Origin of the sequence: Streptomyces sp. NPDC003077, assembly GCF_040611095.1 — a bacterium.
In the GTDB taxonomy this organism is placed as follows: Bacteria; Actinomycetota; Actinomycetes; order Streptomycetales; family Streptomycetaceae; genus Streptomyces.
This window is the reverse complement of the sequence record NZ_JBEXNM010000035.1, coordinates 1-86,721: the sequence shown is the minus strand read 5'-3', so window position 1 is coordinate 86,721 and position 86,721 is coordinate 1. Positions and strand designations below refer to the sequence as shown.

The window sequence follows — 86,721 nt, the reverse complement described above, 5'->3', positions numbered from 1 at the left end:
CATAGGTTTGCAGGGTGGTCTGCATGCTCGCCGGCGGGTTGTCGCCCCAGAGTTCGCGCCGCACCTGCTCGACCCCGGGACCCGACAGGTGGGGAGCCGGGCCCCGGGGCCTGCGCGCACTCAGCTTCCAGGCACTCGGCTTCCGGCCGAGCGGCTGATCGTCGCGAGGTGCCGGGCGATCCCGTCGGCCCAGGCGCCGATCTCGTCCCAGTCCCGGTGGTCCCCGTACCGGCCGCCCATCGCCCGGAAGACCACATGCCCCACCAGCCCGGTGTGTTCGCGCTCGAACGCCCCGGCGAACAGATGGTGATCCACGGGGTGCAGGGCCGCGCACAGGCTCCGCACCGGCTCGGGGTCCGGGGCGCGCCGTTCCACCCAGCCGCCCAGGACGCGGGCGAGCCCGACGCTGAACAACCACAGGGGCCGCCCGGCGAGTTCACCGCGGTACCGGCGCAGGAACGCGTCAGCCTCCGGCATCCACCGGCCGTTGTGGACGGCGCTGCCCAGCACGAACGCGTCGTGGTCGGGGGCCGGCCCGCCCGCCCCGGGGACCGCCAGCGGGACCACCTCCGCCTCGTGGCCGTCCTTGCCCAGCGTGGCCGCGACGTGCTCGGCGACGCCCCGCGTGGAACCGTGTTCGCCGGTGTATCCGACGAGTACGCGCATGGTCCCTCCCAGTGTCTTGTGCCGACGGTCGTATGCCCTGCCTCTTGACCCCGCCCCTACCTGCACCCCCAACGCTCAGCAGATGCGCGGAAGTTGCTCCCCCACGGGCACGTCCACGACCCGGTGCGAGCCGATCCGGGTGCGCAGCACCACCCGCCGGGGGTGCTCCGCGACGACATCACCGATGCGCACCGCCTCCGCGCCCTCGGGAACGGAGCGCAGCGCGGCGAGCGCCTCGTCCGCGTGCCGCTCCGGTACGTACGCGACCAGGCAGCCTTCGTTGGCGACGTGCAAGGGGTCCAGCCCGAGCAGGTCGCAGACGGCGGCGACCGGTTCGGGGACGGGCAGGACGCTCTCCTCGATCTCCGCGCCGGTGCCGGAGGCCTCGGCGATCTCGTTGAGGGTGGCGGCGAGCCCGCCCCGGGTGGGGTCCCGCAGCGTGTGGACGGCCTCCCCGAGGGGCGCCAGGGCGCGGACGAGCCGGTGCAGGGGGCGGGAGTCGGAGGTCAGGTCGGTCTCGAAGCCGAGCCCTTCGCGGGTGCTCAGCACGGCGGCGCCGTGCCGGCCGAGGGCGCCGGACAGGAGGATCGCGTCCCCCGGGCGGGCGCGCGCCGCCGAGGGGCACAGGCCCGGGAGGCGGCGGCCGACGCCGGTGGTGGTGACGAACAGCCGGTCGGCGGCGCCCCGCCCGACGACCTTGGTGTCCCCGGTGATCACCGCCGCCCCGGCCCCGGCCGCCGCCTTGCCCAGCGACTCGACGACGGCCCGCAGCTCCGCCAGCGGCAGCCCCTCCTCCACGATCAGGGCGACCGCCAGCGCGAGCGGCTCGGCGCCGCGCATGGCGAGGTCGTTGACGGTGCCGTGGACGGCGAGCGAGCCGATGTCGCCGCCGGGGAAGAACAGCGGGCTCACCACGAAGCCGTCGGTGCTCAGGACCAGTTCCGGGGCGGTGGGCAGCAGCGCCGCGTCCTCCAGCGGGCCCGGCGGCACCGCGGCGGCGGGCAGGACGAGGGAGGCCAGCAGTTCCGCGGTGAGCCGCCCGCCCGCTCCGTGGCCGAGCAGTACGCGTTCGTCCTCGTGGTGCGGCAGGGGGCAGTCAGGCGTCATGGCGCGCTCCCGAGGAAGAGACGGGCGGGGAAGCGGACGAGGAGGCGGACGGGGAAGCGGACGGACCGGCGGCGGGCGCGGCGACGCGTCCGGCCGCGTGGTAGGCCGCGCAGGTCCCCTCCGCCGACACCATCGGGGCGCCCAGCGGAGTGCGCGGGGTGCAGCGGGTGCCGTAGGCGGTGCAGTCGGTGGGTTCGCGGGCGCCGGTGAGGATGGCGCCGGCGATGCACTCGGGGTGTTCGGCCGGCCGCAGCCCGGTCACGTCGAACCGGCGCTCGGCGTCGTAGGCGGCGTACGCGTCGGCGAGCCGGAGCCCGCTGACCGGCAGCGGGCCGATGCCGCGCCAGGTGCGGTCGGTGACCTGGAAGACCTGGCGGACGACGCGCTGGGCGTGCGTGTTGCCGGTGCGCCGCACGGCGCGGGCGTACTGGTTCTCCACCTCCGCACGCCCCTCTTCGAGCTGCGTGACGGCCATGAGGACGCCCTCCAGCAGGTCCAGCGGCTCGAAACCGGTGACGACCACGGGTACGTGGTGGCGGGCGGCGATCGGCTCGTACTGCGTCCAGCCCATCACCGCGCACACGTGCCCGGCCGCGAGGAATGCCTGCACCTCGCAGGCCGGGTCCTCAAGCAGCGCCGTCATCGCGGGCGGCACCAGGACGTGGCTGACCAGCACGGAGAAGTTGCGCAGCCCCAGCCGGCCGGCGTGCAGGACGGCCATCGCGTTGGCGGGCGCGGTGGTCTCGAAGCCGACGGCCAGGAAGACGACCTGCCGGCCGGGCTCGGCGGCGGCGGTGCGCACCGCCTCCATGGGCGAGTAGACGACGCGCACGTCCGCCCCGCGCGCCCGTAAGGAGAGGAGGTCGGTGTGCGAGCCGGGGACGCGCAGCATGTCGCCGAAGCTGGTGAACGTCACCTCGGGCCGGGCCGCGATGGCCATCGCCCGGTCCAGGGTCTCCAGCGGCGTCACGCACACCGGGCAGCCGGGGCCGTGGATCATGCGGATGCCGGCGGGAAGCACCTCGTCGATGCCCTGCCGGACGAGGGTGTGGGTCTGCCCTCCGCACACCTCCATGATCCGCCACGGGCGGGTGGCGACCCGGCGCAGCTCGTCCAGCAGCGTGCGCGCCAGCGCCGGGTCTCGGTACTCGTCCAGGTACCGCATCACGTCTGCGGTGCGTCCGGCGGCGTCTCCCAGCGCACGTCCACCACGCCCTCCACCGCGCGGACCAGACGGGCCGCGACCGGGATCAGCGAACCGTCGCGGACCTTCCCGGTGAGCGTGACCACGCCCTCGTCCACGGCGACGGCGACGTCCTGTCCGGGGAACAGCCGGTCCACCACCTCGCCGTGGACCTCGGCGGCCAGTTCCTCCTCGGACCGCAGGAAGACCTTCAGCAGGTCGCTGCGGCTGACCACCCCTTGCAGCAGCCCCTCCGCGTCGACCACCGGCAGCCGCTTGACGTGGCGGACGGCCATGATGCGGGCGGCCTGCGCCAAGGCCGCGTCCGCGTGCACGCACACAGCCGGGGACGACATCAGCTCCCCCGCGGTCAGCGCGCCGGCCTTCGCCAGGTCGGCCAGCCGCTGCCGCTGCTCGCCCCTGGACGGGTCGCTGTCCCGGAACTCCTCCTTGTGCAGCAGGTCGGCCTCGGAGACCACGCCCACCACCCGGCCCTCGCCCTCCAGCACGGGCAGCGCGCTGACCTTCCACTGCTCCATCGTCTGGACGATCTCCTTGAACGGCGCGTCGCGGCCGACGGCCACGACGGTGTGCGTCATCACGTCACTGACGGTGTGCGGGCCGCGTGCGCCCGGTTGTGCTGCGCTCATGATCGTGTCCCTTCACAAACGGTCGACGGTCAGGTCCAGGAAGTGGGCCGAGCAGGAGATGCACGGGTCGTGGTTGCGGATGCCGCGTTCGCACAGCGCGGTCAGCTCCGCGTCCGTCACCCGCGCGGCGCGGTCGTCGAGCCGGGCCTGCACCAGGCGCCGCAGGTCCTCCTCGATGGCGCCCTGGTTCTGGGCGGTGGGCGGGACGAGTACGGCGTCACTCACCGTGCCGTCGGCGGCCAGGTGGTAGCGGTGGTAGAGCAGTCCGCGCGGCGCCTCGGTCGCGCCGTGGCCGGTGCCGGGGCGCGCGGGCACCTCCATGTACGGGCGGGGCGGCGGTTCGTAGGCGTCGATGATGCGCAGGGCCTCGTCGATCGCGTACAGGGCTTCGACGGCGCGCACCACGACGCTGCGGAACGGGTTGCGGCACACCGCGCCGTCCACCGGATCGCCCAGCCCCGCCTCGCGGGCCGCCTGCCGCGCCACCGGGGTGAGCCACCGGCCGCCGATGGCGTAGCGGGCGAGCGCGCCGGTGAGGTACCGCTGCCCGCCGAGCGTGGCCTGCAGGGCGGTGGAGTACGGCACCTGGTGCTCGGTGACCTCGTGGAGGAAGGTGTGCACCGGGAACTGCCGCAGCGGCAGCGGGTCGGAGCAGTCGGCGGGCCGCCCGTGGGAGTGCGGCGCGGCCATGACGGTGGGCGTGCCGGCGTCGATGGCGTACCGGCCCGGTTCGGCCAGGGCGAGCAGCGCGTGGTCCAGCCCGGCGTCCGGGAAGTCGAAGCCGGCGACCCACCGCACGGTCTCCCAGGCGTCGTCGCGCGCCCGGCGCAGCCGCTCGGCGAGCGGCGCCAGCTCTTTCGCCGTCGGCACGCGGTGGAATCCGCCGAGCCGTACATTGACCGGGTGGATGGCGCGCCCGCCGAGGAGTTCGAGGATCGCGTTGCCGGCCTGCTTGATCCGCAGTCCCCGCTCGACGTCCGCGCGGTGGGTGCGGGCCAGTTCCACGGCGCCGTCCGCGCCCAGGAAGTCCGGGGCGTGCAGCAGGTGGATGTGCAGGATCTGGCTCTCGATCCACTCACCGCAGTACAGCAGCCGCCGCAGCGCCGCCAGTTGCCCGCCGACCGTGACCCCGCACGCGTCCTCGATCGCCCGGCAGGCGCTCATCTGGTAAGCGACCGGGCAGATCCCGCACACCCGGGCGGTGATGTCGGGCGGCTCGGTGTAGGCCCGGCCGCGCAGGAACGCCTCGAAGAACCGCGGCGGCTCGTAGATGCGCAGCTCGGTGCCGGTGACGATGCCCTCGTGGACGGTCAGGTGGAGCGCGCCCTCGCCCTCCACCCGGGAGAGCGCCCCCACGTGCAGCACGCGCGAACCCCGGTGCGTCATGACGGCGCCCCCTCCACCTCGGCGAACGCGGCGGCGTTGTAGGTGCGCAGCGCGCGCCGCACGTCGTCCTCGCTCATACCGTCCCGGCGCAGAACGGGGATCAGCGCGGGCAGGTTGACCGTCCCGGCCGGGCCGAAGCACCCGTAGCAGCCGCGCCCGTACGCCGGGCAGATCGCCCCGCACCCGGCGTGCGTGACCGGCCCCAGGCAGGGCGTGCCGTGCGCCACCGTGACGCACACCGTGCCGCGCCGCTTGCAGGCGAAGCACACGCTGTGGTCCGGCACGTCCGGCTTGCGGCCCGCCAGGAACGCGGTGATCACTTCCAGGAGCTGCCCGCGGTCGATGGGGCAGCCGCGCAGCTCGAAGTCGACGGGAACGTGCGCGGACACGGGTGTGGAGGTGGCGAGCGTGGCGACGTACTCGGGGCGGGCGTAGACGGTGGCCCGGAACTCCGCCACGTCCGCGAAGTTCCGCAGCGCCTGGATGCCGCCCGCCGTCGCGCACGCCCCGATGGTCACCAGGTGCCGGGAGGCGGCCCGGATCTCCCTGATCCGCCGGGCGTCGTCCGGCGTGGTGACGGATCCCTCGACGAGCGCGAGGTCGTAGGGGCCGGGGCGGACCGCGCCGGACGCCTCCAGGAAGTGCGCGATCTCCACCCGCCCGGCCAGGGCGAGCAGTTCGTCCTCGCAGTCGAGCAGGGTGAGCTGGCAGCCGTCGCAGGAGGCCAGTTTGAAGACGGCGAGGGTGGGTGGCCGGGTGGCCGAAGCATCCTCCGTACGAGCGCGCGTCCCGCGACCCGTCCGCACGTCCATCTCACAGCTCCTTCACCGTCAGCGGGGGCGCGGCCCGGTCCCAGCCGGTCACCGGCCCGTCCCGGCACAGCAGCAGCGGGCCGAGCTGGCAGTGACCGCAGTGGCCGGTGGCGCAGCGCATGTTGCGCTCCAGCGAGACCCGCACACGGTCCGGTGGAACGCCGGCCGCCAGCAGGTCGCGGGCGGTGGCGTGGATCATCGGCTCGGGCCCGCAGACGAAGGCGGTGGTGCGGCCGGGCGCCCAGGTGACGCGCCCCAGCAGGCGGGTGACGACGCCGACGTGCCCGGCCCAGCCGGGCGCCGCCCGGTCCACGGTGACGGCCACCTCGGCGGCACGGGACCACTGCCGGACCTCCGGCCCGTACAGCAGGTCGTCCGGCGTTCGCGCGCCGATCACCACCCGCAGCCCGGCGTAGCGGTCCGGCCGGGCCAGCACGTGCAGGATCAGCGGTCGCAGCGGGGCCAGTCCGATGCCGCCCGCCACCACCAGGACCTCCCGGCCGTGCGCCGCCTCCGGCTCCCAGCCGGTGCCGAACGGCCCCCGGGCGCCGAGCACGTCACCGGGCCGCAACCCGTACAGCGCACCGGAGACCGCGCCCACGGCCCGGATCGTGTGGGTGAGCCCGCCGTCCGCGCCGATCCCGGCGACGGAGACCGGAATGTCCCCCACCCCGAACGCGTACAGCATCGCGAACTGCCCCGGACGGAAGACCGGCAGACGCCGGGCGACCGGGTGGATCTCCAACGTCGCGGTGTCCGCCGTCTCCTGATGGCGCCGGACGACCCGGTAGGGCACCGGCACCGCGGGCACGACGGCGGCCGGCCGCGCGGCCGTCCCCGCGACCGGGGCCGCGGTCATCGCGGCAGCCCGCTGCCGTACGGCCCGTACAGGTCCAGCAACCGCGTGCGGGCGCACTCCAGCCGGTGCCCGATCACCTCGGCCACCGCCAGGGTGACGGCGTACCCGAACGCCGGGTCCTCCTGGCACAGCCGCCGCACGGCCTCGGCGTCGAACTCCCAGGCCCGCACCGGGCTCGTCGCCTCCGCGCCCATGTGCCAGGCGCGCGGCGGGAACATCCACGACCAGCCCACCAGGTCCTCCGGCCCCAGCGTCTCGATCACCGCGGCGCGGCGACCGGGCACGTGCAGGTCCAGAGCGACGCTGCCGGTACGGACGATCCAGAACCGGTCCGCCGCCCGGCGTTCCTCGAACAGCCGGTCACCGGCCTCGAACCGCACCTCGCGGGCGAGTCCCATCAGCCGGTCGTAGGCGCCGGAGCTCAGCACGCCCAACCGCCCGCCGAGAGTCCTCAGCCCCGTCCTCTCTTTCACGGGATCATCTCCTCACCGTTGTGTGAGCCACCCTCCGCGCCCTCGTCGGGCCGCGTCTGCGCGTCCAAGGCCGCCGCCTCCTCGGTGATGTCGATGCCGACCGGGCACCACACGACGCACCGCCCGCATCCCACACACCCCGACTCCCCGAACTGGTCGTGCCAGGTGCCGAGCTTGTGCGTGAGCCACTGCCGGTACCGGCTGCGCGCGCTCGCCCGCACCGGTCCGCCGTGCAGATGGCTGAAGTCCAGGTCGAAGCACGAGTCCCAGCGCTGCCACCGTTCGGCGTGGTCCCCTGTCAGATCGGTGACCTCTTCCGTGGTCGTACAGAAGCAGGTCGGGCAGACCATCGTGCAGTTTCCGCAGGTCAGACAGCGCGCGGCGACATCGTTCCAACGGTCGGCGTCCAGTGAGCGGGCCATCAGGTCCCGCAGGTCCACCTCCGGCATCGCCCGGCCCATCCGCCGCGCCGCGCCGGCGACCCCCTCGCGCGCGGCGTCCCGGGTCCCCGGATCGGCGGGCCGCACCGGCAGCCGGGCCAGCACCCGTGCGCCCGCAGCGCTGCCCGCCCGCACGAGGAAGCGGTGCCCCCGCTCATCCAGCACCTCGGTCAGGGCGAGGTCGTAACCCGCGTCCTTGACGCCGGGGCCGGTGCCCATCGACACACAGAAGCAGGTGGCACCCGGCTCCGTGCACTCCACCGCCACGACGAACGTCCCCTCCCGGCGGCGCCGGTAGGCCGTGGCGCCGTGCGGGCCGCCGCCCAGCACCCGGTCCTGCACCGCGATGGCCCGCAGGTCACACGGCCGCACCCCCAGGAACGCGTACGACGGCGGCTCGGCCCGCTCCTCCTCGAACCGCAGCGCGCCCTCGCCGTCCCGCCGCACCGTCCACAGGCGCTCGCGCTGCGGATGCAGGTACGCCTTCCACGACTGCGGCCCCGCGCTGTGCGCGAACACCATCGCGTCCGCCCGCCGCACCAGCCGATACCGCCCGGCCGCCAACTCCACGCCCCACCCGTGCGGCAACTCGTCCGCCGACCCGACCTCGCCGAGCACGATCGCACCGTCCCGAACGGTCGGCCCGATCACGGTACGGCCGTCGGCCACCAACGCGCCGACCAGGGCGGTGAGCCCTTCGGAGGCGGACATCACCACATCGGACTCGGCCGGGCCGGGCGGCACAGGGTCCGCCGGGCTCGCCGGGTCCGCCGGGTCCGCCCCGGGGGGCATCCGCCCGTCCGGCACCGTCCCACCGGTCCTCGCGCCGCCTGTCACCGCGGCCTTCGCGTCCTTCGCGCCGTGGGACATGACCGCCTCCCCGGAGACGTTGACCGGTGCCCGTACCGCCATCGTCCGCCACCCGTCCCCCCAACGGAGGGGGCCGAAGGACCCTGGCGCGCGACGGCCGGCCCCGTCAGGTCCGGCCCCTGGGCGCGAGACCGGCCGGAGAGCGAGGCGCACGGAACGGCCGCGCGGACGGTTTGCCGTCGTGGCAATCCGCCCAGGGTCGGCCGCACGGACCGCTTTCTCTCACCGCGCGTCGAGACCGGGACCCACAGGAGGCAAGCACTCGAACCAGACCACCTTGCCCGTGTTCACCCGCGTCGCCCCCCACCTCCACGCGAGGCGATTGACGAGGTAGAGGCCGCGTCCTCCCTCGTCGGAGGGCCGCGCCTGCCGCAGCCGGGGAAGCTGCGGAACGTCGTCGCCGACTTCGCACCGCAGCACATCCGTCCGCAACAACCGCAGCGTGATCGGCCGCTCGGCATACCGGACGGCGTTCGTGACGACCTCGCTGACGAGCAGTTCGAGCTGATCGGTGAGGTCCTCCAGGCCCCAGCGGGCCAGCGCACGGCGGGCCAGCCGCCGGGCCTGACCGGCCGCCTGAGCGCCGGGGTCGAGGCACCAGTACGCGACATCGCTCGACGTGATGCCGTCGAACCGGGCGGCCAGCAGCGCGATGTCGTCCTCGTGGTCTCCGGTGCCGAGCACGTCCAGCACGTCGTCGCACAGCGGCTCCAGCGGCGGGGGATTCCCACCGGCCTCCCGCGCCGTCCGGGTCAGCCGCTCGCGGAGCTGCTCGATGCCGGTCCACACGTCCCGCACGCGGGACTCCACCAGGCCGTCCGTGTAGAGCACGAGCGTGGCGCCCGCGGGCGCGTCCAGTTCGACGGCCTCGAAGTCCACGCCGCCCACGCCGATCGGCGCGCCCGGCGGCACCCGCAGCACCTCCGCGCGCCCGCCGCGGTGCAGCATCACCGGCGGCGGATGCCCGGCGTTGGCGACGACGATGCGGTGCGCGACCGGGTCGTAGACCGCGTACAGGCACGTCGCGATCCGGTCCGCACCCAGCCGCTGAGCCTGCAAGTCCAGCTGGTGCAGCACCTCCTGCGGCGGCAGGTCCAGCCCCGCGAGCATCTGAGCCGTGGTGCGCAACTGCCCCATGATGGCGGCGGACGTCATGAAATGACCCATGACGTCCCCGACGACCAGCGCGACCCGGCTGCCGGGCAGCGGGACCGCGTCGTACCAGTCACCCCCCATCCGGGCCCTGTCCGTGGCCGGCAGGTAGCGGCTGGCCAGCCGCACCCCGGCAGGCTGCGGCAGGGAAGCGGGCAGCATCGTGCGCTGGAGCGCGTCGGCGATGACTCCCTCGCGGCCGTAGAGCACCGCTTTGTCGACGCCCAGCGCGGTGTGCGTGGCCAGCTGCGCCGCCACCAGCAGGTCGTCCACGGCGAAGGCGGGCCGAATCCGGGAACGCAGGAAAGCCACGACGCCGAGCACCTGGTGGCGACCACGCAAGGGGGCCAGGATCACCCGGTGGCCGCCGGGCATGGGGATGTCGGGCCCCAGCAGTTCACACAGCGCCGCCTCCACCGCGGGCGCCTGATTCAGAAGCGGGCATCCTCCGCGCAGCACCTTGGCCAGCGGCCCGACCCGGCGTACTTCCACCAGCGGGGTCGACGCGTGCCCAAGCTCGGGAAAGAGGACCGCACCGGTTGGTCGGCCGCCGGGCTTCTCCGCGTCGACGCCTTCGGTGCGCCACAGCCGCAAGCGGACCGGCCCCCTGGGCCGTTCGTCACCGGCCGGCAACGGGTGCCGCAGGTAGACGAGGATCGCGTCGGCGAACGTGGGAACGGTGGCCCGGCACAGGCCGAGCACGATCTCGTCCAGGTCGACGCCGCGGGCGATCCGACGGGTGGCCGCGCCGATGTACCGCGTGCGCTGGGCATCGGCCACGTCGGCGAGGCGCGCGGGGACACCAGCACCGCTGTGACCTGCGGACGAGGGGTTGTTCCCGGTTGTTCCCGACAATCCCGGCACTTCCTCGGGGAGCCCTCCGGGCGCTGTGGCCACGACCTGCCCAGGTACCACGGCCGGTCCATGGCGCGGGCCGGAATCCACGGGACGCCAGCCGACTTCCTCCGCAGCCGCCTGGACGGCCTCGTGCTCGCGGTTCAGGACGGACCGCACCTCGTCCAGGGTGCGGTCCACGTCGTCCAAGGTCGCGTCCTCGGTGGTTTCGGTCGTCTGCCGCACTTGCGGCAAGTCCGCCGCACGACTGGTCAGCGGCTGGGGCTGATCCCCCGGGGCCTCGGTCCTCAGCCGGGCGATTTCGGCCTCCAGCGCCTGGATGCGGCGGGCCGCGTGATCGGCCACCTGCTGTGCCGTGCCCCGGTCCCGTTCGGCGCGGGCCAGTTCGCGACGCAGCTCCTGCTCCTGCGCCACGGCGCGCCGCAGCCGCTGATCGACGGCCGCCGCCTGGGCCGGGGCCAGCGCCGGGGACTCCCGCAGGGCATCCACCTGCCGCTGCAACGAGGCCACTTGCGCCTCGGCCTGCCCCAGCATGGCGAAGACCAGGGTGGCCGCCTGCAGCGCCTGCAGCCGGCCGTGCTCGCTGGCCTGCAACGCCTGCCGCAGGCGGTCGATCTCCTGGTAGGCGGCGATGGTCTGTTCCTTGGCCCGCAGCAGTTCGCGGGCCGCGCTCGGCAGCGCGTCGGCGGTCCCGGACGGTGCCGTGCGCGCGACCTGCCACACACCACGCACCGGTGCCAGTCGCTCCCGCGCCTGGAGCGCCGACTCGTGCGGAAAGCACACGTCGGCGACCGCCTCGACCAGCTCCCAGGCCAGCGCCTCGCCGCTGAGCTGGTCCCGCAACTTGCGGAGGGTCGGCACGGCGCCGTCGCGGAAGTGCTCCGCGGTCAGCCGCCGGTGCAGTTCGGCGACGGTCACCAACGACTCGTCGAGCCATGACCGCACCACCTCCACCACATGGTTGATCTCCGCACAGCCGCCCCGTGCCGGAGACCACGGCCGCCCGGCCCGCTTCGCACCCATGTCCCCCACCGTTTTCCCGAACAACCCCGCATTGTCGCCCGGACAACATCCAACCGCTTGGTGCACCGGAGTTTCCGTTGGATCGTCGAATACGCCGCACGCTGCCGGTACGTACGACTTGTCACACGATTCGAAGGAGCGCCCGCATGCCCGCCGATCCAGGGCCTCAGTACTCGCACGCCCCCTCCCCCTTTGTCCGCGCCGCGCGCTGGATCGCGGCGGTTTCCGGCCTGCTCACTTCCGCAGCCCTGCTCCTGCTGGTTCTGACCGGCCATCTCGTCGCGGTCGCGCCCGTCGCCCTGTTCGGGGCGGCCCTCACCGGCGGCACGGCCGTCACCGTCACCGTCCACCTCCGCGCCTGACGGGCCGGGCGGGCGCCCGCCCGGCACCACGTCACCGCAGATCAGAGTGCGGACAACGGGTTGCCTGTCGGCGAAAGTGGTGGATCAATGTCCGGGATGGTCCCCCGGATGCGACCCACTGCTGTTGAGACGAGAGAGACGGACGCGCGCCGCCGGGCTCGCCACTCCACGGTCCGGGCCCATCGCGACCGACCGGCCATAGAGGAGACACCGACGCATGAAGACGCCGCCGACGCCACCTGTTAGGAACGAGACCGACGGGTCGCCCGTCCGGATCGGCGCTCTCGTTCCGCTGACGCGGCCCGGCTGGGCCGAGGCGGGCCGGCACCTGCTCGCCGGTCTCGAACTGGCCGTTCGCGACGTCAATGACACCGGCGGGATCGGCGGCAGGCCGCTTGAACTGCTGGCCCGCGACACCGCGGCCGACCCGGACAGGGCCGCGGCGGCCGTGGACGAACTGGCCCGCCTGGGCGTGGCGGCCCTGGCCGGGGAGTACCACAGCGTCGTCGCCCGTGCCGCCGCCGCCCGGGCCGACGCCCTCGGCCTGCCGTTCCTGTGCTCGTCAGCGGTGCTCGACGCGCTCACCGAACAGCCGACGGAGTGGGTCGCGCGCCTGGCCCCGGCGCAGTCGCACGGCTGGCGGATCTACGCGGACTTCCTGCTCGGCGCGGGCCACCGCCGCATCGCCGTGGCCACCCAGCCGAGTGCCTACTGGGCGGCAGGCACCCGCATCCTGCGGGACCGCCTCGCCCCGCACGGCGGCTCCATCATCGAACTCGACATGCGCGCGCTCACCCCCACGGCCGTGTGCGACGAACTCGCCGGCAGCGGCGCGACGGCCCTCCTCCTTCTGGTCGGCCACCCGGAGCCGGCGGTGCCGCTCGTCAAGGCGGTCCGCCGCGACCGGCGCCTCGCCGAGCTCGTGGTCGGGGCTCCGGCCGGGCAACCGGAGTTCGCCGAATGGGCGTCGTCGCTGGGCGAGGACGGCGCGGCGATCCCGTTCTTGCGCTATCTGCCCGAGCGCCTCACCCCACTCGGCGCACGAGTCGGGACGGCCCTCCGCGAGCGGCTGACCGAAGCGCCCTCCTTCGTGGCCTTCGAGGGCTACGACACGGTCACCGTCCTCGCCGACGTGCTGCGTGCGCAGGGCGTGGACCGGGCCCGGATCGCCGAATCCTGGTCGCGTGTCGCGGTCGAAGGCACCCGTGGGGAAATCCGGTTCTCCCGCGCGCCGGGCATCAACGTGTGGCAATGGGTGTGGGCGCCCGTCCAGGTCGTTGATCGGGACCCGGCGGAAGGTGATCGCTTCCGGGTGCTTCACGTCGGCTGAGTACGCGGACGAAGGCGTCGTCGCCTGACGCGCTCGCCCCCGTCCCGCGCCTGGGTAGGACCCGGCCGACTTCTCACACGGTGACCGTTCGGCTGCGGCGGGCGCGGCCTGTCGCCGGGAGCAGCGAGCCGGGTAGTCGTGGCGCGGCGTCAGATGGTCATCGACTCCTGGAGCCAGCGGCTGATCCGGTACGGCAGCCACCAGGCGAGCGGACCGACGTCGAGGACGAGTTGCTCGCCGCGGAAGTCGTCCAGGACGGCGGCGGGCACGGAGTCCGCCGGTGCCCCGTACGCCAGGCGTTCGATGGTGTGCTCGTAGTGTGGTTCGTCGGCCGTGAAGCGGCGCAGCTCCCCCCAGCGGCGGTCCCGGATCTGGACGAAGCCGGGACCCTTGCGCCACAGGCACTTGCACAGGTAGTGGCCCCGCCGCCAGGTGTGCAGGGCCTCGTCCGAGCCGGCCGGGCCCTCGATCCGCCGGGGTGGCTGGAGGTGGGTGAGGGTCTGCCAGACGTCGGCCGCCGCCGGGTCGAGGCGCAGGTCCCACTCGACGAGGACGGCACGCGCGGTCAGGTCCCGCACCAGGCTCAGCGCGGCCACCGCCTCGGCGGCCCGCGCGGGGTGCGCGGCGTCCGCGAGGTCGATGGTCCGGGGCAGCCGGACGCGCCGGGCGCCGAGCTGCCAGAGCCGTTCGCTCTCGTCCTCCAGCGGGCCGGGCAGGGCGAGTTCGCCCAGGAACATGCCGGGCAGCTCGCAGGCGGCGGGGTCGTAGTCGCGCCAGGCGAGGACGGGGGCCAGAGCCACGGCAGTGGACGAGCCCAGAACGGCCGACGGGCCCGGCGTGGCGGAAGGGCCCGGCGCGGCGGACGAGCCCGAAGCGCCGGGCGAGACCGAGGTGCCGGACGGGTTCGGGACTGTGCCCGAAGCGGTGCTCATGGGGCGTACTCCTCCTCAGGGCGCGGTCACGCGTGGACGGGCTCGGTGGGGGCGGGCTCGGCAGGCGCAGGCTCGGCGTGGACGGGCTCGGCAGGCGCGTGCCCGGCCGGGATGGGCTCGGCAGGAGCGGCCTCCGCCGCGTACCGGTGGCGCATGAAGTCCAGCCGCAGCAGGTCCTCGTTGACGGCGGCCGGGGCGATGTGGACGTAGCTCCCGCCGTCGGTGAAGACGAGTCCGAGGGCGGTCCAGGAGTCGAGGAGCCGTTGCGTGCCGGCCTCGTCGGGGGCGGCGCCGGGCGTCTTGGTTGTGGCCTTGCGTGTGAGGGCGGAGACGGTGTGCGGCTGGTCGAGGAGGCGGAAGACGGCCAGTTCGAAGGGGTCGGTGAGTTGCCTCGTCCGCCAGTCGAAGGCGCGGCGCCGGGAGACGAGGACGATCCGGTCGCCGAGGTCGGTGTGGGTGAGCCGGGCGTCGGCGTGATGTTTCTTCCAGGCGGCCAGGGCGTCGTTCAGGGCGGTGACGGTCTGCTCGCCGATGCCCCGTGCCGGTGCCTCGAAGACGTACGCGAGGTCGTACAGCTCCTCTTCCGGCAGGTCGTAGGTGAAGCGGTAGTGCTCCTCGGGCCGCAGTCCGGTGAAGCCGAGTTCGGGGCGTTCGAAGTAGGGGCTGAAGCGTTCGATGGCAATCCGGGCGGAGAGGTCGACCGGCGGGTCGAGGTGTTCCAGGGCCGGTATCTGGGCGATCACCGGTTCGTAGTCCCGTTCGGTCTCGCCGGGGAAGCCGTGGAGGTAGTTCCAGGCGACGGACAGGCCGGTCTCCGCTCCGTCGCGGAGCATCCGGACGTTCTGGCAGCCGCTGACGCCCTTGTCCATCAGGTCCAGGACCCGGTGGTTGAGCGATTCGATGCCGGGCTGGACGTAGATCATTCCGGCTTCGGCGAGGGTGCGGAGCTGGGGGCGGCGCATGTTGGCCTTGATCTCGATGTGCAGCCGCAGGTCGTACTCACTGTCGATGATCCGGGGCAGGACGGTCGTCAGATAGCCCATGTCGAGGATGTTGTCGACGACGTACATGTCCAGGACCCGGTGGCGGCGGGCCAGTTCGACGATCTCGTTGTAGAAGGTGTCCGGGCTTTTCGAGCGGAACTCCATGAACGAGCCGTTGAGCCCGCAGAAGGTGCAGTGGTGCTTCTCGCCCCACCAGCAGCCGCGGGCGCCCTCGACGACGAGCTTGGGCTCGACCCAGTTGCGGGCGACGGAGGCGGCCAGGCGCTCGAAGTAGCCGCTGTAGTCGGGCGGCAGGATCGCGGCGGGCGGCAGCGGGCGGGTGGCCATGGGGTTGGCGACGCTCTCCCCGTCGGAGCCTCGGTGGCACAGGCCGGGCACCTCGGCCAGGTCGGAGCCCTCGGTGAGCGCGGTGAGGAGCTGGGGGAAGGCCGCCTCGCCCTCCCCTCGTACGACGTGGTCGACGAAGGGAAAGTTGCGGTGCACGGCGGCGCCCTGGGCCCCGTCGCAGTTGGCTCCGCCCATGACGGTGACGAGGTGCGGGGCGAGCTGCTTGACCCGGCGGGCGGCGGCGAGCGCGGCGGTGTTCTGCTGGAAGGTGGAGGTGAACCCGACGACGTCGGGCGCGGACGCGACGATCCGCCGCGCGATCTCGTCGACGTACTCCGGGACCACCCGGTGCAGCGCCCGCGTCATGGCCATGCGTGACTTCTTGAGCTTGCCGCGCATCACCGCGGTGAACTCCTCCTCGCGCCAGTGCGGATCGTCGTAGAGGGCGGAGGAGAACACCCAGTCGCCGCAGCCCATGAAGTAGGACGACAGGGCGTAGTACTCGTAGTCGTCGCCGGTGAACTCGGTGCGCGCGGTGATCCAGTCGGTGAATTCGAGGTTGGCGTGCAGGACTTCGGCCGTGGCGCCGGGCACGCGTTCGTCCACGCTCCGTTTGAGGATTCCCAGCGCGAGGGACGGGAGGTCGATGGGCGACCAGGGCATGTTGACCAGCAGGACACGCATGTCGGCTCCTCGGGGATGGGGACCGGCCGGCCCGGTGGCGCACCACCGGGCCGGCCGGCGGTGATCAGTCCTCGTCCGTGTCCTCGGCGTTGCGGAACGGGACGGTGACGGTGATGCCGACGCTCGGCTTGCGATTCTCCTCGTCACCCGCGAGCGGGTCGTTGTGAATGACGTCCTTCTGCATGTGACCTTCTCCTCTCCATGTGCTCGGTGGTGCGGTGCTCCCCGCTCCGGGCGGGGCGGGGCGTCTGGGGGCGGCGGGCCGGGCCGCGCAGTTCCCGGTCGAGGAAGACCACGGCCCGGCGCAGCACGGTGACGTGGTCGCCGCCGTCGTAGCCGTCGTGGCCGGAGTCCAGCCACAGCGACTCGTGCCGCACTCCGGCGGCGCGCAGCGCGGCGAGGTAATCGCGGACCTGACCCGGAGGGCACTTGGCGTCGTGGGTGGCGGCGGCCACCAGCAGCGGGGCGCGGACGGCGGCGGCGTAGTGAATCGGGGAGCTGCGCGCGTACCGCTCGGGGACCTCGTCGGGCGTGCCGCCGAACAGCCGCTCGTCCAGGGCGCGCAGCGCGGGGGTGGTGGTGCGGTGGGCGGCCACGCAGTCGGCGACCGGCTTGACCGCGACCCCCGCCTGCCACAGGCCGGGGCGGGTGCCGAGGGCGAGCAGGGTGAGGTAGCCGCCCCAGGAGGTGCCCCACAGCCCCACGGCGTCCGCGCGGATCAGCCCGCGGGCGACGAGGTCGGCCCGGACGGACGCCAGGTCCTCGACCTGGGTGAGGCCCACACCCCGGCCGAAGGCACGCCGCCAGCGCGGGCCGTATCCGGTGGAGCCGCGGTAGTTGACGCGGACGACGGCGAAGCCGGAGGCGACGAGGGAGTGGACGACGCCGTCGTAGGCGTCGCGGTCGTGGTCGGCGGGACCACCGTGTACCAGGAACACGGCCGGGGCCGGGGCGCGCGGTGCGTGGGGCGGGCCTTCGGGAAGCGCGTCACCCGGTGCGTCGAGCAGTGCGTCGGGGAGCGCGTCGCGTGGTGCGTCGGGGAGGCTGAGCAGGGTGTGGACGGGGCCGTCGGGGCCGGGTGTCCATATGTCCCGGTGGGTGCCCGGGATCCGGTCGGCGACGGTGGGCAGGACGGGCAGCGGGGTGCCGTGGGTGGAACGCAGCCGGGGCGGGTGGCCTGTCGCCGTCCAGAGGTAGTGGAGGTCGCCTCCGGGCCGGGTGGCGGCGTCCAGGAGGGTGCCCGGTGGGGTGGGGACGGGGATGAGAGTGCGCGCGGTGAGGTCGGCGCGGTGCAGGGTGGAGCGGCCGTGGCGGTCCTGGCGGACGAGGACGGAGCGGCCGTCCGCGTCCCAGCGGGCGGTGATCTCGGTGTCGAAGGCGCACCAGTCGTGGGAGGTCAGGCCGGTGGTGGGGCGCCAGGTCGCCAGGAGGTAGTGGTCGTCGCGTTCGCGGACGAGGAGGAGTTCCGGGCCGTCGGCGGGGTGGGGCTTGGTGGGGTGGGCCTCGGTGGGGCGAACCTCGGCGGGGCGGACATCGGCGGGGCGGGCCTCGGTGGGGTGGGCCTCGGTCGCGTGGGCCTCGGTGAGGCGGACCTCGGTCGGGCGTCCGTCCGTCGCGTCTCCGGTGGGGGCGAAGCCCAGGGACCACAGTCGGCCGGTGTCGCCGCCGGGGAGCACGGCTCGTACGGCGCCCTCGTCGGTGAGGACGGTGACGGCGCCGGGGACGGCGAGGGCGAGCAGTCGGCCGCCGGGCGTGATGCCGGTGAGCGTGGCGTGGCCGTCGATGCGGGCCACCGTGCGGGCCGCGCCGCCGCGCGGGCCCACGTGGACGGTGGTGGCGCGGCCGTCCCCGAGGGCGACGGCGACGGTGGCGCGGTCGCTCACCGCGAGGCCCCGGGGGAAACCGGGCGGGACGTTCGTCAGTCCGGGCCGGTCGGGGCCACCGGTGAAGGGCTGGAACCGCCAGTGCCCCGACCCGTTCTCGTCCTCGTCGAACCACCAGACGTACGCGTCCTGGTCGATCGCGCCGTGCAGCGTGCCCCGGGGGCGCCGGGTGACCTGACGGGCGCGGCGGGTGGTGGCGTCCCAGGTGAACACCTCGCACCGGCCCTCGGCGTCGGCGGTGAAGACCGTCTTCGCCGGATCGGCGGCACACACCTCCGGCAGGGCGGCCCGGTACACCTGGTAGCCGCCGGTCATGCCGTTGCCCCCGCCGTCAGGGCGCCGCGCACCGGGCGGCGGGAGGTGTGGAGCGCGAGGACGGTCAGCGCCGCGCCGCAGGCGAGCGCGGGCGCGGCGGTGGAGACCCGGTCGGCGAGGGCGCCGGCGAGGACGGGGGCCAGGGCGGCGGCCCCCGTGACCGCGGTGGCCAGGACCGCGCCGGTACGGGCCTGCAGCGCGGGGGCGGTGGCCTGGAGGGCCCGGGCCTGGAGCACCACGGAGGCGAGCGGCATCAGCAGGCACACCAGGCTGAACAGCAGCCCGTACGCCCACGCCCCCGTGGCGGTGGCGAGCGCGGCGGCGAGCGGGACGAGCAGCCAGGTCACACCGGTCACGACGCGGGAGGCGCCGAATCGCCTCGTCACCCGCGGCGCGGCGAGCGCCCCCGCCAGCCCCGCGGCGCCCGAGGCGGCTAGCACCACACCGAGCACGGCGCCGCCATGGCCGCCGCGCTGGAGGGTGAAGACGGCCCCGTAGTAGAGCGCCACCACGACGACGTTGACGGTGGCGCTCCACACCAGGACCAGACGCAGCAGCGGCGAGGAACGCACCAGCCGCAACCCGGCCGCGCCCTCCCGCCACAGCCCCTCGCCGCGCTCCCGGGGCGCCGTCGCGGTGAGGTCGGCGCGCATGGCCCGTACGCACAGCGCGGTGACGACGTAGGAGAGCGCGTCGGCGAGGAACGGCAGCACCCGCGCGACCTGGTAGAGCAGGCCGCCGAGGGCCGGGCCGACGATCAGCGCGCCCTGGTCGGCGGCGGTGAGCCGGGCGATCGCCCGGGGCTGCTCGGGGCCCGGGCAGACCAGCGCGATCGTCCCGCGCGCCGCCGCCTCGAAGCAGGCGGTCGCGAACCGCTCGGCCAGGACGGCGGCGAGGATCAGCCCCAGAGGGGGCCTGCCGGTGGCCAGGGCGAGGGTCACGCCGCCCATGGCGAGCGCGGAGACGGCCGCGGACCAGAGCATCACGCGCTTGCGCGCACCCCGGTCGGCGGGAACGGCGACGAGTGGGCCGAGGACGAGGCCGAGGGCGGTGGAGACACCGGCGATCAGGCCGACGACCTGCGGCGAGTGGCCCAGCCCGAGGAGAAGCAGCGGAAGCACGGCGCCCGAGGCCTGGCTGCCGACCCCGTCGGCGGCGTTGGCCCACCACAGGAGCCGGAAGTCACGTGATGCCGCCCGGTGGTGGGACGGTCGTGCGGTTGACACTGGCCGTTCCACAGAGCACCTCACCAATGTGGCGAAAACGTGCGCGAAGTGTGGCGGAAACGAAACGATCGGGATCGTATTCCGGCGTGAACAAGCGCCACAAGGGTCTGCCACGGGTGGCCGGATCCGTGCGGTGAAGTGGCAGGAGAGGCCCGGGTGGCCATCCGGGCAAACAGGAGAAGGTCATTCCGTCGAGAAAAAGGGGGTATTCCGTCAAGGAGGAGGGGAATGGTCCCTTTTTCGTGGTGGTGCGTGTGGCAGCATCTGCACGCCAGTCAGGCAACCGGACGAAAAGATGCCGGTGAGAAAAGTGTGACGCCGGTGGTATGTCGCGCACCGGCGCGGGGCGCTTTCGGCCGAGAACGTTCGCCGCGGTGACCGGGCGTCGCCGGTGGGTTGTGTGGAGGGCGGCGGGTGACGGGCGGGGACGGTGGGGGCCTGGACCGGTGGGGGCCCGAGTTTCCGGTGGTCGAGCCGTTCGCCGTGGGCGAGCTTTTCGCCGCGGCTGCACTTTTCGCCGCGGTCGAACCATTCGGTGTTGTCAAACCTTTATTCAGCGGTCGAAACACTCGCCGCGATCCGACTGACCGCTGTGGTTCGACCGACTACCACTGTCGTTCCACCGACCACTGTGGACGGGCTGTTCGCCGACGCCGGTGGGCAGCGGCCCGTGGCCGGTCACCGGGGCGACGGCGGGCCGCGAGTGGGCCCACCCCGCAGGGCAGCAGGCAGCTCACGCAAGCCACCCGGCCCTACGCCGTCCCAGGGAACGCTACGGATGGCCGACCCGGCCGCCGCTCTGCCCGCGTACCTGGAGCCCGGCGAGCAGGTCCTGCGTCGCAGCCGCCACCGCGTCCACGGCCTGCTCGAACACCTCCCGGTTGTGCGCGGCCGGCGCGCGGAACCCGGAAATCTTGCGGACGTACTGGAGAGCCGCCGCCCGGATGTCGTCCTCGGTCACCTCGGGGGTGGCCGGCGGTCGGAGAGTCTTGATGCTGCGGCACATACGTCCAGTGTGCATGGCGGGCTCGGGGCGCGAGCGCGCAGCCGGACGGACGACCGGTGGTCAGGCGGCCGGACGGAGGACCGACGGCAGATGGCCGGGGACGGGCCGAGGACCGACGGCAGATGGCCGGGGACGGACGACCGGAAACAAGCCGTCCGGAAACAGGCCGCCCGGATACCCGGTCACCCCGCCACCCGGTCCCTTTGGTGGAATGGCCCGATGGATGATCTTCACCGCCAAGAGCACCAGGGCCACCGCCCGCCGACGAATCTCAGCGCCGCCGTCCGGCAACGTCTGGCCACCGAGCGGAACGTCTGGCTGTGCACATTGCGGCCGGACGGCTCCCCGCACGTCACACCCGTCTGGTTCGTCTTCGTACGCGGCACCTGGTGGATCGGCACGGACGGCGGATCCGTGAAGGCCCGCAACGTCGGGAACGACCCGCGGGTCTCGCTGGCCCTGGAAGGGGGCGAGGCCCCGGTCGTGGCCGAGGGACGCGCCCGGGTGTGGCACGCGCCCACGGATGACGGAGCCTCGTCCTCGTCCGCCTCCGCCTCCAACTCCAGGACGGGCGCCGGCACCGGCACCGGCACCGACTCCCGGCGCCCCTTCCCGTCCGACGTGGTGGCCGCCTTCATGGCGAAGTACGACTGGGACGTGCGGGTTCCGCTCCGGCCGGCGTCGGGGCGGGTGCTCTTCGAGGTCCCGGTCGACCGGTGGCTGCTGGCCGGCACGGCCCAGTAAGGAGCGCGGAGGCACTCCTCATACCGGCGGGCACGGCACAGAAGGAGCGCGGACGCATTCCCGCGAGGTTGCCCGCTCCCCCGCCACCTCCGCTCACGCCCCCGCGAGGCTGCCCACGCCCCCGCCGGCTCCGCTCACGACCCGGCAGGCGAGTCCACGAGCGCGGCGAGTTCGCCCAGGAGCCGGGCCGCCGGCGCCGGGTCGACCAGCCACTTCAGGTGGCTGCTCGCAAGAGTACGGACGTCGTACGGGTTGTCCGGCGTCAACGCGTTGCCCTCACGGATCAGCCGGTCCTGAAGGGCCAGGGGCATGCTCGCGTCGTCGGCCAGGCGGACGTAGGTCTTCGGGACGCGGCCCCAGGTCGCGGCCTGCGCCCGGTCGGCGGACGTGCCGGCGTCCAGGTTTTCGTCGGGCTGGAAGGTGTTGAGGAAGGTCAGGAACTCCTCGTCGGTGCCGTCGGCGAGGAAGGCCGCCTTGAGCGCCGCGAGGACGTCCGGGTTCGCGGTGCGGAAGTTGGTGCGGAGCAGTCCGAGTTCGGCCGGGTCCCCGGCCACTGCCTGAGCGAACGCGGCGGCGTCGACCGTGGCCATCTCCGGCTCGGCGTAGTAGTCGTTGACGTCGAGATCGACCGGGCACCAGGACGCGACGTAGACGATGCGGTCGATCAGGTCCGGCCGCGCGTTGGCCGCGGCGGTGGCCGTGGCGCCGCCGCGACTGTGCGAGACGAGGATCACGGGGCCGTTCCGCTTGGCCCGTTCCAGGACGCCTATCAGGTGGGCGGCGTTGTCGGCGAGCGTCACGCCCTTGATGGAGCCGGGCGCGGTGGCGAGCCCTTCGAGGTCCTGCGGCGCTTGATAGGCGCGCGGGTAGGTCGCCCCGAATCCGTGACCGGGCAGGTCGACGGCAACCGAACGGTGCCCGAGGAGGCCGAGTTCGGCCTGAAGGGGTGCGAAGGAGAAGGAGTTCGCGAAAGCTCCGTGGACCAGTACGAACGTCGGTTGCATCTGTCTGCTCACTTTCTGGCCTCCGCGGCGTCGGTGGCGCGCGCGTCACCGGTCCCGGCGCCGCGAATCGTCCCGCGGCCTGCCAAGGAACGAGTCGGCGTCCTACGGCGCGCACCGTCCCCGCCACGGAGATGTCTTCGTGCCCGGCAAGCGCCGGCGGTCAAGCGCGGAGTCCCGATCGAGGGCAGCGTGCGAACAGGTGCCCGGTATCCGGTGGCTCACCTTACTCAGCCCGAGATCATCCGCACTACCCATATACGGGATACGGGCCCTTCCGTTCAGGAGGGCTCAGACGCCGAACGCGGCCGGGTACCGGATGGTGCCGGCGGGGACAGGGCGGCCGGGGTCCAAGGACATGGCCATCATGGCCTCGTCAGGCACCTCGAAGGGCGCCCGGATGCCGAAGCGGGAGGCCGGGGTGAAGCCGAACCGCGGGTAGTAGTCGGCGTGTCCGAGGACGAGGACGAGGTTCTCGTCCCTGGCCCGGGCGGCGTCCAGGGCGGCGCGGATGGCGGCGGAGCCGGCGCCGGTGCGCTGGGCCGAGGGCAGTACCGCGCACGGCGCCAGGGCGAGCGCGGGCTCGTCGTCGACGTGGCAGCGGGTGAGCAGGGCGTACCCGACCGCGGTGCCGTCCGGGGCCGCGCTGACCATGGACAGGCCGTCGATCCACGCTTGGGGGTCGGCGCGCAGGGCGTCGACGATGCGGGCTTCCTCGGCGGTGGGGAAGGCGGCGAGGGTGATGCCGCGGATGGCGGCGATGTCCTCGGGGCATTCGGGGCGGGTGGTCCAGGTGGGCATGCGATTCCGTTCTCAGGGGTGCGAGGGGCGTCCTCGTGGGGGCGGGGGCGGTGAAGCGAGAGGCGTCATCGTGGGGCAGTCGGAGACGGTGAAGCAAGAGGCGTCATCGTGGGGGGGCAGGAAAGCAGTGGGCCTGCGGCGTGCTGGCGTGCTGGCGTGCTGGCGTGCGAAGGCATGTTCGCACGTCTCGCCCCGACCGTGGTCCGTCGGGGAGCCCGGCCGGGACGGTGGAAGAAGGAAAGCGGCGGTAGTCGAAGAGAACGTTTTGCATAAGGAAACCCGATGCGCGGCGGGACGGGAACGGACCGGCGGCATCGGGCGTCTGCGGCTCGGCGGCTCCGGAGGGCGTTCGTGCTCGCCGTCCTCCGAAGCCGCCGAGCCCGTCCCGTCGGGAACGTCACCGAGGGACGGGCTCTACGCGTCGGCGCCGGTCAGGCGCCGGAGCCTGCGGGCGGGTCGATGATCTTCCAGACCTGCGAGAGGGAGGGCGGCGCGTCGTACATGCGGGTCGGCACGATGTACACGTTGTTCAGGGCGGAGTGCCCCAGCAGCCCCAGCGCGTAGTCCTCGTACGCCTTGGAGACGATCGCGTAGCTGTCCTCGTGGCCGGGGAAGTCCAGCACCTTGCGGAACTCCCACTTCTGCCGGATGCCCTTGTCGGGGGTCTCCAGAACGGGGAGGGCCCCGGCCCGGGCGGCCGACGCCGCCAGACACCGGCTGTTCTCGAAGCTCTTGATCAGGTGGGCGCCGTCCCCGACGGGCTCGATGTACCAAAGGTGCCCGAGCTGGCCCTTGTTGGTCAGCAGCGGGTCGAGGTTCCAGGTCTGGATGCCCTGGCCGAGGCCGTCGTGGTAGTTGTCCGTCTCCAGGTACGTGCCGGTGACTTCGTGGATCAGCATGTACGGACCGTTGATCCCTGATGCCGAGAGGTCGGGCATGGCTCTCGCTTTCTTCACTCAGACGGTGGGAAAGACCATGAATGGCGAGGTCGTGCGCGAGCGTTCGACGTTCTCGATGTCTCTGTGCCCGGACCCTAGTGGGGCGGGGCGGCCGAACTGAGGCCCATTTCCGCCAATTCGCCCAGGAACGCGGGGCTGGACGCGTTGGGGCCATGCCCCGCAGTCACGGCCCGAGTGGCGCGTGTTCGGGCTCGTCGTCAGTTCACCAGGGCGCGACGGCGCGCTTCCCGGACGAGGCGATCGGCGGTCTCCTCGGGCGTGAGGGACGCGGTGTCGAACCACCAGCCGACATCACCGAGCTCACGCTTCATGGCGGCGTCGAGGGCTTCGTAACCGTCGAAGTCGAACCGCTCCCGTGGATCACGGAGGGTGTTGCGGTACCGGCACGCCTCGATGCCCGGCGCGAGGACGACGAACAGCACCTGACGCGGCGTCAGGAGCGAAAGGAAGAAGTCCAGCTGCGCGCGATCGGGTACCACCCAGTCGATCACCGGCGTGAAACCGGCGTCGGAGAAGTTGTTCGCCAATGTGCACAGGTTGCGATTGCACAGCCGAACCTGCCGTGCCGCCTCGTCGGCCGGCTCGCCGAGGGCCCCGACGCGACCGCTGACGACCAGCCTGCTGACGAAGTCGCCGTCGAGCCGGGCCGAGCGCGGCAGGCGCTCCGCGACGAGCCGGGTCACCGTCGACTTCCCGGCCCCCGGCATCCCCGTCACGATCAGGCAGTCCGGCGCATCGGCAGCAAGCATGCCGGCAATCGTGCCAACGCGCCTGGTGGGGCGGCAATCGCTTTTCCCAGCGGGTTTGCGAGGGACCGGCAGGGTTTGCGGGGGCCCGGCAGGGTTTCCGACGGCCCGGTTGGGATGTCGGCCGCGCCGCGCCGCTCGCCGCGCGGTTCCGTACACCCCGGCACGGAACCGCGCGGCGATGTCGGCGACGCTCACGCCCTGGCCATCGTCCCGCCGCCGGTCACGCCGGAGCCACGGCCCGCCGCGGCCCGCCGCACCCGGGTGACGGTGAAGGCGAGCGCCACCGTGGCGACCAGGACCAGCAGGACGAGCCCCAGCGCGTACGTCCCGTAGGCGCCGTGGATGGCACCCATGGCCAGCGGCGGGACGAAGCCGCCCAGCCCGCCCGCGGCGCCCACGACGCCGGTGACCGAGCCCACCTTGTTCGCCGGGGCCAGGAGGGCCACCAGTGCGAAGGTGGCGCCGCTTCCGGCGCCGAGGGCGGCGGCCATGGCGAGGAAGGCGATGGTGCCGGCCGGCGCCAGGGGCGGGGTGGTCGCCTGGACGGCCGCGCCCGCGACCACGATCGCCAGCGTGCCCGCCATGACGCGGACCGCGCCGATCCGGTCCGACAGCCAGCCGCCGACCGGGCGCATGGCCACGGCCAAGAGAACGAATCCTGCCATGCGGTTGGCTGCATCGGCCTGCGTCAGCCCGTACCCGGTCTTCAGATAGGTCGGCAGGTAGACGGAGAACGCAACATAACCGCCAAACGCCACGGCATACAGGGCCGACGCCTGCCAGGTGATCGGCAGGCGCGCGGTGTCGGCCAGACGGCGGGCGAGCGATTCGGCAGGAATGGTGCGGCCGGGGGCGTCGCGCAGCAGGAGGGCCGCCAGGACGGCGTAGGCGGCCAGCGCTCCAGCGGTGATCAGGAAGGGGTTGGCCATGCCGTGCGCGTCGACCAGCTTGACCGTGGTGAGCGCGCTGATCGCGGTGCCGCCCATGCCCGCGCCGAAGACACCGATCGCCAGCCCCCGGCGCTCCGGCGGGAACCAGGCACTGACGAACGGCACGCCGACGGCGAACGCGGTGCCGCCGACGCCGAGGAAGAACCCGCCGATCAGAAGGGCGGTCAGGGACGAGTGCCCCGCCAGCCCCAGATACAGGACGGGGACGATGGTGACGGCCGACACCAGCGGGAACATCACCCGGCCGCCGAAGCGGTCGGTCAGCGCCCCCACCGGGATCCGGCCCAGGGAACCGACCACCACCGGCACCGCCACCAGCAGGGACTGTTCGAACGGGCTGAGCGCCAGGCTCTCCTTGAAGCGCGGGCCGAGCGGACTGAGCAGCGCCCACGCCCAGAAGTTGACGGCGAACCCCAAAGTGGCCAGCACCAGCATCAGCAAGGGCCGGCCGGGGGGCGGAGAGGGGACACGGTCCCCGGCTTCTACTGGTGCGTTCCCGGCGGTGTCCTCAAGCGTGCGCATCATGTGCCTCTCGGTCTTTCTCACGGGCCGCGTCGGGGCGACGTGCCGGACGCGCTGTACCCGAACCGCCTACGGCGGTTGCCGCACCCCACCCTTCCGAAGCCCATACCAGGAGGGATGGGGCCTTTCGGTCCTTGGATCCGGCCGACCGACCGCGCCCCTGCGCCGGTCGTCCCGGCCTCGCCTGCCGGTCGTCCCGTCCTCGGCCTTCCGGTCGTCCCCGCCGCACCGCGCCGGTCGTCCCTGTCCCCCGCAACGCCTGAACCAGCAGGGCCGAACCGCCCGCGCCCGGGCCGGAAGAGACCGGACCGGGCGCGGGCGGGGGGGCAGGACGGCGCGGCTGATCACCACACAGTGCCGCGATCAGCGGGTGCGACGGACAGAGCCGGGACACGCACCACGGGTCGGCAGTGCGGGCACGCGCACCGCGGGTCGGCGGAGCAGCCGGAGGGACGAGGACGCGGCAGCCGAATCATCCCCGGCACCAGCTCCGGTACCGGCTCCGACACCGACACCGGCACCAGCTCCGATACCGGCTCCGGCGCCCGGTCAGGCATCGGCGTCGGCCAACCACAGATCCGGCCCGAACACCTCGTACCGGATGTCGCGCGCGGCGACCCCGGCCCGCAGCAACTGCGCCCTGGCGTCCCGCATGAAGGGCAGCGAGCCGCACAGGTACACGCGCGCGTCGGCGGGCAGTTCCAGCCCGTCGAGGTTCATCAGCCCTTCCCGGGCGCCGGGGGCCTGCTCCGCGGACCGCTCGTACCAGAACGTGGCGCGAGCCTGGGGCAGCGCGTCGATCAGCCGCTCGGTGTCCGCCCGGAGCGCGTGGTCGGCGGGTGAGCGGTCGGCGTGCAGGACCGTGACCGGGCGGGTGGACGCGGTGACCGCGAGGTGCTCCAGCATGCCCACCATCGGAGTGCAGCCGATGCCCGCGGAGACGAGCACCAGTGGCGCGTCGGTCTCGTCCAGCACCACGTCGCCGAAGGGGGCCGAGACGGTGAGTTCGTCGCCCGCCCGCAGGGTGCGGTGCAGCAGGTTCGACACCTCGCCGTCGGGCGTGCCGTCGCCGTGGACGCGCTTGACGGTGATCCGGCGGGTCCGGTCGCCGGGGGCCGAGGACAGGCTGTACTGGCGCAGTTGGTGGACTCCGTCGGGCATCTTCACCCGCACGCTGACGTACTGCCCGGCGCGGGCGGGCGGCGCCGGCGCGTCGTCGGCCGGGCGCAGCAGGAACGAGACGGTGTCGGCGGTCTCCTCCCGCCGTTCCACCACGGTCCACTGCCGCCAGGGGTGCCCCGGACGCACCTGCGCCTCCAGGTAGAGGCGGGCTTCCTGGGCGATGAGGGCCCCGGCCATGAGCCAGTACACCTCGTCCCAGGCGGCTGCCACGTCGGGCGTGACCGCCTCGCCGAGCACCTCCGCGATGGCGGCGAACAGGTACTTGTGGACGATCGTGTACTGGTCGTCGGTGACGCCGACGGCCACGTGCTTGTGCGCGATGCGGGAGAGCAGCACGTCCGGGCGGGTGGCGGGATCGGCGAGCAGGGCGCCCGCGAAGGCGGCGATGGACCCAGCCAGGGCGCGGCGTTGAGCGCCGCTGGCCTGGTTGCCGCGGTTGAACATGCCGTCCAGCAGTTCGGGGTGCTCGTCGAACATCGTGGCGTAGAAACGGGTGGTGATCTCGTCGAGGGCTCCGCCGACCGCGGGCAGGGTGGCCCGGATCACCGAGGCCGATTCGGCAGACAGCATGACGCTCCTAAGTACGGGGGACGGGGAAATGGGGGGCGGAACGGGGACGGGGCGGCCTCACCCCGCGGGGACGGCTTCCTCTTCTCGCTCCGTCACGGCTTCACCGGACGGCTCTGGACGCGCCCGGTCGCGACCTCTCGGCGGCGATAGACCAGGTACGGCCGTCGCAGGTATCCGATGGGCGCGCTCCACACGTGGACGAGGCGGGTGAACGGCCAGGCCGCGAAGAGCAGGCAGGCGGTCAGGGCGTGCAACTGGAACAACAGGGGCGCGCCGGCGATGGCCTCGGGCCGCGGTTGCAGGGAGAACAGTCCGCGGAACCAGACGGAGACGGTGGACCGGTAGTCGTAGCCGCCGGCGATGTTGTGGACGACGGTGGCGGCGATGCCGAGCAGGACGGTGGCGGCCAGCAGCGGAAAGAGGAGTTTGTCGCTGTGGCTGGTGGTGGGTCGGATGCGCGGGGCGAGCAGGCGCCGGGCGCTGAGCATGGCCAGTCCCACGACCATCGCGGCCCCGGCAACCGAGCCCAGGGACACCGCCGCCAGGTGGTAGACGTGCTCACTGACGCCGACGGCCCGGGTCCAGGACGCGGGGATCGCCAGGCCCACGACGTGACCGCCGATCACGGCGAAGGCCCCCAGGTGGAACAGCGGTCCGCCCCAGCGCAGCCAGCGGTGTTCCAGCAACTGGCTGGTGCGGCTGGTCCAGCCGAACTGGTCCCGGCGGTAGCGCCAGACGTGCCCGACGGCGAACACGGCCAGGCAGATGTAGGGCACGGCGACCCAGAGCAGCAGGTCGGTTCCGTCTGCAGCGGTGAAGGGACCGGTGGACGGGTTCATCGCGGGCTCTCCGGTTCGTCGGGGGCGGGCGCTGACGGCGAGGGGGTGGACGGCGCGGGCGGCGAAAAGGCGGACGGCGCAGGCGCGGACGCGACGGGCGGCGAAAAGCCGGGCACCGACCGCAAAAGCGTCGGCGGCTCTGCCACCGGCGGCACGAAGGTTCCCGGCGGCACGAAGGTGCCCGGCGGCGAAAAAGCCTCGCCCCCATACGGGTCCAGCCCCACCTCCTCGGAAGGCGGCCCCTCCGCCGCCAGCCGCGTCATCGCCTCCCGCTCGGCCTCGCTCGCGGGCGGCAGCAGCGTCAGGAGCGCCGCCGTCAGGTGGCGGTAGGGAGAGCCCGCCTCCGTCAGGGCGTGGTGGATGAGCTCCAGTCCGCGCCGGTGCCGGCGCAGTGGGGCCTCCCCCTTGCCGGGCCCGGCCAGCGCGGCGAATTCGAGGACGACGGGGAGGTGGTCGGGGAGTTCCCCGATGTCGGCGTGCCAGCCCACGGCCTGGTAGGTGCGGGCGAGGGTGAGCAGGGCCATGCCGCGGCGGCGGGTGTCGCCGTGCAGGTAGTAGGTGAGGTAGAGGCTGCTCCTGCGCCGCAGGTCGAAGACCTCCACGTAGTGGCTTTGCAGGGCGTCGGCCGGTTCGCGGGTGAACCAGTCGGCGAACGCGGCCAGTTCTTCCGCCGCGCTGCCCGGCGGCAGCGCCTCGACGGCCGCGGCGACGGCGGGGCGGGCGCCGGTCAGTTCGTCGTCCGGGTACTGGAACAGCAGGGACAGCAGCCACAGCAGCCGCGTCCGCTCGGCGCGTTCCTCATCGGTGAGGCGGGCAGGCCTTCCGGGGGCGGGCCGTCCGGCGGCGGACCGTCCGGAGACAGGCCGTCCGGGGGCGGACCGTCCGGATGTGGGCCGTCCGGCGGCGGGCCGCAGATGGGTGCGCTGGGGGCTCACGGGGTCGCTCCGGTGGAGTCGTCGGCGGCACCCGCGGTGGCGCGGCGCCGGGTGGGCAGGCCGAGCAGCACCGTGCGGCCCGGTTCGGCCGGGGTGCCGCCACCGGCGGTCCCGACGGGGCAGCGGTCCTCCAGGGCGCCGAGCGCGCTGGCGTCCTCCTTGTGGGCGGCGGGCACCACGTAGCGGTCGGCGTACTTGGCGACGGCCAGCAGCCGGTGCAGGTCCTCGGCTTGGGCGGCGGTGAGCCCAACAGCCCGCAGAGCGGCCTCGTCGGTTTCCTCGCCCAGGAGCCGTCGGCGCATGTGGCTGCGCAGCGCGGTCAGTTTCATCAGCACCCCGGCCACCACGCCGGCGTCCCCGGCGGCGAACAGGTTGGCCAGGTAGTCCAGCGGGATCCGCAGCCGGGTGACGGCGGCGAAGACGTGGTCGGGGTCGTCGGCGTCGCCGCCCGCCGTTCCGACGGCGTCCAGCACGGGCGAGAGCGGCGGCACGTACCAGACCATGGGCAGCGTGCGGTACTCCGGGTGCAGCGGCAGGGCCACCTTGTATTCGCTGATCAGGGCGCGTACGGGAGAGCGGCGGGCGGCGTCGATCCAGTCCTCGGGGACGCCCGAGCGCCGGGCGGCGGCGCGGACTTCGGGGTCGGCGGGGTCGAGGAAGACGTTCCGCTGCGCGTCCAGCAGGTCCTTCTCGTCCGGTACGGCTGCGGCCTCGCCGACGCGGTCGGCGTCGTAGAGGACCACGCCGAGGTAGCGCAGCCGTCCGACGCAGGTCTCGGAGCAGACGGTGGGCTGCCCGGCCTCGATGCGCGGGAAGCAGAAGGTGCACTTCTCGGCCTTGCCGGTGGCGTGGTTGACGTAGACCTTCTTGTACGGGCAGGCGGTGACGCACATCCGCCAGCCCCGGCAGCGGTCCTGGTCCACCAGGACGATGCCGTCCTCGGCGCGCTTGTACATCGCGCCGGAGGGGCAGGCGGAGACGCAGGCGGGGTTGAGGCAGTGCTCGCACAGCCGGGGCAGGTGGAACATGAAGGTCTGCTCGAAGGCGAACTTCACCTTCTCCGCCAGCTCTCCCCCGAGGTTGGGGTCGCCGGCGGCGGTCTCCGCGGCGCCGCCGAGGCCGTCCTCCCAGTTGGCGCCCCAGGTGATCTCGGTGGGCCGTCCGGTGAGGACGGAGCGGGGGCGCGCCACGGGCACGTCCGGACCGGCCGGGGCGCTGGTGAGGTGGTCGTAGTCGAAGGTGACCGGCTCGTAGTAGTCCTCGATGGAGGGCAGGTCGGGGTTGGAGAACAGGGAGGTCAGGCGCCTCAGCCGGCCGCCGGAGCGCAGTACCAGGCGGCCGTGCCGGTCCAGCGTCCAGCCGCCCTTCCACTGGTCCTGGTCCTCGTAGCGGCGGGGGTAGCCGACGCCGGGTTTGGTCTCCACGTTGTTGAACCAGGCGTATTCGACGCCGGTGCGGTTGGTCCAGGTCTGCTTGCAGGTGACGGAGCAGGTGTGACAGCCGATGCACTTGTCGAGGTTCATCACCATCGCCACTTGGGCCATCACCCGGCCGATGGGCGTTGCGCCACGGGGCATGTCAGTACTCCACTTCCTGGCCGCGGCGGCGGATGACGGTGACCTCGTCGCGCTGGTTCCCGGTGGGGCCGTAGTAGTTGAAGGCGTAGGTGAACTGGGCGTAGCCGCCCAGCAGGTGCGTGGGCTTGAGCAGGATCCGGGTCAGGGAGTTGTGGACGCCGCCCCGCCTGCCGCCCACCTCGGCCTTCGGCACGTTCACCGTGCGGTCTTTCGCGTGGTACATGTACACGGTGCCCTCGGGCATCCGGTGGCTGACCACGGCGCGGGCGACGACGACGCCGTTGCGGTTGTAGGCCTCGATCCACTCGTTGTCCTTGACGCCGATCCGCTCGGCGTCGGCGGTGCTCATCCAGATGACCGGGCCGCCCCGGGACAGGGCCAGCATGTAGGCGTTGTCCTGGTAGGCGGAGTGGATGGACCACTTCGAGTGCGGGGTGAGGTAGCGGACCGTCACCTCGGCGCGGCCGTCCTCGCCCAGGTGCTCGTCGCCGTAGTGGCGGACGGTGTGCAGGGGCGGACGGAAGACGGGGAGCTGCTCCCCGAGTTCGGCCATCCAGTCGTGGTCGACGAAGAAGTGCTGGCGGCCGGTGAGGGTGTGCCAGGGCTTGCGGTGCTCGACGTTGATGACGAACGGGGAGTACCGGCGCCCGCCGGTCTCGCTGCCGGACCACTCGTAGGACGTGATCACCGGGCGGGGCTGGACGCGGGTGTCGGCGAAGGTGATCCGCTCGGCCTCGCGCTCGGCGGACAGGTGGGCCAGCTCCGTTCCGGTGCGCCGCTCCAGGGCCTGGAAACCCTCGGTGGCCAGGCGGCCGTTGGTGGTGCCGGACAGGGCGAGGATCGCCTCGCACATGTCGGAGGCCGTGGCCAGCGAGGGCCGCCCGCGCGCCGCGCCGCTCCGCACGGTGCCGTTGGTGTGCCGCAGTTGCTCCAGTTCGCGGTCGGGGTGGACGGTGACGCCCTTGGTGGTGGTGCCGAGCGTGTCGAGCAGGGGGCCGACGGCCCGCATCTTGTCGGCCACGGCCGGGTAGTCGCGCTCGACGGTGACGAGTCTGGGCATGGTGCGGCCGGGGACCGGCGCGCACTCGCCCGCCTTCCAGTCCAGGACGACGCCGCCGGGCTGGGCCAGTTCGTCGGGCGTGTCGTGCTGGAGCGGCACGGCCAGCACGTCGGTCCGGGTGCCGAGGTGGTCGCGGGCGAGTTCGCTGAAGCGGTCGGCGAGGGTCAGGAAGGTGTCGTAGTCGGTCCGGGCCTGCCAGGGCGGCGCGATGGCCGGGGTGAAGGCGTGGACGAAGGGGTGCATGTCCGTGCTGGACAGGTCGTCCTTCTCGTACCAGGTGGCGGCCGGCAGCACCACGTCCGCGAACAGGCCGGTGGAGGTCATGCGGAAGTCCATGGCGACCAGGAGGTCGAGCTTGCCCTCGGGGGCCTCCTCCCGCCAGACGACCTCCTCGGGCCGTCCCTCGGGCGGGGTCTCCTCGCCCCGGACCGCCGCGTCGGCGCCCAGCAGGTGGCGCAGGAAGTACTCGTTGCCCTTGCCGGACGAGCCCAGCAGGTTGGCGCGCCAGACGGTCAGGACGCGGGGGAAGTTGGCCGGGTCGTCGGGGTCCTCGGCCGCGAACCGCAGGTCGCCGGAGGTCAGGCCGTCCACGATGTGCTCGGCGACGTCCCGTCCTCGGGCGGCGGCCTCGTCCGCCAGGTCCAGGGGGTTGCGGTTGAAGCCGGGGTGGCCGGGGGTCCAGCCCATCCGGATCGCCTGGGCCAGGCAGTCGGCGGTGGAGCGGCCCTTGAACCGTCCCTCGCCCAGGGGGGAGGCCAGTTCCTCCGGGCCGATGGCGTCGTAGCGCCACTGGTCGGTGGCGAGGTACCAGAAGGAGGTGCCGGCCATGTGGCGGGTGGGCCGCTGCCAGTCGAACGCGAACGCCAGGTGCTGGAGGCCGGTGACGGGCCGGACCTTCTCCTGCCCGACGTAGTGGGCCCAGCCGCCGCCGTTGACGCCCTGGCAGCCCGTCATGGTGGTGAGGGCCAGGAAGGCCCGGTAGATGGTGTCGGAGTGGAACCAGTGGTTGGTGCCCGCCCCCATGGCGATCATGGAGCGGCCCCGGGTGCGCTCCGCGTTGCGCGCGAACTCCCGGGCGATGCGCGCCGCCTGTGCGGCCGGGACGGAGGTGATCGTCTCCTGCCAGGCGGGCGTGCAGGGCTGGGACGCGTCCTCGTACGATTCCGGCCACGTGCCGGGCAGTCCGGGGCGGCGCACCCCGTACTGGGCCAGCATCAGGTCGAAGACGGTGGTGACCCACCGCCCGCCGACGCGGCGGACCGGGACGCCGCGCACCATGACGGACCCGCCCTCGCCGGCGCCCTCGTCGAAGCGCGGCAGGGAGACGGTGACGGTTTTCTCGGCACCTTCCAGCAGGCTCAACTCGGGCTCGACATCCCCCAGTTCGAGGTTCCACCTGCCCTCGCCCTCCTCGCCCCAGCGGAAGCCGAGGGAGCCGTTGGGGACGACCGGTTCGCCGTCGGCGCGGTTCAGCAGGACGGTCTTGAAGCGGGCGTTCTCACTCGTGTCACCGAGGTCGGCGGCGGTCAGGAAGCGGTCCGGCACCGCGCCGTCGCCCCGCTCGCGCAGGGTGACCAGGAACGGGGCGTCGGTGAACCGGCGCAGGTAGTCCTCGAAGTAGGGCGTCGTGCGGTCCACCAGGAACTCGCGCAGGATGACGTGCCCCATGGCCATGGCCAGCGCGCCGTCCGTGCCGGGGTGCGGGGCCAGCCACTCGTCGGCGTGCTTGACGTTGTCGGCGTAGTCGGGGCTGACGGCGACGACCTTGGTGCCGTTGTAGCGGGTCTCGGTCAGGAAGTGGGCGTCCGGCGTCCGCGTGACGGGGATGTTGGAGCCCCACATGATCAGGTAGCCGGCGTTCCACCAGTCGGCGGCCTCCGGCACGTCCGTCTGGTCGCCGAAGACCTGCGGCGAGGCCACCGGCAGGTCCGCGTACCAGTCGTAGAAGGACAGCAGCGTGCCGCCGATCAGCGACAGGAACCGCGCGCCCGCCGCGAAGGACGCCATCGACATCGCCGGGATCGGCGAGAACCCGGCCACCCGGTCCGGGCCGTAGGTCTTGACGGTGTGCACGTGGGCGGCGGCGACCAGTTCGGCCACCTCGTCCCAGTCGGCGCGCACCAGCCCGCCCTTGCCCCGGGCCTTCTTGTAGGCGCGGGCCTTGGCCGGGTCGCCGGTGATCTCCGCCCACGCCGCTACCGGGTCGCCGAGCCTGCGGCGGGCCTCCCGCCACATCGTCAGCAGCTTCCCCCGCACGTACGGGTAGCGGACCCGGCTGGGCGAGTAGGTGTACCAGGAGAACGACGCGCCGCGCGGGCAGCCGCGGGGCTCGTACTCGGGGCAGTCCGCACCGATCGACGGGTAGTCGGTGGCCTGGTGCTCCCAGGTGATGATGCCGTCCTTGACGTAGACCATCCACGAGCACGAACCGGTGCAGTTGACCCCGTGGGTGGACCGCACGACCTTGTCGTGGGACCACCGGTCGCGGTAGAAGCCCTCCCACCGCTCGTCCCCCGTGCCGAACACCGCCCGTCCGTCCGCCGACACCTCGCGGCGGGTGAGCAGCCGCCTCCCGGGCAGCGGGCGGCCTTCTTCTCCACGGCCGCCCGGGGCGCCCGCGGCTTCGTCTTTCTCCATGGCTGAAAACGTAGGACGCCACGCGGTGCGGCACCCGGGTCCAAGCGTCCCGTGGTGGCCCGCCATCCGGCCCGCGTCCGAGCCACGAGGAGGGACCAACGGGCCTCCGGCCGAGGACCGGCCAGCCCAGGCGCCGCACCCCGCCGCCCCCGCATCCTGTCGGGGAACGAACCGGAGGTATGGCTCTCATGTACGACCACTCCCACCCGGTGGACGGCCTCCCCACCCCGTGCGCGCCACCGTCCCGGCGCCCGGCGGCCGACGGCGCGGTGCCCGCCCGGCACGCTGCCCGCCGCTTCCCCCTGGCGCGGTGAGCGGCAGCCGCCCGGGGCTCCCCCGCACCGCGGTGAGCGGCAGCCGCCCCGTGCGCCGGCAGCACCAGGACGTGACGGCCAAGCCCTTCCTCGTCATCTGGGAGTCCACCCGCGCCTGCCCGCTCGCCTGCCTCCACTGCCGGGCCGTCGCCGTCCCCGACCGCGACCCGCGCGAGCTGGACACCCGGGCCGCGAAGGACCTGATCGACCAGATCGCCGCCTTCGGCCACCCGGCGCCCCTCTTCGTGATCACCGGCGGGGACCCCTTCCAGCGCCCCGACCTGCTGGAACTGATCGCTTACGGCACCCGGACCGGCGTCCGCGTCGCCGTCTCGCCCTCCGGCGCCCCCACCCTGACCGCCGAGAACCTCCGCGCCGTGCACGGGGCGGGCGCCGTCGGGCTCCGCTCCCGCGCCCACGCCGTCACGGGCGACCCGTACGCCGAGGAGCCGTGGTGCGGCTACCGGCCCGGGTCCTTTCCCCATCAGCGGGAGCTGGCGGAGCTGCTGGGGCGGGCGGGGGGCGGGGGCTGAGGTATCGCGGCGGACGAGTTCCCGTTGTCGTGGTCCGGGGCGGGTGGGGCGCGGTGTGGGACCGTCTGCCCCACGCGGTGCGGGCCGGGGGCGGGCGCGACGCGGTGCGGGGCCGGGGCGAACAAACCCGGCACCGCGCCGCCCACCGGCACCGCGCCACCCACCGGACGGAAGGCCGGGCCCGCCGACGTCCGGCCGACCCCGGCATGGGACCATCCGGGCCGGGCGAAGCACCGGCGACGCGACCACCCGGCCCGCCGCCGCGCGCCCCGACGTCCCCGACGCCGTCCCTCCGGCTCTCGCCACCAGGCGACAACCGATCCGATCCCCACCACCAGAGCGACAACCACCCCCACCACCAGAGCAAGAACCACCCCCCACCCCCAGGGCGACAACCACGTCCCAAGGAGCACCAGTGGTCCCACTCCTCCCACCCACCGCACCCGATGCCCACCGCACGAGGAAGGCCACCCGATGAACACCATCGACGGCTGGACCCTCATACGGTTCACGCACATCATCGGCGCGGCTCTCTGGGTCGGCGGGCAACTGGCCCTGTCCCTGGTCGTCCTCCCCCTGGCGCGGCGCGTGCTCGCCGCCGACGCCCGCACCGCCTTCGTCGAGCGCGCCGGCCGCCGTTTCGGGCTGCTCACGGCGGCGGTCTTCCTGCCCCTCCAGCTCGCCACCGGCGTGGGCCTGGCCTGGCACCACGGTGTGACCTGGGCCTCCCTCCTGGAACCCGGCTACGGCCGCACCCTCGCCGTCAAGCTCCTCCTGTTCTGCGCGGTGATGGCCGCAGCCGCGCTGCACGGCGTGGCGCACGCCCGGGGCCGGGCCGTACTCGCCCGCTCCCTCGCGATGGCCTCGCTCGTCGGCTCCCTCGGGGTGGTCCTGCTGGCCTCGGCACTGGGCTGAGGCCGGTACGGTCACCCGCCACCGCGCCTCGGGGGATGCCCCTTCCTCGGCCCTGGTGCTGTCCCCCGTCCGCATCGGGGCCTCACCCCATGGAGCCAAGATCACGATCTTCATAGCGTGGCGGGTATGAGACGCACCGCGGCCCTCGCCGCCCTCACCCTGCCCCTGACCACGGCCGTTCTGGCACCGGGCACGGCAGCCCACGCATCGCCGGCCCCCGCACAGTCGGCCAACGCCTCGGCACCCGCCGCCGACGGCCTGGACCGGTTCCGTCACCAGCGGCTGACGTGGACGGCCTGCGAAGGCCAGGCCCCGGCCCTCAAGAACGCCGAGTGCACGACCGTCAAGGTCCCGCTGGACTACAGCAGGCCCCGGGGCCGCACCCTGGACATCGCCATCTCCCGCATCAAGGCCACCGACCCGGCGAAACGGCGCGGCATCCTCCAGACCAACCCCGGTGGCCCCGGAGGTCGCGGCCTGGGCATGCCCGCCGAACTCCGGGCGGCGATGGCGCCCGAGGTCGCGGCGGCGTACGACATCATCGGCATGGACACCCGCGGCGTCGGCGCGAGCGCCCCGCTGGACTGCGGGCTGACGCGGATGAGCTGGATGCGGTCGGCGGGCTCGGACCGGGCCGGCTTCGACAAGAGCTGGCGGCTGGCGAAGAACGACGCCGACGCCTGCTGGAAGAAGTACCCCGACGTCCTCCCGCACCTGACGACCCGCAACATCGCCCGGGACGTCGACGTGGTGCGCGGCGCGCTCGGAGAGCGGAAGACCTCCTGGTTCGGGCAGTCGTACGGGACCTTCCTGGGCGCCACCTACGCGCAGATGTTCCCCGAGCGCGTCGACCGGCTGGTCCTGGACAGCGCGGTCGACCCCGGCGGGTACGGCATACGCATGCTGCGGGACATGGGCCCGGCCAACGAGCGGGCGCTCGACGACCTCGCCGCCTGGGCCGCCCCGCGCGACCGCGAGTACGGCCTGGGCACCACCCCCGCGGCCGTCCGGGCCACCGTCGAAGGGCTGATCCGCCGCGCGGAGGCCGAGCCGATCCCGATCGCGGGCTTCCGGCTGGACGGCCATCTGCTGCCGCTCGTGCTCTACGCCTTCGGAACGGACGAGGCGGACAACGCGGAGTACGCCCGCGCGCTGCGGCAGCTCCTGGACGCGGCGGACGGCAGGCCGGTGGAGGCGTCGGAGCACCTGCGCGGGCTGCTGACCGTCGTGTTCCGGCCGCAGACCACCGGCGCGGACGCGGACCTGGCCGGCACGCTCGGCATCCTCTGCGGGGACGTCACGATGCCCCGCGACCCGGCCTGGTACCGGAAGGCCATCGAGCGGGCCCGGCCCACCCAGCCGGTCTTCGGCCCGGTGCACAGCGGCCCGGTCCCCTGCGCCTTCTGGAAGGAGAAGCCCCGCGAACCGCTCACGCGGATCTCCAACGCTCTCCCCGCCCTCCAGCTCCAGGCCACCGGCGACACCCGCACCACCTACGAGCAGGGCCTGGGCATGCACCGCGCGCTGCGCGGCTCCCGCCTGGTGACCGTCCCCGTCCGCACCCACGGCGTGTATCTCTCCCCGCACAGCACCTGCGCGAAGCGGGCGGTCGACGCCTACCTCCTGGACGGCACCCTGCCGCGGAAGGACACGGCCTGCCCGCGCTGAGCGGCGCGTCAGATGACCGTCTCGGGGACCGGCTCCGGGCCGTCCGGGTGCCATTCGACGGCGACGATCGTGGCGTCGTCGCGGAGCCGGGACTCCACGTCCCCCAGGATGTTCTTCATCAGCCGGCGCAGCGCCTCGTAGACCGGTTCGCGGGCCGCCGTGGCCCGGAGGATGAAGTCGACGAAGTTGTCGAGGCCGAACTGGTCGCCGTTCCCGGTGCGGGCCTCGACGACGCCGTCCGTGTAGAGCAGGACCCGGTCGCCGGGTTCCAGCTGGCAGCGGTGGACGGTCCGGGGCACCAGCGGATTCGCCGCGCCCAGGCCGAGCGGCAGTTCGGGCTCGCGGTCCAGGGAGCCGTCCAGGAGCCGCTTGCCGCGCAGCAGCAGGGGCGCGGGGTGCCCGCAGTTCACCCAGGAGAGCAGCCCGCCGATGGTGTCGAGGTGGCAGAAGACGGCGGTGCAGAAGCGGCCCGGGAACGTCTCCGCGAGGTGGGTGTCCACCGTGTCGACGAGGTCGGCGAGCCCGTGGCCGGAACGGCGCGCGTTGCGGCAGCCGGCCAGCGCCACCGAGGCGACCAGCCCTGAGGCGAGGTCGTGCCCCATCGCGTCGAGGATGCTCGCGTGCAGGGTTCCCTGGATCATCGAGTGGTCGAAGGCGTCGCCCCCCACGTCGTACGCGGGTTCGAGCACAGCCGTGACGGTGGCGCGGTCGGTGCGCATGCTGCGCGGGGGCAGGAAGGCCCACAGCATCTCCGCCGACAGTTCCATCGGCCGCCGCCGCTGGAGGCTCGTGATGGTGTCGCTGTGCATGTACTTCGACAGCACGATCATGGTGACGAGCGAGGTCATCGAGCGGGCGAAGGCCAGCGCGGGGGCGCTGAGCGCCTCGGTGTGCAGTTCGATGACGCCGATCCGCTCGATGCCGTCGAGCAGCGGCAGCCACAGCACGAGCCCGCCGGTGTCCGCCTCGGCGGTGCGCAGGGAGGTGGTGCGGTAGCAGAGCCCGGCCTGGCTGTTCTCGATCGGACGGGTGATCGCGGCCCCGCCCGCGCCGCGCGGCAGGGAGACCAGTTCGCTCTGCTCCAGGTCGGCCACGTAGATGGTGACGTCCCGGAAGCCGATCTCCGCGGCGAGCCGCTTGACGAGGTCCGGGATGTCGGTCGGTGCGACGTTGTGTGAGTTCTCCAGCAGATCGTGCAGTACGCGGTACCCGGTCGTGGTCATCAGCTCACCCATGCCGCATGCATTACCCCGACCGCGCCCCGGCCCCCGGGCCACGGTCGGATAGCCCTCCGGCAGGTGATCCGCTACGCCGGACGGAGGAACCCCGGCGGCCGGGTGGCGGGCCGCCGGGGTTCCTCCGTCCGGGAGGCGCCCGTTCCCCTCGACGGGTGAGGCGCCCGGTGCCGGGCTCCGGCGCTCAGTCCGCGCCCACCGCCGTCGGGGCGGGCGGCACCCAGCGCTGGTTGCGCGCCTGCTGCGACCGCACCCCATAGTCGGACTTGAGCTCCTCAGGGATGGCGTACTGCATCACCCGGCCGCGGGTGAGCGAGGCGAGCTCGAAGGTGGTCATCAGGTCGCCCGCCTTGTCCAGCGCCCACTCCCCCAGCGGGCTGCTGTCCTCGATGGTCTCCAGCACGCCGAGGATCAGGGGCACGGCCTTGGCCGCCGTGTCCCACGGGCTGCGGGGGATCTGCAGCCAGTCGGCGATGGTGTCGCCCACGAGGAAACGGATCGTGGCGGGCACGATCGGGTCGAAGATCGTGCCGGGGACGACGTCTTCGTACATCCGCACCAGTTGGTTGTTCAGCCGTACGCCCTCCTCCGACGGCCCCAGGTTGCGCAGGAGGTAGAGGTCGGCGTACGCGCGGGCCTCGGTGAGGTTCTTCGGCGCGGCCTCCATGTCGCAGCCCAGGATGCAGCCGACGACGCGCCAGGCGTAGTAGTACGCCTCCGCGCCCTCGTCGCTCATGTGGATGCCGAGGCGGTGCATCGCGTCCAGGACGAGGATCGAGAAGCAGATCTGCCCGCCGATCATGTCCTCCTGGCACAGCGGCGTGCCGTCGCGCTCGACGTCCCAGCGCCCGGACCGGGTCAGGTGGTGGCGCACCGCGGCGTGCAGCAGGCGGACCTTCTGGGCGGCCGGGATGAACTTGCTGCCCTCCTCGAAGGCATTCGTCTGCATCAGGTACGTGACGAACTGGCCGGTGTTCGCCATCCGGCGCGACGGATAGTCCATGGAGTGCGTCGACGCCAGCAGCTTGGACACGCGCGGGATGGCGTACGTGGCCGGCATGGCGGCGAAGGAGAGCCCGGTGTTGATGTGCGCGGCGTTGTCCATGAAGAACAGCCGGGCCCGCTCCATGATGTCCCAGTCCACCCATGCCGGGGGCATTCCGGTGGCTTTCAGGAAGTCCGTCGCCGCCGGGGGCATTCCCTGCGGCAGCGCGTGTCCGGCGGTGGTGAAGAAGCGCATGAGGGTGTTGAAGTCCCTCACCTCTCCGCGTTCGAACATGGTGGCCACGGTCTTGTCGGCGAGCGGGTCGCCTTGGGTGCGCAGTGCGTCGAGTGTCGCTTCGGTGTACCGCGTGGTGGTGGTCTCGTCGGTCACGGGTTCCTCGTCTTTCGTCGCTCTCACAGGGTCCGGTCGGCTGCCGAGGTCGCCAGTGCGCCGAGCGCCGCGCGCGCGTCCGCCGGCAGTGCCACGGAGTCCAGCGCCGCGCGGGCCCGCGCGATCCGCTCCTCGATCATGTCCTCGACGCGCCGGCGCGCGCCGCTGTGCTCCATCAGCTCCCGCACGAGCGCCGCGCCGGACTCGTCCAGGCGCGGCCCGGCCAGGGTCTTCGTCAGCAGCCGCCCGTCCTCCGGGGTGAGGAGGGAGACGGTCAGGGCGAGGAGCGCGGTGGGTTTCCTGTCCCGCAGGTCGTCCAGGTTGGATTTGCCGGTGCGCGCCGGGTCGCCGAAGGTGCCCAGCAGGTCGTCGCGGAGCTGGAAGGCCTCCCCCAGCGGCAGCCCGTAGGCGGTGAAGGCGGCGAGTACGTCGCGGGAGGCGCCGCCGAGCGTGGCGCCCAGGTGCAGGGGCCGCTCCACGGTGTACTTGGCCGTCTTGTACCGGGCGACCTCCAGGGATTCGGCGACACCGGGCACGGCGTTCCCCGTGCGCAGGACTTCCAGGAACTCCCCCGCGATGGTCTCGCGCAGCAGCGCGGACCACAGGGGCACCGTCCGCGCCACATACGCACCGGGCAGGCCGCAGGTGGCGAAGACCTTCCCCGCGTACCCCATCAGCAGATCGCCCAGCATCATGGCGAGCCCGGCGCACCGGTCCTGACGGATCCCGCCGGGCTGCTCGACGGCGGTGCCCCCCATGCGGACACCGCCGTCGGCGAAGGCGACATGGGCGGTCGGCAGGCCGTGCCGCAACCGGCTGTCGTCGATGATGTCGTCGTGCGTGCACGCCGCCGCGTGCACCAGCTCCATGGCCGCCGCGGCCTTGATCACCCCGTCGCAGTCCGGCTGCCCGGAGGCCCGCCAGCCCCAGTACAGGAAGGCGGCGCGCAGCCGCTTCCCGCTCGTCAGCGACCTGCGCAACTGCACGCACAGCGGGACGAGTTCGCCGGACAGGCGCAGCAGCTCGGCTTCCTCCTCGTCGGCCAGCCGGCGCAGGTAGGTGTCGACGCGTTGCTTGAATCCCGTCGCGTCATGCATGGGCCGGCCCGGAGTCGTCGGCCGGCCCGGCCCGCTTCACCGCGCGGCGGGCCATCACCTCCAGGTAGTTCTCGGTGCTCGGCGTGACGCGCCGGGAGGCGAGCTCCCCTCGGGCGCGCAGCTCGCTCATGCCGTCCGCGAGCAGGTCACGCAGGTCGGAACGGCGCAGCAGCAGCTGGCCCCGGTCCGCGGCGTGACGCAGTCGTTCGAATACGAGATCGGCGATCCCCACGGCGAGGAGGGCGGCGTCCTCCCATCCGACCGTATGGCGCTGACCGGGCGGTCCGGTGACGGTGGGGTCGAATCCTTCGTCCTGCGCAGGCATGTTCACTACTCCCATGCTCCCGTGCCGATACGTACGATCGTCTGATCGTTCGGGAGCAACCAGTGAATCGATCCGCGCGGGCGAGGACTCCTGTTCCGTCGACCCATCCCTCGCCAGTGGCCCGTATTTCATACGAAGGAGTGATGATGCCCGCTGATCCACAGACAGCGACGACCTGATGCACTATGAGGGCAGCCCAGTTGGGTCGGCCGGGACATCAACTCGTCGCTTGCGATGGCATGTTGGCGCGGGCATGGACGGGGCAGTGCTTCATCGGGCGGGGCGCCGGAGGCGATGCGGGGCGCCAATCCCCCGGCGCCCCGCATCGAAAGAACGGCCCCCCGCCGCCCGGCGTCAGAGCACGCGGCGCAGCCAGCCGTGCCGGTCCTCCGTGCGGCCGTACTGGATGTCCAGTACGTGGTCGCGCAGGGCCAGGGTGTGCTTGCCGGGTGCGCCGCCCGCGATGGTGAAGGCGTAGCCGTCGCCCTTGAAGCCGACGATGGGGGTGACCACCGCGGCGGTGCCCGCGGCGAACACCTCGGTGATGGTGCCGTCGGCGGCTCCGGAGCGCAGCTCGTCCAGGGTGATCCGCCGTTCCACCGGGGTCAGGCCGCATTCCGGGGCCAGCGCGAGGACGGTGTCGCGGGTGACGCCCTCCAGGATGGTGCCGAGTTCGGGCGTCACGAGCTCGCCGTCCGAGGTGATCAGGCACAAGTTCATCGTGCCGGACTCCTCCAGCGTGCCCCGGCCCGCGCTGTCCAGGTACATCACCTGGTCGCAGCCGTGCTCCTGGGCCTCAAGGTGCGCGGCCAGGCTCGCCGCGTAGTTGCCCCCGCACTTGGCGGCGCCGGTGCCGCCCTCGGACGCGCGGGTGTACCGGTCGCTCACCCACAGGGTGACGCCCGTGACGCCGGAGGCGAAGTACGGGCCGGCCGGGCTGGCGATCACCGAGTAGACGACCCGGTGGGCGGGCCGTACGCCGAGGAAGGCCTCGGAGGCGAACATGAACGGGCGTATGTAGAGCGACTTCTCACCGTCGGACGCCGGGACCCACGCCTCGTCGGCCCGGATCAGGTCCTCCACGCTGGCGAGGAAGTCCTCCTCCGGCAGCTCGGGCAGGGCGAGCCGCTTCGCGGAACGGGCGAAGCGGGCGGCGTTTGCCTCTGGTCGGAACAGCCAGACGCTGCCGTCGGCGTGGCGGTAGGCCTTCAGTCCCTCGAAGATCTCCTGCGCGTAGTGCAGGACGGCGGCGCTCGGGTGGAGGGTGAAGGGTTCCATCGGGCCGACCTTCCGGTCGTGCCAGCCGTCCTCCGGGGTCCAGGTGGCCGACGCCATGTGGTCGGTGAAGTGCCGGCCGAAACCCGGGTCGGAAAGTACCGCCGTGCGCTCGGCTTCCGGCAGGGGGCGCGTCGTTCGGGACAGGGGAAAACCAACGCTCATCGCCAATTCCTCGCGTCATCACGGCGTCATCACGGAAAGACGGCCCGACGGGTGGTCAGGCCGGATCGTCATGTTAGCGGTCGTTAGCGGGACGCGACGCGGGATGTCGTCCGGAAAAGCCCTGCTGACCTGGGCTTTCGTCGGCCGTGAAGGGAATTGGCGAGGGGGTCCTCATTGACGGGGGACCGTCATCGCGGGGGCGTCATCGGCGGGGGATCGTCATTGGCGAGAGGCGTCATTGGCGGGTGGATCGTCAGGAGTCGCGCGGGAGTCGGCGGGGTGGTTCGCCGATTCCTCCGGTGACGGCGTGCAGTCCGCCGTCGGCGTGCAGGACCTGGCCCGTGGTGTGCGCGGCCAGGTCGGAGAGGAGGAACAGCACCGCGCCGACGACCTGCCCGGGGTCGGTGCGGTCCCAGCCGAGCGGCGCCCAGGTCTCGTAGTGGTCGGCGAGCGCGTCGAAGGTGTTCACCCCGCGCGCGGACAGGGTTTCCAGCGGTCCGGCGGCCACCAGGTTGACCCGTACGCCCCGCGGCCCGAGGTGCATCGCGAGGTAACGGGCGACCGCCTCCAGGGACGCCTTGAAGACGCCCATCCAGTCGTACCCGGGCAGGGCACGCGCGCTGTCGACCGTGATCCCCACGATGCCGCCGGTCCGCTCCCCCGCGGTGAGCAGCGGCGCGAACGAGGCCGCGAGCCGTTGCAGCGAGTACGCCGAGACCTCGAAGCCGTGGAGCGCTTGGTCGGCGGGCGTGCTGAGGAACGCGCCGCTCACGGCGTCCGGTGGCGCGTACGCGATGCTGTGCAGGACCCCGTCGAGCGCTCCCCACCGCTCGCGCAGGTCGGTGACCGCCGCGGCGAGGTCCGCGGCGTCGGTGACGTCGAGGTCGAGGACGTCCGGGGTGGCGGGAAGCCTGGCCGCGGCCTTCCGGGTGATCCGCGCCGCCCGGCCGAACGAGCCGAGCACGATCTCGGCGCCGTGCCGCTGGAGCGCGGCGGCGACGTGCCAGGCGATCGACTCCTGGTTCGTCACGCCGGTCACCAGGTAGCGGCGTCCCGCGAAGTCGAAACCGGTCACGGCGCCCCCAGGACGAGAACGGCGTTGTGCCCGCCGAAACCCAGGGAGACGGACAGCCCGATCCGGCCGCTCGGGCTCGGACCGTTCGGGGCCGGGTCGTCCGAGGCCGGGTCGTTCGGAGTCGGACCGCTCGGAGTCGGACCGTTCGGAGTCGGGCCGTTCGGATTCGGGCCGTTCGGATTCGGGCCGTTCGGATTCGGGCCGGGTGGGAGGGCGCGCGCGGATCGTACGTGGTCGAGTGCGCCGAGCCGTTCGTCCGGTTTCGTCAGGCCGTACGTGGGAGGGGCGACCCCGTCGCGCAGCGCGGCCAGGGTGACGACGGCCTCCACGGCGCCGCCCGCGCCGAAGAGGTGCCCGGTCGCAGCCTTGGTCGAGGACAGCGGGATCGAGGCCAGCGCGTCGCCCAGCGCCAGGCGCAGCGCGCGGATCTCGGTCGCGTCGTTCAGTGGTGTGCCGGTGCCGTGCGCGTTGATGTAGCGGAGGTCTTCGGGCGCGCGGCCCGCGTCGGCCAGGGCCCGGCGGATCGCGTGCGCGGCGGCGGTGCCGTCGGGCGCGGGCGCGGTGAGGTGGTGGGCGTCGGAGCTCGCGCCGTACCCGTGGATCAGGCCGAGGATCTCGGCGCCGCGCGCACGGGCGCCCTCGACGCTCTCCAGGACGAGGATGCCCGCGCCCTCGCCCATCACGAGGCCGTCGCGGTCCGCGCCGAACGGCACGCAGCGGCCGGTCGGGGACAGCGCTCCGGCCTGCGCGAAGGACGAGCGGACCAGCGGCACCGACGCGGCCTCGGCGCCGCCGGCGACCGCCGCCGCGGCCTCCCCCCGCCGGATCGCGCCCAGGGCGAACCCGATGGCCTGCGCCCCGGCGGCGCACGCCCCCGACGTGGCGAAGGACTCCCCGCGCAGTCCGTAGCGCAGGCACAGGCCGGCCGCGGCGCTGTTGGGCATCATCAGCGGCACGGTCAGCGGCGTCGCGCCGGTTCCGTGCCGTGCGTCGGGGGCGCCGCCCAGCCCCGTGCCGACGACGCACACGATGTCCTCGGCCGGGTAGGGGAGCCCGTTCCGCCACCCGGCCTGCCGGACGGCCTCGTCGGCGGCGACGAGGGCGAGCTGCGCGAACCGGGCGCCGCGCTTGGCCTCCCGCCGGGTGAGGAACTCCCCCGCGTCGAACTCCGCGCAGCGCCCCTCACCGTCCGATAGGCCGCTCTCCCCGGCGAAGAGGCGGGAGACCAGGACGGCGGCGCCGACGCCGAGCGGGGTGACGGCGCCGACGCCGGTGACCGCCACCGGAACCGTCAAGGACGGGCCTGCTCGACGACCGTCGCGGCGAGCGCGCCCACCGTGACGTCGGCCAGTTCGGCGCGCGGGATGGTGACGCCGTACTCGCGCTTGATCGTGGCCATGAGCTCCGCCGCGTCGAGCGAGTCCATGTCGAGGTCGTCGAACTTGGCGTCCGGGGTGATCGTCTCCTCCTCCACCCCGGAGTCGACGAGTTCGGTGCGGATGAGGTCCAGCACGGCCTCTGCGGTCACGGTCGCGGACATGTTCGCTCCTTACGGTGCTCTGTACGAGGGGGCGCTGTTCTTGCGTGGAGGCACTGTTCTTGCGCGGAGGCACGGTGCTTGTGCGAAGGCACGGTGCTTGCCCGGGGGCGTTGTGCTTGTCCGAAGGCACTGTCCTTGCGCGGAGGCGTTGTGCTTGCCCAGGGGCACGGCGCTTGCCCGAAGGCACGGTGCTTGCCCGGTGGCGCGGTGCTGGTGGGTCAGCGGCTGAAGTGCGGGGAGTGGTGCTGGGCCCAGTACCACTGGCGCCAGTAGCTCTCGGCCAGGTCCATCCAGGTCTCCAGCCGCCGCTCGTCGTCCAGGAACCGGGGGAAGCTGACCATCAGCCAGCTGTAGACGGCCTGGCTGTCGCGGCAGCCTCCGCAGTCGCCGGAGGTGCAGCAGAACTGCAGCGTCTCGTAGTCCGCGCCGTAGACGGCGAAACCGTCCAGCACCGGATTGCCGTTGCGCACCCGCTGCTCGTGCTCGGGCAGGTCGACGCTGATGCTCGGGCACACGTCGTAGCCGAACCGCCCGCCCCAGTGGCCGCGTCCGGTGATCAGCGCCTCGATGAAGTACGGGTGGCTGACCACCGTGTCCGGGTACCGCTCTTTGACGCGCAGCGCCTCGGCGAGGGTGCGCTTCTCGTTCTCGATCCGCAGCGGGTGGTCCGAGCCGTGTTCGCTGTAGAAGTTGAACGTGACCTGGTTGCCGTTGTTCTGGATGGCGCGCACCGTCGGCTCGACGTAACGCAGCCCGTCTTCGGAGAGGGCGAAGACGAAGGTGACGCGGGGGTCCTCGCGGTAGTGCCGCAGCGCCTTCTCGAACAGCCCCGTGAACGACGAGCCGTTGGGCCGGTGGGCGCGCAGCGAGTCGTCGAGGGGGCCGCCGCCGAAGAGGCTGATGCCGACGGCGACGTTCTCGAAGCCCTCGCGGGGCAGCGGGCGCAGGCCGTTGGTGGAGAGGGTGATGTACGGCAGGGTCTCCACGAACGGGCGGACCCGGTCCAATACGAGGGTCGGTTCGCCGCCGATCAGCGTGGCCTGGGTGTAGCCGTCCGCGGCCAGTTTCTCGGCGAAGGCACGGATCAGCCCCGGGTCCGAGGTCTCCTTGACGGCGCTGTCGAAGCCGCCTTCGAAGTACCAGCAGCCCTTGCAGCGGATGTTGCAGGCGGTGGTGAGGTGCACCTCGCAGGCGCGCACCCGGCGGCCCATGGCGCGGACGGTCTTCAAGCGCGCGGCGAGGTCCGGCCGGTCGGCCAGCAGCGCGCGCAGCCGTGCCTTGGACTCGGCTCGGGACGGTGGACGGGGCGTGATGAGCACCGGTACGGCCATGATGCCTCCGCGGCTATTCGGGGACGCGCAGTCCCAGGTTGGCGACGCGGGGGGCGACCTTCTCCCGCCACAGCGCGATGGCCTCGCCGTTGGTCGTCTTGCGCAGGCCGTAGCGCACGGCGAGCCGGGAGCGCTTGGTGTTGGCGCTGCCGAAGATGCCGACGAACATCGGCCACAGCCGGTCGAGGGCGGCCTGGAGCTGCTCGCGGCCCTCGTCGGTGACGGCGAGGTTGCGGCAGACGCGGGCGCCGTGCGCGATGTGGATCTTCTCGTCCTGGATGATGGTGCGAACCGCCTCGGCCCACGGCTTGTAGCTGCTGTCGGCGAACTCGCGCAGCATCACCATCGCGGTCTCCTCGCCGATGTAGGAGTAGATGCCGCGTTCGGCCCAGGTGGTGCAGGTGTGCATGCGCTCGTCGGCGAAGAGCATGCGCTCGGACAGCGGCTGGGTCTCCATGTACGTGGTGTCGACACCGAGGTCGGCGAGAATCCGTTTGCCGATCTTGTAGTGGTCGTACTCCTCGGCGGCGCGCTCGGCACACACCTGGCGCTCTTCCGAACTCGGCGCCAGCGGCAGGAACATCAACGCGTAGTCGTCCCCGCCGGACAGTTCGCCCTCGGTGTTGATGGTGATCTGGCTGATCAGCATCTTCTGGTAGTCGCGGGGCATCCGGTGGAATTCCTCCGGAGTGCGCACGACGACTTCTTCGTCTTCCAATACCGCGATCGTCAAAGCGACGTCTCCTCCTCGCACACGACGGGAAGCGCGGGAGCACGGCACAGCACACGGCACCGGACGATCGCGGTACCCGGGCATGGCTCGAACCCCCGTGGGCACGAGTGGAACCCGGTATGCGGCGGGCCGTCAACGCACCTTTCCGTTCAATGGAAAAGGGCCACGTCACCGCCTTTCCCGGCGGGTGGGAATGCCGCGCTTTCCGGCGTGTTCCATTGTTTTGCAGCACCTTCGCGTGTTTCGGCGCGGCCTTTCTCATATCTCGGAACGACCGCGTTCGCGAAACTCCGCGAGCTGCTACCGTCCCGTTCGATGTCACCGTTATCGAGTGGGGAAACGGACACGGCGGCCGGACCGCTGCGCCGTGCCATGGAGACGATCCGGTCGCTGCGCGCGCAGGTGGACGGCCTGCGGGCCGGGCGGCGGATCGCCGTCGTCGGTACGGGGCTGCGCGCGCCCGGCGGCATCGCCGACCGCGAGGCGTACTGGCGGGCGCTGGAGGCGGGCCGCGACCTCACCGGTGATGTGCCCGAACAGCGCCGCCGCGCGTTCCCCGGCGGCTGGGACGAGTTGCCGGCCCGCGGCGGCTATCTGGAGGACGTCCTCGGGTTCGACGCGAAGTTCTTCGGGATCTCCCCGCGGGAGGCGCGGAGCATGGACCCGCAGCACCGTCTGCTGCTCGAAGTGGTGTGGGAGGCGTTCGAGGACGCGGCCATCCCGCCCGCGTCCGTCGCCGCGTCGACCGGGGTGTTCGTCGGCATCACCGGGCAGGACCACCGGCTGTGGGCGCCGGGCGAGCCGTCCTCGTTCTGGCTGACCGGCAACGGCCACTGCTTCGCCGCGGGCCGTATCGCCTACGCCCTGGGGCTGGAGGGGCCGGCCGTCGCGATCGACACGGCGTGCTCGTCCTCGCTGGTCGCCGTGCACACGGCCGGCCGCGCGCTGATCGCCGGGGACTGCGACATCGCCGTCGCGGGCGGGGTGAACCTCGTCCTCGCCCCACGGTCGACGGCGGAGATCGAACGCACCCAGGCGCTGTCCCCGGACGGCCGGTGCCGACCGTTCGACGCGCGGGCCAACGGCTTCGTGCGCGGCGAGGGGTGCGGTGTGGTGGTGCTGAAGCGGCTGGCCGACGCGGAGCGCGACGGGGACCGGATCCTCGGAGTGATCGAGGCCACCGGCGTCAACCAGGACGGCCGGTCCTCCGGCTTCACCGCGCCCAACGTGCTCGCGCAGACGCGGCTGATCGCATCCGTGCTGGCCGCCGCCGAACTGACCGCCGCCGACATCGGCTACCTGGAGGCCCACGGCACGGGCACCCCGCTGGGCGACCCCATCGAGTTGGAGGCGGCGCGTGCGGCGTTGGGGAGCCCGGGCCGGACGTGGCACGTCGGCTCCGTCAAGGCCAACCTCGGGCACGCCGAGTCCGCCGCGGGCGTGCTCGGGCTGATCAAGGCCCTGCTGTGCCTGCGGAAGCGGCGGATCCCGCGGCAGGCGGGATTCGAGACGCTGAACCCGCGGATCGACCTCGGCGACAGCGGCCTGACCGTGCCGACCGAGACGGTGCCCTGGGAGGCGTCGGCGGGCCGGTACGCGGCCGTCAGCTCGTTCGGCATGAGCGGCACCAACGCCCACGCCGTGCTCTCCTCTCCGGACGCTCCTCCCCCACGGCCGATGCCCGGGGCCGCCGTGAGCGGCTTCCTGGTGTCGGCGCACACGGAACCGGCGCTGCGCGCCCTGGCCGCCCGGTACGCGGCGTGGCTCTCCGGCAGGACCGACGTCGACCACGCCGACGACGCCGACTACGCCGCCTTCGCGTACACCGCGACCCACGGCCGGACCCGCCTGGACCACGCCGTCTGGATCAAGGCGGACGACCCCCAGGAGGCCCGGCGGGCCCTGACGGCGCTGGCGGACGGTGCCGAGGACCCGCGCCTGCGGTTCCTCGATCCGGCGGAGGACGCGCCGGAGGGGGTGGCGGGGCGGGCGGTGGTCTCGTTGCCGGGGTATCCGTGGGAGCGGGTGGCGCACTCGGTCCGGGCGCTGGGGGATTGAGCGGGTGGTGCACTCAGCTCGGGCGCTGGGGGACTGAGCGGGGCCATCGGGGGCCTCGGGGGCACCGGGAAGTGAGCCGGGGACGCGGTTGCCGCTGTGCCGTACGTGGAGTGGTGGGGCCCGAGGGCGGTGGTCGACGGCCCGTCGGGAACGGCAAGCCGACACATCGACGTCACGCGCCCCCGCCCCGCCTCCGACTCCCGGGAAAGGCGAAGTGCAGGGTCGCCAGGGCGACGGCGCACCCTTGGGCGTCCTCGACGTGCGCGGTGAACACGCCCGTCCGGCGGCCGATCCGCACGGCCGTGATCCGGGCGCGCAACTCCCGGGGCTCCACGGCCTCCAGGAAGCTGATGCTGCTGGAGGTCAGCGTGGCCGCCGGCGTCGTGCCCAGATAGGCGCTGACGGACAGGTACGCCGACACGTCCGCGAAGGCGAAGATCGCCGGTCCGGAGACCGTGCCGCCGGGGCGCGTCGACAGGCCCGCCGGGTCGGCCGTGAACACCACGCCCTCGGGCGTGACCTCGGCGACGTCGATGCCGCGTACGTGCGGCAGGTACTCCGTCAGCAGCAGGCGGAGGTCCGCGCGGCCGAGGATCGGGCGGTCACCCACGGTCGCCCGCCGCCTCGCCGTCGAGCAGGCCGGACAGCGCGTCGCCGAGGCGGGTCAGGCTGCCGTACTTCCACAGCAGCGTCGGGCTCAGCCGCAGGCCCAGCGAGGATTCCAGCCGGTTGCGCAGTTCCAGGGACATCAGCGAGTCCAGGCCGAGCGCCTTGAGCGGGACGTCGGGTGCCAGCCGTTCCGGGTCGATGCGCAGCACCAGCGCGGCGTCCCGCCGGACCACGTCCGCCACCAGTTCGCGGCGCCGCCGCGCGGGCACGTCCCGCAGGTCCGCCCCGGCCGTGGGCCGCTCCGCGGTCGTCGCCAGCGTCCGCCAGCTGGGCAGGGCGGCGGTCGCGGGATAGGTCTCCAGCCACCGCTGGGGGTCGAGCGCGACGTAGGCGACCACGTCCTCGTCCGTCCGGAGGAAGGTGCGCAGTGCCTGCCAGCACTCGTCGGTGGTCAGGCCGCCCATGCCCCGGTCGGCCAGCCGGTCGCCGCGTCCCCGCTCCCGCGCCGCGAGGCCGACCTCGGCGACCGGTCCCCACTGCACGCTCAGCCCGGGGAGCCCGGCGCGGCGGCGTTGCCGCGCCAGGGCGTCGAGGGAGCTGTTGGCGGCGGCGTACGCGGCCTGACCGGCCGTGCCGACGAACGCCGCCGCCGAGGAGAACAGCACGAACAGGTCCAGTCCGTCCCCGGCGGTGAGTTCGTGCAGGACCCGGGCGCCGTCCGCCTTCGGCCGCAGCACCCGCCCGATCCGGTCGGCGTCGAGGGTGCGCAGGGTCGCGTCGTCCAGGACGCCGGCGGCGTGGAAGACGCCGCGCAGCGGGGGCAGCTCGGCCCTGATCTCGTCCAGCACGGTCCGCATGCGCCGCCGGTCGGCCACGTCCGCGGACCACACGCCGACCCGGATCCCGCGGGCGCGCAGCGCGTCGACGCGGTCCGGGTCGCCCGGCGCGGACCGGCCGAGCAGGGCGAGCGCCCCGGCGCCGGAGGACGCCAGATGCTCCGCCAGGGAGAGGCCCAGCGCGCCGAGGCCACCGGTGATCAGATAGGTGCCGTGCCCACGGAAGCGGCCGTCGGGCAGCGGCTGCGGCGTGACGGTGGCACGGTCGGCCGGACCGGTGAGGACGATCTTGCCGATGTGCGCGCCGCGCGCCATGGTGCGCAGCGCCTCCTCGGCCTCGGCGAACGCCCGCTCCTGGACGGGCAGCGGGGTCAACTCGCCGCTCTCCACCAGCTCCCACACGGCCCTGAGGGCCGACGCGAACCGCTCCGGGCGGCGGCGCAGCAGCCCGGCGACGTCCACCGCGGCGAACGTGAGGGACTTGCGGAACGCGTCGAGGTCCACGGAGGTCCCGGCGTGGATGTCGCGCTTGCCGACCTCCACGAACCGGCCGCCCTCGGCGAGCACGTCCATGCCCAGCGGAATGGCCGCGCCCGTCAGCGAATTGAGGACGACGTCCACGCCGCGCCCGCCCGTCGCGGCGCGCACGCCCGCCGCCCAGTCCAGGCCGCGCGAGTCGAAGACGTCCGCCACGCCCAGCCGACGCAGGTACGCGCGCTTGTCCTCGGTGCCCGCCGTGGCGACGACCCGCGCGCCGGCCATCCGCGCCACCTGGAGAGCGGCGAGGCCCAGGCCGCCGCCGGCCGAGTGGATCAGCACCGTCTCCCCCGGCTCGGTCCTGGCCACGTGGACGAGCGCGTACCAGGCCGTGACCATGGCCATCGGCAGCGCCGCCGCTTGGGCCGCGGTCAGCCCGGCGGGGACCGGTACGACGTGCCGGGCGTCCACGAGGACGTGCGAGGCGAGCGCGCCGAAACCGCAGGCGACCACCCGGTCCCCGGCACGGACGCCGCTCACGCCCGGCCCGACGGCGGTCACCGTGCCCGCGCACTCCAGCCCCAGCACCTCGCGGTCGGGCGAGGCGTCCGGGTAGACGCCCATCGCCTTCATCACGTCGATGAAGTTGAGCGACGCGGCCTCGACGGCGACCTCCACCCGTCCGTCGGCGGGCACCGGCCGGTCCAGCGGCCACCGGCACAGCGAGCCGAGGTCGCCGGGGCGGGCGATGCCCTGGCGCCAGGGCTGGGCGCGGGTGGCGGTGTCGCCGTTGCCGTTCCTGCCGTCGTTCCTGCCGTCGTTCCCGTCGCCGTTGCCGTTCCTGTTGCCGTTGCTGTTCCTGTTGCTGTTCCTGTTGCCGTTGTTGTCGCCGTTGCCGTTCCTGTCGCCGTCGTTGTTGCTGTTGCTGTTGCTGTTGCTGTTGCTGTTGCTGTTGCGCCATGGTGCGGGGGTCTGCGGGCCGCCGCCGCGCACCCGCCGTCCGACCAGCCGTTCGCCACCGCGCAGGACGACCCGGTCCTCGGGCTCCGCGAGTTCGGCCACCAGCTCGGCCGCGAACGTGTCGGTCTCGATCAGCCGTGCGTTCAGCTGGGGGTACTCGGCCTGGACGACGGCCACGAAGCCCGGGTACAGCCCGGCTTCCGGGGCGCCGTCGCGCACCACCACGACCAGCCGGGCGGACGGGTTCTCCGCCAGGCAGCGCCGGATCAGCGCGGTCAGCTCCGTCAGCTCCGCCCGGTCCTGCCCGGCGGCGAGGAAGACGACGGTGTCGGCGGCGGCGAGGTCTTCGGGGCCTCGGGCGTCGGGTAGCAGGGCCCGTTCGTCGCGGACGATCACGGTGTCGGCCGCAGTGAGATCCTCCGCCCCTCGCGCATGCGGCAGCGGACCCCGCTCTCCGGAGACGCTCCCGGCCTCCGCACCGGCCAGATCCTCCGGCCTCCACGCGTCCGGCACCGGTTCCCGCCCACCCCGGACGGCAACGGCGTCCACCCCCGCGCGATCACGCGGCCCCCATCCCCCACAGACGGCCACCGTGCCGGCATCGCCGCCCTGCCGCTCGCGCGCCTCAAAGACCATCCGATAGACGTTGCCCGCGCTCTCCTGCGGAGCCGCCCGCCCCGGCACATCCGCCAGCACCAGCCCTTCGACCCGCCCGACCGGCGTGTGATCCGCCCCGTACACCGCGAGGTCGAACCCCGTGTCCGTACGCCGCGCGTGCGCCCACAGCCGTCCGCCGCCGGTCGCCGTCACCCAGGCGGCACCGATCGCGACCGGCACGGAGGGCCCGTCGCCCGCCGCGAGGGCGGCCTGCAGGATGCCGTCCCACAGCACCGGGTGCAGCGCGCCCGGCACGTTCCCGGAGGGGCTGCCCGGGGGAAGGTCGAGCGCGACCAGGGCTTCGTCCTCTGTGACGTGGCCGCCGGTGACGGACCGGAAGGCCGGGCCGTACGGCAGGTTCCGCCGCGCGCAGCGCCGGTAGAAGTCCTCGGCGTCGAGGGCGGGTTGGGCGAGCAGGCGGTGCGGGAAGCCCGGCACCGCGGGCGCTGCCGCGTTCCAGGAGGCCAGGGCCCGGCAGTGCCGCGTCCACCCGGTCTCGGTGGCCGACGCGAAGGTGAGGACGCCCGCGGAGCCGGCGCCGGGGCGCCAGGTGGCGGCGAGTCTCACCGGTGCGTCGCCCAGGGGCAGCGCCGCGGGCAGTTCCACGTCCCGCAGCACCAGTGGCGCATCGGCGCGGTCGCTCAGCGCGTGGTGCGCCAGCGCGAGGTAGCCGCCCGCCGGGAAGACGGGGGTGTCGTGCACCTGGTGGTCGGCCAGCCAGGGGTGGCCCGGCAGCGTCAGCTCGACCGTGCCCTCCCACAGGCCGTTCGCCGTCGACGGGGCGAGCGGCAGTGCCAGTCGGCCGCCCTTCGGCGCGGTGCGGGTGCCGGGCGCGATCCAGTACCGCTCGTGCTGGAACGGGTAGGGCGGCACGGTCACCGAGGGCCGGCGCGCCGGTCGCGGCCCCCAGGTGTCGAGCCCCGAGACGTACGCCTCGCCGAGGGCTTTGAGCAGGTCGGCGTGGGTGCCCGCGCCGCGCCGCAGGGTGCCCAGGACGACCGGCGGAACGGTGCGGGCCTCGCCGATCTGGCGGAGCGCGGTGCCGAGCCCCGGGTGCGGGCCGACCTCGACGAGGTGTGTCACCCCGTCGTCGAGCAGCCGGTCCACCGCCTCGGCGAACCGCACCTGACCGCGCAGGTTGGCCGCCCAGTACCCGGCGTCCATCTCCGTGCCGTCGAGCCGGTCCAGGTGCACGGTGGACAGCAGCGGCGTGTGCGCCTGTTGGGGGCGCACCGGTGCCAGCGCCTCGCGGATGGCCGGCACGAGGGGGTCGATCTGGGGGCTGTGCGACCCGTAGTCGACGTCCACCAGGCGGCAGAACACGTCGTCGGCTTCGAGGATCTCCTTGAGGAGCAGCACCGCGTCGGCGTCGCCGGACAGCACGCAGGACCGTGGGCCGTTGTGCACGGCCAGTTCGACCAGCCCCTCGAAGCCTTCGAGCGCCTGCCGCGCGCGGTGGGGTTCCAGGTCCACCGCGAGCATCCGGCCGTGTCCGGCGGCCTGCCTCAGGATGGCGCCGCGTCGGCTCACCACGAGTGCGCCGTCCTCGATCGAGAGCGCGCCGGCGACCGTCGCCGCGGCGATCTCGCCCTGACTGTGCCCCACCACGACGTCCGGCCGGACGCCCGCCTCCGTCCAGGCCGCGGCCAGGGAGACGGACATGGCCCACAGGGCGGGCTGCACCCGGTCCACCGCCGACGGGAGGTCGGCGGCGGTGACCAGGTCGCGCACGTCCCAGGGCACCAGGGCCGACAGCGCCCGCGCGCAGTCGTCCATGGCCCGGGTGAACGCGGCGTTGCCCCCATACAGGCCGGCGGCCATGCCCGCCCACTGCGCGCCCTGCCCCGGGAAGACGAAGGCGACCCGGCCCCGCTCCCGCGCCCGGCCCGCGGCCACCTCGACCAGCTCGGGCCCGAGCAGCGCGCGCCGCTCGGGGAAGTGGTCGCCGTACGACCCGAGCGCCCGCGCCATCTCCCGTGCGGGCACTCCGGCGTCCAGCCGCTCCCGTACCTGTTCCGCGCGCCGCGCCAGTGCCCGCGGATCGTGCGCGCTGAGCGGGAGCAGGAACGGCTCGGCGGAGTCCGCTGCCTCTGGCTCAGGCCTCGCCGGGGGCGGGCCGGTCAGCACCACGTGCCCGTTCATCCCGCCCCGACCGGGCTCGGCGGAGCCCGCTGCCTCTGGCTCAGACCTCGCCGCGTCCTCCACCACAGGCTCCGGCGCCACCGACAGCGGCCCGCTCACCACCACGCGCCCGTCCGTCCCACCCCAACCAGGCCCGGCCGAGCCCTCCGGCGCCACCGAGGGCGGGCCGGTCACCACAGCGCCCCCGTCCATCCCACCCCAACCGGACCCAGCCGAGTCCTCCACCACAGACTCCGCCACCACCGACGGCGGCCCGCTCACCACAACATGCGCGTTGGTCCCGCCCCAGCCGAAGGAGTTCACCCCGATGTGGCTACCGGGCTCCAGCGCGAGCGGGGCGCGGGTCACGGCGAGGTTCAGCCCGTCGAAGTCGATCGCGGGGTTGAGCTGTTCGGCGTGCAGGCTCGGCGGGACGACGCCGTGTTCCAGTGCCAGCACGGACTTGATGAGCCCGGCCAGTCCCGCTGCCGGTTCCAGGTGGCCGATGTTGGTCTTCACCGAGCCGATGTGCAGGGGGCGCCCCGCACGGCCGGGGCCCAGCACCGCGCCGAGCGCGCCCGCCTCGGCGGTGTCGCCGCGCACGGTGCCGGTGCCGTGCGCCTCGACGTAGGCCAGTTTGTGCGGCGGCACCGCGCCGCCGTCGTACACGCGCCGCAGCAGGTCGCGCTGGGCCGCCGGATTGGGCGTGACCAGGCTCTCCCCGCCGCCGTCGTTGTTGACCGCGCTCGCGACGATGACGGCGCGCACCCGGTCGCCGTCGCGCACCGCCCGCTCCAGCGGCTTGAGGTACACCGCTGCCACGCCCTCCCCCCGGACGAAGCCGTCGGCGGACGCGCCGAAGGCGTGGCAGCGCCCGGTGGGCGAGAGGCCGCCGAAGTGCGTGAGGCCCACCGTGACCTCGGGGGTCAGCATCAGGTTGGCGCCGCCGACCAGCGCCGCCTCGATCTCGCCGTGCCGCAGCGCCTGGCAGGCCTGGTGCAGCGCCACCAGGGAGGACGAGCAGCTGCTCTCGACGGTCAGGCTGGGGCCGGTCAGCCCCAGGAAGTACGACACGCGGGACGAGACGATGTCGAGGGAGTTGCCGACGATGCTGTGCGGGGTCGCCGCCGCGCCCGCATCCTTGCGCAGCAGCTCGTAGTCGTGCCAGAGCCCGCCGACGTACACGCCCGTCCGCGTGCCGCGTACCTGGCGGGCGGGCGTGCCGGCGTCCTCCAGCGCGCGCCAGACGGTCTCCAGCATCAGCCGCTGCTGCGGGTCCAGCACCTCCGCCTCGCGGGGCGAGATGCCGAAGAACGCCGCGTCGAACCGGTCCACGCCGTCCAGGAACCCGCCGACCGCCTGGATCTCGCGGGTCGGGTCGACCACCTCGGCGGGGTCCCAGCGGTCCGGCGGCACGGGCCCGATGGCGTCGCCCCCGGTGATCAGCAGGTCCCAGAAGGCGTCCAGGTCCGGGGCCTTCGGGAACCGGCCCGCCATGCCGACGATCGCCACGCTGTCCGACCGGTCGCCGTTCAACGGCCCTCCCCGTGTGTACACATGTCCTGTGTGGTCCTGTCCTGTGTGGTCACCCCGGCCGGAGTGTCCGACGAGGTCCGCACCGCGACCGCGGCGGCGTGGCCGCTTCCCGTCCGGACGTCGCGGACCCACCAACCGGCGGGCGCGACCGGGACCCGGCCCGCCCCGAGGTGGTCCCGGGACGGGTCCCGCCCCAGGCCGGTGCCGAGCCCCTTGAGGTACGCCTCCTTGCGCGCCCACACCCGGGCGAAGGCCGCCGGCCGGGTGCGCGGGTCGCGGGCGGTCAGTTCCCGGCGCTCCCGGCCGGTGAGCAGATCGGCGACCCGGTCGGCCGTCCGCAGGCCGGGCACGGCCTGGAGGTCGGTGCCGACCGGCGCGGCGGCGAACGCCAGCAGCGCGGCCCCCGCGCTGTGGCTGAGCGAGAAGTGCACGGGGTCGCCCGGCACCGCCGGTCTGCCGTGCGGCTCGCCGCAGCAGGGGCAGCCGTGCCGCACCAGGCGCACGGCGGCGGGCGGACACCGCAGGTAGGCGCCCAGCAGCAGGCGCAACGCCGTGTGTGCGACGACGTACTCCCGTCTGCGGCCGGGCCCGGCGATGCGCGCGGCCCGCGCCCGCTCCCGTTCGTCCAGCAACGCCTCGTCACACGGGGCGTCCGCGGCAGAGGCGAACCACAGGTGCGGCGCGCCGCCCGCCGCCGGGAGCGCGAGACGTGTCAGCCCGGCGACCGTCCGCCGCGTGAACGGCCTCGCTGCCAGAGCCTGTCGGCCCACCGTGCCTCCTGGTCCCTTCCCGACGGATGTCCATACGCCGTGGCCCCCGGCCTTCGACGGACCACGCCCCGTCCGAGGAGCCGGCCGGCGCCCCTCCACCCCGCCCACCGGCCACCGCCGTCTCCCCGACGGTGGCCGGCTCGGAAGGCCCCCCTCACCCGACCGGCGTCAACCAGTGCTTGTACCGGGGTTCCTCGCCCGCGGTGACCGCGTTGAGGAGTTCCCGCAGCCGCTCGGTGACCGGGCCGGGCCCGCCGATGTCCCGGCGGTCCAGCGAGCGGACCGGCACGATCCCGGCGGCGGTCCCGGTGACGAACACCTCGTCGGCGGCGTAGAGATCGGACCGCAGCAGGTTGACGGCTTCCACCCGGTGGCCCAGGTCCGCGGCGAGCGTCCGCACGCTGTCCGCGGTGATGCCCTCCAGCGCCCCGGCGCTTGAGGGCGGGGTCAGGACGGCGCCGTCCCGGATGACGAAGACGTTCTCCGCGCTGCATTCGGCGACGTAGCCGTCGCGGTTGAGCAGCAGCGCCTCGTCGTAACCGGATTCCAGTGCCTCGCGCTTGGCCAGGACGGAGTTGAGGTAGGGGCCGGTGGCCTTGGCCGCGGTCGGTGCCGCGTTGGGGTCGCTACGCCGCCAGGAGCTGGTGCCGAGCGTGATGCCGTGCCGCTCCCCCTCGGCACCGAGGTAACTGCCCATCTCCCAGGCGGCGATCACCGTGCGCACCGGCGCCTCCCGGGTGTCCAGGCCGATCACCCCGTAGCCGAAGAAGGCGGCGTGGCGCAGGTAGCAGGAGGTCAGGTCGTTCTCCCGCACCAGATCGGAGGAGGCGGTGAGCAGGGCGGCCCGGTCGTAGGGCAGCGGCAGCCGGAGCATGCGGGCGCTGCGCTCCAGGCGGCGGACGTGCTCCTCCAGGCGGAAGGCCATGGGCCCGGCCGCCGTGGCGTAGACCCGGGTGCCCTCCAGCACGCCGGTTCCGTAGTGCAGCGCGTGGGAGAGCACGTGCACCTGTGCGTCCGCCCACGGGACCAGCTGCCCGTCCATCCAGATGACGCGTGCTTCGGGTATGTGCATGGTCGTTCTTCTCTCTCTAGCCGAACCAGCTCATGAGCTTGCGCAGCTCTTTGCCGGTGGTCTCCAGCAGGAGGCCGGCCTCGGCCTCCCGGTAGGTGTCGCGGCGCCGCAGGCCGCCGTGGTACTCGTCCATCCAGTTCCTGGCGAAGGTGCCGTCCTGGATCTCGGCGAGGACCTTCCTCATCTCGGCCTTGGTGGCGTCGGTGACGATGCGCGGGCCGGTGACGTAGTCGCCCCACTCGGCTGTCTCGGAGACCGACCAGCGGAGCCGTTCCAGGCCGCCCTCGTAGAGCAGGTCGGTGACGAGTTTCAGCTCGTGCAGGCACTCGAAGTAGGCGATCTCCGGCTGGTAACCGGCCTCCACCAGCGTCTCGAACCCGGCCTTGACCAGCGCCGTCGCGCCGCCGCAGAGCACCGCCTGCTCACCGAACAGGTCGGTCTCGGTCTCCTCGGTGAACGTCGTCCTGATGACGCCCGCCCGGGTGCCGCCGATGGCCTTGGCGTAGGAGAGCGCCAGCGCGAAGGCGCTGCCGGAGGCGTCCTGCTCCACGGCCGCGACGCACGGGACGCCGCGGCCCTCCTCGTACTGACGGCGCACCAGGTGGCCCGGGCCCTTGGGGGCGACCATGCAGACGTCCACACCGGCCGGGGGCTTGACGAAGCCGTAGCGGATGTTCAGGCCGTGGCCGAAGAACAGCGCGTCGCCGTCCTTGAGGTGCTCCTTGACGGACTCCTCGTAGACCTTGGCCTGGATCGGGTCCGGGACCAGGATCATGATCACGTCGGCCTCGGCGGCGGCCTCGGCGGGGGTGACCACGCGCAGGCCCTGCTCCTCGGCCCTCACCTTGGACTTCGAGCCCTCGTGCAGACCCACGCGCACATCGACGCCCGAGTCGCGCAGCGACAGCGCGTGGGCGTGGCCCTGGCTTCCGTAGCCGATGACCGCGACCTTGCGGCCCTGGATGACGGACAGGTCGGCATCGTCGTCGTAGAACAGCTCGGCCACTTGGGGCCCTTCCTTTTGGGGGTGGGAACGGGTCATGCGGCTTCGGTCCGGGGCGGGGCGTCCTGAGTGGCCGGCGCGCCAGACGTCGCCGGCGGGGTCTCCTCCACCTCCAAGACGTCGACGAGCTTCCCGAGTTGCCGGATGACCTGCTCCAGCGGGCGGCTCTCGATCGTCACCACGATGGTCATGCGGGAGAACCCCGGCCGCTCCGTCGGTGCGACGGTGAGCGCGGCGATGCGGTAGCGGCGCCGGGCGAACAGCGCGGCGACCCGCGCCAGCGCTCCCGCCGTGTCCTCCACCAGGACGGACAGCGTGTGCTGGGACATGTCCGGTTGCCCTTCCTCGCTCAGTCGTCGTGGTCGCCGAAGTCGGGGCGGACGTCCCGGGCGAAGAAGATCTCGTCGTTGGAGGTGCCGGCCGTGACCATCGGCCACACCATCGCGTCCCCGTGGACGATGAAGTCGACGACGACCGGGCGGTCGTTGATCGCGTTCGCCTTCTCGATCACCGTGTCCAGGTCGGCGGGGTCCTCGCAGCGCAGGCCCACGCACCCCATGGCCTCCGCGAGCGCGACGAAGTCGGGCACCCGCGTGCCGCGCCGCGCGGTCGATCCGTCGAGGGTCGAGTGGGAGTAGCGGTCGTGGTAGAAGAGGCTCTGCCACTGGCGGACCATCCCGAGGGCGCCGTTGTTGATGATGGCGACCTTGATCGGGATGTTGTTCAGGGCGCAGGTGACGAGTTCCTGGTTGGTCATCTGGAAGCAGCCGTCGCCGTCGATCGCCCAGACGGTGCGGTCGGGCGCGCCCGCCTTGGCGCCCATGGCGGCCGGGACCGCGTAGCCCATGGTCCCGGCGCCGCCGGAGTTGAGCCAGGTGCGCGGTTTGTCGTACGCGATGAAGTGGGCGGCCCACATCTGGTGCTGGCCGACCCCCGCCGTGAAGATCGTGTCCTCGGGCGCGAGCCGGCCGATGCGCTCGATGACCTGCTGCGGGGCCAGGGAACCGTCCTCGGGCCGGTCGTAACCCAGCGGGTAGGTCCGGCGCCACCGGTCGAGGTCCCGCCACCAGGCGGTGAGGTCGCCCCGGTGGCCCTCGCCGTGTTCCTTGCGCACGGCCCGGATCAGCTCGGCGATGACCTCGCGGGCATCCCCGACGATCGGCACGTCGGCGGCGCGGTTCTTGCCGATCTCGGCCGGGTCGATGTCCGCGTGGACGATCTTCGCGTGCGGGGCGAAGGAGTCCAGCTTTCCGGTGACGCGGTCGTCGAACCGGGTTCCGAGGGCGATGAGCAGGTCCGCCTTCTGCAGTGCGGTGACGGCGGCGACGGTGCCGTGCATCCCGGGCATGCCCAGGTGCTGCGGGTGCGTGTCGGGGAACGCGCCCAGCGCCATCAGGGTGGTGGTGACGGGCGCGCCGGTCAGCTCCGCCAGTTCCCGCAGCTCGGCCGCGGCCCCCGCCTTCAGGACGCCGCCGCCGACGTACAGGACGGGGCGCCGGGCGGAGGTGATCAGCCGGGCCGCGTCGCGGACCTGCTTGCCGTGCGGCTTGGTCACCGGCCGGTAGCCCAGCAGGTCCATGGCGGGCGGCCAGGAGAAGGCGGTCGGTGCCTGGAGGGCGTCCTTGGCGATGTCGACGAGGACGGGGCCGGGGCGGCCGGTGGAGGCGATGTGGAACGCCTGCGCGATCACGCGCGGGATCTCGTCGGGGTCGGTGACCAGGTAGCTGTGCTTGGTGATCGGCATGGTGATGCCGACGATGTCCGCCTCCTGGAACGCGTCCGTGCCGATCGCCGCGGAGGCGACCTGCCCGGTGATCGCGACCAGCGGCACGGAGTCCATGTGCGCGTCGGCGAGCGGCGTGACGAGGTTGGTGGCGCCCGGGCCGCTCGTCGCCATGCACACCCCGACCTTGCCGGTGGCCTGCGCGTATCCGGTGGCGGCGTGCCCCGCGCCCTGCTCGTGCCGGACGAGGACGTGCCGGACCTTCGTGGAGTCCAGCAGCGGGTCGTACGCCGGGAGGATGGCGCCGCCGGGGAGGCCGAACACCGTGTCGGCTCCGACCGCCTCCAGCGAGCGGATCAGGGACCGGGCGCCCGTGACGGGGCCGTGGCGCTCAGGCATCGGCCGCCTCCCCGACCGTTGCGCTCCGCTCCGCCGCGCGCTCGGCGAGGGTCACGTCCCCCGCCGACCAGTGGGTGGCCGGGACCTCGCGGACGATCACCCGGATCGACGCGTCCGGCACGCCCAGGGTGTCGCGCACCGCCGCGTGCACCTGGTGCATCAGTGCGCGCAGCCGCTCCGGCTCGCGTCCTTCGGCCAGCGTCACTTCGATCAGCGGCACGGCACTCACCACGCTTCCAGCAGTTCGGCGGCCTGTTCGGGGTTCAGGCGCGGGTCGCACAGGGTGGTGTGGTGGCGGGTCAGGTCCTCCTCGGTGGTCACCGTGCCGCCCAGGCACTCGGTGACGGAGTCGGCGGCCACCTCCAGGTGGAGGCCGCCCGCGTGCTGTCCCTGGCTCTCCAGGACCTTCCGGGCCCGCCCGGCCTCGGCGGCGATGTCCGCCAGGCGGCGGGTCTTGAGGCCGCCGCCGGTGCGCACGGTGTTGCCGTGCATCGGGTCGATGACCCACACCGGCCGGTGCCCCGCCGCGGCCACCGCCCGGACGACGGCCGGGAGGTGCTCGGTGACGGCGTCCCGTCCCATGCGGGTGATCAGGACGAGCCGGCCCGGGACGCGTTCGGGGTCGAGCAGGGCGCACAGCCGCACCACGGCCTCGGGGGACGCGGTGGGGCCGATCTTGCAGCCGACGGGGTTGACCACCCGGGCCAGCATCCGCACGTGCGCGCCGTCCTCCTGGCGGGTGCGCTCGCCGATCCACGGCAGGTGGGTGGAGCCCAGGAAGGCGTCCCCGGTCCGCGGGTCGGTGCGCAGCAGCGCCGCCTCGTAGTCGATGACGAGCGCCTCGTGGCTGGTCCAGGGCCCTGCGGCCAGGCCCGCGCGCCGTCGCTCCACCTGCTCGGTGACCGCGGCGGCGGCCCGGTGGGCGAGCAGCATCCGGCGCGGGTCGGGGCGCCGGGCCTCTTCGGTGGGCGCCTCGCCGTTGACGATGTGCCCGCGGAAGACCGGGAGCACCCGGCCGCCGTGGATCTCGGTGTCGGCGGATCGCGGTTTGCCGAACTGCCCGCCGATCCGGCCGATGCGCAGGACCTCGGTGCCGGTGCGGATGGTCAGCAGGTCGGCGAGGTGTTCGAGGGTGTCCAGCTTGGCGCGGACGTGCGGGGGCTCGCATTCGCGCAGGTCCTCGGCGCAGTCGCCGGCCTGCAGCAGGTGGGCCTCGCCCGCGGCGACGCGCGCCAGGCTCCGGGTGAGGGTGGCCAGTTGGTCCGTTCCCACCAGGGGGGCGGTCCGGCTCAGCCGGGCGCGGCAGGCGGGGAGGTCGGGGTGGTCCGCCCAGTCGGGCTGCTGGGCGGCGGCGTACTGCTCGACCTCGGCCAGGCCCGGGAAGAGGCCGTCGGGGCGAACGGTGGTGGCGTCCATCAGGTCCAGTCGCTTTCGTCGAGGACGCCCTGGGCCGCCGAACGGGCCAGGGCTGCGGCGGTGTCGGGCGGGATGCCGTCGAGGGAGTCGGACATGACCTCGACCGACACCCCGGCGACCCGCGTGCACCGGCCGAGCGTCCGGAGGGCGCCGACGATGTCGGCCACCCCCTCGCCGGGCAGGAGCCGCAGGTGGCGGGCCTCGTGGCGGAGGTCCGGGTGGGGGACGGGCCGGGCGTCGCAGATCTGGACGGAGATGATCCGCTCGGGCGGCAGCGCGGCCAGGTCCGCGGCGGTCACGCCGGTGCGGTGGCAGTGCCAGGTGTCGATCAGCAGTCCGCCGTTGGGCCGGTCGGCGCGTTCCACGATGTGGTGGGCCTGGGCGAGGGAGGTGATGGCGCCGTAGGGCATGAACTCCAGCGGCACCATCAGGCCGTGGATCTCGGCCCGCGCGCACAGCCGGACGTACTCGCGGACGAGGTCCGTTTCCGCCGTGCCGTCGGGGAGGCCGGCGTTGACGCGGCCGGCGCCGAAGAGGTCGGCGATGCGGAAGGCGTCGTCCTCCTCGCGTGCCGACTCGGGCGAGGGCGCCGTCCACCAGGAGCGGAGCAGTTCGACTTCGGCGACGTGCAGGCCGTACTCGGCGAGCAGGCCTCTCATGCCGTCGTCCGACCAGCCTTGGGCCCGGGCTTCCCGGTAGTCGCCGACGCGCAGGCCGATGCCGTCGAAACCGGCCCGGTACGCCGCTTTGACCCGGTACTCGAAGTCCGCGTTCCGCAGGGTCATGGCACTGAGGACGGTCTGGGTGCCGGCCCGCCGCGGCGGGCTGGTGGTGGCTGAGCACGCGGGCCCCGGCACCGTTCCGGATAAACGTTCCAAGGTGACGAACTCTTTCACTCGGTGTGCGGTACTCGGGAGGGGGCGCCGGTCACGTGGCCGGTGACGGGACGGGGGCGTGCAGGGCGCGTTCGGCGTTGCCGTGCAGGATCAGCCGGCTCTCCTCCTCGCCGAGGCCGAGGGCGCGCACGGTGGCCAGTGGCGTGGTGTCGGCGAGGTCGAAGGGGGTGTCGGTGCCGAGCAGGACGTGGTCCGCGCCGACCCGGTCGACCAGGTCGCGCAGGATCGGGGCCGAGAAGACGGCGGTGTCGTAGTAGAAGGCGTCGATCCGGGTGGCGGGCGCGACCGCCGTCCGGCGGGCCTGGGGCTTGCGCCCCCAGCCCAGGGTCAGCCGCCCGCTCAGGGCGGGCAGGCACCCGCCGCCGTGCGCGAGGCACAGCACGAGGTCGTGGCGGTCGAGCACCCCGCCGAGCACCAGCCGGGCGGCGGCCAGCGCCGTCTCCATCGGGTAACCGACCAGTTGCGGGAGCCACAGGTCCGTCATGCGGTCCAGGCCGGGCGCGGACGAGGGGTGGACGAAGGTGAGGACGCGGCGGGCGGCGAGCAGCGACCACAGGTCCTCGTTGACCGGGTCGTCGAGCTCGCGCCGCTGCCCCTGGGTGCCGCAGGCGATGCCCGGCGTGCCGAGTTCGTCGAGGCAGCGGCGCGCCTCGTCGGCGGCGAACGGGAAGCCGACGGGCGCGCCGCCGAGCGCGGTGAGGCGATCGGGCGCCTGCGCGGTGAACTCGGCCAGGGCGTCGTTGCCGGCCCGGACGACCTCGCGCACCAGGCGCGCGTCCTCGGCGGTGGCGCAGGTGAGGAACGGCGGCAGGGAGACCGCCTGGCGGCCGACCTCCTCGCGGTCCATCCTGGCCAGGCGGGCGGCGATGTCGTACTGCTCGGGCGGGCAGGGGATCGGGGCCCGGTCGTCGGCCAGGCCGGAGACGCGGGGGTCCAGCCGGAGCACGCCCTCGGGGAGCCCGGTCAGGTCGGCCAGCCCCCGGGCGGCCAGCCGCTCCAGCAGGGGCAGGGGCATGGCGTGGGCGTGGATGTCGTAGGCCGCGGGGGAAAGGCGGCTCACCGGCTCGTCCCCGGCTCGCTCATGTCGTACTCGGCCACGCCCATGCCGGTGACCCAGGGGCGGATGGGCTCGTACGCCAGGACGCGGGCCGGGCGGTCCACGGCGGCGGCCAGGGTGAGCCAGCTGCGGATCTCGTGGGCGCCGTTGCCCGCCTGCTCCAGCTCGTCGTCGTCCATGTCCAGGACGTCGTCGAAGGTGTTCTTCTCCAGGCGGTCCAGGAACCAGCGGTCGAAGTCCTCGTCGATGTCGCCGATCCGCTCGTTGCCGATCCAGTGCGAGAGGCCACCGGCGGCGACCAGGGCGACCCGGTCCACGGCGGTGCACGCCTCGATCGCCGCGCGCAGCCGCCGCCCGAACGCGAACCACTGGCGGAGCGTCAGCATGGGACGCACCGCGCAGTTCTGCAGGACGGGGACGAGCGGGAGGCGCCCGTCGGGATCGATGGCGTGGTAGATCGTCATGATCCCGTGGTCGAGCGTCAGGTGCTGCGAGAACGAGGGGGTGAGCCCCTGGTCGTTCAGGCCGGTCAGGAGGCCGTGGGCGAGGTCCGGCGCGCCGGGCACGGGGCGCCGGGGGATGGGCAGCCAGGGTTCGGACGGCCCGGTGTTCGCCTCGGCGACCCCCACGCAGCACTGCGGGAAGTTCTCCAGGAAGAAGTTGGTGAAGTGCTCGTTGGACAGGATGATCACGGCCTGGGCGCCGGAGGCGCGCACGCGGGCGGCGGCCTGCTCCAGCCCGGTCATGAAGGCGTCCCGCTGCCCGGCCGGCGCGCTGTCCGCGGCGGCCAGCATCATGGGCGCGTGGGAGGCGGCGAAGGCCGCCGTTACCGTCGCCACCGGACCTCCCGGTTCTGTTCCGCCAGGGTGCCGGCCAGGATCTCCCGGTACTCGTCGCGCGCCTTGCCGATGGACCGGGCGTAGGCGTTGATCAGTACGGGGTGGACTCCGGCGGTGAACAGGCCGCGCAGGTCCTGCCGTTCGAGCAGGGCGGCCTCGGCCTCGGTCAGTTGCCCCGACGTGCCGGGCGCGCCGGCACAGCCGCCGGTGCTCCCCGCGCGGATGGCGTCGAACACGGCTTTCTGCACTCCGTAAAGACTCACTGGATCGCTCCGTCGTCTCGTGCGGATGGGTGAGCGTGTGGTGCGGAGGGGTGGGCGTGTTTGCGGTTGGGTGGGCGTGTCGTGTGGAGGGGTGGGCGTGTCGTGCGGAGGGGTGGGCGTGTCGTGCGGAGGGGTGGGCGCGCGCTCGCGAAGACTTCGGGGGAGGCCGGATCACCGCCCTTCGGGCATGCCGACGTTCATCACCACGGCCTTGGGTTCGGTGAAGAACTCCCGGCTGTACGCGCCGCCCTCCCGGCCGATCCCGGACTGGCCCACGCCGCCGAACGGCGCCCGCAGGTCCCGCACGAAGAAGCAGTTGACCCACACGGTGCCGCCCTTGAGCGCGGCGGCGACGCGGTGGGCCCGGCGCAGGTTCTCCGTGAAGAGCATGGCGTTGAGGCCGTAGGGCGTGCCGTTGGCGCGGGCCACCACCTCGTCCTCCCTCTCGAAGGGGGTGACGACGACCACGGGGCCGAAGATCTCCTCGCGGCACACCGCCGCGTCCTCCGGCGCGTCCACGATCACGGTGGGCCGGACGGCCCAGGTGTCTCCCGCGTACCGGCCGCCGGTCACGATCTTCCCCTGGCCGCCGCGTTCGACGGCGTCGAGGTAGGAGGTCACCTTGGCGTGGTGTTCGGCCGAGGCGAGCGGGCCGATGTCGGTGCGGCGGTCCCGCGGGTCGCCGACGGCCAGGTGCTCGGCGGCCTCGGTGAACCGGGCCAGGAACTCCTCGTGGACGGGCCGTTCCACGAACAGCCGGCTGCCCGCCAGGCACACCTGTCCGGCGTTGCCGAACGCCGCCTGCACCGACCAGCGCACGGCGAGTTCCAGATCGGCGTCGGCGAAGACGACGTTGGCGCCCTTGCCGCCGAGTTCCATGCTCACCGGCGTCAGGTTCCCGGCCGCGCTGCGGGCGATGGCTTTGCCCGTCGCCGTCTCGCCGGTGAAGGTGATCCGGTCCACCCCGGGGTGCGAGACCAGGAACTCCCCCGCCGCCCGGGGGCCGAAGCCGTGGACGACGTTGAGCACCCCGGCGGGCAGCCCCGCCTCGATGGCGAGCTTGGCCAGCAGCGTCGCGGAGGCCGGGCTCTGCTCGGCCGGTTTGAGCACGACGGTGTTGCCGTGCGCGAGCGCCGGGGCGATCTTCCAGCTCTCCAGCATCAGCGGGAAGTTCCACGGCGACACGGCGGCGACCACACCGGCCGCCTCGTACCGCGTGTACACGTGGCACCCGAGGTCCGAGGGGTAGTGCTCGGCGCCCGTGATCCGCGCGTGGTCGGCGAAGAAGCGGAAGTTGGCGGCGGCCCGGGTCACGTCCTTGGCCAGCGCCTGCGCGACCGGCCGTCCCATGTCGCGGCTGTCCGCCGCCGCCAGCTCGTCGGCGTGCGCCTCGATCAGACCGGCCAGCCCGCGCAGCACCCGGCCGCGGTCCTCGTACCCCATGCGCGGCCACTCGCCCTCGGTGAAGGCGCGGCGCGCCGAGGACACGGCCCGCTCGACGTCGTCCGCGCCGCCCTCGGCCACCTGGGCCCACGCGGTGCGCGCCCACGGGTCGACGGTCTCGAACCGCCCGCCCCCGTGGGACTCCTCTTCCTTGCCGTCGATCACATGGCCGATGAACGGCTCGCTCATACCTGGCTCTCTCTCGTGGCACGGGGTCCGCGTGCGGGCATGCGCATGCCAATGCGGCACTCGGACGTCGAACGGGGCGGGTGGGACGGTCAGACACGCGGGCCGGGCCGGGCGCTCCGGCGGTCGCGCGGGCGTCGCGGGCGCGGGCGTCAGGCGTGGACGGTGACGGTGCCGAGGCTGCCGAAGTGGGCGGTGACGGTGTCCCCGGCGGCGACGGGAACCGCGTCCGTGATGCCGCCGGTGAGCACGATCCAGCCGGGCTCGATCCGGATGCCGCGCCGCCCCAGCAGGTCGGCCGCGAAGACCAGCGCGTTCAGCGGGTCGCCCAGCACGTCGGCGCCGACGCCCTCGCTCACCGGCCGGCCGTTCTTCTCCAGCCGGCAGGGCTCCGCCACGAGGTCGATGCCGTGGGGGGCCGATGCCGACTCGGCCAGCGCGTAGTAGCCGCTGGAGGCGTTGTCGGCGACGACGTCGGGCAGCGTGAAGCGGTAGTCGCGGTACCGGCTGTCGATGACCTCCAGACCGGCCCGGACGGCGCGGACGCCGCGCAGCGCCTGCTCGGCGGTGAGGCCGGGACCGGTCAGCGCGGCACCGATCTCCAGCACGATCTCCGGCTCGACCCTCGGGTGGATGAGCGTGTCCACCGGCACCTTCGCGCCGGGGGCGAGCGTCATCCGGTCGGTCAGCCAGGCCACCAGCGGCTCGTCGACGTTCATCCGCCGCTGCTTCGCGGGCGAGGTGAGCCCGAGTTTGACGCCGACGATCCGCTCGCCGCGCTCCTCGCGCAGCCGCAGGGCCGCGGCCTGGATGTCGTACGCCGTCTCCACCCCGAGGTCCGGCCAACGGTCCGTCAGGAGGCCGGCCTCGGTGGCCTCGTCCTCTGCCTGGAGCAACTCACGAGCGATCTTCTGGACGTCGAACGGCACAGTTCCCCCGTCTCCGCGCACCCTCACGTTCCGGACAACTCCCCCGCCGGGCGGTGGAGCGGTGCCGATTCTGCGCCCCGTCCGTCACGTCAGGGAACGATCCTTCCCACTGAGCGGAACGGGCCGACGCGTACCAGCGGGGATGCGACCGCGCCATCCCACCATGAGAGACGAGGAAACCTTCCGGCACGGCGCGAGTGGTAACTTCTCTCGCGCACAAGTGTCTTGCACACAAGAGTTCGTCGGAAGGCCGCCCATGATCGTGATCAACGACTGCATCACCTTCATCCTGGGGAAGGCCTACCAGCGCGTGCACGCCGAGCTCAAGAGCCGTCTGGCGCCCTTCGGCCTCACCGCGCCGCAGTACGCGGTGCTGGCGGGCCTGTGGGAGGAAGACGGCCGCAGCTCCGCCCAACTGCGCGAGCAGTTGGTGATGGACAGCGCGACGATCACCGGTGTTCTCGACCGGCTGGAACGCGACGGGCTGGTCAACCGGTTCCCCGACAGCACGGACCGCCGCGTCGTGCGGCTGCGCCTCACCGACGCCGGCCGGGCGCTGCGGGACGGCGTACAGCAGGAGATCGCCAAGCTCAACGCCGACATCGTCGGCTCCCTCACCCCCGCCCAGGCCGACGAGCTCATGGGCCGGCTGCGCTCCATAGCGAAAGGACACCGATGACGTCCCGGCCCGCCCCGCGCGTCCACCCCGCCTGGGGCATGCTCGTCCTGGTCCTGCTGGGCCTGCTCACCGCACAGGGCACCCGCATCGCCTTCGGCGCGTTCATCCCCGCCTGGGAGGACGACCTTGAGGTCGGGCGCGGCACCATCAGCCTGGTGGGGACGGCCAGTTTCCTGATCTACGGCCTGACCCAGCCGCTGGTCGGCCAGTTGTCGGCCCGGTACGGGGCGCGCGCGGTGCTCTCCTCGGGCGTCGTCATCGCGGGCCTGGGCCTGGCGGCCTCGTCGCAGGCCACGAACGTGGGCGCGCTCGCCGCTCTGTACGGGCTGCTCGCCTCCCTCGGTTTCAGCGCGGCCTCCGGCGTGACGGCGGGCCTGGTGGTGAGCCAGTGGTTCACCGCGCGCCGGGGCGTGGCCTTCTCCTTCGTCGAATCCGGCTTCGGCGCGGGGCAGTTCGTCTTCGTCCCGCTGTCCCTGATGCTGATCGACGCGTACGGGTGGAGCACCACGCTCGCGGTCGAGGGCGCGCTGCTGATGCTGGTCGTGGGACCGCTGATCGCGGTGCTGCTGCGGTCCAGGCCCGCCGACAAGGGACTGGAACCGTACGGCGGCCCGGCCCCCGAGAGCAGCGAGGAACAGAAGAAGGGCGGCACCGGCCGCGAGGTGCTGCGCTCCCGCGTGCTGTGGGCCCTGCTCACCCCCTACTTCGTGTGCGGCGTCACCACGACCGGGCTGATCGACACGCACCTGGTGCCGCTCGCCCACGACCACGGCAACTCCACCGCCCTGACGGGCACCACCGTGAGCCTGCTGGCCGCGGCCAACATCGCCGGAATCCTGGCCTCCGGGCCGCTGAGCGACCGCTACAACTGCGCCCGCATCCTGGCCGTGCTGTACGCGGCGCGGTCCCTCACCCTGGTCTTCCTGGCCGTCGCGCCTTACGACGGCTGGCTCGTGGCCTTCGGCCTGCTCTTCGGCCTGGTCGACTTCGCCACGGTGACCCCCACCCACATCATCGCCACCCGGCACTTCCCACCCGCCGCCCTCGGCCTGGTGTTCGGACTGCTGTCCATGGGCCATCAGGTCGGCTCCGCCGTCGGCTCGTACGTGCCGGGCCTGCTCCACGACCTGACCGGCAGCTACACCACCACCCTGATCGGCTGTGCCGCCGCCCTCCTCGGCGCCACCATCGTGTGCGTCGCCGGGCTGCCCGCCAAGAGCGGGGCCGCGCCCGCGGAGCCCGCCCTGGCATCCCGAGCGAATTGAACCGGGAAACCGCCCAAAAACAATCCGCACCTGTCCTGAATTCGCATACCGCGGGCTTCACGAATCTCACGGGATGAGAAGTTCACCGGATCCTCTGGTGACACATCACGGCGTCGGCGACGATCGGAAATCGAGAACCCATGAGCCATGAGCAGAAGGAACCGGTATGCCACTCGGCACCTCTTCGACGAAGTCCGTCACCGGCCGCGCTCTCACCATATTGAGCGTTTTCGACACGGCTCACACGCATCTCTCCCTCTCGGACATATCCCGGCGAGCGGGATTACCGACCTCCACCGTCTACCGCATCGTCTCCGAACTCGCCGCGTGGGGCGCGCTGGAACGAGGGAGCGACGGCCGATATTCCATCGGGCTGCGCCTGTGGGAAGTGGGCAGTCTGAACCTGACCCGGATGCAGCTGCGCGACGCGGCGATGCTCCACTTACGGCACCTGCACCACCTGACCAAGGAAGACGCCTATCTGGCGGTGCTGTACGACGACAGCGTCACCTACATAGAGATCGTCGGGGAACGGCGCGCCACGGCCGCCGGACGGGTGCCCCCGCTGCGGGACACCCGCGACTCGGCCGCCGGAGCGGCCCTGCTGGCCTGCGATCCGCGCTACTCCCGGGCCACCGGCCTGCTCGCCACCGTCCGCAGGACCGGCCTCGCCCTGCTGCCGGACACCTCGGTGCCCGCCATGCATTCCCTCGCCACCCCCTTGTTCGGACACAACGGGGCCACCATCGCCGCGGTCGGGCTCTTCGGCGACGACAGTGAAATCATCACCCGCTGGCAAGGACAATTGCTGGCGGCCACCTCCGGTATCCGCCGCCGGCTCCTGGAACTCGCCCCGGATTCACTGTGCCTGCCCCTTTTGCAAAGAAGCGGGTGAGGCAGCGGCGCACCTGAAGTCGAACACCGCATAACATTTATCGGAGTTCCCCGCGAGGTGCCATCGTGCCGCCCCCAAGGGACTTCACCGGACGACACCACACGGGAAATCTCAACAGGAGCGCCGATCGCGCTACTTGTCCGAGGGACGCCAGTCGAACGGGAAGTGCTTGCTCGATCCGCCCCGGTACTCCCGGGAGAAGTCGAATCCCCGGACCCGATCGTCGCTGACCACACCCCAGGTCGCCACCTGTCCCGGGCCGACCTCCGCGCCGGGTGCGTTGATCAGTTGCACGCGCCGGTTCGGGTCCGAGGTCGGACCGGTGAGCGCCGTCGCCCCCACACTGACCTTCCCCGGCACGCTCGCCCGCCAGTAGGCCAGGTCCTTTGCGGCGTCGAACCGGATCGGCGCGTACCGCACATCGCGCACCTCGCTGATCAGCGAGCCGAACTTCCCCGGCCAGCCGCCGACGTTCCCCCGGAAGATCTCCTCCAGCGCGTCGCGCTGCGCCTGGCTCCCCTTCTCGTCGATGTAGAACATCACCTTCATCGTGGCGTCCGGGTCACCCACCCACATGTTGCCGGCGAACTCCCCCAGGGCCACCACGCCGAGGTTGTCCAGCCGCAGGTCGCCGAAGTGCCCTTCGTGGATCTGCCAGACGAGGGTGAACAGGCAGGCCCCGTTCGTCGGCGACTGGGCGAAGGTGCAGGGGCAGGGCAGCGAGCAGCTGCACACGTCGAACCACTCGCCCTTGAGGTGCCAGTTCGTTTCGTTCGTCATCATCCACTCCTTACCCCTGGGGGGTATCCGTTGATGAAGAAGGTAGCCACCTCCTCGCGACCTGTCAAATACCCCCCAGGGGTATCGGATGCCGGGGGTGCCTGATGCCACCCACCCACAGCCTCGTCGGCGACTCGGCTCGCGGCGCGCCCGCCCCGCCCTCGCCACCGGAATTAATCCCGCGACAGCCTCGAACACGAGTGTTAGCCTGACGAAGACGTGATCTCGGATCGAGGAGACATAGCCGTGGTGGGTGACGACGACATCTCCGGGTGATACCCGGACCTGACGGCCGCCGGCCGGTGCACAGGAGCACCGCCGTGGTGGCTGCCTCGTCGTGCACTTTTCCCGTCTTCCGGGCACCGGTCTGTCTGCCGGGCCCGTGCCGTTCTCCGAGGTATTCCCATGTCCGACGCTTCCGTCGTCTGCTCGAACCTGTCCTTCTCCTGGCCCGACGACACCCCCGTCTTCCAGGACCTCTCCTTCACCGTGGGCACCGGCCGCACGGGGCTGGTGGCGCCCAACGGGTCCGGCAAGAGCACCCTGCTCAAGCTGATCGCCGGTGAACTGCGGCCCACCGCCGGCTTCGTGTCCGTCTCCGGCGTCCTCGGCTACCTCCCGCAGCACCTCCCCCTCGCCTCCGACCTCACCGTGGCCGAGGTGCTGGGCGTAGCCGAGGTGATCCGGGCGCTGGACGCCGTGGAATCCGGCGACGTGAGCGAGGAGCACTTCACGACCATCGGCGACGACTGGGACATCGAAGAGCGCACGCGCGCCCAGATCGACCGGCTCGGCCTCACGGACGTGACCCTCGACCGCGCCCTGAGCACCCTCAGCGGCGGTCAGATCGTCTCGCTGGGCCTCGCGGCGCAGTTGCTCAAGCGGCCCGACGTCCTGCTGCTGGACGAGCCGACGAACAATCTCGACCTCGACGCCCGCCACAAGCTCTACGACGTCCTGGAGGACTGGCCCGGCTGCCTGCTCCTGGTCAGCCACGACCGCGCGCTGCTGGACCGCATGGACCGCATCGCCGAACTCGACCGCGGCGCGCTGCGCCTGTACGGCGGCAACTTCACCGCGTACGAGGAGGCCGTGCAGGCGGAGCAGGAGGTGGCGGAGAAGAACGTCCGCAACGCCGAGCAGGAACTCAAGCGCGAGAAGCGGGAGTTGCAGCAGGCCCGCGAACGCGCCGAGCGCCGCATGAGCAACGCCTCCCGCAACCTCAAGAACGCGGGCCTGCCCCGCATCTTCGCCGGCAACATGAAGCGCGGCGCCCAGGAGGCGGCCGGCCGGTCGGGCCAGATGCACGCCTCCCGGGTCAGCGAGGCCAAGGCCCGTCTCGACGAGGCGGGGCGTGCCGTGCGCGACGAGCAGCGCCTCGTGCTGGACCTGCCCGCCACGCAGGTGGCCGCGGGGCGCAACCTGTTCGTCGGCGAGGGGCTCCGCGTCAGCCACGGCGAGCGGCCCCTGTTCGGGCCGGCCGGAGTCGACCTGACGATCCGGGGGCCCGAACGCATCGCCCTGACCGGCCCGAACGGCGCCGGCAAGACCACGCTGCTGCGCCTGCTGCACGGCGACCTCGCCCCCGACGAAGGCGAGATCAAGCGGGCCGACAGCCGGATCGCCTACCTCTCGCAGCGGCTCGACCTGCTCGCACCCGACCGGACGGTGGCCGAGAACTTCGCCGCCTTCGCCCCGCACCGCACGGAGGCGGAGCGGATGAACCTGCTCGCCCGCTTCCTCTTCCGGGGCGCCCGGGCGCACCTGCCGGTGCGGGTGCTGTCCGGCGGCGAGCGGCTGCGCGCCACGCTGGCGTGCGTGCTGTGCGCCGAACCGGCCCCGCAGCTCCTGCTCCTGGACGAGCCGACGAACAACCTCGACCTGGCGAGCGCCGGGCAGTTGGAGAGCGCGCTGGCCTCCTACCAGGGGGCGTTCGTCGTGGTCAGCCACGACGAACGCTTCCTCGCGCGGATCGGGATCGACCGCTGGCTGCGGCTGGCCGACGGCGAGTTGAAGGAGACGTCCGCCCCCGAGGTGTGAGGCGCCGGAACCCGGCCTGGCCCGCGTCCGAGGAATCTTTCCCGGCGGGCCGCGTACCCCTCGCACCCCACAGGTGGACCACCATGCCCCGACCCGCCCTGATCGCCCACGACCTCGTCCGCACGCTGGGGACCCGCCGGGTCCTCGACGGCGTCTCCCTCACCGTCTCCCCCGGCCACCGCGTCGGGCTGATCGGCGAGAACGGCGTCGGCAAGTCGACCCTGCTGCGCCTGCTCGCGGGGGTGGACGAACCCGACGCCGGCCAGGTCACCCGCCCGCACGACCTCGGCTTCCTCCGGCAGGAGATGCCGTTCGACGGCGACGCCACGATCGCCCGCGTCCTGGACGACGCCCTGCGGGAGGCCCGCGCCGACCTGGCCGAACTCGACCGGCTCGCCCGGCTGCTCGCCGGCACCCCGGAGGACCGTCCCGAACACGCCGAGCTGCTGGACGCGTACGGACGGCGGCTCGAACAGGCCCAGGAACGCGAGGCGTGGGACGCCGACCGGCGGGCCGCGATCGTCCTCGACGGGCTCGGCCTCGGCGGCGTCGCGCACGACCGGACGCTCGGCTCCCTCTCCGGCGGGCAGCGCGGCCGGCTGGCCCTGGCCGCGCTCCTCGTCCGGCGCCCCGCGGCGCTGCTGCTGGACGAGCCGACCAACCACCTCGACGACGACGCGGCGGCCTTCGTGGAAGGCCAGGTCCGCGAGTTGCCCGGAGTCGTCGTGGCGGCCAGCCACGACCGGGCGTTCCTCGACGCCGTCTGCACCGACCTGATCGACCTCGACCCTGCCGTGGACGGGCCCGTGCGCTTCGGCGGGAACTACAGCGCCTACCAGGCCGAGAAGCGGGCGGAACGGGAGCGCTGGGAACGCGACTACGCACACCAGCAGGAGGAACTGGAGGAATTGCGCCGCTCGGCCGGGGTGACGGCGCGCCGCGTCGCCCCGGACCGGGGGCCGCGGGACAGCGAGAAGATGGGCTACGGCCACCGTGCCGGGCGGGTCCAGCAGCAGGTCTCCCGCCGGGTGCGCAACGCCACCCGGCGGCTCGCCGAACGGGAGCGGACCGCGATCGCCGCACCGCCCCGCCCCCTGCGCCTGCACGTCACCGCACTCACGGCCGAGCCGGCAGAGGATCCTGTGCAAGAACCGGTAGAGGGCGATCTCGTCACCCTGCGCGACGTCCGCGTGCCCGGCCGACTGAGCCTCGCGCACCTGGACGTCCCGCCCGGGGACCGCCTCCTGGTGACGGGGGACAACGGGGCCGGGAAGTCCACACTGCTCTCCGTGCTGGCCGGCCGGCTCCACGCCGAGGGCGAGGTGCGGCGGCGGCCGGGCCTGTCCGTGGGACTGCTGGCGCAGGACACCGTGTTCCCCCGCCCGGACCGCACGGCGCGGGACACCTACACGCGGTTCCTGGGCGCCGAGCGGGCGGAGGCGGTCCCGCTGGACTCGCTGGGGCTGCTGCACGCCGCGGATCTCGGCAAGCCCGTGGGCCACCTGTCCGTCGGCCAGCGCCGCCGGCTCGCGCTGGCCCTCCTCGTGGCGCGCCCACCGCAACTTCTGCTGCTCGACGAGCCCACCAACCACCTGTCCCCGCGCCTGTGTGACGAACTGGAGGACGCCCTCGGCGCCGGGCCGGGCGCGATCGTCCTCGCCAGCCACGACCGGTGGCTGCGCGGGCGCTGGCCCGGCCGCCGCCTCCACCTGCGCCCCGGCCGGGAGCACGCGGACGGCGTTGTGGCGGAGGCCCGTTCCGGGGCCGCCGGTGCGCCGTAACGGGGCGGGGCGGCACCGACGGACGCTCCTCGGGCCGTCTGGGCGTAGAAGACGCCGTAGTGGGCCGTGGTCGAGCCGACGTTGCGGACGACGACGTCGATGACGCGTTCGCCCGTCGCGCCGACCCGTTCCGATACGTGGGTGATCTCCACCCGGCGCTCCACCCCGCTCAGCGCGAGCGGGTGGGCGATGAACCGGCGGACCTGGCCGTAGGTCTGGCCGGACTGGACCCAGGAGTGTTCCTGACCGGGGGCGCGTCCGGTGCCCGCCGCCCAGAAACCGGTGTCCGGTTCCGCGATCGCCATGACGCGGCCCTCCTCTCGCGCCGCCGTGACGTCTCACGGGGTGCCGCTGTCCTGCCCGGGCGGAGGGCCGTCAATACGCCGCCGACGGCCCGCGACGGTCAGTGGTCCGGCAGCGGGGAGCCGCACCGCCAGCAGAACCGGGCGTCGGAGCCGGGCGCCATACGGCCGCATTCGGGGCAGACCAGGGCGAGCATGCACGCGGGCTCCCCTCCCTCGTCACGCACGGCCGCGGCGCGCGGGGGCGCGGGGTCGCCCGGGCGGGCGCAGACGCGGACGCAGGCCAGCCCCCGTGCTCCGGCCCGCAGCCTGTAGCCGAGGCCGGGGGGCAGCCAGGCGGCCGATACGGAGCGCAGTTTCCGTGGGGCCGCGCCGTCGGTGGTGACGAGGTGGCCGTCGCCTTCCAGGACGATCAGCAGGGCGTCCGAGCCGGCGTCCGTCCGCTCGTCCAGGGCCTGGGCGGGCGGCAGCCGGTGCAGCGTCGCGTCCAGGCGGCGGGGGTCCCCGGGGAGCCGCCACAGCGAGCCGTCCGCCAGGTCCGGCGCTCCCTGCTCGATCATGTCGCTGAGGCGGAACAGTTCCGGGGTGGCGCTCCTGTCGTCCCGCACGTTTTCCCCTCTCCTTCTCCCGCTCGGCCGGGCGGACGCCCGCACCGGCCGCGTTCCCGGCCACCCGCCTCTCACGGGTGTACCGCCTGCCGAAACGGGCCCGGCGCAAGCCGATATGGGCCCGCCACGAGCCCGCCATGCGGGTTTCAGCCGTCGGCTCCCGCGCCCGCGTCCCCGTCCGACGGCTCCCAGCGCTGGATGCGCAGACCGGGCCGGCGCGGGTGGACGGTGAGGTAGTACAGGCCGTTCTCCCCTGCGGACAGGCTGCGGCGCGAGCCGTGCGGGAGCCACAGCAATGATCCCTCGGTGAGGGGCCGCGGCCCCTCGGCGGTCACGAGCGTGCCGTCGCCGCCGACCACGAGCAGCAGGACGTCCAGGTCCCGTTCGGCGTGGGTGTCGACGCGGCGCCGGGGCGGCAGGTGGACGACGTTGGCGTCGAGCTGGCGTCCGGTCTCGGCCAGCTTCCACACGGCGCCGGCGGGGGCCTCCGGGACCGCGGTGAGGGACCGCACGTCCGCCAGCACGCTCGGAACCACGTCTTCCGCCCGGCCCCCGGTACAGGGAGCGTCCGCGGCGGGGACGGGGTGCGCCTTACTCATGGGCGGCTCGGACACGGATCGGGAGTGGTGTCACGTGCTCCTCTTTTCCTCACACCCTGCTCATGGGTCGCGCTATTATTACAGGTGGTATTGGGAAAAAATCGAGAACTCGTAGACTTGATCGAGAACTCGCGAACTCGTACGTCATGGATTTCGGCAGGAGGGGGAGCCGTGATCCTGGCGACCACACCACCGCGTGGGCCCGGTGGGAGCGGAGCACACCGCACCGCGCGCCTGATGGGCCGCCATCCCCTCGCGTGCCCATCGTGCGCCCGTCGGGCCGCGGGATTCAGTCATACGGCCCAAGACGCCGGCCCTCTTGCGTGCCGATCCCTCCGCGCACCGCGTACAAGCGAGGTTCCTCGCCACGGAAAGGCTCTTGCGGGACTTCCGTCGCACTGGCGTGCGGGCGTACGTTTCTTCGGTCCAGGCGTACGGTTCCCCGGCGCGGACGGCGTGACCGGCGGCGGCCCGGGACCGAGCCGCCCGGCGCTCGGCGCCCGGGCACCGCGCCCCGAAGAGAGGTGACCGACATGGCGGCGCCCCGCGGCTCGCGACGAGCGGAAGTCATACACGTTCTGCGCGAGGCGGGCATCCCACTGGGCGTGACCGACATCGCCCGGCGGATAGGCACGCACCCGAACACCGCCCGCTTCCACCTCGACGCCCTGGTGACCGAGGGAACCGTCGAGCGCACGCTGGAACAGCGGCCGGGGCCGGGGCGCCCCCGCACCGTCTACGCGATGCGGCCGGGGATGAACCGCGGCGGCGCCCGTGACTACCGCCTGCTCGCCGAGGTCCTGCTCGGGCACCTGTCCTCGGCCGCGTCCGGCACGGACGAGCAATTGGAGGAAGCCGGGCGCGCCTGGGGCCGGTTCCTGGTGGACCGGCCACCGCCCTTCGAGCGACTGACCAGGGAACAGACCGTCGCGCGGCTGACCACGCTCCTGACCGGCCTCGGCTTCCAGCCCGAAGCCGAACCGGACGCCGCCGCTCCGGAGCGCGTCCGCCTGCGCCACTGCCCCTTCCTGGAACTCGCGGAGAAGCACGGCGCCTTGGTGTGCCGCGTCCACCTGGGCCTGATGCGCGGGGCGCTGGCGGAACTGCGCGGACCGGTGACGGTCGCGCGGCTGGAGCCGTTCACCGCTTCCGGCACCTGCCTGGCCCACTTGGGGTGCGTCGACGCCGGATAGCCGGCGCGCCAGAGGAGCCCGTCGGCGTGCGTCGTTTCGTCCACCGGCGCGGTGCACGCGTGCCCACCCCGTCCGCCGGCGCGGTGAAGCCCCCGGTGAAGCCCCCTTCCCGGGACGCCGGACCAGGGCCCACCGGCCCTCGTCCCGGGCCCTTCGGCCCACGCCCCGGCGACCGGTCCGATCAGAGGGTGGACACAGGTCACCGCACCGACCGAAGGCAGCCACCCCGAAGCCCTGGAGGCCCCCATGCCTGGCACCATCACCGTCGGACTGGACGGCTCCCCGCAGGCCCTCGCCGCCGCCGACTGGGCCGCCGCCGAGGCGGCCCGCACCGGCAAAGAACTGCGCCTGGTCCACGCCTGGCTGTGGCAGCCCCTGGACATACCGCTCGCCCTGGACACGGACGTGCGGGAGAAGTGGGCCCGGAACGTCCTCAACGAGGGCAGGGCGCGGCTGGCGAAGACCTTCCCCGACCTGCCGGTCGGCACCGAACTGGTGGTACGGGAGCCGGTGGACGCCCTGCTGGCCGAGGCGGCCGAGGCCGACCTGCTCGTCCTGGGCTCGCGCGGGCACGGCACGCTGACCGGCTACCTCCTGGGCTCCGTCGCCCTGCACGTGCTGCGGCAGGCGACCCGGCCGGTCGTCATGGTGCGCGACCCGCGCCCGGCCGACGCGGAACGGCGGCTGGACGAGGTGGTCGTCGGCGTCGAGGACACCGGGGAGACCGGCGCCCCGGTACTGGAGTTCGCCTTCGCGGCGGCTGCCGCGCGAGGCGCCACCCTGCGGGCGGTGCGGGCCTGGAGCATTCCGTCGGTCGTCACCTGGAGCCTGGGCTCCCTGTGGCTGGCCGACGAGGCCGGCGGCCTGGCACCGCTCAACCAGAAGCTGCTGGCCGACGCCCTCGCGCCGTGGCGGGAGAAGTACCCGGCGGTGAAGGTGATCGAGGACGTCGAGATGGGCTCCGCCACGGAGGTCCTGCTGTCGCACGGGGGCGCCGCCGCGCTGCTGGTGGTCGGGCGCCGGGAACGCGGCGTCAGCCCCCGGCGCATCGGCTCGGTCGCGCACGCGGCCCTCCATCACGCCCCCGGTGCCGTGGCCGTGGTTCCGCACCCGTAGCCACGCCGAACCCACGGCGCTCGCCCGCCGTTTCGCTTCCGCCGGGGTGAGTCGCCCGGGAGACGGCGCCTGCCGCCCGACCGGGGCCGTGGCACGGACGCGGTGGCTCGCGGTCCCGTCCAGGTGCCGGAGGCGAGCGGTTCACCCGAACTTCGTTTTCCGGCACGGGAATGTGTGTTCGCGACCGGGCACGACACCCTATGCTTCTACACGCGTGTAGAAGACGCGGGCGCCGGAACACTCCGGCGCCTTCGCGTGCCGTCATGGCGCCGGAAAGCCGGGAAGGAGGGCGCGGCACGATCGGTGCGGACGCGATCGCCACGTCGACCGACCAGGCAACGCGCCGTCACCACCCGTCGCCCTGCCAAGGGTTGGGAACCGGCTACGGGCCCGACTTGTACCTCCGCCCGGCGCGTTCGCCGACGCGACGGCCGGCCGACGGCACGCGGATCACCGATTCACGACCCATCGATTCATGACCCTGGGAGGGCGAACGTGGCTTCGATCGAGCTGGAGAAGGTGCTGGACAAGGCGTGGGCGGACAAGAGCCTGCCGGAGATCCTGGCCGCTCCGGTTGCCGCGCTCAAAGGCGTTTCCGACCGTGACGGCGAACTGCTGAAGGAGGCGTTCGGCGTCACCACGGTCGCGGACCTCGCCGACCTGAAGTACGTGCGCTGGGCCCAGGCGCTGGCCGCTCTGAACGAAGCCAAGTAAGCGCGTAGTGCGGACAGGGGGCGGTACCGGGTACCGCCCCCTGATGCTGTGGGCGCGCGCTCAGGAGGCCGGGGCCGGAGGTTCCGTGGCGGGCGCGGTGGCCGCCGCCGCGTCGGCGTAACGGCGGGCCAGGCGCGCGAAGGCGTCCCGGAGCTCGGCCGGGCCGACGACCTCGATGTCGGCGTCGAACCTGCCGATGGTGGCGGCCAGACCGGGCCACGACCACGCCCCCAGGACGAGCCGGCAGCGGTGCGGGCCGAGTTCCTCGACGACTCCGTCGTGGACGTAGGGGGACACGGCGGCGGCCGGCAGGTCGAGGATCACCTCGCCGCGGCAGGGCCAGTCGCGGGAAATGCCCTGGAACTTGTTGGTCACGAAGGTGGCCACATCGCCGCCGGGCAGTTCGCGCGGGGTGAAGCGGGGACCCGTAGGGGTACGCGGGGTGATCCGGTCGGCGCGGAAGGTGCGCCAGTCCTCGCGATCGAGGTCCCAGGCGATCAGGTACCAGCGCCCGCCCCAGGTGACGAGGTGGTGGGGTTCCACCCGGCGCGGTGGCGCCCCGGCGGACTCCTCGTCCCCGGCTCCGGGCGGGGCGGACGCGGGGGTGTAGTCGAAACGCAGTACCTCGCGGGCGTGGACGGCGGCGCCGAGCATCATGAGCAGGCCGCTGCCGACCTGCGGGACGGGCTGGTGCGTGGGCCGCTCGACGGCGGTGACCTGGAGGGTCTCGATCCGGCGGCGCAGCCGCGCGGGCATCGTCTGCCGCACGGTGGTCAAGGCCCGCGCCGCGGCCTCCTCGATGCCCGCGCCGGCGGTGGTGGCGATCTGGAGAGCGAGGGTGAGGGCGACCGCCTGCTCGTCGTCGAACAGCAGTGGGGGCAGCTCCGTGCCCGCGCCCAGCCGGTAGCCGCCCTCGGGGCCCTTCGTCGCCACGATGGGGTAGCCGAGTTCGCGCAGGCGGTCGACATCGCGGCGCACGGTGCGCGGGCTGACCTCCAGCCGCGCGGCCAGCAGCGCCCCCGGCCAGTCCCGGCGCGCCTGGAGCAGGGAGAGCAGCGCCAACAATCGCGCGGAAGTCTTCGGCATGCCCCCATACTGCACCGGGAAGCGGACACGTCCTGACCGCTTCTCCTGCGACTGTGGTCACCTGCGGACAACGAGAACGACCGGAAGGGCCCGACCACCGTGTCCACCACGACCACGCTCCCCTGCGCTCCGCCCCCTCCCGACGCCGAGGAAGCCGGGCCGCGCCCCATGGTGGCCCGATGACGGTCCTCGACACCCGGGCGCTCAACCGCGCGACACTCGCCCGGCAACTGCTCCTCACCCGCGCCGACATACCGGTCCTCGACGCCGTCGCGCACCTGTGTGGCCTGCAGGCGCAGGAACCCCAGGAACCGTTCGCCGGGCTCTGGTCGCGGCTGCGCGCGTTCGATCCGGCGGCGCTCTCGGACCTGCTGACCGGCCGGCGCGTGGTGCGCACCCACCTCATGCGCCGCACCGTCCACCTCGTCACCGCCGACGACGCCTTGGCCTGGCGGGCCCGCCACAACGCCATGCTGCGCCAACGGGTCCTGGGGACCTACCGCCGCGAGCTCGACGGAATAGACCTCGACGAACTCGCGGCGGCGGGGCTGGCGGTCATGGCCGACGACCGGCCCCGCTCGACTCCCGAGCTCGCGCGGACGCTCGCCGGGCGCTGGCCGCAGGCGGGAGTGCGGGCACTCGGGGAGCTGCTGATCCCCGCCCTCGTTCCGGCGGCGCAGTTGCCGCCACGCGGTCTGTGGCGCCGGAAAGCGGGGGTGCGCAACGTCCTGCTCTCCTCCTGGCTCGGACGGGAGATCGACCCGCCGGCCCCGGACGGCTCCGATCCGGTCGGCGAAGCGCTGGTGCGGCGCTATCTGGCCGCGTTCGGCCCCGCCGCCACGTCCGACCTGCGCGCCTGGTGCGGCCTCACCGGACTGCCGCACGCGGTCGCCGCGGTCCGCGAGGAGCTCGTCGCCTTCCGCGACGAGCGGGGCCGGGAACTGCTGGACCTCCCCGGCGCACCCCGCCCCGGCCCCGGCACCCCGGCCCCCGTGCGGTTCCTTCCGGCGTTCGACAACGCGGTCCTCGGCTACCACGACCGCGGCCGGATCATCGACGACGCCCACCGCGGCCTCTCCGTCACCGGCGCGCGATTCGTCCTGGTCGACGGCCGGGTCTCCGCGACCTGGGACGTCGAGGACGGCACCGTGCTGGTCACCCCGCTGCGCCGCTTCTCCCGTGCCGAGCGCTCCGAGGTCGCCGAGGAGGGGGAGGCGCTGGCGGCGTTCCTCTCCGAGGGCGAGAGTCGCGGGGTCCGCGTCGCCATGGCGCCGCCGTCCTGAATCGGCCCATGGGGACGCGTCACGGCGCCCTTTTGAGCGGCGGGCGGCGCGGGCGGCGTCCCGGCAGATGACGCGTCGGGGCCGGGGCGGCTCGGCCATCACCCGGCCCTGAGTCGCGCTCTGTGACGTCGGATTCGATGACGCCGCGCGTCGGGCGCCGAGAGGGTTGTCGGAAGTGCGGCGCCGTGGGACGTCGGCAGGACATCGCCGCCTCACGTGGTCAGGCCGTGAACGGTGGTGCGGTAATCGGATGATCGCCCGCGGCCCTCTCCGTCATGATGCGGGCATGCACATATTCGTTGTCCCTCCCACGCGTACCGGCGAGGAACGGCTGCCCGACGGCAGGCTCCTGGACTGGGCCGAGTGGGGCCCGTCCGACGGCGCACCGGTCCTGTTCTCCCCCGGGGCGGCCACCAGCCGCCATCTCGGTTTCGGGGCACGGGCGGTGCACGACCTCGGGGTCCGGCTCATCTCCGTTGACCGCCCCGGCCTGGGCGCCTCCACTCCGGCGCCCCGGCGCACCCTGGCGGATTTCGCGGCGGACATCCGCGTCTTCGCCGAGCTGACGGGCCTGGGACGGCCGGCCATGGTCGGCAACTCGCAAGGGGCCCCGTTCGCCCTCGCCTGCGCCGCCGCCGGCGTGGTGGGCGCGCTGGCCGTGGTCTCGGGGGCGGACGAGGTCGCCGACCCCCGCTTCGCCGACGCGCTGCCGCCCGAGCCGCGGCGTCTGGTGGACCTCGCCGTACGGGATCCCGAGGCGGCCGAGAAGGTCTTCGCCGGGTTCACTCCGCAGGCCATGTGGGACCTGGTCATGGGCAACAGTCCGGCGTGCGACCGGGCCGTGTACCAGCAGGAGGCGTTCGCCGCCGCCTACCGCGAGGCGCTGCGGCAAGCGTTCGCCCAAGGGGCCGCGGGCTACGCCCGGGACACCGTGCTCGCCATGGGTCGGTGGGGCATCGATCTCTCGTCGATCCGGGTGCCGGTGGACGTCTGGTACGGGGCGGAGGACGCCGGCCACTCCCCCGACCAGGGAGCGGGACTGACCTCCCGCATTCCCGGAGCCGTGCGGCACGTCGTGCCCGGAGTCGGCGGCGCCGTCCTGTGGACGGAAGCCCGTCAGATCCTCCGCACGGTCCTCGCGCGCGCAAGGTGATGGCCCGTCTCACGGCGGCGGTGCTCGACTGAGGCCGTGAGCCTGTCGGTGGATGTCCTCGTGGTGGGCCCGGACGGCGGGGCGGGACGCGCCGGGCGAACGCCGAGTGCCGTGTCCGTTGTTCCTGCCCTCTCCCCCGGCTGCTTCGGCTGACGGGCCGTTGAGCCGTTGGGCCGTTCCGTCGAACGGGCGGAGGCGTGCCGTACCCTCGGCCGTGCCCGGCTCAGGGACGGCGCGCGGACGCGGGCCGCCGTCCGCATCGTCCGAAGGGAGCACGTGTGAACGACCGCCATGACACCGACCTGTTGGTCGTGGGAGCCGGTCCGGCGGGCTGTGCGGCGGCGCTGATGGCGGCGAGTCTGGGGATGCGCACCCTCGTCGTCGAGCCCGGGCGCGTCGGCGGCAAGCTGCACGCCATCCCCGCGCTGGAGAACGTCCCCGGGGCCTGGCGGGACGGCCCCGCCCTCGCCCAGGCGCTCGCCGCCGACCTGGCCCGCGTCCAGCAGGACGGGCGCTGTGCCCTGGTCGCCGAACGGGCCGTGGGCGTCGCCGGTCACCCCGGGCACGCGGAGGTACGGCTCGCCGACGGGCGGGTGCTGGCGGCGGACGCCGTCGTCGTCGCCACCGGCGTGACCGAGGTCGGCCCGGGTCACACGGCGTGGACGCGGGCGTCCCCGGACCTGTCGCCGCCGCCGTTGTGGCGGGCGCGGCCGGACGAGCTGTCCGGCGACACGTACGTCCTCGGTGGCGACCGGCCGCTCGGCACCTGGTTGCGCGCCCATCCCGCGGCCCCGCACACCCTGCACGTCCTGTATCCGCCCGCCGACGCTTACAAGGTCCGCGAGGTCGCGCGGGACACACGGGTGCGCCTGGTCCCGGTCGAGCACGTCACCGTGCGGCGTGACGGCCGCGGGTACCTGCTGGAAACCCGCACGGCCGAAGGGGAACGGGTCCATCGGGCGGACACATTGCTGGGCAATCTCGGCGGCAGGCCGGCCGTCCTGGACGGGCTGTCGCGGAACGCCGACGGCTACTGCCCGCCCGGCGATCAGCACCCGAGGATCCTGACCGCCGGGGACCTGCGCTCCTCTCGGTTCCAGCGCGTCGCCACGGCCCAGGGTTCCGGCGCCGAGGCGGCGTTGACCTGGTATTACCGTACGGCGCTGCCCCGGGAGTGACGGCGGGGCGGCGGGCGGCGAGACGCCTGTCAGGATCGTCTCCATCCGCCCACCGCCCCGAAGCGGGCCGTCCGGCGCCCCCGGCCGGGCGCGGGGGCCGCGGCGGGGCGCCGGGGGGGGGGCGGGGGGGGAGAGCACCCCCGGGAC

The 86,721-nt window shown here is 73.4% G+C and carries 73 protein-coding genes; 19 read left to right on the top strand and 54 right to left on the bottom strand.

Annotated elements, in window-relative coordinates:
- Positions 1–120: 120 nt before the first annotated feature.
- The 10 genes from ABZX96_RS22790 to ABZX96_RS22745 all read right to left on the bottom strand — a co-directional run bounded on the left by ABZX96_RS22790 (position 121) and on the right by ABZX96_RS22745 (position 11,476).
- The gene (locus ABZX96_RS22790; protein WP_355547240.1) at positions 121–666 is read right to left on the bottom strand and encodes a flavodoxin domain-containing protein; all 546 of its coding nucleotides are present in this window, start codon (positions 664–666) and stop codon (positions 121–123) included.
- A 75-nt stretch (positions 667–741) separates the two neighbouring features.
- Entirely contained in the window at positions 742–1,773 is a 1,032-nt protein-coding gene (gene hypE, locus ABZX96_RS22785) for a hydrogenase expression/formation protein HypE (RefSeq protein WP_355547237.1), read from the bottom strand.
- A complete protein-coding gene (gene hypD / locus ABZX96_RS22780; RefSeq protein ID WP_355547234.1) occupies positions 1,763–2,938 on the bottom strand; it encodes a hydrogenase formation protein HypD in 1,176 nt (391 codons plus the stop codon). Before hypD ends, hypE begins: the two co-directional genes overlap by 11 nt.
- Positions 2,938–3,606, bottom strand: coding sequence for a CBS domain-containing protein (locus tag ABZX96_RS22775; protein ID WP_355547231.1), 669 nt, complete (start codon positions 3,604–3,606; stop codon positions 2,938–2,940). The genes hypD and ABZX96_RS22775 overlap by 1 nt, the downstream gene beginning before the upstream one ends.
- 12 nt (positions 3,607–3,618) lie before the next feature.
- A complete protein-coding gene (locus tag ABZX96_RS22770; protein WP_355547228.1) occupies positions 3,619–4,992 on the bottom strand; it encodes a nickel-dependent hydrogenase large subunit in 1,374 nt (457 codons plus the stop codon).
- On the bottom strand, positions 4,989–5,804 hold the full coding sequence (locus ABZX96_RS22765; protein ID WP_355547225.1) for an oxidoreductase: 816 nt from the start codon (positions 5,802–5,804) through the stop codon (positions 4,989–4,991). Before ABZX96_RS22765 ends, ABZX96_RS22770 begins: the two co-directional genes overlap by 4 nt.
- 1 nt (position 5,805) lies before the next feature.
- Complete coding sequence (locus ABZX96_RS22760; protein WP_355547258.1) at positions 5,806–6,615, bottom strand: FAD/NAD(P)-binding protein; 810 nt, start codon at positions 6,613–6,615, stop codon at positions 5,806–5,808.
- Positions 6,616–6,659: 44 nt separating this feature from the next.
- Positions 6,660–7,061 carry a cyclic nucleotide-binding domain-containing protein gene (locus ABZX96_RS22755; protein ID WP_355547255.1) on the bottom strand — a complete coding sequence of 134 codons (402 nt, stop codon included), beginning with the start codon at positions 7,059–7,061 and terminating at the stop codon, positions 6,660–6,662.
- Positions 7,062–7,132: 71 nt separating this feature from the next.
- Positions 7,133–8,287, bottom strand: coding sequence for a 4Fe-4S dicluster domain-containing protein (locus ABZX96_RS22750; RefSeq protein ID WP_355547252.1), 1,155 nt, complete (start codon positions 8,285–8,287; stop codon positions 7,133–7,135).
- A gap of 381 nt (positions 8,288–8,668) precedes the next feature.
- The gene (locus ABZX96_RS22745; RefSeq protein ID WP_355547222.1) at positions 8,669–11,476 is read right to left on the bottom strand and encodes a SpoIIE family protein phosphatase; all 2,808 of its coding nucleotides are present in this window, start codon (positions 11,474–11,476) and stop codon (positions 8,669–8,671) included.
- 146 nt (positions 11,477–11,622) lie between these two features.
- Here ABZX96_RS22745 and ABZX96_RS22740 point away from each other — a divergent pair, with 146 nt between their 5' ends.
- Positions 11,623–11,838, top strand: coding sequence for a hypothetical protein (locus ABZX96_RS22740; protein WP_355547219.1), 216 nt, complete (start codon positions 11,623–11,625; stop codon positions 11,836–11,838).
- A 217-nt stretch (positions 11,839–12,055) separates the two neighbouring features.
- On the top strand, positions 12,056–13,168 hold the full coding sequence (locus tag ABZX96_RS22735) for an ABC transporter substrate-binding protein (protein ID WP_355547216.1): 1,113 nt from the start codon (positions 12,056–12,058) through the stop codon (positions 13,166–13,168).
- Positions 13,169–13,317: 149 nt separating this feature from the next.
- On the opposite strand, the gene ABZX96_RS22730 is transcribed toward ABZX96_RS22735, so the two are convergent.
- The 5 genes from ABZX96_RS22730 to ABZX96_RS22710 form a co-directional block, all read right to left on the bottom strand.
- Complete coding sequence (locus ABZX96_RS22730) at positions 13,318–13,905, bottom strand: DUF5825 family protein (protein WP_355547249.1); 588 nt, start codon at positions 13,903–13,905, stop codon at positions 13,318–13,320.
- A gap of 221 nt (positions 13,906–14,126) precedes the next feature.
- Positions 14,127–16,115 (bottom strand): RiPP maturation radical SAM C-methyltransferase, encoded by a 1,989-nt coding sequence (locus tag ABZX96_RS22725; protein ID WP_355547213.1) that lies wholly within the window; start codon positions 16,113–16,115, stop codon positions 14,127–14,129.
- 143 nt (positions 16,116–16,258) lie between these two features.
- The gene (locus ABZX96_RS22720) at positions 16,259–18,313 is read right to left on the bottom strand and encodes an alpha/beta fold hydrolase (RefSeq protein ID WP_355547210.1); all 2,055 of its coding nucleotides are present in this window, start codon (positions 18,311–18,313) and stop codon (positions 16,259–16,261) included.
- Positions 18,310–19,539, bottom strand: coding sequence for an MFS transporter (locus ABZX96_RS22715; protein ID WP_355547207.1), 1,230 nt, complete (start codon positions 19,537–19,539; stop codon positions 18,310–18,312). Before ABZX96_RS22715 ends, ABZX96_RS22720 begins: the two co-directional genes overlap by 4 nt.
- 772 nt (positions 19,540–20,311) lie before the next feature.
- The gene (locus tag ABZX96_RS22710; protein WP_355547204.1) at positions 20,312–20,545 is read right to left on the bottom strand and encodes a DUF2277 domain-containing protein; all 234 of its coding nucleotides are present in this window, start codon (positions 20,543–20,545) and stop codon (positions 20,312–20,314) included.
- 219 nt (positions 20,546–20,764) lie between these two features.
- Here ABZX96_RS22710 and ABZX96_RS22705 point away from each other — a divergent pair, with 219 nt between their 5' ends.
- Positions 20,765–21,289, top strand: coding sequence for a pyridoxamine 5'-phosphate oxidase family protein (locus ABZX96_RS22705; protein WP_355547201.1), 525 nt, complete (start codon positions 20,765–20,767; stop codon positions 21,287–21,289).
- Positions 21,290–21,423: 134 nt separating this feature from the next.
- Here ABZX96_RS22705 and ABZX96_RS22700 read toward each other — a convergent pair whose 3' ends face one another.
- The 10 genes from ABZX96_RS22700 to ABZX96_RS22655 form a co-directional block, all read right to left on the bottom strand.
- Positions 21,424–22,293 (bottom strand): alpha/beta hydrolase, encoded by an 870-nt coding sequence (locus tag ABZX96_RS22700; protein WP_355547246.1) that lies wholly within the window; start codon positions 22,291–22,293, stop codon positions 21,424–21,426.
- A 288-nt stretch (positions 22,294–22,581) separates the two neighbouring features.
- Complete coding sequence (locus tag ABZX96_RS22695; protein ID WP_355547199.1) at positions 22,582–23,091, bottom strand: N-acetyltransferase; 510 nt, start codon at positions 23,089–23,091, stop codon at positions 22,582–22,584.
- Positions 23,092–23,522: 431 nt separating this feature from the next.
- The gene (locus tag ABZX96_RS22690) at positions 23,523–23,990 is read right to left on the bottom strand and encodes a hypothetical protein (RefSeq protein WP_355547197.1); all 468 of its coding nucleotides are present in this window, start codon (positions 23,988–23,990) and stop codon (positions 23,523–23,525) included.
- Positions 23,991–24,247: 257 nt separating this feature from the next.
- Positions 24,248–24,994, bottom strand: a complete 747-nt coding sequence (locus tag ABZX96_RS22685) for a phosphotransferase (protein WP_355547195.1) — start codon at positions 24,992–24,994, stop codon at positions 24,248–24,250.
- Complete coding sequence (locus tag ABZX96_RS22680) at positions 24,991–26,184, bottom strand: MFS transporter (protein WP_355547243.1); 1,194 nt, start codon at positions 26,182–26,184, stop codon at positions 24,991–24,993. The genes ABZX96_RS22685 and ABZX96_RS22680 overlap by 4 nt, the downstream gene beginning before the upstream one ends.
- Before the next feature lie 636 nt (positions 26,185–26,820).
- Complete coding sequence (locus tag ABZX96_RS22675) at positions 26,821–28,023, bottom strand: globin domain-containing protein (RefSeq protein WP_355547193.1); 1,203 nt, start codon at positions 28,021–28,023, stop codon at positions 26,821–26,823.
- A 92-nt stretch (positions 28,024–28,115) separates the two neighbouring features.
- Positions 28,116–28,862, bottom strand: coding sequence for a respiratory nitrate reductase subunit gamma (gene narI / locus ABZX96_RS22670; protein ID WP_355547190.1), 747 nt, complete (start codon positions 28,860–28,862; stop codon positions 28,116–28,118).
- Positions 28,859–29,797 carry a nitrate reductase molybdenum cofactor assembly chaperone gene (gene narJ / locus ABZX96_RS22665; RefSeq protein ID WP_355547188.1) on the bottom strand — a complete coding sequence of 313 codons (939 nt, stop codon included), beginning with the start codon at positions 29,795–29,797 and terminating at the stop codon, positions 28,859–28,861. The genes narI and narJ overlap by 4 nt, the downstream gene beginning before the upstream one ends.
- Positions 29,794–31,374, bottom strand: coding sequence for a nitrate reductase subunit beta (gene narH / locus ABZX96_RS22660; protein ID WP_355547186.1), 1,581 nt, complete (start codon positions 31,372–31,374; stop codon positions 29,794–29,796). Before narH ends, narJ begins: the two co-directional genes overlap by 4 nt.
- Position 31,375: 1 nt before the next feature.
- On the bottom strand, positions 31,376–35,071 hold the full coding sequence (locus ABZX96_RS22655; RefSeq protein WP_355547184.1) for a nitrate reductase subunit alpha: 3,696 nt from the start codon (positions 35,069–35,071) through the stop codon (positions 31,376–31,378).
- 188 nt (positions 35,072–35,259) lie between these two features.
- On the opposite strand from ABZX96_RS22655, the gene ABZX96_RS22650 reads away from it, so the two are divergent.
- The 4 genes from ABZX96_RS22650 to ABZX96_RS22635 all read left to right on the top strand — a co-directional run bounded on the left by ABZX96_RS22650 (position 35,260) and on the right by ABZX96_RS22635 (position 38,501).
- Positions 35,260–35,385: a hypothetical protein gene (locus ABZX96_RS22650; RefSeq protein ID WP_355547182.1), complete on the top strand. Its 126-nt coding sequence runs from the start codon at positions 35,260–35,262 to the stop codon at positions 35,383–35,385.
- Positions 35,382–35,918 carry a radical SAM protein gene (locus tag ABZX96_RS22645; protein WP_355547180.1) on the top strand — a complete coding sequence of 179 codons (537 nt, stop codon included), beginning with the start codon at positions 35,382–35,384 and terminating at the stop codon, positions 35,916–35,918. Before ABZX96_RS22650 ends, ABZX96_RS22645 begins: the two co-directional genes overlap by 4 nt.
- A 474-nt stretch (positions 35,919–36,392) precedes the next feature.
- Complete coding sequence (locus ABZX96_RS22640) at positions 36,393–36,833, top strand: hypothetical protein (protein ID WP_355547178.1); 441 nt, start codon at positions 36,393–36,395, stop codon at positions 36,831–36,833.
- 126 nt (positions 36,834–36,959) lie between these two features.
- Entirely contained in the window at positions 36,960–38,501 is a 1,542-nt protein-coding gene (locus tag ABZX96_RS22635; protein WP_355547176.1) for an alpha/beta hydrolase, read from the top strand.
- Positions 38,502–38,509: 8 nt separating this feature from the next.
- On the opposite strand, the gene ABZX96_RS22630 is transcribed toward ABZX96_RS22635, so the two are convergent.
- The 10 genes from ABZX96_RS22630 to ABZX96_RS22585 form a co-directional block, all read right to left on the bottom strand.
- Positions 38,510–39,736 (bottom strand): PP2C family protein-serine/threonine phosphatase, encoded by a 1,227-nt coding sequence (locus tag ABZX96_RS22630; protein WP_355547174.1) that lies wholly within the window; start codon positions 39,734–39,736, stop codon positions 38,510–38,512.
- A gap of 184 nt (positions 39,737–39,920) precedes the next feature.
- Entirely contained in the window at positions 39,921–41,111 is a 1,191-nt protein-coding gene (locus ABZX96_RS22625; RefSeq protein ID WP_355547172.1) for an oxygenase MpaB family protein, read from the bottom strand.
- Positions 41,112–41,134: 23 nt separating this feature from the next.
- The gene (locus ABZX96_RS22620) at positions 41,135–42,208 is read right to left on the bottom strand and encodes a polyprenyl synthetase family protein (protein WP_355547170.1); all 1,074 of its coding nucleotides are present in this window, start codon (positions 42,206–42,208) and stop codon (positions 41,135–41,137) included.
- On the bottom strand, positions 42,201–42,533 hold the full coding sequence (locus tag ABZX96_RS22615) for a polyprenyl synthetase (protein WP_355547168.1): 333 nt from the start codon (positions 42,531–42,533) through the stop codon (positions 42,201–42,203). Before ABZX96_RS22615 ends, ABZX96_RS22620 begins: the two co-directional genes overlap by 8 nt.
- A gap of 354 nt (positions 42,534–42,887) precedes the next feature.
- Positions 42,888–43,973, bottom strand: coding sequence for a branched-chain amino acid aminotransferase (locus ABZX96_RS22610; RefSeq protein WP_355547166.1), 1,086 nt, complete (start codon positions 43,971–43,973; stop codon positions 42,888–42,890).
- 253 nt (positions 43,974–44,226) lie between these two features.
- Positions 44,227–45,048: an enoyl-ACP reductase FabI gene (fabI, locus tag ABZX96_RS22605; RefSeq protein ID WP_355547164.1), complete on the bottom strand. Its 822-nt coding sequence runs from the start codon at positions 45,046–45,048 to the stop codon at positions 44,227–44,229.
- A complete protein-coding gene (locus ABZX96_RS22600) occupies positions 45,045–46,343 on the bottom strand; it encodes a beta-ketoacyl-[acyl-carrier-protein] synthase family protein (protein ID WP_355547162.1) in 1,299 nt (432 codons plus the stop codon). The genes fabI and ABZX96_RS22600 overlap by 4 nt, the downstream gene beginning before the upstream one ends.
- On the bottom strand, positions 46,340–46,588 hold the full coding sequence (locus tag ABZX96_RS22595) for an acyl carrier protein (RefSeq protein WP_355547160.1): 249 nt from the start codon (positions 46,586–46,588) through the stop codon (positions 46,340–46,342). Before ABZX96_RS22595 ends, ABZX96_RS22600 begins: the two co-directional genes overlap by 4 nt.
- Positions 46,589–46,806: 218 nt before the next feature.
- Positions 46,807–47,919: a radical SAM protein gene (locus tag ABZX96_RS22590; protein ID WP_355547158.1), complete on the bottom strand. Its 1,113-nt coding sequence runs from the start codon at positions 47,917–47,919 to the stop codon at positions 46,807–46,809.
- 13 nt (positions 47,920–47,932) lie between these two features.
- The gene (locus ABZX96_RS22585) at positions 47,933–48,652 is read right to left on the bottom strand and encodes a Phenylacetic acid catabolic protein (protein ID WP_355547156.1); all 720 of its coding nucleotides are present in this window, start codon (positions 48,650–48,652) and stop codon (positions 47,933–47,935) included.
- 315 nt (positions 48,653–48,967) lie between these two features.
- On the opposite strand from ABZX96_RS22585, the gene ABZX96_RS22580 reads away from it, so the two are divergent.
- The gene (locus ABZX96_RS22580) at positions 48,968–50,710 is read left to right on the top strand and encodes a polyketide synthase (RefSeq protein ID WP_355547154.1); all 1,743 of its coding nucleotides are present in this window, start codon (positions 48,968–48,970) and stop codon (positions 50,708–50,710) included.
- A 172-nt stretch (positions 50,711–50,882) separates the two neighbouring features.
- Here ABZX96_RS22580 and ABZX96_RS22575 read toward each other — a convergent pair whose 3' ends face one another.
- The 15 genes from ABZX96_RS22575 to ABZX96_RS22505 all read right to left on the bottom strand — a co-directional run bounded on the left by ABZX96_RS22575 (position 50,883) and on the right by ABZX96_RS22505 (position 69,902).
- Entirely contained in the window at positions 50,883–51,320 is a 438-nt protein-coding gene (locus tag ABZX96_RS22575) for a PaaI family thioesterase (RefSeq protein ID WP_355547152.1), read from the bottom strand.
- On the bottom strand, positions 51,313–57,906 hold the full coding sequence (locus ABZX96_RS22570; protein ID WP_355547150.1) for a type I polyketide synthase: 6,594 nt from the start codon (positions 57,904–57,906) through the stop codon (positions 51,313–51,315). The genes ABZX96_RS22575 and ABZX96_RS22570 overlap by 8 nt, the downstream gene beginning before the upstream one ends.
- Positions 57,903–58,676, bottom strand: coding sequence for a 4'-phosphopantetheinyl transferase superfamily protein (locus ABZX96_RS22565; RefSeq protein WP_355547148.1), 774 nt, complete (start codon positions 58,674–58,676; stop codon positions 57,903–57,905). The genes ABZX96_RS22570 and ABZX96_RS22565 overlap by 4 nt, the downstream gene beginning before the upstream one ends.
- 154 nt (positions 58,677–58,830) lie before the next feature.
- Positions 58,831–59,748, bottom strand: coding sequence for a branched-chain amino acid transaminase (locus tag ABZX96_RS22560; protein WP_355547146.1), 918 nt, complete (start codon positions 59,746–59,748; stop codon positions 58,831–58,833).
- 16 nt (positions 59,749–59,764) lie between these two features.
- Positions 59,765–60,754 carry a ketol-acid reductoisomerase gene (gene ilvC / locus ABZX96_RS22555; protein ID WP_355547144.1) on the bottom strand — a complete coding sequence of 330 codons (990 nt, stop codon included), beginning with the start codon at positions 60,752–60,754 and terminating at the stop codon, positions 59,765–59,767.
- Between the two features lie 32 nt (positions 60,755–60,786).
- Positions 60,787–61,080 (bottom strand): acetolactate synthase small subunit, encoded by a 294-nt coding sequence (ilvN, locus tag ABZX96_RS22550; RefSeq protein ID WP_355547142.1) that lies wholly within the window; start codon positions 61,078–61,080, stop codon positions 60,787–60,789.
- Between the two features lie 20 nt (positions 61,081–61,100).
- Positions 61,101–62,873, bottom strand: a complete 1,773-nt coding sequence (locus ABZX96_RS22545) for an acetolactate synthase large subunit (RefSeq protein ID WP_355547140.1) — start codon at positions 62,871–62,873, stop codon at positions 61,101–61,103.
- Positions 62,866–63,093 (bottom strand): tautomerase family protein, encoded by a 228-nt coding sequence (locus ABZX96_RS22540; RefSeq protein ID WP_355547138.1) that lies wholly within the window; start codon positions 63,091–63,093, stop codon positions 62,866–62,868. Before ABZX96_RS22540 ends, ABZX96_RS22545 begins: the two co-directional genes overlap by 8 nt.
- A 5-nt stretch (positions 63,094–63,098) precedes the next feature.
- Positions 63,099–64,289 (bottom strand): 3-deoxy-7-phosphoheptulonate synthase, encoded by a 1,191-nt coding sequence (locus ABZX96_RS22535; RefSeq protein ID WP_355547136.1) that lies wholly within the window; start codon positions 64,287–64,289, stop codon positions 63,099–63,101.
- On the bottom strand, positions 64,289–65,074 hold the full coding sequence (locus ABZX96_RS22530) for a sugar phosphate isomerase/epimerase (protein ID WP_355547135.1): 786 nt from the start codon (positions 65,072–65,074) through the stop codon (positions 64,289–64,291). The genes ABZX96_RS22535 and ABZX96_RS22530 overlap by 1 nt, the downstream gene beginning before the upstream one ends.
- 142 nt (positions 65,075–65,216) lie before the next feature.
- Complete coding sequence (locus ABZX96_RS22525; RefSeq protein ID WP_355547133.1) at positions 65,217–66,245, bottom strand: amidohydrolase family protein; 1,029 nt, start codon at positions 66,243–66,245, stop codon at positions 65,217–65,219.
- Positions 66,242–67,081, bottom strand: a complete 840-nt coding sequence (locus ABZX96_RS22520; RefSeq protein ID WP_355547131.1) for a hypothetical protein — start codon at positions 67,079–67,081, stop codon at positions 66,242–66,244. The genes ABZX96_RS22525 and ABZX96_RS22520 overlap by 4 nt, the downstream gene beginning before the upstream one ends.
- Positions 67,069–67,344 (bottom strand): hypothetical protein, encoded by a 276-nt coding sequence (locus ABZX96_RS22515; protein WP_355547129.1) that lies wholly within the window; start codon positions 67,342–67,344, stop codon positions 67,069–67,071. Before ABZX96_RS22515 ends, ABZX96_RS22520 begins: the two co-directional genes overlap by 13 nt.
- A 171-nt stretch (positions 67,345–67,515) precedes the next feature.
- Positions 67,516–68,976 (bottom strand): aldehyde dehydrogenase, encoded by a 1,461-nt coding sequence (locus ABZX96_RS22510; protein ID WP_355547127.1) that lies wholly within the window; start codon positions 68,974–68,976, stop codon positions 67,516–67,518.
- A gap of 149 nt (positions 68,977–69,125) precedes the next feature.
- Complete coding sequence (locus tag ABZX96_RS22505; RefSeq protein ID WP_355547125.1) at positions 69,126–69,902, bottom strand: fumarylacetoacetate hydrolase family protein; 777 nt, start codon at positions 69,900–69,902, stop codon at positions 69,126–69,128.
- A 256-nt stretch (positions 69,903–70,158) separates the two neighbouring features.
- Between ABZX96_RS22505 and ABZX96_RS22500 the strand changes: the two genes are divergently transcribed.
- The 3 genes from ABZX96_RS22500 to ABZX96_RS22490 all read left to right on the top strand — a co-directional run bounded on the left by ABZX96_RS22500 (position 70,159) and on the right by ABZX96_RS22490 (position 72,741).
- Positions 70,159–70,581: a MarR family transcriptional regulator gene (locus ABZX96_RS22500; protein ID WP_355547123.1), complete on the top strand. Its 423-nt coding sequence runs from the start codon at positions 70,159–70,161 to the stop codon at positions 70,579–70,581.
- Positions 70,578–71,846, top strand: a complete 1,269-nt coding sequence (locus ABZX96_RS22495; protein ID WP_355547121.1) for an MFS transporter — start codon at positions 70,578–70,580, stop codon at positions 71,844–71,846. Before ABZX96_RS22500 ends, ABZX96_RS22495 begins: the two co-directional genes overlap by 4 nt.
- Before the next feature lie 166 nt (positions 71,847–72,012).
- Complete coding sequence (locus tag ABZX96_RS22490; protein ID WP_355547119.1) at positions 72,013–72,741, top strand: helix-turn-helix domain-containing protein; 729 nt, start codon at positions 72,013–72,015, stop codon at positions 72,739–72,741.
- 132 nt (positions 72,742–72,873) lie between these two features.
- On the opposite strand, the gene ABZX96_RS22485 is transcribed toward ABZX96_RS22490, so the two are convergent.
- Positions 72,874–73,521 carry a DUF1326 domain-containing protein gene (locus tag ABZX96_RS22485; protein WP_355547117.1) on the bottom strand — a complete coding sequence of 216 codons (648 nt, stop codon included), beginning with the start codon at positions 73,519–73,521 and terminating at the stop codon, positions 72,874–72,876.
- Between the two features lie 405 nt (positions 73,522–73,926).
- Here ABZX96_RS22485 and abc-f point away from each other — a divergent pair, with 405 nt between their 5' ends.
- A complete protein-coding gene (gene abc-f, locus ABZX96_RS22480; RefSeq protein WP_355547115.1) occupies positions 73,927–75,561 on the top strand; it encodes a ribosomal protection-like ABC-F family protein in 1,635 nt (544 codons plus the stop codon).
- Between the two features lie 83 nt (positions 75,562–75,644).
- Positions 75,645–77,342 (top strand): ABC-F family ATP-binding cassette domain-containing protein, encoded by a 1,698-nt coding sequence (locus ABZX96_RS22475; protein ID WP_355547113.1) that lies wholly within the window; start codon positions 75,645–75,647, stop codon positions 77,340–77,342.
- Between the two features lie 403 nt (positions 77,343–77,745).
- On the opposite strand, the gene ABZX96_RS22470 is transcribed toward ABZX96_RS22475, so the two are convergent.
- Together ABZX96_RS22470 and ABZX96_RS22465 are read right to left on the bottom strand one after the other, a co-directional pair.
- The gene (locus ABZX96_RS22470) at positions 77,746–78,252 is read right to left on the bottom strand and encodes a hypothetical protein (RefSeq protein ID WP_355547111.1); all 507 of its coding nucleotides are present in this window, start codon (positions 78,250–78,252) and stop codon (positions 77,746–77,748) included.
- 146 nt (positions 78,253–78,398) lie between these two features.
- Positions 78,399–78,851 (bottom strand): hypothetical protein, encoded by a 453-nt coding sequence (locus tag ABZX96_RS22465; RefSeq protein ID WP_355547109.1) that lies wholly within the window; start codon positions 78,849–78,851, stop codon positions 78,399–78,401.
- Between the two features lie 533 nt (positions 78,852–79,384).
- Between ABZX96_RS22465 and ABZX96_RS22460 the strand changes: the two genes are divergently transcribed.
- From ABZX96_RS22460 to ABZX96_RS22450, 3 genes are all read left to right on the top strand, one after another.
- A complete protein-coding gene (locus ABZX96_RS22460) occupies positions 79,385–80,044 on the top strand; it encodes a helix-turn-helix domain-containing protein (RefSeq protein ID WP_355547107.1) in 660 nt (219 codons plus the stop codon).
- 246 nt (positions 80,045–80,290) lie between these two features.
- Entirely contained in the window at positions 80,291–81,160 is an 870-nt protein-coding gene (locus tag ABZX96_RS22455; RefSeq protein ID WP_355547105.1) for a universal stress protein, read from the top strand.
- A 495-nt stretch (positions 81,161–81,655) separates the two neighbouring features.
- Positions 81,656–81,874: a hypothetical protein gene (locus ABZX96_RS22450; RefSeq protein WP_355547103.1), complete on the top strand. Its 219-nt coding sequence runs from the start codon at positions 81,656–81,658 to the stop codon at positions 81,872–81,874.
- 60 nt (positions 81,875–81,934) lie between these two features.
- Here the strand turns inward: ABZX96_RS22450 and ABZX96_RS22445 are convergent, their stop codons facing one another.
- Complete coding sequence (locus ABZX96_RS22445) at positions 81,935–82,960, bottom strand: WYL domain-containing protein (RefSeq protein ID WP_355547101.1); 1,026 nt, start codon at positions 82,958–82,960, stop codon at positions 81,935–81,937.
- A gap of 179 nt (positions 82,961–83,139) precedes the next feature.
- Between ABZX96_RS22445 and ABZX96_RS22440 the strand changes: the two genes are divergently transcribed.
- The 3 genes from ABZX96_RS22440 (at position 83,140) to ABZX96_RS22430 (ending at position 86,574) form a co-directional block, all read left to right on the top strand.
- Positions 83,140–84,243 (top strand): winged helix DNA-binding domain-containing protein, encoded by a 1,104-nt coding sequence (locus ABZX96_RS22440; protein ID WP_355547099.1) that lies wholly within the window; start codon positions 83,140–83,142, stop codon positions 84,241–84,243.
- Between the two features lie 286 nt (positions 84,244–84,529).
- Complete coding sequence (locus ABZX96_RS22435) at positions 84,530–85,396, top strand: alpha/beta hydrolase (protein ID WP_355547097.1); 867 nt, start codon at positions 84,530–84,532, stop codon at positions 85,394–85,396.
- Between the two features lie 278 nt (positions 85,397–85,674).
- On the top strand, positions 85,675–86,574 hold the full coding sequence (locus ABZX96_RS22430; RefSeq protein WP_355547095.1) for an FAD-dependent oxidoreductase: 900 nt from the start codon (positions 85,675–85,677) through the stop codon (positions 86,572–86,574).
- Positions 86,575–86,721: the final 147 nt, after the last annotated feature.

Excerpts from the sequence above, each read along its gene's own strand:
- ABZX96_RS22790 (WP_355547240.1), bottom strand. The coding sequence starts at position 666 with ATGCGCGTACTCGTCGGATACACCGGCGAACACGGTTCCACGCGGGGC.
- hypE (WP_355547237.1), bottom strand. The coding sequence starts at position 1,773 with ATGACGCCTGACTGCCCCCTGCCGCACCACGAGGACGAACGCGTACTG.
- hypD (WP_355547234.1), bottom strand. The coding sequence starts at position 2,938 with ATGCGGTACCTGGACGAGTACCGAGACCCGGCGCTGGCGCGCACGCTG.
- ABZX96_RS22775 (WP_355547231.1), bottom strand. The coding sequence starts at position 3,606 with ATGAGCGCAGCACAACCGGGCGCACGCGGCCCGCACACCGTCAGTGAC.
- ABZX96_RS22770 (WP_355547228.1), bottom strand. The coding sequence starts at position 4,992 with ATGACGCACCGGGGTTCGCGCGTGCTGCACGTGGGGGCGCTCTCCCGG.
- ABZX96_RS22765 (WP_355547225.1), bottom strand. The coding sequence starts at position 5,804 with ATGGACGTGCGGACGGGTCGCGGGACGCGCGCTCGTACGGAGGATGCT.
- ABZX96_RS22755 (WP_355547255.1), bottom strand. The coding sequence starts at position 7,061 with ATGGGACTCGCCCGCGAGGTGCGGTTCGAGGCCGGTGACCGGCTGTTC.
- ABZX96_RS22750 (WP_355547252.1), bottom strand. The coding sequence starts at position 8,287 with ATGTCCGCCTCCGAAGGGCTCACCGCCCTGGTCGGCGCGTTGGTGGCC.
- ABZX96_RS22745 (WP_355547222.1), bottom strand. The coding sequence starts at position 11,476 with ATGGGTGCGAAGCGGGCCGGGCGGCCGTGGTCTCCGGCACGGGGCGGC.
- ABZX96_RS22740 (WP_355547219.1), top strand. The coding sequence starts at position 11,623 with ATGCCCGCCGATCCAGGGCCTCAGTACTCGCACGCCCCCTCCCCCTTT.
- ABZX96_RS22735 (WP_355547216.1), top strand. The coding sequence starts at position 12,056 with ATGAAGACGCCGCCGACGCCACCTGTTAGGAACGAGACCGACGGGTCG.
- ABZX96_RS22730 (WP_355547249.1), bottom strand. The coding sequence starts at position 13,905 with ATGTTCCTGGGCGAACTCGCCCTGCCCGGCCCGCTGGAGGACGAGAGC.
- ABZX96_RS22725 (WP_355547213.1), bottom strand. The coding sequence starts at position 16,115 with ATGCGTGTCCTGCTGGTCAACATGCCCTGGTCGCCCATCGACCTCCCG.
- ABZX96_RS22720 (WP_355547210.1), bottom strand. The coding sequence starts at position 18,313 with ATGACCGGCGGCTACCAGGTGTACCGGGCCGCCCTGCCGGAGGTGTGT.
- ABZX96_RS22710 (WP_355547204.1), bottom strand. The coding sequence starts at position 20,545 with ATGTGCCGCAGCATCAAGACTCTCCGACCGCCGGCCACCCCCGAGGTG.
- ABZX96_RS22705 (WP_355547201.1), top strand. The coding sequence starts at position 20,765 with ATGGATGATCTTCACCGCCAAGAGCACCAGGGCCACCGCCCGCCGACG.
- ABZX96_RS22700 (WP_355547246.1), bottom strand. The coding sequence starts at position 22,293 with ATGCAACCGACGTTCGTACTGGTCCACGGAGCTTTCGCGAACTCCTTC.
- ABZX96_RS22695 (WP_355547199.1), bottom strand. The coding sequence starts at position 23,091 with ATGCCCACCTGGACCACCCGCCCCGAATGCCCCGAGGACATCGCCGCC.
- ABZX96_RS22690 (WP_355547197.1), bottom strand. The coding sequence starts at position 23,990 with ATGCTGATCCACGAAGTCACCGGCACGTACCTGGAGACGGACAACTAC.
- ABZX96_RS22680 (WP_355547243.1), bottom strand. The coding sequence starts at position 26,184 with ATGCTGGTGCTGGCCACTTTGGGGTTCGCCGTCAACTTCTGGGCGTGG.
- ABZX96_RS22675 (WP_355547193.1), bottom strand. The coding sequence starts at position 28,023 with ATGCTGTCTGCCGAATCGGCCTCGGTGATCCGGGCCACCCTGCCCGCG.
- narI (WP_355547190.1), bottom strand. The coding sequence starts at position 28,862 with ATGAACCCGTCCACCGGTCCCTTCACCGCTGCAGACGGAACCGACCTG.
- narH (WP_355547186.1), bottom strand. The coding sequence starts at position 31,374 with ATGCCCCGTGGCGCAACGCCCATCGGCCGGGTGATGGCCCAAGTGGCG.
- ABZX96_RS22655 (WP_355547184.1), bottom strand. The coding sequence starts at position 35,071 with ATGGAGAAAGACGAAGCCGCGGGCGCCCCGGGCGGCCGTGGAGAAGAA.
- ABZX96_RS22650 (WP_355547182.1), top strand. The coding sequence starts at position 35,260 with ATGTACGACCACTCCCACCCGGTGGACGGCCTCCCCACCCCGTGCGCG.
- ABZX96_RS22640 (WP_355547178.1), top strand. The coding sequence starts at position 36,393 with ATGAACACCATCGACGGCTGGACCCTCATACGGTTCACGCACATCATC.
- ABZX96_RS22635 (WP_355547176.1), top strand. The coding sequence starts at position 36,960 with ATGAGACGCACCGCGGCCCTCGCCGCCCTCACCCTGCCCCTGACCACG.
- ABZX96_RS22630 (WP_355547174.1), bottom strand. The coding sequence starts at position 39,736 with ATGGGTGAGCTGATGACCACGACCGGGTACCGCGTACTGCACGATCTG.
- ABZX96_RS22620 (WP_355547170.1), bottom strand. The coding sequence starts at position 42,208 with ATGCATGACGCGACGGGATTCAAGCAACGCGTCGACACCTACCTGCGC.
- ABZX96_RS22615 (WP_355547168.1), bottom strand. The coding sequence starts at position 42,533 with ATGCCTGCGCAGGACGAAGGATTCGACCCCACCGTCACCGGACCGCCC.
- ABZX96_RS22610 (WP_355547166.1), bottom strand. The coding sequence starts at position 43,973 with ATGAGCGTTGGTTTTCCCCTGTCCCGAACGACGCGCCCCCTGCCGGAA.
- ABZX96_RS22595 (WP_355547160.1), bottom strand. The coding sequence starts at position 46,588 with ATGTCCGCGACCGTGACCGCAGAGGCCGTGCTGGACCTCATCCGCACC.
- ABZX96_RS22590 (WP_355547158.1), bottom strand. The coding sequence starts at position 47,919 with ATGGCCGTACCGGTGCTCATCACGCCCCGTCCACCGTCCCGAGCCGAG.
- ABZX96_RS22580 (WP_355547154.1), top strand. The coding sequence starts at position 48,968 with ATGTCACCGTTATCGAGTGGGGAAACGGACACGGCGGCCGGACCGCTG.
- ABZX96_RS22560 (WP_355547146.1), bottom strand. The coding sequence starts at position 59,748 with ATGCACATACCCGAAGCACGCGTCATCTGGATGGACGGGCAGCTGGTC.
- ilvN (WP_355547142.1), bottom strand. The coding sequence starts at position 61,080 with ATGTCCCAGCACACGCTGTCCGTCCTGGTGGAGGACACGGCGGGAGCG.
- ABZX96_RS22545 (WP_355547140.1), bottom strand. The coding sequence starts at position 62,873 with ATGCCTGAGCGCCACGGCCCCGTCACGGGCGCCCGGTCCCTGATCCGC.
- ABZX96_RS22535 (WP_355547136.1), bottom strand. The coding sequence starts at position 64,289 with ATGGACGCCACCACCGTTCGCCCCGACGGCCTCTTCCCGGGCCTGGCC.
- ABZX96_RS22530 (WP_355547135.1), bottom strand. The coding sequence starts at position 65,074 with ATGACCCTGCGGAACGCGGACTTCGAGTACCGGGTCAAAGCGGCGTAC.
- ABZX96_RS22510 (WP_355547127.1), bottom strand. The coding sequence starts at position 68,976 with ATGAGCGAGCCGTTCATCGGCCATGTGATCGACGGCAAGGAAGAGGAG.
- ABZX96_RS22500 (WP_355547123.1), top strand. The coding sequence starts at position 70,159 with ATGATCGTGATCAACGACTGCATCACCTTCATCCTGGGGAAGGCCTAC.
- ABZX96_RS22495 (WP_355547121.1), top strand. The coding sequence starts at position 70,578 with ATGACGTCCCGGCCCGCCCCGCGCGTCCACCCCGCCTGGGGCATGCTC.
- ABZX96_RS22490 (WP_355547119.1), top strand. The coding sequence starts at position 72,013 with ATGCCACTCGGCACCTCTTCGACGAAGTCCGTCACCGGCCGCGCTCTC.
- ABZX96_RS22485 (WP_355547117.1), bottom strand. The coding sequence starts at position 73,521 with ATGACGAACGAAACGAACTGGCACCTCAAGGGCGAGTGGTTCGACGTG.
- abc-f (WP_355547115.1), top strand. The coding sequence starts at position 73,927 with ATGTCCGACGCTTCCGTCGTCTGCTCGAACCTGTCCTTCTCCTGGCCC.
- ABZX96_RS22475 (WP_355547113.1), top strand. The coding sequence starts at position 75,645 with ATGCCCCGACCCGCCCTGATCGCCCACGACCTCGTCCGCACGCTGGGG.
- ABZX96_RS22465 (WP_355547109.1), bottom strand. The coding sequence starts at position 78,851 with ATGAGTAAGGCGCACCCCGTCCCCGCCGCGGACGCTCCCTGTACCGGG.
- ABZX96_RS22460 (WP_355547107.1), top strand. The coding sequence starts at position 79,385 with ATGGCGGCGCCCCGCGGCTCGCGACGAGCGGAAGTCATACACGTTCTG.
- ABZX96_RS22455 (WP_355547105.1), top strand. The coding sequence starts at position 80,291 with ATGCCTGGCACCATCACCGTCGGACTGGACGGCTCCCCGCAGGCCCTC.
- ABZX96_RS22445 (WP_355547101.1), bottom strand. The coding sequence starts at position 82,960 with ATGCCGAAGACTTCCGCGCGATTGTTGGCGCTGCTCTCCCTGCTCCAG.
- ABZX96_RS22440 (WP_355547099.1), top strand. The coding sequence starts at position 83,140 with ATGACGGTCCTCGACACCCGGGCGCTCAACCGCGCGACACTCGCCCGG.
- ABZX96_RS22435 (WP_355547097.1), top strand. The coding sequence starts at position 84,530 with ATGCACATATTCGTTGTCCCTCCCACGCGTACCGGCGAGGAACGGCTG.